The organism is Croceicoccus pelagius, assembly GCF_001661915.1.
Lineage (GTDB): Bacteria > Pseudomonadota > Alphaproteobacteria > Sphingomonadales > Sphingomonadaceae > Croceicoccus > Croceicoccus pelagius.
The window spans coordinates 1-115343 of the sequence record NZ_LYWY01000039.1 but is presented as its reverse complement, the minus strand read 5'-3'; the positions used below and the strand labels follow the sequence as shown (position 1 = coordinate 115343).

Genomic DNA, 115343 nt, shown 5'->3' with positions numbered 1-115343 from the left:
CTTCGTCGGCTGGTGCGTGTGTTCGTGGCCGCCGTGGTTGCACACCTCCGGCTCTGCATCCAGATCGTCCGGCTGCAGATCGATGACGAGCACGCGCAGCGGCACGCCGACCTGGATCGCGGCAAGGCCGATGCCGGGGGCATCGTACATGGTTTCAAACATGTCCTCGACAAGCTGCTTCAGCTCGTCGTCGAATTTCTCTACCGGCTTCGAGACCTGCTTCAGCAGCGGGTCCGGCACCTCAATGATTTCACGGATAGCCATCGCGCCAAGATAGGCGGATGCGCGGGTTAATTCAACGCGGATGCTTCGATCAAAGTGATCGGGAACGTCTCTCAAATCAGGTGACGGGACGACGCGCCCGCAAGGCCTGTGCAAGCGTGCCTTCGTCCATGTAATCCAGTTCTCCGCCCACGGGCAGGCCGTGGGCCAGTTGCGTCACGCGCACGGGCCGTTCCTCCAGTCGTTCGGCGATGTAGTGCGCGGTGGTCTGCCCCTCCAGCGTGGCGTTCATGGCGAGCACGACTTCGTCGATCCCGCCTTCCTCCACCCGCGCCAGAAGACTGCCGATGGCAAGGTCTTCCGGCCCCACTCCGTCGAGCGCGGAGAGCCTGCCGCCCAGGACGTGATAGCGCCCGGTATAAAGCTTTGCCCGGTCGAGCGCCCAGAGATCGGCCACGTCCTCGACCACGCAGATAGACCGCTGATCACGGCGTGGGTCGGCACAGACGTGACACGGGTCCGACGTGTCCACGTTGCCGCAGACATGGCACTCGACAAGGCTCTCCTGCACCGCCGTCAACGAGGCCAGCAGATCGACCAGTGCGGTGTCGCGCCGCTTCACCAGCCAGAGCACGGCGCGGCGGGCGGAACGCGGCCCAAGCCCCGGCAGCCGCGCAAGCGACGATGCCAGTCTCTCGATCTCGTTCCCGCGCGGGTCTTGTGAAGCCATGAGCCGATAGATAGGGACTGCGGCGCAGGGCGGGAAGTCCGGCCAGAGGACATTCAACATGCGCGTCATTTTCATGGGCACTCCCGACTTCGCGGTTCCGACGCTGAAAGCAATCGTCAATGCCGGTCACGAAGTCGTTGCCGCCTATTCCCAGCCGCCCCGCCCCGCCGGTCGCGGCAAGAAGCTGCAACCATCGCCCGTGCACCTTGCGGCCGAGGAAATGGGCATCAAGGTTCGCACGCCGGCATCGCTGAAAGCGCAGGAGGAGAAGGACGCGTTTGCCGCGCTCAACGCAGATGTCGCGGTGGTCGCCGCTTACGGCCTGCTGCTGCCGGTCGCGGTATTGGAGGCGCCGACCCACGGCTGCCTCAACGTCCACGGCTCGATCCTGCCGCGCTGGCGTGGGGCCGCGCCGGTGCAGCGCGCCATCCTTGCAGGCGACGCGACGACGGGCGTCACGATCATGCAGATGGAAAAGGGGCTCGACACCGGCCCGATGCTGCTCAAGCGCACGACGCGGATCGACGAGAAGACGGCTGGCGAACTGACTGACGAGATTGCCGCGATGGGCGCCGAGGCCATGGTCGAAGTGCTATCGCAGCTTCCGCACGTGCGCGCCGAGAAACAGCCGGTCGAAGGCGTCACTTACGCGCACAAGATCGACAAGGCCGAGGCGCGGATCGATTTCGCCAAGGGCGCGGAACACATCGAACGGCAGGTCCGCGCTTTCGCCCCGCGCCCCGGGGCGTTCTTCGAACTGGCGGGCGAGCGTATCCGCGTGCTGGAGGCAGACGTTATCGGGCGCGAAGGCGCGACCGCAACAGTGCTCGACGACGAACTCACCATCGCCTGCGGCTATGGCGCGATCCGGCCCACGCGGGTCCAGCGCGCGGGCAAGCCGGCGATGGAGACCGAGGCGATGCTGCGCGGTTACCCGATCCCTGCAGGCACCGAGATCCGCTGACCGCGTATGACCCGTTTCGCTTTCACCATCGAGTTCGACGGTGCGCCCTACATGGGCCTGCAGCGGCAGTCGCACGGGCCTTCGGTGCAACAGAGCATCGAGGAAGCGGTCGCCGCGATCACCGGCGAGGACGCGCGTATCCACGCTGCGGGCCGTACCGACACCGGCGTGCACGCACTTGCCATGCGCGCCCATGTCGATGTCGAGAAGGACATCGATGCCTTTCGCCTGATGGAAGGCGTGAATGCCAAACTTCGCCCCGAACCGATTGCGGTCACGCATTGCGAAGTCGTGCCCGACGACTGGCATGCGCGTTTTTCGTGCATCGGACGATCCTACGTCTATCGCATCGTCAACCGCCGCGCGCCGCTCACACTCGATCGAGGCAAGGCGTGGCAGGTCGCCAAGCCGCTCGACCACGAGGCCATGCACGAAGCCGCGCGGCACCTTGTCGGCAGGCACGACTTCACGACGTTCCGTTCGGTCCATTGCCAGGCGCAAAGCCCGCTGAAGACGCTGGACCGGCTGGACGTCGAGCGCGAAGGCGAAGAGATCCGCATCCACGCTGCCGCGCGCAGCTTCCTGCACCACCAGGTCCGATCGATGGTCGGCTGCCTTACTCTGGTCGGACTGGGCCGCTGGGAACCGGATGAGGTGCGGCGCGCTCTTGAAGCACGCGAACGGCAGGCGCTCGGCCTCAACGCGCCACCCGACGGCCTCTACTTCGTGGAGGCGAAATACGAATAGAGCTTCTTACGCAGCAGGAAAGGACCGGCGATGACCAACCGCACCAACGAGATGATCGTCTCGACAGCACAGGCCGATGGCAACCTCGTCGTCGAACTGGTCGAAGCGCCGGTTCCGCAGCCGATAGCGAACGAAGTGCTGGTCGAGATGGAGGCCGCGCCGATCAACCCGTCGGACCTTGGTCTGCTCATCGGGGCCGCTGACCTCGACAATGCCGAATTCTCGGAACGTCGTATCGTCGCCCCCATGTCACCGGCGATGACCGCCTCGGTCCAGAAGCGCCATGACGAGGCCATGCCCGTCGGCAACGAAGGTGCTGGCCGCGTGGTCGAAGCGGGCAGCGATCCGGCGGCGCAGGCACTGATGGGCAAGCGTGTAGCCTGTCTGCCCGGCGGTGCCTACGCGCGCTATCGCATTGCCGATGCGGCCACCTGTATGCCGCTTCCCGACGATGTCACCGCCGAACAGGGCGCGGCGGCTTTCGTCAATCCTCTGACCGCGCTGGGCTTTGTCGAGACGATGAAGCGGGATGGCGGCAAGGCGCTGGTCCATACTGCCGCTGCCTCCAACCTTGGCCAGATGCTGCTGCGCATCTGCCTCGAAGACAGGATCGACATCGTGAACGTCGTGCGTTCCGACGCGCAGGTCCGGATCCTGAAGGATATCGGGGCAAGCCATGCGCTGAACATGACCGAAGACGGTTACGAGGACGCTCTGACCGAGGCTATCGCCGCGACCGATGCCTTCACCGCCTTCGATCCGATCGGCGGTGGCAAGCAGCTTGGTCGCATCATGAGCGCCATGGAAAAGGTCGCTTCGCGCGGCGAAGCGTTTTCTCGTTACGGATCGAACCGGATGAAGCGCGGCTACATCTACGGCCTGCTCGACACCGGCCCCATCGTCATCGACCGGTTCTTCGGTTTCAGCTGGAGCGTGAGCGGCTGGCTGCTGTTCAATTTCCTGCAGTCGGTGTCGGCCGACGTGAAGCAGCGGATGTATAGCCGCGTGATGAGCGGCCTGACGACGACTTTCGCCAGCCACTATTCGGACAGGGTATCGCTGGAAGGCATGCTGACGCGCGATGCGGTCATGGCCTACAACGCGCGCCGGACGGGCGAGAAGTTCCTGGTGCTGCCGCAGGCGTGAACCTGCGGCAAGCGCCGCCCGGATCACTGGGATCAGTCGTCCAGTGCAAAGCCGACCTTGATCACGACTTGGTGCTGAACCTTGCCGTCGTCTTCGATATAACCGCGCTGGCTAACCACTTCATACCACTTCACGCCGCGTATCGTGGCCTGCGCGCGCTTCAGGGCAGCCTTGATCGCCGCGTCGCTGCCTTCGTGCGAAGTGCCGACGATCTCGCTCAGCTTGAACACATGTTCCATTAGCGCATCCTCCTGTTACCGGCTTGGAACAGGAGAATAGCGCAATTCGGCCCCGCGGTCAGGCCCCGAAACCGTCAGGCCCCGAAACAATCAGGCCTTGGATACGACGCTTTCAGGCAAGTCCTTGCCAAAGACGCGCTGATAGTATTCGGCCACCAGCATACGCTCGGTCTCGTCGCACTTGTTGAGAAACGAGAGACGGAAGGCAAAGCCCAGATCGCCCAGGATCTGCGTGTTCTGCGCCCAGCTGATCACGGTACGCGGGCTCATCACGGTGGAAATGTCGCCGTTGATGAAGCCTTGGCGCGACAGGTCTGCGGTGCGGACCATCTTCGTGATCGTGTCCTCGTCCATGTCGGGGACCTTGGCCTTCACGATCTGCACCTCGGTCGCCTCGGGCAGGTAGTTCAGGCCGACCACGATGTTCCAGCGGTCCATCTGGCCCTGGTTGATCGCCTGCGTGCCGTGATAAAGGCCGCTGGTGTCGCCAAGGCCAACCGTGTTGGCCGTCGCGAACAGGCGGAAATAGGGATTGGGACGGATGACGCGATTCTGGTCCAGCAGGGTCAGCTTGCCCGCCGTTTCCAGAACGCGCTGAATCACGAACATCACGTCCGGGCGACCCGCATCGTATTCGTCGAAGACCAGCGCGGTCGGCGTCTGCAGTGCCCAAGGCAGCAGGCCTTCGCGGAACTCGGTAACCTGAAGCCCGTCGCGCAGGACGATCGCGTCACGTCCGACAAGGTCGATACGGCTGATGTGCGCGTCGAGGTTGATACGCACGCAAGGCCAGTTGAGGCGCGCCGCGACCTGTTCGATGTGCGTCGACTTGCCCGTGCCGTGATAGCCCTGGACCATCACGCGGCGATTGTGGGCAAAGCCTGCAAGGATCGCCAGCGTCGTGTCCGGGTCGAACACGTAGGATTCGTCGCGGTCGGGTACGCGGTCGTCGGCCTTGGAGAAGGCCGGAACCTTCATGTCGATATCGATGCCGAACGTCTCTCGGACGTCGACTTCGATGTCGGGAGCGGCAAGGACGGTCTGGTGGCTGTTGGTCATGTCATTCATCGCAAGGGGGCGGTAAACGCACCCGCGCCGCACTGCAACAGGCTAGAATATCAGGTCGCAGGCAGATCGACCTTGGCAGGAAGGCGGAACAACCCTGCGAACCTGTCCGCCAGCACCCTGTCGCCCTTAACGACAAGCCCGGTTTCGGCCTCTACCTCGGCCAGCGGACGCTTGCCGTAGAAATAGGGCAGGATGGCATTCGGCGATGCCGCCTCGAACACGAGATCTGTCTTGCGGATATCGTGCGCGCGTTCGATCTCCAGCTCTCCGCCCGCCAGTTTCGCGGCAAAAGCATCGGTCGCGAAACGGAAGGCGACGGTCATGTCCATACCCTCGGCCCGAGCGGGATCGATCATCGTTCGCAAGGAAAGCATCGCCGAAACCGGCGTGAGCGGCAGGGTGGGGTCGTGTTTGCGTGAACGGACCGACCAGCGGCCAAGCGCCTGCATCACGAATTCCGCCTCGTACCCCCACTCGGTCAGTTCGTAGACCTGCACCGATGCCGGCGGCGGCAGCATCCGGCGCACCAGCACGCCTGCGACTTCCAGCTTTTCCAACCGCTCGGTCAGGATTTTCGCACTGATTCCCGGCAGATTCGCGCGGATCTGCGAGAACCGCAGCGGGCCCAGCATCAGTTCGCGCATGACGAGCAGCGACCAGCGCTCCCCGATGATCTCCATCGCGAAGGCTGCACCGCAGGCATCTTCATACCAGCGCCCGTGTTTTACTCGATCCGTCACGCCCCAATACCGTTTGGTAACTTTTAGAATGTCCGTAGTTGCTTTTTGTAACTTATACGCTCACGAATCGCAAGCGTTGGGGAAAGGCGATTCGCTGGCTGGGGGAGCCGGCGCAGCGCCGAGAGCGACCAGTAACGTGGCCGCCATTAGCCGGAGACTGCGATGACGAAGATGTTTTTCGTGAACCTGCCGGTGGCCGACCTTGAAAGGTCGATGGCCTTCTATTCCGCGCTCGGCTTTACGAACGAGCCGAAGTTCACCGACGAAACCGCTGCCTGCATGGTCTGGTCCGAAGCGATCTACGTCATGCTGCTCACGCACGACAAATGGGCCACTTTCACCGACCGCCCGATCACCAGCGACGGATCGTCGAACCTGCGCCTGTGCATCAGCCTCGATTCCCGCGAAGACGTGGAGACCATGAACGACGCGGCAGGCGCAAACGGCGGAACCGCCGATGTCGATCCGGCCACCGACTACGGCTTCATGATGAGCCGCGCCTTCGCCGACCCCGACGGTCACGCCTGGGAACCGATGTGGATGGCCCCGAAGGCCGCCCAAGAGGGACAGCCCGCACAAATCGCCGAATAGATCGCCACAGGGAGAGCAAAACCATGCCGCAAGTGCCCGAAAGCAGCCTCGTCATCACCGCCTATGGCTGGGTGCCAAAATTCGCCCGCGGCTTCGTTCGCGATTTGCGCCCGCGCTGGTTCTGCGAGGAAGCGGGAGTCGACTATTCGGTCCGTCTGATCAGCGCAATGAAACGGCCCGATTGGTATTTCGGCGAACAGCCTTTCGGACAAGTGCCCTACGTTCATGACGGCGATGTCGGCCTGTTCGAAAGCGGCGCGATCCTGCTTCACCTTGCCGAAAAGTACGGCTGCCTGCTGCCAAATGAAGGACAGGCCCGCGCCGATGCGCTGGCGTGGCTGTTTGCCGCCTTCAATTCGGTCGAACCGATCGTCTTTCAGCTGTCGGCTGTAAACGGGTTCTCTGCGGGCGAGGAATGGGCAAAGCTGCGCAAGCCATCGCTGGAAGAGAGCGCGAACCAGCGGTTCGACCGGCTCGCTTCCGGGATGGAAGGACGCGAATGGCTGGCGGGCGAGTTTTCGATCGCCGATATCGCGATGGCGACCACGCTGCGCGAGGCGGACAATAACGGGATGGTTTCGCCCCGCCCCGTACTTGCCGACTATCTTGAACGCGCGCTGGCCCGCCACGCGTGGAAGGCCGCGCTCGACGCGCAGTTGAACGATTTCGACGACAGCTTTGCCCCGCAGAAGGAAGGAGCCTGAGCCATGTACGTACAAGGATTCCTCGTCCCCGTTCCTGCCGCAAAGGAAGGCGACTATCTCACCATGGCCAGGACGTTCGACGCGCTGTTCATGGAATACGGCGCAATCGAAGTGGTCGAGGCGTGGGAGGATGACGTGCCTGACGGCAAGGTCACCGATTTCCGCCGCGCCGTCGCCGCCGAGGCGGACGAGAAGGTCGTGTTCTCGTGGGTCATCTGGCCCGACAAGGACACTGCCAAGGCCGCCGAGGAAAAGATGATGGCGAACGAGGCCATGCCCGACATGTCCGAAATGCCCTTTGACGGAAAGCGCCTCGTCTACGGCGGCTTCAGGAGCATTCTCGAACTGGGCCGCTAACCCGAATATTCAGCAAAGGAGAGGATTGATGACCAACATGGCCGGAGAGCCCGTGTGGTACGAACTGATGACACAGGACCTTTCGGCGACGCGCCCGTTCTACATGAATGTTGTCCGCTGGAAGATCGGGCGATCGCCCGAGGAACTTGAAGGCGTCGGCGACTACGAATTCATCATGCGCGAAGACGGCGGCCTTACCGGCGGCGCGATCCAGTTGACGGACGAGATGACGGCGGGCGGCGCAAGGCCGATGTGGACCGTCTATTTCGCCGCTGACGATGTCGATGCCGCAGTCGCCCGCGTGAAGGAACTGGGCGGCAGCGTCCTGATGGAAGCGCACGATCTAGGCGACATCGGCCGCCTTGCCTTCGTCGCCGATCCGCACGGCATACCCTTCTACCTTATGCGCGGCAATTCGCCGGAAAAGAGCCAGGTCTACGATACCGCCTCGACCTCTTTCGGCCAGTGCGGCTGGAACGAACTGACCACACCCGATCTCGATGCCTCGCTTGCGTTCTACGGCGAACTGCTCGGCTTTGCGGTGAATGAACGGATGACGATGCCGGGCGATGCGGGCGACTACTGTTTCCTGGACCTCGGCGACTTGCGGCTTGGCGCGGCAATGACCGCATCGGACGCGTGGCCCGCCGGCTGGAAGCCCTATTTCCGCGTGGCCGACGTCGACGGCGCGAAGTCCGCGGTCGACGCGAACGGCGGCAAGGTCCTGATGGGCCCGCACGAGGTTCCCGGCGACGAGATGATCCTTGTCGCGCACGATCCCGAAGGTTCGACCTTCGGCCTCGTCGCTCCGAAGAAAGCCTGATCCTCACACTTCAGAAGACAGATCGCCCGACCAGTGCCATCGTCGGCAATGGCGACACAGATTCGGCCCAAGGCCCGCTTAGGCGAAAACGCATTTGCGAGGTCAAAAACAACAATGGAAAAGATCGACATCGCGGCGATCGAGGAGGCACGACAGGCATGATTTCGCTCTATGGGCACCCGTTCTCGTCCTACACATGGAAGGCCGAGATTGCCCTCCATTCGTGTGGGATCGAATATCGTCTCCGGCAGGTCGACCCCGGCCACCCCGACAACACCGCTTTCGTGGCCGAACACGGCGGCCCCTTCGCCAAGTTCCCGGTTCTGGAAGAGGAAGACGGCACGATCGTCTTCGAGGCCAGCTCCATCATCGAGCATCTCGTCGCTACCCGCCCCGATGCCGCGCACCTGATCCCCGCCGATCGTGCGCTGGAAATTCGCAATCTCGACCGCGTGTTCGACAACTACGTCATGAACGTGATGAACGTCGCGGTGCTGGAACAGCTTCGCGCACCCGACGCGCCCGACACCGCGCGGCAGGACGAAGTGCGCGCGCAGCTTCGCCGCGTTTATGCATGGCTGGAACCGAAGGCCGACGCGCTGGGCCGCGATCCGCTGACGATGGCCGACTGCGCCGCCGCGCCCGCACTGTTCTACGCCGACTGGGTAGAGGAAATCGGCCCTGCCTGTCCTGATTTGAAGGCACTTCGCGAGCGGCTGAACGCCATGCCCGAAGTCCGCGCCTGCATTGATGCGGCCTATCCATTCAGGCAGCTCTTTCCGCTCGGCGCGCCCGATCGGGACTGACAATAAAGGAAATCCCGATGCACGAGCTGAAAGTCACGCGACTGGTCGCAGCGCCCGTCGAAAAATGCTGGGACATCCTCGCCAACCGGCAGGAAGAATGGTGGTGCCCTGCCCCGTGGCGGATCGAGATGCTGGCGCAGGAACGCCGCCCGGGCGGGCGCAGCGCGATGGTCATGCGTGGTCCGGAAGGGGAGGAAATGCCGCAGGACAGCGTCTTCCTCGACTGGGACGAGGGTCGCGGCTTTACCGTGACCGATGCGATCACGCTTGGCCCCGATGGCTACGCTCCGGCACAGCCGTTCATGATCGGACGGTGGCAGATCGAACCCGAAGGCGACGGTACGCGCTACACCGCCTACGCCCGCCATTGGACCGAAGAGGCGATGACCCAGCACAAGGAAATGGGTTTTGATGAAGGGTGGGGCGCGGTCGCGGACCAGTTCGCGGCGCTCTGCGAAAGTTGAAGAGGGCCGGAATGACGCATTTGGGACGATGTGCTTGCGGGGATGTGCGCTTCCGGCTGGAGCAGGCGCCCTTCGCGGTGCACTGCTGCCACTGCCGGTCCTGCCAGCGCGAGACAGGCTCCGCCTTTGCCCTCAACGGGCTGATCGAGGCGGAGAGCATTACCGTCATCGCCGGAGAGCCGGAGCGGGTCGAGACACCGTCCGAAAGCGGCAAGGGACAGTCCATCTTCCGCTGCCCTTCGTGCCGTGTCGCGATGTGGAGTCACTATGGCGGCATGGGCGACAAGGCCGGCTTCGTGCGGATCGGGACCTTGGACGATCCCGACGCCTTTCAGCCCGACCTGCACATCTTCACGCGCAGCAAGCAACCGTGGGTCGTGCTGTCAGACGATATGCCCGCGTTCGAAGTCTATTACAGCCAGAAGCAGTACGACGACCTGTTCGGCAAGGCTCGCGCTGCCCGCTACCGGACCCTTCGCGGCCTTTAGCAAATCAGGCGAAGCGCCGCGCCTTGCGCAAGTGTTGATAGGCGTCGACGACGCGCCGCAGCCGCTCCTCGTTCGACCGGTCCCCGCCGTTGCGGTCGGGGTGATAGCGGCGCACCAGTTCGGAATAACGCCGCCGCAGCGCACGCCGATCGGATTCGTAGCCCAGCCCCAATTCGTCGAGCGCACGGCGATCGCCAGGTTCAAGCCCGCGCTGACGCGCCTCTGCCTCCTGCTGCCACTGGCGTTCCCGCTCGCCACGGATATTCTTGGCCCGCGCGGAGATCGCGTCGAGCGGATCATCGAAATCGGCCCAGCGCGGCCCGTCGTTGCCCATGCCCGAATAGATCTTCGCAGTGTGCCGCCAGCCGAAAACAGGTGACTGCGCGTCGAGGATTTCCTCCGCGCTCATGCCTTCGAAGAAGTCGTATCCCGCGTTGAAGGCGCGCACGTGATCAAGGCAGAACCAGCGCCAGTCGCCCGGTCCGTCGAAGCTGGACCCGCGCGATCCGGGCGCGCGAAATTCCCCCGCCTCTCCGCAGCCGGGTGCCTCGCACTGCCGCCCCTCGTGTTCGAACCTTCCGTGAAACCTGTCTTGACGCATTCGCTGTCAGATGATGGCTTTGACCTTCAAATGAAACCCCTTTGCCCTATATCCGGCGCATGACCAGCACACCCGGACCCGTCGAAACCGAGATTCGCCAGCGGCTTGAGGCCGAATTTTCACCCAGCGAACTCGTCGTCAGCAACGACAGCGCCATGCACAGCGGCCATTCGGGCGACGACGGATCGGGCGAATCGCACTTTTCCGTGACAATCGTGGCAGACGCCTTTGAGGGCGTGTCACGGCTCCAGCGTCAGCGCATGGTGAATGCGGCACTGGGCGACCTTCCCGGCCAGCGTGTCCACGCGCTCGCCATCAAGGCCCGCGCTCCCGGAGAAGCGTAAATCCGGGGGCCTGGACCCGGCCTATCACCGCCAGCTTCAGGCCGGAAAACATCAGCGCCGTGACGAGGCTGGCGACTGTCGCCCCGATCACGCCGCCCAGCAACGCACCGGCGGCGATGGCGAGCATCAGGCAACCCGCGAACCCGATGTTGAGCGCCGCATAGGCGCCGACCGCGCCTGCGCTGTTCAGAACGCTCGACAGGTAGTCACCGAAATAGCCCGCCATCACGGCGGCGAAGACGAGGACGGCAAGGCCCGTCTGCCAGGGAAAGTTGCTCTGTGGTACAAAGCGATGGCCCAGCCAGATCAACAGCAGCAGCACCGCCGAGCCCGCGACGCCCGTCGCGGGGATCGCAATGCCAAGCTGCTTCACCGCCTTCAGCCAGCCGCCACGATCCTTGCGGTAAAGGTCGATGAGGAGCGGCAGCGAGGGCGTGACGATGGCCGACTGCATCAGCGTCCGGATCATGTTCGCGAATGTCCAGAAGAACACGTAGATGCCCAGCGCCTCCTCCCCCACCGTGGCGGAGAGGATGAACCGGTCGCCATATATAATGAGAACGAGCGCGACATCGCTAGGCCAGATCCGCATCGCGCCGGGCACGGTGCTGCGAACCCAACCGGTCGGCGGGTCGGACTTCCAGCGATGCCACAGCCCGCGGCGGCGCAGCACCCAGCACAGCATCGCGAGATTGGCGGCGTGGCCGATGATCCAGCAGGCGAAGACGAAATCGAGCGTGCGCAGGCCTGCGTCGGCCAGCCCGCCTATCACAGCAATCGGCACCCATGCGGCAGTCCGCAGCAAGACGCCCCAGTTGGCGACGACATTCATCCTCAGCCCCGTCAGCGCGAGGTAGGCATCCATCGCCAGCGTCTCGGCCAGAAGGATCGCGACGATCAGGAATGGCGTAATGCCCGAACTGCCCACGACGAAGACGACGAACAGCCCCACCACCGCCGCGCCAAGCGTAACCCGCAGCGTCCACGCCATCCGGTCGCGTACGATGGCGATGCGGCTTGCCGGATCGTCGCTCACCACATCGCGGCACATGTGAAAGTTGAACCCCATGCCCAGAACCGCCGGAATCAGCGCGGTGAGGCCCTGTACGAGGCCGAGTTGCCCAACTTCCACCAGCCCCAGCATTGCGGTCACGTAAACCGTCAGGGCAAAGCGCATGGCCAAAGTCACGATCCTGATGGCGGCGATGGTGCCGCCGGTCAGCCACATGACAGGCCTTCTTGATCGCAGCGAATCGACTGATTAGGCATGGCTTTTCGGCCAAGGGTGTCCGGGGCGCTGAAAACGATGGCGAGGACGCTTTGATCTACCTGAATGCGCGTTTCACCGGCCAGCCGATGACCGGCGTACAGCGCGCGGCCCACGAACTCGGCCGCCGCCTGGTCGCGATGCGCAGCGACGTCGAAGCGCTCGCCCCTGGACCGCCGCGCGCGGACTACGACATTCCGGTCACCGTTGCCGCCGAGCTGAGCGGACACTTGTGGGAACAGATCACCTTGCCGCGGCGCGTCGGGCGATCCGCCCTGCTGGTAGGCCTTGGCGGCACCGGGCCTGTCACGCTTTCGCGCCAGATCGTGATGATCCACGACGTGAACTACCTGCTCGGTCCCGAAGGATACTCGCCGCAATTTCGCATAGCCTATCGCACGATCCAGACCCTGCTGGCCCGCCGCGCGACGCTCTGTACCGTGTCGCACTGGTCGGCGCGGGAGATCGGGCGCGCGTTCGGGATCGAACCCGATGCGATCACCGTCATCGCGAACGCTGCCGATCACGTGCTGTCCATCGAAACGGACGCGGCGGCGCGGCAGACGCTCGGTATCGCCGAACGTCCCTTCGTTCTGTGTGTCGGCAGCGCAAACCCCAACAAGAACTTCGCCACCGCGCTGGCCGCTTATGCCGCGCTGGACAACCCGCATTTCGATCTTGTCATCGTGGGTGGAGGCGATCCGCGCATCTTCGCCGGCTCTCCTCTCACCAGCCATCCGCGCGTCCACCGCTTGCCGCGCATATCGGACAGTGCTCTGCGCACCCTGGTCGAGGAGGCAGAGGCGTTCCTCATGCCCTCGCTGCTCGAAGGATTCGGTATCCCCGCGATCGAGGCCATGACACTCGGCACACCGGTCATTGCCGCCAATGCCGCAGCGCTGCCCGAAGTCTGCGGTGGTGCCGCGCTGATGGTCGGTCCACTCGACGCGCGGGCCATGGGCGAAGCGATGGTGCAGGTCTGCGGCAACGCCGCCCTGCGTCGCGATCTCGTCGCGAAGGGCCGAGAACGGGCGGCCGATTTCTCGTGGGACACATCTGCCCGCAAGCTCTCTGCCCTGATCGACAAGACGATCAGGCATCAAGGATAGCCTCGCAGAACCTCCGGTCGAACACCTCCGGCGCGAAGTTGCGCGCATGGCCAACCGCCGCCGCCGGATCGAAATGCGGCAGCCATGCCTCGAACCGCGCCAGCCCCGCCTCCAGCGAATTGGCGCTCTGCTCTGCAAAGACCATCCCGCTGACCTCGGGCGCAACGGTGTCGAGCACCCCGCCCTTGCCCAGCGCCACCACCGGACGGCCAGAGGCCATCGCTTCCACCGGCACGATCCCGAAATCCTCCTCCGCCGTGAAGACCAGCGCCTTCGCCTCGGCATAGGCGCGGCAGAGCTCGGAGAAGTCCATGCGGCGGACCAGCGTGATGTTCGGCCCTGCCCGCCGCGCCATCTCTTCGAACAGGTCGCCATCACCCACCATCAGGAGCGGGCGACCGGTGCGGTTGAACGCCTCCACCGCAATGTCGGGTCGCTTGTAGCGCGTCATCTGCGACACCCAGAGATAGCGGTCGCTCACCTCGCTCACCGGCGCGAAATCGTCGACCGCGACGGGCGGGTGGACAAGCTGCGAAGAGCGCCGCCAGTACTTCTCGATCCGTTTTTGCACGAAGCGCGAATTGGCCATGAAGCGATCGACACGCGCCGCGCTCGTCACGTCCCAGCGGCGCAGCGCCGGAAACGTCGCGGACATGGCCAGCCGCGCCAACCGCCCTGCCGAAGCGCGATAATCGGGATAGTGATCCCACAAGTACCGCATCGGCGAATGGGTGTAGCAGGCGTGCAGGGCATCTGGCGCGGGGATCACCCCCTTGGTCGGCCCGGTCTCGTTCGAGATGACGAGATCGTATCCGCGCAAGTCCAGTTCCTCAAGCGCAGAGGGCATTAGCGGCAGGTACTTCTGGTAATGCCTCGCCGCGCCCGGCAGCCGGTTGATGAAAGTGGTCCGCACGCGGTGCATCCGGATCTTCGCGCTGATCTTGTCGGGCACATAGACGTGGGTGTAGATGTCGGCATCCGGAAACAGATCCAGCATCCGTTCCAGCACGCGCTCGCCCCCGCGCATCTGCACCAGCCAGTGATAGATGATCGCGACGCGGCCAAAGCGGCGCGCGACCGCATTTCGCAGCCCGCCCAGTTCCGTGCCCGTCACGCGCGCCCCTTTTGCGTCCGGAAAGCGCCCACAAACCCTTGCGTATCCAGGATTTTCGTCTGTCCAGCAGGGGTCAGGCAGCTTTCCATTTTCCTACAAGGCCACTCGTGCATATTGGAAAGGCTCCAACAGAACGGAGCATGAACATGGATCGATTCGAATCCTTCCAGGACAGCGCTTTTTCCCCCTCGCGCTCTCCCTTCACCATCGTCCCCAACGACAATGCCGAATTGCCCAGCATTCCCAAGGGGATTTACGTCGGAATCGGCGGAGACGTGACGCTGCGCGGCATCGACGGGACCGAGGACGTGACCTACCGCAACCTGCCCCACGCGAGCTACATCGCCGTGCGCGCCAGCCACGTGCGCGCCACCGGCACCACCGCGGCCAATCTGATCGCGGAGGCCTGAGCAATGCACCATAGTGGATCGATCGGCGGGGTCAGTCGCTCCGCCCTTGCCGCGCTGGGCGTGCCGATGGGCCTTGCCAGCGTGCCGGTTTCCGCGCCGCAGGGTTGGCGGGACCATTGGCAGGTCGCCGCGTGGCAGCCGCAGGTCTCGCTGACCCATCACGGCGCGGGCGTCACCGCGACGCTCGACCGGGCACCTGCCGAGATCTTCGACTTGTTCTCGACCGCGCGTTCGGTGCCTGCGAACACCTATCACGTCTCGCCCAACGGCAACGATGCCAATGCCGGAACCGACGCAGCGCCCTTCCGCTCGATCTGGAAAGCCGTGTCCGCCGCGAACGCCAGCGGGCAACCCGCCAAGATAGTCGTGAAGGCAGGCGACTACGGCAAGCCATACAACCCTTCGCAGTTTCTCAACTTGCGACCCACGGTCGACATCGCGTTCGTCGCGACCGGAGGCAGGGTCGTTGTAGGCACGTGGGACGATTTCGGATCGCCCGCAAAGGACGGGACCTATACCAACTGCTATAGCTACAGCCTCGGCAACGTCGATCGCGTGATCGACAGAGCGCGGCTGGATGCGGACGGATTTCACCCCGACCTGCTGCACGTGTCCGATGCCGCGACCTGCAACCGCATTGGGGGTAGCTGGACACTGGAAGCAGGCAAGATCTACATCCACCGCGCCGACGGCAAGGCGGTGACGGACGCCAATACCCGCGTCCTGCGCGCCGCGGGCGGGACATGGCGTTTCGATGCGCCGGTCAGCATCTATGTCGGGGCCGAGGATTCGATTTCGGGCTTCGACACCATGGGCGGCAGCGGCGGCGCGGGGTTGCATTACCAGCCGGGTACCAAACCTGCCGCGATGAAGGCGGTCGTCGTCGAACGCTCGACTTTCGCATACTGCGGCGGCACCACGTACCAAAGCAATGGAACGCTGATCGCGAACCTCCACGGTCTTGCGCTGTTCAGCGACTGTGATGCCAGCAACAACGTGAAAGACGGCTTTTCCGCCGGCAACGATGGCAACTTCGGCGCGCAGTGCCACATGGTCACGGTCAACTCGCGCGCTATCCTGTGCGGACGCGGCTCGGCACAGAGCTGCAACAGCCTGACCGCCCATGACGATGCGGTAATTGCCGACTTCGCGGGCGAATTCGGGCGCACGAACGGTGGCAGCGTGCGAACGATCGGGAACTCGCGTTGCTGGCTTTCGGGCACGAACATCGCCGACGACCGGGGCGACCGCGTATCGGGCGGAATGACGCCGCCTGCCGCGATCATGGCGGGCGACAATGCCCAGATCTGGGCCGATCGCGCGGTCGTATCGATGCCGCCGGCCACGGCTGCGGTCTTTGCCGACACGCAGGCCGCCGTTCGCTTGCGCGCGATGCCACCGATGCGGAGCAATCCGCAAGGCAACGGCACTGTCGAGGAGTGGTGATAGATCGGGGCCGGATCATTCGTGATCTGGGCCCCGATTACATGGCGATGCTAACCCATTGTGCATGGGGATCTATTCGGGGGAATTGTCCGCCCTTGGCGGCACTTGGCAAGGCACGCGGATGCGTCTGCGCGGCGCTCCGCTTTTCGGACTTGTCGCGGGCGTCGGTTACCTGACACGGGACGCCTTTGCCGCCATCTGGCGGTGGCTTTTCGACCTTGCGGACATACCTTTCGCGTGGTTCGCATTCGATCTTCTCGGCTTCGCGGCACTGGGCGCGTTCGGCTGGACTTTCGCGGTGAAACGCACGTCGCCGTTCGCGCTCTACACGCTCGCGCTTCTGCCTATATCGGTGGTCGTTGCCGCGCTCACCGTCGATAGCGATCCCGCCTTCCTTGGCGCTGCGGTCAAGATGATCGTGCCGCTCTATGCCGGTTGGTGCCTTGCCGGCGTGGACCTTCCGGCCATGCTGCGCGTGCGGCGCGTTCTCTTCGTCATTTGCCTTGCGTCCATCTTCGGCATCGCGCTCGACGCGCTGATGGATTTTCCGTGGAGTGGGCTTTCCGTCGATCAATTCGGCGTCAGCAAGACGGTCGACAAGGTCTGGTCGATCGACAGCGTTACCCGCGTCGGCGGATTTGCGGGAGAGTCGACGGCGGCGGCTGCCGTCGCGCTCTTTGCGTGGCTGATGATTCACCGAAAAGTGGCCCCCGCCCTGTCGGTCATTCTGGGCATTTGCGTTGCAGCCGCGTGCTATGTGGCGACCAGCAGGACTGCACTCGGCGTCGCCGTTCTGGCAACGGGCTGGATCGCGGCAGAAGCCTGGCTGCTGGCAGGACTGCGATCGAAAAGCGCGCACCGTTTTCTGGCGACCTGCTCGTTCGCGCTGGTGTTCCTGCCTCTCGTGCTGGTCGCATCGGCCTCTGCACTGTCGTTCGCGGAAATGTCGACATCCCTCACCAGCTTCGAACAACGCATCGAGGCCAGCTGGCAATATCCCTTCGCACTTCTGGCTCAGCGTTCGCCGGTCTCGCTGGCGACCGGGTGCGGGCTCGGCTGTCTGAACTTTCCGGCGCGCTATTCGGAGTGGGCCAGCCTGCTGCAGCCGGTAGACAACTTCTACATCCTCAGCTTCGCGATGTTCGGCCTGTTTTTCGTCCCGGTGCTTGCCGTACTGGTCCTGACCGCCGCAAAAGGGGACGATCGCACAAAGCTTCTGCTGATCGCGACGATCAATCTCTACACCTTCTTCCTCGAAGGGTTCTCTCCCAGCTTCACGCTGTTCACAATCGGCTATGCGACAAGCGGGATGCACTTGCTGCAACTTGGAAGAAGCGTGTCGGGAAAGCGGGCGCAGGGACGTTTCGAAGACTTCCAAACGGCCGCCTGAGCCTTGCGGCAACTATTCTCAATTGAAGGCAGCTACAGCCCCCGGCGACTTCAAGCTCGCGCCAGCGCAACTAGCCCGCCCAACCGATCGGGCTGGTCGCGATCCAGTCCGATCCTGAAGCGCACTGTGCACCGATCGTGATCGCAGCCTCTGGCAGCAGCGCCTCCATCCGGTCCGCTGCACCTTCGGCCCTGCCCTCGGCCAGCGCCAGTTGCAGCGACCATGCCTGCAAATAAGGTTCGCGCCAGCCCCGCTGTCTTGACGCGCCGATCGTGTCCGCACTCGGTTCGGCGAGGATAGCGAGCGTCAGGTTACCCCGTCTGAGCGAAGCGGCAGCGATCAGCGAGGTTGCAAGCCTTCGGGCATCGCGCCCGTCCCTGAGAGCCGACTGCGTCTCTCCTCGCAGTCCATTCGCGCCAAGCCATCCGGCATCCGCAATCGGCAGGCCAATCCGCCCCTTCCACTCAGGTAAGCGCGGCGAGATTCGTCAGCCCCGCGAACGCGAACAGGCGAGCGCCAATCCGCCACCCGTGCTTAGCCGCCATAGCGGTAGTAGGTCTGCCCGGCCCCGTATTGTCGGCCCAGACCCAGACGACGCGCCTGCGCGAAGTCGAACTTCGCCATGACGCCGCCCACGATCTGCGCCTTGCTTGCGGACAGTCGGGACAACGCATTGCGCGCAGCGTCGATGTCGGTGCGGCCGGCCTCCACCACAAAGAGCGTCGCCACGTCCTTGCCGCTGGCCAGCACCGGCACATCGGCAAGGCCGAGCACCGGCGGACCGTCGAGAACAACGACATCGAAGTCCTGTCCGAACTTTCGCATCAGCTGGGCAAAAGCGGCAGATCCGAGCAGGTCGGTCGGTACGGCGGGTACCGCGCCGCTTGGCAGAACGCTGAGGTTTGTCACCGGTCCCGCGGTGATGGCAGAGGACAACGCGCCCGATGCCAGTACACCGGAAAGGCCGGGTTCTGCCGCAAGGCCCAGCATGTCGTGCAGGGCCGGACGCCGCAGGTCGCAGTCGACCAGGATCGTGCGCCGTCCGCCCTCGGCAAAGGCCCGCGCGATCCCGTATGCGGTCGACGACTTGCCCTCCCCCGGTTCGGCCGAAGTCACAAGCAGACGCTGTGACCCACCCGAAGGCAGCGCGAACTGCAGCGCAGTGCGAAGCGAGACCAACGCCTCGTGCAGCGGCTCTCCGGGCTGTTCGAGACCCTCGATCATCCCCCCGCGAGCAACTTTGGGTGTGATCCCCAGCAGGCGCAGGCCGAGCCGGTCCTCGATCTCTCCGGGCGTGCGGATCGCATGCCGTCCCTGTTCGCGAAGGAACACGACGACGCCCGCGATCAGGAAGCCGGTAACCGCCGCCAGCGCAAGATTGAGCAAAACTCGCGGCGACGAAGGCTTTACCGGCGGCAACGCGCGGTCGATCTGCTGCACGTTGTTTGACGTGATATTCGCTTCCGCGCTTGTCTGGCGGAAGCGGGCCAGAAGTCCGTCATAAAGCTGGCGGCTGGTATCGACCTCGCGCATCAGGGTGTTGAACTGGACCGCGTCGTCACGCTCGCGCTGGGTTGCGCCTTTCAGCATATTGACCCGGCCCTGCAGCTCCCGCTCCCGCGCTGCGGCCATGCGATAGGAATCGCGGATCGACGAACGGATATCTTCGGCCAGCTTCGCAATCTGCGCATCGTATTCGCGCACGCGCTGGCGCAAGGGAGCAACGGCCGGGTGCCCCGCCTGCTTGTCGGCAAGTTCGGCCTCGAGCGTCGCCTGGACTTGCGCGCGGCTGGCGACGAGGTCCTGCATTGCACGGTTCTCGATCGCCTCGGCAATGGCGCCCGCGTCCGCAGCGGCCACAAGTTGCCATTTGCTTTGCGCTGCGATCCTCTCGTTCCGCGCATCGGCCAGCGCGGTGTTGTAGCTGGTTAAATCGAAGTCGGTCAGCGAAGCCTCGTCCCCGCCGCCAACGTTACGCACCAGTCCGACAGACCGGGCATAGTCGTTCGCCTCCCGTTCGGCACTTTCCAGCCGGTCCCGCGCATCAGCCATCTGGCGGCCCAGGAAATCGCGCGCATAAATGGTTGCCTCCAGACGCCTGTCCACGTTGTAGCGCGCGTAGCTTTCGGCATAGGCATTTGCCATCTGCGCCGCGAAGTCGGCATCGGGGCTGGTGAACGCGATCCGCACGACGCGCGAACCGGCAGGCAGAGTAACTTCGACGTTGTCCTCTATCGTCTGTAAGACAAGGTCGCGCCTGCCCCGCGCGGTCACGGCCTGATCCTCGTCGGCCCCAGCGACATGCATCTTCGTGAAGAAGATCTGAGGATTGTCGAAAATGTCCAGTTCCTGCGCCACGCGCTCCGCCATGCGGCGGCTGGTCAGGACATCGACATGAGTCTGCAGGAAGCGGTCGGCATCGCGGTATGCTTCGCCTGAGCCATCTTCCTCGCCCATGATCTTGCGCGATTCCTGGTCGATCTGAAGGCTGGCTGTCGCGGTATATAGCGGCGTCAGCATCAGTGTGGCGGCAAGACCCGCCAGCACACATCCGGCGACGATCGCGGCGATGAGGATACGGTTGTGCCAGACCGCGCCCCATAGACGCTGAAGGTCGATCACGCGCGCGCCGTCAATACGGTCGCCGTGCTGCGCTTCGCTTTCTACCGCGTTCGATGCGAAATTTGCCATCGTGTTCATGGTCAGAACACCCGGAACGTGTTGAAGAACGGGGCGGTCAGCAGGAAATCGCGGAAGGCGCCTTTCACGGCCGAAGTATTCACGACGACCATGTCGCCGCCGCGCAAGGGCGGATCTTCCGCCGCGCCGGTGCGGATGTCGACGAGATTGAATACCGCGCCCATGCGCTGACCGTCCTGCATGCGAAATACCATTACCTGGTCCAGCTTTGCCGTGCGGCTGGGGCTTTTCGCTTGCGCGATCATTTCCAGCAGCGTCGCGCGGCCCTGCGGCAGTTCGAACCGGCCCGGCTCGTTCACTGCCCCTTCGACGGTGACGTACTGGCTGGCCGATCCCTTCACGAAAATCGTGACGCGGGCATCGTTGTAAAGACCCTCGTCCAGCCGCGCCTTGATCTGGCGGGTCAGTTCGCTGGTGGTCAGGCCCGCCGCCTCGACCGTGCCGATCAGCGGGTAATCGAAGCGCCCTTCCGCATCGACGGGAAGCTCGGCAAAGCTGAGTGAAGGTTCGCCATAGACCGCGATCGAAAGCCGGTCGAACGGCCCGATGCGATAGACCGCATCCGCAGGCCGCGCCGTCGCCTGAAGCGAACGGTAGGCTTCCGCCCCGCGGGCCAGGCTTTCATCAGGATAGGACTGGCAGCCCGAAAGCCCCGCACAGCCCACGGCAAAAAGAACGACAGCACGAAACCGCGCCGGAACGACCTTATTCCTCATTTGCGACCCCCCTCTCCGCAGAGAGCATCAGCACGAGCGCCGTGGCCGAGACCACCGCGAGCGAAAGCGATCGAAACGGATAATCGACAAGCGCATGGAGACCGACAATCGCCAGCACGGCAAAAACGAACAGATCTCCACGAGCCAGACGGGATTTAATCAATATTGTCATATGTTTGACGATGCGAGTGGCGATCCAGCCGGTGGCAACAACGGCAAAGACGCCCGCTTCGACCAGGAATTCCAGCCAATCGGAATGGGCACGGTTCGCGTGGGTGGCGTCGACTGCCGTAAGGCTTTCCACCAGCGGAAAGGGTTGTTCGAAGGTGCCAAGGCCCGTTCCCCACGGGAAAGCCATCACGGCAAGGCGCATCGCATCTGGCCAGCCGGAACCGCCAGCCTGGAGAACAGCCGCAAGTTGACTTCCGGGGGGCAAGGTCTGCCGAAACGCGAGGGGTAAAGGCAGCAGCTGAAGTACTGCCAACGCAGGCAGTAAAATCGCGATTGCCCAGTGGACGGGCCCGATCCGGAGATCGCGACCTGGAGAGAAGATCACCCCCAGCGCCGCGAAGGTGATTGCCACCACAATGACGACGATCTCGGCCGCAGGAGCGGGCGAAACGCCGCCTCCGAACAGAACCGCAAGGGCAACAAGGCAAAACATCGGCGCGCTTGGGGCGTGAAGCGAGGACACGCGAGCAGAGCGAAGCGTCAACACCTTTGCGACGGGGCCGCTCGCCACTCGCTCCATCGATGCCTGCCCTGCACGTAACACCGCAAACTCCTTTTCGACTGCGCGAACCCCGTCGTTCCCGGGCGGGCAATCCGCCGGGCCTTGTCCGTGTCTGTTTTGGAAGCTCCCGCCCATGGGCTGGGGCGAAGGATCACCCGTTGCTGTCGGGTCTGCCCTTGTCGATCGCGTCAACGGCCTTGCCGATGCCGTTCTGCGCGCGATCGGGCAGCATCGGCGCGAGATCGATCACGCGTGGCTACTTACACTCCGGCCTCGCCGGTACATTGCCGGCGTCGGGCTTGCCGGACGAAAGCGCCGGCACGGCCATTCCTGCGCCCACGAGCCCAGAGAGGATTACGATCTTACGCATTGCCAGATAACTCCCACTTCCGCCCACAAGGCGGCCCTTGCCAAATGGACTGTCAGACTTCGCACATCGCAGGAAGTGACTATTCGAACCGATGCGGAGTTATACGTAGAAGTCCGGTCCGCATCGGAGCAGAAACTGAGCAGATCCGGCACTTTGGGGGGTGACCTTACCCACCGCTTCGCGCATTCATCGAGGCATGAGGGTCGCCATCGTCAACACGCTGTACCCACCGACAAACGTGGGCGGGGCAGAGCGCAGCGTCGCTGTCCTGGCCGAGGCCCTGGCCGCGACAGGCGACGAAGTTCACGTCATCGCGCTGGACGATATCAAAGCGGCTTCGATCGAGGTCGTGACCGGCGTGACGGTGCACCGACTGCCCCACGGGAACCTGTACTGGCCTTTCGCCGACGATCGGCCGGGCCTTGCCGGGCGCATCGGCTGGCAGGCGAAGGACCGCGGTATGGCGGCGGTAACAGCAGATGTCCGCAAATTGCTGCAGGATCTGCGGCCCGACGTCCTGCACACCAACAATCTCACCGGCTTCGGATCGGGCGTGATCCCGATCGCCCGCGATTTGTGCATTCCAGTCATCCACACGCTGCGTGATTTCAGCCTGCTCTGCGCGCGGGCCAGCCTGTTTCGATCGGGTAAGGATTGTAAAGCGCGATGCCTGTCCTGCCGCGTCCTCACCGGACCGCGCATGAAGGCTGCCAGAGATGTGCAGATCGTGGTCGGCAACAGCGAATACATGGTGACGCGCCACCGGGCGGAAGGCCTGTTCGGCAAAACGCCTGCTCGCACGATCTTCAGCGCGGTACCCGGCATTTCCGCAGCATCGGCCGACGCGGGTGAGGCTTCGTCGCCAACTTTACGCATCGGTTTCCTCGGCGCGGTGAAGCCGGAAAAAGGGATCGAGGAACTGCTCGAGGCCTGCCGTTCGCTGCCCGCGTCGGGCTGGACACTAACGATCGGCGGCAAGGGCGACGGCGGCTATGTGAACGCCCTGAAGGCGCGCCATGCAGGGCTTCCGATTATGTGGTCCGGCTTTGTCGCGGCGGACCGGTTCTATGAGGAAGTCGACCTTGTCGTCATTCCCTCGATCTGGCCCGAACCGATGCCCCGCGTGCTGATCGAGGCGATTGCGCACGGCCTGCCGGTGTTCGTCTCCGATGCAGGCGGCGCGCCCGAAGTGGCCGCGCTCCATGCCGGCGCGACTGTCTATCCTCGCCGCGATACGCAGCGGCTCGGCGAATTGTTGGCCGCAAGCATTCGTGAAAGACCAGCCCGTGTGGCACCGGATATGGCGATCGTCGAAAAGTTCGGCACGGGGCGGCTCGTTGCCGAATATCGCGAGGCGTATCGCGACGCGATTGCCGAGTTTTGCGATGCCTGAGGCATGTTTCTCGCGGCTGGTGGCGATGGACGTCGCAATCTGGGCTCGGCACGCAAGCAGAAAGCCGGGCTGGGGCTTTGCATTACGTTGCCTGTTGCTGCGCCCCGGCTTTCTTTTCGTCTTCGCCCATCGGGTTGCGCGGGCAATGCGGACTTGGCCGTTGGTCGGCGGACCGCTTTTCCGGCTGGGGCTGTTTCTCCTCGAAATGACGTGGTCGAGCGAAATCGGGGCCGAGGCGCGGATCGGCGGCGGGCTCTATATGCCGCATCCCTTCGGCATCGTGATCGGCAATGGCTGCGTTGTTCGCGAAAACGTCACCGTGCTTCAGAACGTCACACTGGGACGGCGCGATCCATCGCGAGGCGATGTTCCCACGGTCAGTAACGGGGCGATGATCGGCGCAGGGGCGGTCGTTCTGGGCTCCGTCGCCATAGGTGTAGACGCAAGGATCGCAGCTAATGCGCTGGTGCTGGACGACGTGCCCGACGGCGGACTTGCCATCGGCAACCCTGCCACTATCAGGGGTTAGCCACCGCTCATCTGCCCGAGCATCAGCGCGAACAACAGGCCAAGCGCAGTCGCGATACCGGCGAAAGTGGAATCTTCCTTGTAGGCCTTGGGAAACACCTCGGTCGCAAGGCTGGCGACAACCGCGCCTGCCGCAATGCATCGCACGAAGCCGAGCAAATCCTCGTTGAGTGAGGCGAAAACGACATTGCCCATGATCGCGGCGAGCGAGAGAATCAGCGCGGTTCCGGCCCAGACGGCGACGACCTTGCCCTTACCCATCTTCTGGTTCTCTCGCATCGAACGCGCCCCGCTTGCCGCCTCTGGCAGGTTCGACAGCAGGATCGATGCGCCGAGCGCTGCGACTTCCTTTGGCCCCGCCCCGATCAGCGCGACGCCCAGCGCGAGGTTTTCGGGGATACCGTCGGTGGTGACCGCGGCCAGCAATCCGCCGCCGCTGTTGCTGCCCCATTTCTCGTCGATCAGGTAGTCGATCACCGTGAATAGCACCGCCCCGACGGCAACGCCCAGAACCGCGGTCGTCGTGGTGCTTTTCTCGATCGTCGGCTCTATCAGTTCGGTGACGAGGCTGAGCAGCAACGCCCCGCCCGCCAATGCCACGATGAAGCCTTCGACCCGGCCGTTGAGCTTGCCATAAACGCCCCAGAGCGCGCCGACGATCAGCGCGCCCGATACTATGGCAACGACCGCGAGTGTCAGGCCCATGCGAAAACTCCTTGCTCCCCGCCCTAAACGGGCAATTCGCAAGGAGCGTTCCGCAAAGCCTGCGTCAGTCCGCGTAGGCGTGGACGAGGTCGGTCAGAACTTTGCGCCCGCGATAGAGCGCATCGACCGAAATATGCTCGTCCAGCCCGTGCGCGCCGTTGCCCTCCGGATCGAAATAGAGCCCACTGAAACCATAGGCCGGAATGCCCACTGCCGAGAAATAGAGACCGTCGGTCGCGCCGGTCGACATTGTCGGGATCAGCGGGACGCCGGGGTAGTATTTCGCGATCACGGCCCGCATCGGGTCCAGCACTCGGCGGTCTAGCGGTGGTGCCTTGGCGATGGGCTTGTCATCGCGCGCCATGGCGATGGAGACCGCCGGTTCGTCCATGATCGCGGTCAGCTCCTCCATGATCCCCGCCGGCGTGTGACCAGGAAAGATGCGGCAATTGACGTTGGCGGTGACCGACTGGGGCAACGCGTTAACTGCGTGCCCGCCGTCGATCATTGTCGCCACGCAGCTGGTGCGCAACATCGAACGGTACATTTTGTCCTCGTCGAGAACCTCGATGGCGTCGGCATTGGTCGGGTCGGCCACGACTGCCAGCATCGCTTTGCCGATCGAGTCGTCGCGCGTTGCGCCCACGCCCGAGAAATAGGCGCGCGTCGTGTCATTCAGCTCCGCCGGAAAGGTGTGTGCGCCGATCTTCTGCAGCGCGGCGGCCATCTGGTAGATCGCGTTGTCGCGCTTGGGCTGAGAACTGTGGCCACCCGGATTGGTCACCGTCAGGCGATAGTCCTGGTAGAGTTTCTCTCCCACCTGCACGTTCTGCACGACGACATTGCCCACGCCGTCCGCATCCACCGTCCCGTCGGTGCGCCCCGATCCGCCCTCGTTGATGACGAAGGCCGCGTCGACAAGGTCGCGATGCTCTCTCGCCAGCCAGTTCGCGCCGTTGAAGGCGGTGTCAGTCTCTTCCCCGCACGTCAGCGCCATCTTGATCGTGCGCGATGGGGCATAGCCATCCTTCGTAAAGTTGACGAACATGTCGGCCCAGATCGCAGCCATCGACTTGTCGTCCGAAGACCCGCGCGCCCAGAAAAAGCCGTCTTCCTCATGCAGCGTAAACGGATCGCGCACCCAGTCCTCGCGCTTGGCCTCCACCACGTCGATGTGCGCAAGCAGCAGGACTGGTTCGAGTGAAGCGTCGGAACCCGGGATGACAGCAAAGAGATTGCCTTCCTTCGGATGGTCCGGATGGACCATGACCTGCACGTTTTCACTCGCCATCCCCGCGCCTGTCAGCCGGTCCGCGATCTGCTGCGACGCAATCGTGCAGCTACCTGAAGACAGCGTCGTATTCGTCTCCACCAGCTCCTTATAAAGTTCGCGAAAGGCCAGTTCGTCGGCACTGCGTTCCGCCGCCTGTGCCGACGCTGCAGCGAAGGAGAAGGCAAGTGCCAGTGCGGGAAGGCTTTTTCGGATCAAGATCGATGCTCCAACAGACGTTGCATGGCGCTGTTTGAAGCATGATCAGACTGTGGATGGAAGGGGGGTGAAAGCCTTCCGAATCCGGCCCTTCGTGCCTATATGATGGTCATGGCAGACAATACCGAGAACACAGGGCCCCTTCCCGAAAACCAGCCGCCCGAAAAGAAGAACGGCTACGGCGCGGAAAGCATCAAGGTCCTCAAGGGCCTCGACGCCGTGCGCAAGCGTCCCGGCATGTACATCGGCGATACCGACGACGGCTCGGGCCTGCACCACATGGTCTTCGAAGTCTCGGACAACGCGATCGACGAGGCGCTGGCCGGCCACTGCGACCGCGTCCTGATCGAACTGCACCCTGACAACTCGGTATCGGTCGACGACAACGGTCGCGGCATCCCGACCGACATCCACAAGGAAGAAGGCGTTTCCGCAGCAGAGGTCATCATGACCCAGCTCCACGCCGGCGGCAAGTTCGAGAATACGAGCGACGACAACGCCTACAAGGTGTCTGGCGGCCTCCACGGCGTGGGCGTCTCGGTCGTCAACGCGCTGTCGGAATGGCTGGAACTGACCATCTGGCGCGACGGCAAGGAACACTGGATGCGGTTCGAGCATGGCGACGCGGTCGCCCCGCTGATCGTGAAGGGCGACGCGCCGCTCAACGAAGACGGCGAACCGCGCAAGGGAACGCGCGTGCGCTTCCTGGCCAGCAACGACACCTTCAAGAACGTCACCGAATACGACTTCGAGAAGCTGGAACATCGTTACCGCGAACTCGCGTTCCTCAATTCAGGCGTCCGCATCATCCTGCGCGATCTTCGTCACGAAGAGGTGAAGGAACACGACCTGTTTTATGAAGGCGGCATCGCAGCCTTCGTGAAGTATCTGGACCGCAACAAGCAGCCGCTGGTGCCCGAACCCGTGGCGATCAGCGCGGACAGGGACGGCATCGGCATAGACGTCGCGCTGGAATGGAACGATTCCTACTACGAGAACGTCCTGTGCTTCACCAACAACATCCCGCAGCGTGACGGCGGAACCCATCTTGCGGCCTTCCGCGCGGCGCTGACCCGTACTCTGAACGGTTATGCCGAACGCTCCGGCCTTCTGAAGAAGGAAAAGGTCTCGCTTGCGGGCGAGGACATGCGCGAAGGCCTGACCGCGATCGTTTCGGTCAAGCTTCCGGACCCCAAGTTCGGATCGCAGACCAAGGACAAGCTGGTCTCTTCCGAAGTGCGCCAGCCGCTCGAAAGCCTGATGAGCGACAAGATGAGCGAATGGCTTGAGGAAAATCCGGCCAATGCGAAGGCGATCGTCCAGAAGATCATCGACGCCGCCGCCGCCCGCGAAGCCGCGCGCCGGGCCCGCGAACTGACCCGTCGCAAGGGCGCGATGGACATCGCCAGCCTTCCGGGCAAGCTTGCCGATTGCCAGGAACGCGATCCGTCCAAGTCCGAAATCTTCCTGGTCGAGGGTGATTCCGCAGGTGGCTCCGCCAAGCAGGGCCGTGACCGCCACTATCAGGCGATCCTGCCGCTGAAGGGCAAGATCCTGAACGTCGAACGCGCCCGTTTCGACCGCATCATCGGGTCGAAGGAAGTCGGCACGCTGATCCAGGCGATGGGCACGGGTCTTCGTGACGAGTTTAATCTCGAAAAGCTGCGCTATCACAAGATCGTCATCATGACCGACGCAGACGTCGACGGCGCGCATATCCGCACCTTGCTGCTGACTTTCTTCCACCGCCAGATGCCCGACATCATCAAGGCCGGACACCTCTATATCGCACAGCCCCCGCTCTATAAGGTCGCGAAGGGCCGGTCCGAGGTCTATCTCAAGGACAACGACGCGCTCGACCGTTATCTGATCGAGGGCGGCCTTGCGAACAAGGTTCTGGAAACCGGCGGCGGTGCGCGCAGCGGCGAGGATCTTGCCGCGCTGGTCGAACAGGCCCGCCGCTTCAAGAACACGCTGGCGTTCGCGCCCAACCGCTACGATTCTGCCGTTGTCGAGGCGCTGGCCCTTGCCGGTGCGCTTGACCCCGATCTCGACGCCGCAGGGCGCGAGGCGGCGCTGGCGCACACGGCTGCAACCATGCAGCGCGGCGATCCCGAGGCGAAGTGGACCGCGTCGGTCACCGATGAAGGCTACGGCATCTCGCGCCTGTGGCGCGGGGTCACCGACTATCACTTGATCGAGAACAAGTTCCTCGACAGCGCCGAAGCCCGCAAGCTGCACAAGGTCGCAGCCGAACAGGCCGACGCCTATGCCGACGGCGCCCGGCTCGTCCGCGCCAGCGCGGCTGATGCAGAGGAAGGCGAAGAGAACGTAGCCCTTACCAAGGTCGCGGCGATCTGGCGTCCAACGCAGCTTCTGGAACAGGTCCTGGCCACGGGCCGCAAGGGCCTGTCGATCCAGCGCTACAAGGGTCTTGGCGAAATGAACGCCGAGCAGCTCTGGGAAACGACTCTCGACCCCGAGAATCGCGCCTTGCTGCAGGTGAAGGTTGAGGACGCCGACGTGACCGACGAGATCTTTACCCGCCTGATGGGCGACGTCGTCGAACCGCGCCGCGATTTCATCCAGCAAAACGCGCTCAACGTCGCCAATCTCGACATCTGATCGCTGCCCTGCGGCGCGATCGCGCTGCAATGCAGCAACAGTTGCAGCCAAAACGACACGCGATCCCCGGGTAACGCGCCTGACACTTTGATCAGGGGCTCCCCCGGGGAGAATATTCGCCCCCTTAATCAAGCCGCGGTCCGCTTTGCGGAACCAACTTTGCCGCGGCATCCATGACCCGCGTCCTACGTCCTGCACCGGAACGACAACCGCAACTTCGGCATCTTCGCCGCCGGCGAGGTTTCGGCTACCGATCGCCCGATCCTGCGTGAAGGCGTGCTCTATTCGGACGACAAAAAGACCGACCGGATCAGCGGCGTCGCGCAGCTTCCCGCCGTCACCCTGCCGCTGACCAATACGGCCAAGGGCGACAACATTTCTTGGCACGCTAGTGCGACTTACGAAGTCACCGCCGACACCAACGTCTAAGCCCGCGTGGCGACCGGTTATTTAGGCCCTGCGATCCAGGACAGGGTGAACTTCTTCTCCGTCCCGACGGTCGCGAAGGAACAGGCCACGATCTCGGCAGAAGGCGGCATCAAGACCGCGCTGCTCGATCGCAGGCTGCGCCCCGACCTCGCCGGCTATTGGTGGCGTACCGACGATCTTCAGCTGACCGCGGTGGGCCGCACGTCGACTTCGGCCTGCCTGATCAACGCCGACCATGCTGTCGGCTATGGCATCAGGGCGAGCTGCCGCGCGCCCCGCCCCCACGCTGATGCCGGCTGGGAAATCGCCGGCTTCGTGCGTAACTTCACCGACGTGATCGTGTTCGTTTCGGGCATCGACTTCGACAACCTGACCGGCATGATCAACGAACCCCGCACCCGGGGCCTGGAAGTTCGCGCTTCCTTCTGATCGTCCCCTGATTGACGGCAAACGATGCCGCCCGTCTTTCGCTTCTCAAAGGCGGAAAGCGGGCGGCACTGTTCTTTGTGGCTATGGACCGATGCGCCGTGGTCCTAGAAGACTGTCCGGGAACGACGACGTGGCACAGTTCACGCGCAGGACAGGAGAGGACATGACTGCCAGGACGCCCCTGCGCCTCGGTTTCAGCACCATCGCAATCATCGCCAGCACCCCCGCGCTTGCCGACGACGCCGACCAGCGCATCATCGTGGTAACAGCGCCGGGCGGCGATACGCTCGTTTCCGAAGGGACGGTCGTCGGCCGCGAAGACATCGCTGCCGCCGGGTCGCCCGATGCCATCGCCGCGCTGACCCGCAATGTCGCGGGCGTCACACTGCAGCAAGCGCAGGGCAATCCGTGGCAGCCAAACCTGTCGTGGCGCGGTTTTCTCGCCTCCCCGCTACAGGGCCAGCCGCAGGGGCTTGCCGCCTATCTCGATGGTGGACGCTTTAACCTTCCCTTCGGCGACACGGTGCCCTTTGACGTCATCCCCGATGCGGCACTCACTTCGATCGCGCTGGTTGAGGCGGACCCCGCATTCGGCCTCAATGCACTGGGCGGCGCGGTCGTGATGGCGACCGCCACGGGACGAAGCGATCCGGGTCTGACCGCGACGGCGGCTTATGGCTCTTATGACGAGCGCGAGTTCAGCCTTGCCGGCGGCGGCGCTGGCGATGCATTTTCCGCCTTCGCCGCGGTCCAGTACCGCGCAGAGGACGGCTGGCGCGATTACAGCCCGTCCGAACTGCTGAACGGCTACCTCGATTTCGGCTACGACGCGGGCGGTCACGGCGCGCACCTCAAGTTCGTGGGCGCGGACACCGACCTTACCGGAAACGGCGTCGCGCCGATCGAACTGCTGGACGCGCGGCGCAAGTCGGTCTTCACCTGGCCCGACCGGTCGCAGACGAAATACGGGCGGATCAGCCTGACGCCGTGGATCGCGCTGGGCGATGAAACGCGGCTGGAAGGCACGCTTTATTACCAGCGGTTGAAGATCCGCACCGTCAACGGCGATGCCGCCGACATCGAAGTGTGCGAAGACGATGACCTCGCGGGCCTGCTCTGCCTCGAAACCGTCGAAGATGACGACGATGACGACGATGACGGCGGAGAGGAAGAGGGCGAGGTCCTGACCGATGCGGGCGGCATGGCGATTGCCGACGTGCTGGGCGGCGAGGATTACGGGGTGCTCAACCGCGGGCGGCTGAAGACCCGCGCGGGCGGTGTTCTCTTGCAGCTTATCGACGAACGCGAATTTTGGGGCGGGACCAACCGCCTCGCCATCGGCGTCAGCTATGACGAAAGCCGCAACCGCTTCGACACTGAGACAGAACTGGGCGAACTGACGGAAGACCGCAGCGTCGAAGGACTGGGCACGGTCATCGTGCAGGACAGCGGCGCGATTGCGCCCGTCGGCCTGATCGCGAAGACGAAGTTCACCGGCGCGTTCCTATCCGACAGCCTGCCGCTGACCGATCGGCTGACCGCGGAAATCGGACTGCGCTACAATCACGCCAATATCGTCCTGCGAGACCAGATCGGCACCGCGCTGAACGGCGATCACACATTCGAGCGTTTGAACCCCGGCCTCTCGCTACGTTATCGCGCGTCGGACGCGCTGACCTTGCGCGCCGGTTACGCCGAGACGAACCGCACGCCGACGCCGGCCGAGCTGTCCTGCGCGGACGAGGACGCGCCGTGCAGCCTTGCCAACTTCTTCATCGCCGATCCGCCGCTGGAGCAAGTCGTGGCGAAGTCGTGGAACATCGGCGCGACGGGTAACACCGATGCGGGCGGCTGGAACCTTGCGTGGCAGGCGACCGCGTGGCGCACGACGAACCGGAACGACATCCAGTTCGTCGCGTCCGAAATCCGGGGGCGCGCCTATTTCCGCAACATCGGCAGCACGCGGAGGCAGGGAATCGACGTTGGCGTGAAGGCCCGGCGCGGGCCGCTTTCGCTGTCCGCAGGCTATGCTTTCCTCGACGCGACGTTCCGCGATCCTCTCACCCTGTCCAGCCCGTCCAACCCCTTCGCCAACGGAGATGGAGAGATCGACGTTTCGCGCGGAGACCGACTCTCCGGCCTGCCCCGCCACAGCACGACGTTCAGCGCGGACTATGAAGGCAACGGCTTCTCGTTTGGCGGCGATGTCATCGCGCGCTCTAGCCAGCAAATGGTGGGCGACGAGGCCGGGCAGAACCCGAAGGTTCCGGGCTATGCGCTGGTCAACTTGCGCGGGTCGATCGACTTTGCCCCCGGTCTTTCGCTTTTCGGCGAAGTGCGAAACGCGCTCGACACCGATTACGAGACTTTCGGCACTTTCTCCGAAGTCGACGAAGTTTTCCTGTCCGAGGCGCCCGACGCCGAAGACCCCCGTGCCTTTGGCCCCGGCGCGCCACGCCGATGGACGATAGGGGTGAAAGCCAGCTTCTGATAGTCGGAACAGACCACCCTTGAATCCGGAACAGGCGGGCGCGGCGGCGGTTAGTCAGGCAAAGACTGAAAGGAAAACCATGACTACCAATTCCGCATCCGCCAGCTACCAGGGCCTCGGCAAGGACGGCAAGGGCCACGTCGCGACGAAGTCGGGCGCGCTCGATGCGCCGTACGGCTTCAACACCCGTTTCGAAGACGACCCCGGCACCAACCCCGAGGAACAGATCGCGGCGGCCCATGCATCGTGCTTTACGATGGCAACCAGCTTTGCGCTCGCCAAGGAAGGCTTCACCGACGGGCGGCTCGACACCGACTGCACCGTGACGCTTGAAAAGGACGGCGACGGGTTCAAAGTGACGAAGTCCGCCCTGTCGCTAAAGGCCAATGTTCCCGGCCTGACGCAGGAACAGTTCGAGACGGTCACCGACGGCACCAAGGCAAACTGCCCGATTTCGAAGTTACTGAACTGCGAGATCACGCTCGACAGGACGCTTGAATCTTGAGTAGCAAGCCCCGCGTTCTCTTCGTCTGCCTTGGCAACATCTGCCGGTCCCCGCTGGCAGAAGCGGCCTTCCGCGCCGAGGCGGCGAAGGCGGGGCTTATCGCAGAGGCTGACTCTGCCGGCACTGCCGCATATCACGTCGGCGAACCGCCGGACCGCCGCGCCATCCGCGAAGCGGCGCGCAATGGCATCGACATCGCGCACTATCGCGGACGGCAGGTGACGGCGCAGGACTTTCACGACTTCACGCACGTATTCGCACTTGATGCCGAAAACCTCGCAAACTTGCGCCGCGTCCGGCCCTCGGGTGCCCCTGCCCGCCTCTCGCTTCTGCTCGACTGCGTCGACGGGCGCGAGGGCGAGGCCGTGGCCGATCCTTATTACGGCGATGAAAGCGGCTTTGCCGTAACGTGGGACGAAGTCAGCGAAGCGGCCCGTGCTTTGGTCGCGGACCTATCCAACGGATGAGCGTCGGCGATTATGTCGAAAGCCTGATCGGAGAGCGGCCCGCAGAGGCGAGCGCGCTTTCGGGCGGCGACATTGCGGCCGCGTGGCAGGTGACAATGGCCGATGGTCGCCGCTTCGTCCTGAAGAAGGGCGACGATGTCTCGATACAGACTGTCATGCTGGAAGCGATCCGCAGGACCGGCGCGCCGGTGCCCAATGTGATCGCTTCTTTGGGCGACCTGTGCCTGATGGAGCGGGTTCCCTCGGGCGGCAATCTGTCGAACAGTTTCGGCGATCTCGCGCAAGTGCTGACGAAGCTCCACGCGCCGACGGACGAGGCCTATGGCTGGCACCAGGACCATTCCTTCGGCCCGGTCGCCGTGCCCAATGGTCGCTGCAACAACTGGCCCCGCTTCTGGGCCGAGAACCGGCTCTTATCCGGCGCACCACATATCGACACCGCCATTGCGCGCCGGATCGAGGCCTTGGCAGATCGTATCGCCGACATCCTGCCCGCCGCGCCCGCGCCTGCGCTGCTGCATGGCGACTTGTGGGGCGGCAACGTGCTCTGCTTTGGCGGTCGGGTCAGCGCGCTGATCGATCCGTCTTGCTACTATGGCGACCGCGAGGTCGACTGGGCGATGCTGACCGTCTTCAACAATCCGCCGGGCAGCTTCTTCGAGGCGATGGAGCCCCTGCCCGGCTGGCGCGAGCGGCTGGGTTGCTACCGGCTCTGGCCGCTGCTGGTGCACTTGCGGCTGTTCGGCACGACCTACAGCGGCGCGGTCGAGAACGAGCTGACGGCGCTTGGCTTTTAAGCTTCGACTACCCAGTCTCGGCGCAACTGCTTGCCAGCGAGGCCCATCAGCAGCGCGGCCATGCCGTAGAGGCCGAGAGCAAAAAGCATCGAAAAGCGCAGCGCTTCGTCACCGTATGTCGGTTTCAGGAAATCGGACAACGCGCCCAGCGCGTAAATCCCGCCGCCAAGGCCGATCAGGTTGTTGATCAGCAGGAACATCGAGGATGCCGTCGCACGCGCGCGCGGTTCGACGAGATGCTGGACTGCGGAGAGGACCGGACCGATCCAGATATAGGCAAGCGCCTGGGGCAGGAGGAACAGGATGAAGGCCATCGCCACGCTGTTCGAACTGATCCCGCCTGCATAGAACGGGATCGCCAGCGCATAGGCGAGCGCGGGGAGCCATGCGTACCACGCCTTGTCCTTGCCGCCGAGACGATCGCCGAACCACCCGCCAAGCAGTACGCCGACAGTGCCGCCCAGAAGCAGGATCGCTCCGTAGAACTGCGACGTGCCAACGAGGTCGAGGCCAAAGCTGCGCTGGAGCAGGCTGGGCAGCCAGAAGGCGACGCCATAGCCAAGCATCGAGGATGAAGCAGCGCCGAACGACAGCAGCCAGAACGAAGGTTTGCGCGCCAGCACGCCGGCGATGGCGCCGAAGGATGGCGATTCCTCGCCCGCGACGGGCGCCGGTCGCGGCACGTCCTTGACGATCAGTTTGAACGGGATGGCAATGGCGACACCGCAAAGGCCCACGGCCACGAAAGCTACGCGCCAGTCGACCAGCGCGGCGATATAGCCGCCGGCCATGACGCCTGCGGCAGAGCCAAGCGGGATACCCAGCGAATAGATCGAGAGCGCGAAGGCCCGCCTGGACGACGGGAAATAGTCGCCGATAATGGCGTAGGACGGGGCAACGCCCCCCGCCTCACCAATGCCCACGCCAAGGCGGGCAAGGAAGATGTGCCAGAAGCTGGTCGCCAGTCCGCATATCGCGGTAAACCCGCTCCACGCCACAAGACTGACGGTGATGACCCAACTGCGGCTGGTACGGTCGGCCAGCCATGCCAGCGGCACTGCCAGCGTCGAATAAAGCAGCGCGAAAGCGATACCGCCCAACAAACCCATCTGCGTGTCCGACAGGCCGAGCTCGGCCTGAATCGGCGCGGCAAGGATCGCGAGGATCTGCCGGTCGAGGAAGTTGAACACATAGACGACGAGCAGCATGGCAAGGACAGGGCCGGGCCGTGCTGGCAGCGTTTTGGGCTGTTGGGCGGTTGTTTCGGTCATCGTGCGTGGGTCTGCAGGAAGGGGCCGATGGCGGCAAGCACTTCGGGTTCGTCGAGCAGCGGCGCATGGCCCCGTTTTGGCACGGTCACCGCCTCGAACGGTCCGGAGTGGCGCTTGTCCATTTCCGCCACCGTCTCAGCCGAGAACAGATCGCTGAGCGCCCCGCGCACGGCCATGACCGGCATCTTGTCCAATGCCTGCCAGACCGGCCAGAGGTCGCCCGGAACGACCGCATCGTCATCGGGGTCGAGCCCCTTGGCGATGGCCGGATCGTAGGCCGACGACACACCCGAGCCATCTTCGACACAGGTCCGGCGGGCAAAGGCCATCCAGTCCTCGGCGCCGAAGTCGGGAAACGCCTCGGCATTGACGGCTGCGATGCGCGATGCCGCCTCGTCCCAGTCCGCCGCCGGAGCACGCGGACCGACATAGTTGCGGATGCGGTCGAGGCCGCCTTCTTCCAGCACGGGGCCGACATCGTTCAGGACAAGCGCCGCGATCTTCGCAGGGGCAAGCGCCCCCATGATCATCCCGATCAGCCCGCCCATCGAGGTGCCGACAATGCCGAACCTCTCGATACCAAGGCCGCCCATCAGGGCGAACATGTCGCCCGAATAGACGTCGATGCGGTACTGGTCCGACTTGTCGTCGTGCTCCGACAATCCTCGCCCCCGCTGGTCCGGCACGATCAGGCGATGGCCAGAAAGGTGCGGGATCAGGGGTTCGAAGTCGGCGCTGTTACGGGTCAGCCCGTGCATCAGGAGAAGCGGGAGCCCCTCGCCCGCGCCATCCGCAGCCGGATAGTCGCGAGCGAAGAGATCCAGCCGTCCGTCCGCAGAGCGGAACCGGTGGCTGTTATATTCTGCCATGGCCTAAATCCTTTCCGATCCGCCGGGGATCAGAAGCGGACCTCGCCCGTGACGAAGAACCGGCGCGGGTCGCCGTAGAAGCCCGTCAGCGTGCCTTCGAGGCCCAGCGTCGGGACGAACGGCTGACCGTTGGTGCCGCCGGCCACGAAGTTGTAGCCCGAGACGATGTAACGCTCGTTCGTCAGGTTCTTGCCGTGGACGCCGATCGAGAAACGGTCGGAATCGTCGGTGTAAACGATGCCCGCATCGACGAGGAAGTAACCGTCCTGGTCGAGGAACGGGTTTGCCGTTTCGAACTGGCTGGTGTCACTGCGCATCGAGATGCCGCCGAGGAAGTCGACCATGCCGCTCGCAACCGGAAGGCCGAGATCGAACCCTGCATTGACGGTCCATTCCGGCGTGTTCTGGAAGGTGCGCTGGCTCGACACGTCGACACCGTTCACGAGGTATTCGTTGAACTTGGCATCAAGGTAGCCGACCGCGAAGTTCACGTTCATGCGGCTTCCGTCACCGGCGAAGTCTTCACCGGCAAGAATGTTCGCTTCGAACTCGAACCCGTTGATGTCGGCGCTTGCCGCGTTGGTCGTGACGCCGACGAACGTGTCGAACACGCCGTCGCCATCCGTATCAGCCCCCTGCGAGCCCGGGATCTGGATGTCGGTGTAGTCGCCCTTGAAGGCCGCAAAACTGATGTTCAGGCGGCGATCGAGCAGCGAGGCCTTCCAGCCCAGTTCGTAGCTGTCCACCGTTTCGGGCTTGAAGCGCATGAACTCAAACACTTCGGCTGCCGAGACGGAGCCGTCGTTGTCGAGGTCCTGGGCCTGGCTGGTCTGGCCGCGCGGGTCGAAGCCGCCGCCCTTGAAGCCCTTCGAATAGGTGAAGTAGATGTTGTGGTTGCTGTTCGGCTTGAAGCTGATCGAGGCGCGCGGCGTGAATTCCTTGAAGGTATCCGATCCGTCGAAGTCCGACGTTACCGCGATCGGGATCGCACCGGTTGCGAACAGGTCCGAATAGCCGCCGATGAACGTCGTGCGCAGGACGCGCGAGTTACGCTTGTCGTTGGTGTAGCGGCCGCCGAGCGAAAGCGAGAGCTGGTCGGTCAGTTCGTAAGTGAAGTCGCCGAAGATCGACCAAGTCTTGGTTTTCACGTCGCCCAGCGTCTGGGCGGTGAGGCCCGGCAGGCCGATGAGGTCGCCGGTCGTGAACAGCGCAACGTCGAACGCGGTGAAGGCGTTGGCGTCGAGGTAATAGGCGCCCAGCACGCCCGACAGCCGGTCGCTTTCGTAAAGGAACTGCAGTTCCTGGCTGAACTGGTCGTTCTCGTAGATCGCGGGCACGTCGAGGTCGGCAGACGGAAGGCTGTCGAAATCGATCGGGCTGGTCGAGGTGTCTTCGCGGTAGCCGGTGATCGACTTCAGCGTGATGGTGTCGGAAACCTCGAAGGCAGCGGACAGCGAACCGCCCCATGCCTCGACTTCCTGGTCGACGACGTTGAGACCCGCGCGCGTGTCATAGACGCTGTCCAGAACGGGTGCGCCGGTCAGCTGGCCGGGGATCAGGCGATGACCCTGGCGGGCGAAGCTGTCGTCCTTCACATAGTCGCCCGACAAGCGAACAAAGACCGGACCGTTGTCGAATTCGACCGTGCCGCGCGCGGCCCAGACGTCCTTGTTGTAGTTCTCGACACCGTCCTGTTCGAGGTTGTCGCCGAAGCCGCCGCGCGACAGGCGCGCGCCGCTCGCGCCGATCGACAGGCTGTCGGTCAGCGGGGTCGATGCAGTGACGACGAGGTCGGCCTGGTCGTACGAACCGTAAGTGCCGCGGATCTTCAGCGAAGGCTCGTTCGGAAGGCGGGCGGTCACATACTTGATGGCACCGCCGATAGTGTTGCGTCCGTAAAGCGTACCCTGCGGACCGCGCAGGACTTCGATGCGCTCGACGTCATAGACATCGAGAACGGCGGCTTGAGGGCGGTTGAGGTAGACGTCGTCGACGTAGAGACCGACGCCGGCTTCGAAGCCTGCGACCGGGTCCTGCTGGCCGACGCCGCGGATGAAGGCCGACAGCGTGGTGTTCGTGCCACGCGAAACTTCGAGCGTGAGGTTCGGCACTTCCTGTCCGATTTCCTCGATCGTCTGGGTGCCCTGCTTGGCAAGGGCATCGCCGCCGATTGCCGTGACCGAGATCGGAACGTCGATCAGGCGTTCTTCGCGGCGGCGTGCGGTAACGACGATCTCGTTTCCACGGGTGCCGGTTTCGGCAGTGGTGTCGGCATCCTGCGCCATGGCGGGCGCGGCGACGGTAAGCGTGGCAATAGCAATGGGGCTAACAGCGCAAGCGAAAGCTGCGAATCGCATCAGGTCATCCTCCTCGAACGGTCCGTTTTCCGAACCTCCGATTCCGCCCTCTATTGAAACATGAACCGTCTTTCAAGTTTTCCGTGCATTGCCATCCACGGTTTCGAGGCGTAGCTGTTGCCATATGGCCACAACCGAACCGACCAGCGACACCCGGACCGACAAGGAACCGAGGACCGAACGCGGACGGCGAACGCTGCGAAAACTGCTGGATGCAGCCGCTATCGAATTCGGGGAAAAGGGTTTTCACGAAGCTTCGATCAGCGGGATCACGCGCCGCGCCGGAACCGCGCTGGGCAGTTTCTACACCTACTTCGATTCCAAGGACGAAATCTTCCGCGCGCTGGTTTCCGACATGAGCGGGATGGTCCGCACCCATTCGGCCAAGGCGGTAAAGCCCGACATGTCGCCGATCGAGGTGGAGACGGCCGCGCTAAGCGGGTTTCTGCAGTTCGCGCGCGAACACAAGGAAATCTACCGCATCATCGACGAAGCCGAATTCGTCGATCCGGCCAGTTTCCGCCGCCACTACGAAACGACGGCGCAGCGCATTGCAGAGCGTCTGGAAAAGGGATCGCAGAGCGGCGACTTCCGCCCCGGCCTCGACGAAGCGCACGCATGGGCGATCATGGGAATGTACGTATTCCTTGGCATGCGGTTCGCCGTTCTCGACGAAAAGCGGCCACTGGACGAAGTCGTGGCCGTGGCGGGCGACATGCTGCGCCACGGGATCACCAAGGACTGATTTTGCCCCGTCAGGTAGCGGCTTCGGGTCCGGGGTGGGACATGCCCCCGGACCCGAACCCTGTATTACGCAGGCCTGCGGGCGAAGATGCCAAAGCCCGCGATGATCGCATAGCAGATTGCCGGCAGGATCAGCGCGAAGGCAAGGCTGCCCGAAAGGTCGGCGACAGCTCCGAACACCACCGGGACGACCGCGCCGCCGACGATGGCGACATTGATGATGCCCGAGCCGTCCGCTGCACGGCTGCCCAGCTTTTCGCAGGCAAGCGCGAAGATCGTCGGGAACATGATCGAGTTCATCAGGCCGACCGCCAGCAGGCTGTAACCCGCGACCGCGCCGGTCGACAGTGCGGATATGGCGATGAGCAGGATCGCGATCGTCGCATTCGTGGCCAGGATCTTGCCCGGGCTGAACATACGCAGCAGGGCCGAGCCGATAAAACGGCCAACCATCGCGCCGCCCCAATAGAGCGTGATCATCCAGCCAATGACCGATTCCGGCTGACCGAAGACGCGCGCCTCGGCAAGGTAGTTGATCAGGATAGAGCCGATCGCGACTTCCGCGCCGACGTATAGGAAGATCGACAGCGCGCCGTAACCGAAGCGCGGACGCTTGAGCAGCGAGAGACCGCCGACGATCGAGCTTTCCTCGTGGCGTTCGCCCTGAAGCTTGTTGCGGAACAGCCAGACGACCAGTGCGACGACGCCGATGGCGACGGCAAGGCCGAGATAGGTATTGACGATCATCGCCGATTCCGCCGTGCGGTATGCCCGCAGCGCATCGCCCGAAAGCTCGTCAGCGCTCACCTCGGCGAGCTTGCCAAGGATAAGCCCTGCCCCGACCGCCGGAAAGACGGTGGTGCCCAGCGAATTGAACGCCTGGCCGAAGGTAAGGCGGCTATGTGCCGTTCGCGCAGGGCCAAGCAGGCTGATCAGCGGGTTGGCGACGACCTGCACCATGACCACACCCGAGGCGAGCACGAAGTAGGCGAACAGGAAGATCGCGTAAGTCGCGGTCTGGCTGGCCGGAATGAACATCAGGCAGCCCGCCATCATCGTGACAAGGCCGATGACCGCGCCGCGCATATAGCCGACCTTTTTCACAAGGCGCGCCATCGGCAGGCCCATCACGAAGTAGGCCGCGAAGAAGCAGAACTGCACCAGCATCGCCTGCGTGTAATTGAGCGTGAAAAGCTCCTTCAGCTTCGGGATGACAACGTCATTGAGGGACGTGATTCCGCCGAAGATGAAGAACAGCGCAAAGACGAAGGGCTGAAGCCCCGGCGCGTCGATGTGGGTGCCGTCATCCTCGATCGGATTCGGGTCGGTGGAACTCGTAACATCGGGGGCCAGTGCCATCGAGGGATTCTCCTCCGGAGATGGCCGGGTTCTTTTGCCCGGCCTTATGGATTTTTCTCTTAGTTTGCGACCGGCGGACAGGTGCCGGCGGCGTCAACGGATTCCACGCTTGCCGAAAGCAATGCAAGCGAAAGGTTTGCGCCCGAAACGATGCGCAGCGGCGTTGCCATTTGCGCCATGTCCGCACCCTGCTCTGCAAAGCACTTGAGCGGGATGGCCAGCGTGCTCACATCACCCAGCGGGGCATCGACCAGAAGCGTGGTCACGTCCAGCGTCCGTTCACCCAGGGCCAGCGTCACCGGACCTTCGGGCAGGCTGTCGACGCGCCATTCGATGGCGAGCGACATGCGTTCGGCAAGGTGCTTGGTAAGGTCAGAGGCCGGCCCCTCGATCACGGCCGTGCCGTTGCCGGTCCACGTCAGCGACTTGGCATCTTCCTGCGCGCGAACATCGACCGATTGAGCGGTAACCGCACCGCCCGCGCTCGACACCGGGGCCGTGCCCACGGTGCGCTTGCCGCCCGCGTCCTCGACGCTCAGCACCCAGGGTGAAAGCGCGCGGCCCGCGCCGAAGAAGCTGTCGACATTGAGTGCGGTTGCGATGTCGACCCTGGGATCTTCCGAAAGCTGCGGAACGCTGGCGCCCTTGGCATAGGAAAGGCCATGGCCCAGCGGCCAAAGCGGCTCCGTCACCGGCGCGCGGGCATCGGCGGGCCATGCAAAGGAAAGCTTGCCGGTGAAATCACGCACCGGCTTGCCATCGGCGCGCGCAACCAGAACGTCGGCAACGCCGGCACCCTGCGATCCGGGCAGCCAGGCGGCCACGAAAGCGTCCGATGCGTTGATTTCGGGGCTTGTGAACATGGGACGGCCCGACAGAAACACCGAGACCACGGGAATGCCCTTGGCCTTCAGGCTTTTCAGAAGCGCAAGATCGGTCGGGTCCGACGGCTGGTAGTCGAGCGTGGGAACGTCGCCCTGATACTCGGCATAGGGCGTCTCGCCGAAGACGACGATGGCGACATCGGGCGCGGTTTCGAACGAGCCGTCTTGCGACAGCGTGGCGCTGCCGCCCGCTTCGGTGACGGCCTCGTTCAAACCGTCCCAGATCGTCTGGCCGTTTGGAAAGTCTTCCTTGGTGACGTCGGTGCCCTGCCACGAAATCGTCCAGCCACCCGACTGGATCGCCATCGAATCGGCAGCAGGTCCGGCGACAAGCACCTTGGCGCCCGGCTTGATCGGCAGGACCGAGCCTTCGTTCTTCAGAAGGACCAGCGACTTTGCCACCGCTTCGCGCGCGACAGCCAGATGCGCGGGCGCGCCGACGGCGGCATGGTCGCCGCGCACGACGGGCTGCGCGTCCATCAGGCCCAGCTTCATCTTCACGCGCAGGATGCGGCGGACCGCCTCGTTGATGCGCGCCTGCGGGATCTGCCCGCTACGCGCCTGCGCCAGCGTATTTTCGTAAAGGCCCTTCCAGCTATCGGGGGCCATGTACATGTCGAGCCCCGCCATCAGCGCTTCGGGGCAATCGGTGTTGGTGCAACCGGCAACCTGCCCCTGCGCGTTCCAATCACCTACGGTGAAACCCTGAAAGCCCAGCGCGCCTTTCAGCACGTCGGTCAGCAGCGTGGGGTTGCCGTGATTCTTCACACCATTCCAGCTTGAGAAGCTGGCCATCACGGTCAGCGCACCCGCGTCGATCGCGGTCACGTAACCGGCGGCGTGAATGTCGATCAGTTCCTCTTCTGAGATCTTCGCATCGCCCTGATCGTCACCGCCCTCGGTGCCGCCATCGGCGAGGAAGTGCTTGGCCGTCGCGGCAACGCGATTGGCGGGAATATCCTTGCCCGCTTCCAGCTTGCCCTGAAGGCCGAGGACCATTTCCTTGCCATATTCGGCGACAAGCTTGGGGTCGGAGGAATAGCCTTCGTAGGCCCGGCCCCAACGCAGGTCCTGCGGCACGGCCAGCGTGGGGGCGAAAGTCCATTCGATGCCCGAACCTGCGATTTCCAGCGCGGTTACTTCGGCGATGCGGCGGATCAGCGCGGGATCATGTGCAGCGCCAAGGCCGACGTTGTGCGGAAACACGGTCGCGCCGGGAATGTTATTGTGGCCATGCACGGCATCGACGCCGAAGATGATCGGGATCGCGACGCCCTTGGCACGCGGTTCGACCGAAACGGCACGGAATTCGTCGACAAGGCGATTCCAGTCCGCCGCGCTGGCGCGTTCGTTGCCGTAAGGGCCGCTGTTGCCGCCCGCCAGCAGCGAGCCGAGCGGATAAGTCCGCAGGTCTTCAGGCGAGATCGCCGCAATGTCGGCCTGAATCAGTTGGCCGACCTTCTGCTCAAGCGTCATCTGCGCCAGCAAAAGCGAAATGCGGTTTTCCGTTTCCGTGTCGGTAATCGCCGCCGGCGTATGCGCGCTCGGCCAGTTGGCAGCGTTGGCGCGTGCCGCTTCGGCGATGTCGGGCGCCCCCATCGGCTGTGCCGCGACAGGTGCTGCAAGTGCGGCAACCGCCGCCGACATCAATAGCGGAGCAAACTTGACCCCGATCCCCATCCCGGTCATCCCAATTCTTGTTGTGAACGTTATCAACCAAGGAAATACAGCAATCGCCGGGGCAGTCAACCCCACTGCCCGAAGGCGCAGGACTACAGGGCTTCAGCGGCGCAGGGCGCGGCTGGTGGAGGCGAGCAGCAGCGACGCGACAAGCGTCAGCCCTGCGAGAATCGCCATGAGCACCGGGTAGCCGAAGGCCGGAACCACCGCGATCGTCAACCAGGGCACGATCAGCGAGGGGACCGTGTTGGTGAGGTTGAAAATACCCAGATCGCGCCCCCTGTGCCGGGCTCGGGGCAGGACGCGCAGGGTCTGGCTGGAGTGGAGCGACAGGAACACCGTCGTCGCAAGACCGAACAGGATGTACCCCGCCAAGGCGAACAGCAGCCCCTGTGCCAGCGACATGAACATCAGGCCGACCGTGGCCATAAGTGCGGAAATTGCAAGCGGCATGATCGGTCGCCCTGCCCTGTCCGCCCAACGCCCCGAAAGCAGTGCCAGCGGCACGGCAGCGGCGAGGACGAAAGCGAAAGTGCGCGCGATGTCGGCGTCGGTCATGCCCTCATCGATGGAACGGAACCAGTAGAGCAGGTAGGCGAAGAGCGCGGCCTCGGAAATCTGCACGGCGAGCCGCGCTGCCCACATGCGTTTGACCGGTTTGGTGCTGTCGACCGCCTCTGCCGGACCGCCGAGAGTATCGCTCATCAATTCGGGAAAGGGCTTCGGTCGTCCGGCGATCAGGACAGGCAGGACGCAGGCAGCGACGATCCCCGCAACCAGCCATAGCCGCCCGTCGGGTCCCGCCAAACCCGGCATCGTGATCAACGCGCTGGTGACCGCCCCTGCTGCCGGAGCGAACGCCATCAGCCCGCCCAGAACACCCTTCTGGCTGTCGGGTACGCAGTCCCCCGCCCATGCCGATAGCGGCCCCATCATCATGTTGAGGAACACCTGCCAGACCAGCAACAGGCCGAGCAGCATGATGGCCGATTCCGCCAGCTGCACCGCAAGCAGCAGGGCAATCGTGCCGACCAATCCCGTCGCAACCCAAATGCGGCGGTTGCCGGTCCGGTCGCTCAGCCATCCGAAGGCGATGTTGGCCACGCTGGCGAAGATCGCACCGCCAAAGGTCAGGTAACCCAACACGCGCACGTCCGCGCTGCCCGCCATGTCGGTGACGCGCAGCGGCAGGAGGACAGTCAGGAACGGGACATAGGCAATCGCACTACCCGCCCAGGCAAGGGCATAAAGCAACAGGAACCGCGTTGCCTGCCGCGCACCGGCCTGCTGTGCGGGCGTGTTCACCGCGGCGGTGCGGTCGATTCCCGCTCTACCAGGCTACACGGCACGACGGCGGGTTGATCCGGCCATTCGTTGTCTCGCGCTGCCGCAATCAGCAGTTCGACCGCGCGGGCGGTGACGTCGGAAATCGGCTGATCCACGGCTGTCAGTTGCGGATGGGTAAAGCGCACGATGGGCGTATTGTCGAAGCTGACCAGCGAGAGATCGTCGGGGATCGACAGGCCCTTTTCGCGCGCGACTTCCAGCGTGGCGAGAGACATCTGGTCGTTGCTGGCGATGATCGCGGTCGGCCTGTCACCGCTCGAAAGCAGCGCCTCTGCCGCCTTGCGACCGGAATCGAAGCTGAAGTCGCCTTGCGCGAAAAGTCCGTCGGTCGGCAGGCCAAGGGTGTCCATCGCGCGGTGCCAGCCCTCGGTACGCCAGCCGCTGACCGAGTACTCGTCCGGCCCTGAAATGAACCCGATCCGCTTGTGGCCAAGGCGCGCCAGCTTCTCGGTCGCCATCGCCGCTGCGCCCGCGTCGTCCATGTTGAGCGCTATGCCCTCGCCCCCGTTGGACGGCGAGATGCGCGCGAACGGAATCTCTCGCGATTTCAACAGGGTGGTGATCTGCTCGTTGTCGCTGTGCGGCGGGGTCAGGATCACGCCGTCGGGCTGCAAGGCGGCGATCGCGGCGGTCAGTTCGCGCTCGATATGGTCCGAATGGGTGTCGACCAGTTCGAAAATCAGGCGATAGCCATGCTCTGCGCACTTCAGCATTCCGCCCAGCAACATCTGGTCGACCCAGTCCGCGCCCTGCCGTTCGCGCCAGTCGGAAATCGTGCGGTCGCGGTCATTGAGCGCGAGGATCAGGTAAGAGCGCGACCCGCTCATCCGCTGGGCCGCGATCGAGGGAACATAGCCCAGCTTGTCGATCGAGGCCTGGACGCGCGCCTTCATTTCGGGCCGGACGTTCGGCTCGTTATTGATGACGCGGCTTACCGTCTGGAGCGAAACGCCCGCATCGGCAGCGACGTGCTTGATCGTTACGGCCTGGCGCCGGCGTGCCATTGCGAAGCTGAGCCCCCTCTTAGCGCTTGCAGGCGGCTGCGGTAGCCGGATCGGAAGGACATTGAAAGACGCGAACCCAGTCGATCCGCATGTCCTTGGGAAAACCCGTTTCGTCCACGCCGCCCAGCCCGCGCCCTTCGGCAAGCCCGCCGCCGATGGCCAGGTTGAGGATCAGGTGGAACGGCGCATCGAAAGGGGCGCGCGGATCGCCGGGGTCCGCAGCGGTGAACCATTCGTTGCTGGTGCGCGTGGCATAAACGAGATCGTCGACGGTCCAGACCATGCGGTCCGCCGTCCATTCCAACGCATATGTGTGATAGCCCGACAGCACCGGCGGATATACCATCTCGTCACCCTTGTGCACGTTTTCTGGCGGACGCTTGCCAAAATGCAATGTACCAAGGATCGTGCTTTGCCTGCCGCCGGGGCACTCCTCGCACGGTGTGCCAAGGTTCACCGCTTCCAGGATGTCGATTTCGCCCGAAAGCGGCCAGCCGCCGCGGCTCCAGTCCTTGGGCAGCATCCAGATCGCGGGCCAGCTGCCCTGCCCTTGCGGCAGCTCTGCCCGCACTTCGATGCGGCCGTATTTCCACGCCGCCTTGCCCCGCGTGACGAGGCGGGCCGACGTGAAGGCCTTGGTGTTCGTCTCGTTCGCGTTTTCCGCCGCGCGCAGCATTTCGGGAAAGGCCGGGCCGGTCATGGTTTCGCGGTGCGCCTCGATCACCAGCTTGCCGTCCTCTACCCGCGCGTTCTTCGCCCGGTCCGTGTAGCACTGGCGTTCGTTGTTGCCGCCGCCCCAACAGTCGACGTCGAAACCCCACTTGGCGCTGTCGATCGCGTCACCGTCGAATTCATCGGACCAAACCAGCTGCCACTCGTCCGCCGGGGCGGGCGCAGGCGTGGTTGCAGGAACGGTCGCGCAGGCCGAAAGCGCGAGCGCGAGGCCCGCGACTGCAATCCGCATCAGGCCGCCTCCGCCTCTTGGGCGCGGCAATAGCGGGCAACGTATTCACCGTGTGGGGGAAGGCCCGCGACCGTCTTTGCCACGCTTTCGCGAAGGCCGCGCAAGAGGTGGTCCAGCTCTCCGTCGGACAGCTTGCCCGCCACGGGATGATGGCTTTGCGGCATGATGCCCTGCCCCATCATCACCTGGGCCCAGGAGTTTTCGGCGAACAGTTCCTCGTTGTTGCGGAACACCCGGCCGGTTTCGCGGAACAGTTCGATCTTGTGATCCAGCGTGTCCGGTATCTCCATCGTCCGGCAATAGTTCCAGAACGGGGAATCGTCCCGCTCCGTCGCCTTGTAGTGCAGGATCAAGAAGTCGCGGATCTGTTCCATGTCCTGGAACTGCTGCGCGTTGAATTCGTCGATGTCGCGGGTGGATACCTTGCCGCCTGCGGGCAGCATCCGGATCACGCGCAGTATCGCGCGCTGGATGAGGTGGATCGAGGTCGATTCCAGCGGCTCCATAAAGCCCGAGGAAAGCCCCACCGCCACGCAGTTCTTGTGCCACTGTTTGCGCCGCGCCCCGGTCTGGAAACGCAGGCGGTTGGTTTTCGTCGTCGTCTCGCCCTCGATATTGCCGAGCAACCGTTCTTCAGCCGCGTCGTGATCGAGATAGCGGCTGCAATAGACGATGCCGTTGCCCACCCTGTGCTGCAGCGGGATGCGCCACTGCCAGCCGGCATCGTGCGCCATGGCCCGCGTATAGGGCACCGGCGCGCGCACGCTGCCGGTCTGGACCGCGATGGCGCTGTCACACGGCAGATAATGGGTCCAGTCGTCATAACCGACGTGCATGGCCTGACCGATCAGCAGCGCGCGGAAACCGGTGCAGTCGATGAACAGGTCGCCCTCGATTCGCTTGCCGCTTTCCAGCGTGATGGCGGCCATGTCCCCGCTGTCGCCATCGAGATCGACGTGCGAAATCTTGCCTTCGATCCGCTGCGTCCCTTCGCTTTCGGCGATGCCACGCAGGAACCGGGCAAAGGCCGTCGCGTCCAGCTGGAAGGCATAGTTGACGCGGTTGTCGGGCAAGTGCGCGAACCTGCCTTCGCGCGCGGCGAGCAATTCGAGGCAGTAGTCGTCGTAAGGCGCGTCGTGGCCGCGGGCCTTTCCCTCCATCCAGAAGTGCTGGAACCCTGCCGACCAGTGGTCCTTGCCCGTCGCGCCGAAGCTGTGGAAATACCCCTCGCCCGGCGCGCGCCAGTTGTCGAACTGGATGCCCAGCTTGAACGTCGCGTGGGTCGCACGCATGAAATCCGCTTCGGGAATGTTCAACAGGCGCAGGTAGTTGACCAGCGGCGGGATCGTGCTTTCGCCCACGCCGACCGTGCCGATCATGTCGCTTTCCACCAGCGTCACCGATGCCGTGCGGCCGAGCGTGCGGGACAGGGCCGCTGCCGCCATCCAACCGGCGGTTCCGCCACCGGCAACAACGATGCGGACGGGTTGCGATGGATCGTGGTTCATCGGCTGAGGGTCCTTAGAAGGAAGGCGCGCAGACGGCCCGCACTCTCGGGCGTCAGCCGGTCGAGGACCGATCGGGCCTGTTCGGGGATATGGGCGGTAACACGCTCGTCCGCCTCGAATACGTAATAGTCGAAAAGGTCTCGCCAAATGGCGCGGTCGCGTTCGGGCAGGTCGCGGATCGCCATGATCGCGTGATTGAGCGCGTCCTGCGGCTGGCCAAGGTAACGCGGCGTATCGCGCCACCAGTAGTTCACCAGCACGTTGAACGACTCCAGCCCCTCGACATGGTGCCACCACATCGACGGGATGAACAGCGCGTCGCCCGGCTCAAGCTCCGCCACTTGCGCGTGTTCCAGCGCGTCGCGAAAGCGCGGGTGCGCGTCGAAGTCGGGTTCGGTGAAATCGACCATCGAGATCGCGCGGCCCGCAGGCGTATTGTCGATCGGGCCAAGATAGAGATTGCGAAACTGTTCAGGCGGAAACAACGTGAAGCGCCGGCGCCCCACCGCGCAGCAGGCGAGGTTGTCGGGAAAGTCGTTGTGCGCGGCGATGCGCGTCTTCGTGCCGATCCAGATGGACGACAGGGGATCACGCCCCCCCAGCGGGACGTGGTTCGCCTCGTGCAATCCGTTGAAGAAATCGTGCATGTCGATGGAGGCGAGGTAGATCGCGGGCGCGTCTTCCTGCCCCTCGCCCTCTTCCATCTTGGCGAAGATCGTCGGCAGCGTGCCCTTGGTCGTGCGAAAGTTCATCTGCATCGCCTCGTCGTAGAACATCCGCCCCTCGCTCTCGGGCGCGGCGACGGAGACGACGAAAGGGCGTTCGACGGCGTGCTGCTGGATATAGGAGCGCGCAGCGCTGGCCGACTGCAATCCGGCCTGCACCAGCGGCCAGTCCCTTGCCAGGCCGCGCAGCACGAAAGGCCGGTCCGCACCGCGCAGCATCGCGTCCAGCGCGGCGGCGTCGGCCACCTCGCGTTCCTCGATCCGGGGCAGCGCGGTCAACGTATCAGGCATGGGCTTCGCGGGCGTTCTTGCGGGCGACGAGATCGGTTATGTGCGACAGCGAGGCGAGCGCCATGAAGATCGGCATCAGGTATCCGGCGGCGTGCAATTCGCCCAGCGCCGCGCCGTCAAGGCCGCGGATCCTGTCTTCGTTGAGGATGTGAAAGCCGACGAGACTGCGCTTCGCCCCGTCGTTCAGGGTGACTTCCAGCGTGAAGGGCTCAAGCAGGTCCCAACGCTTCAGCGCGGCGAAGAACCCTTCGCTGGCGCGATATCCTGCGTCGAGCCGCCCCAGCTTTTCGGCCACGTCCTCAAGGTACGGTGTCGCCTGCCCGCTTTCGTCGAAAACACGCACGCCTTCGGCATCGTCGATACGCACGTGCTCCATGTCGATGTGGACTTGCGCCACGCCGTCTTCGTCGCGGCTGCGTCCGATCAGGAACGGCTGGATCGACAGGGCGAGCGGGCGATAGCCCGCGTTCCACTTGCCGTTTTCAAGGAACAGGTTTTCCCCGTTCTCGAACCCGAAAAGCGCGACAGCGTTGAACGCGCCGGTTTCCTGGTTCTTGTGGAACAGGATCGGGAAATCGGCCTGCACCTGACGGAACTCGTTAGGAACGGCGATGCACGACATCACCTGGTCGCCAAGGTCGGCGCCCGGCTCCATCCTGACGCGCAAGTCGCGGTGGGTTGCGGGGTCGAGAACGGCGTGCTGGCTCATGCGGGGCATCCTGCGGGTTTGGTGGCTTGCGCGGATTTCGCGCGAAGCGTGTCGAGATACGTCCGGTTGGTCGGCAGCGCGGCGGCAAGCTGGCGCGCACGCTGTTCGACCTGTTCGGTCGGATCGGTGTTCATGGCGGGCAATTGCGGCGCTTTTCCGCCCATGCCGTAAAGAACGTATTGCCAGCTGGCGGCAGGGAAGATCTCGTCCATCATCGGGAAGTCCGCATTGCCCGGAACCTGTCCCTGCCAAAGCGCCAGCAGTTCGGCGAGGCTTTCGGGCACGGTGGCGCGATGTTCGTCCCAATAGGCACCGTTGCGGTCCGACAGGACGTAGTGCAGTTTCAGGAAATCGACGATCCGGTCCCAGCGATAGCGGAACAGTCGGTCGAACCTGCGGGCGTGAATGTCCATCTCGGCCCGGTTGGTGGGAAAACCATCCATCAGCGCGCGCAGCGACAGTTCAATCATCACGATTGCCGAAGCCTCAAGCGGTTCGACGAAGCCTGCCGAAAGACCGATGGCAAGGCAGTTTCCGATCCAGAACCGATCGAGGTGCCCGCTCTCAAACCGCAGCAAGCGCGGGTCGGGCGCGGGCGCGCCGGGCACGGCCCTGGCGACATAGGCGCACAGCGTTGCCAGCGCCTCGTCGTCCGAAGAAAAGCGCGACGAATAGACGCAGCCTATGCCGCGGCGGATAGGCAGCGCGATGTCCCAGATCCAGCCCGCATCGTGCGCGGTTCCGATGGTGAGCGAGGCGATCGCGCTGTCGGGCGCGGTCGGGACCTGCGCGGCCAGGGCACGGTCGTTGAACAGGACGTCGCTGCGATCGATGCGGCCTGCGCCCATCTCGCCCCGGATCAGCAGGGCGCGCATCCCGGTGCAGTCGATGAAGAGGTCGCCTGAAAGCCGGTCCCCGCCATCGAGCAGCAAGGCGGCGATATCGCCATTGTCGGCTCTCTCCACTCGGTCGATCCGGGCAGGAACATGCGTTACGCCAAGCTTTTGCGTGGCATGACGCTTCAGCAGGTCGACCAGCTTTCCGGCATCGAGGTGATAGCCATAGTTCAGCGCCCCGGCGTAACCGGGCATCGCTTTCTGGCGCGGGGCAAGATCGGCGGCGCAGACCGAGCCCTGCGGCGAAACGGCGTCGGCAAACGTGCCGCCTTTCGCGGACCAGGCCGAAACGGCTGCTCGCGGCGTGTCCCCAACCGGCGCAGTAAACGGGTGGAGGAAGCTGTCGTCATCCCCACCATTGCGCCAGCCGTCGAAGCGCGATCCCTGCTTGAACGAAGCGTCGGTGGCGACGAAAAATTCGGCCTCGTCGATGCCGATCGCGGCCAGCGTACCGCGCATCGTGGGCCAGGTCCCCTCTCCCACCCCGATGGTCGGGATGTCGGGCGCCTCGACGATAGTGACGCGTAGCGGGTGGGCGACATCGCGCTTGCTGCGGGCAGCGATCGTGCAGGCGGCAAGCCATCCGGCGGTTCCGCCACCAGCGATCACGATATGATCGACCTTGCCCGACATTGCCTTACGTCCTGCTCACCCTTTTTGTCGTTATATTCCACATGGTCTTAAATGACGAAAGCCGTCCGCGCGCGAGGGAGAATGGCGCGGACGACCTTCGTTCATTGCACGGCCCCGGATCAAGCCCGGTCGCGCTTGGGGGTTGGACCGGACATGACGCGGGGGTGCCGCGCTTATCTGGCGAGTGGCGGCCAGTGCGGGGTCGCTCTCCCGCACTGGCGCGTCGCCGGATCAGAAGTTCAGGCGGACACCTGCCGCGTAGCGGGCATAACCCGGTGCCGCGAAGAAGACCGACTGATCGTTGCGCCTGTGGCCCTTGCGATCGGCATTCGTGATGTTGATGCCTTCGACAAAGCCGGTCAGGCCCGGAATGAACTCATAGCTCGCGCTTGCATCGAACTGGCCGTAGCTTTCGATGTAGTACGGATCGGTGTCATATCCGGACAGGAAGCCATCGCGCCAGTTGTAGGCGATACGCGCCTGCAGCGGGCCCTTGTCGTAAAACAGCACGGCATTCGCACTGTCGCTGACGCCGGTGATGGCGAACTGCGTTTCGGTATAGCGCAGCGTGTTGTCATAGAACGTATCGCTGTTGACGATCGTGTAGTTCAGGATCGCACCGAAGCCGGTATCCCAGAAGTTGTGCTGGATCGCGAATTCCCAGCCGTCGAGCGTCGCGGTGCGGTCGCCGTTGAAAGGCTGCGACAGGCGGAAGTTGACCAGCGGATCGCCCGACTGGCCCAGGATGCCGCCCGTGACCGGATCGATCACGCTGGGATAGTTCGCGGCCACATATGCCAGCTGCTCGTCGAAGTTCGAACCTGCCGGAAGAGCGGCTGCCGCTTCTGCGATCAGCTCTCCGCCACGTCCCTGCGCTGGGTTCGTCAGGCCGTAAAGCGGACCTTCGGTAACGCCGGTGACGGGGAAGTTCGACACCTTCTTGCGGAAGTAGCCGACCGACACGTAGCTGGCCGTATCATAATACCATTCAGCCGAAGCATCGATGTTCTTCGACTTGTAGGGAAGCAGGCCTGGGTTGCCCGCCGACGCGGTGGTGCCGCCATCGGGACGGATCGGCGCGGCAAGCGTCAGGCCGCCCTGCAGAAGATCGTAGCGCGGACGCGTGATCGTGTGGCTGTAGGCCGCACGCAGCTTCACGTTGTCGATCGGCGTCATGTCGAAATCGATCGCCGGGAGCCAATTGTCGTAGCTGCCCTTGAGACGGGTGAAGTCGCCGTTGTCGCTGTAGTTTATCGCGATTTCGTTCGCGCCGACCCACGCAGTGCTGGTCGGAACCGGAACTTGGGCACGCGAATTGATCGTGGTCTCTTCATACCGCATGCCGAGACGCAGGTGTGCTTCGCCAGCAAGCAGATCGAAGGCATGCGTCGACTGGATGAACGGGGCCAGCGTCTTTTCATTGACGGTGCGATCGATCGTGTAGTCGGCAAGGCAAGTGCCCGGACCTGCGCCCGTGCCGGCGCAGATTCCGATCTGGCTGTCGAGCAGATTGATAAGGCCCGCGGTATCCACCTGGAAATAGCTCGGGATGATCGACGGGTCGTTCGCGCCGTTCATGCCCGAAAGGTCTTCCGGCAGGTTGTTGATCGTGAACAGGTCGTCCGGCGTCTCATCGGCCGTCAGCGTGCCGCCCCAGGTATCGTTCTGGATGAAGCCGTAGGCCGAACGGACCTTGTTCTCGGTGTAGGTCACGCCGAAATCGAGGCTTTCGATGAAGCCCGCGTCGAAATCGTAGCCGCCCTTCAGCGAGATCTCGTTGATCCGGTTACGCATGTAGGCGTTGCGGAAGGCGTTGCCTGCCGGGCGGATGTTCGAGGCATCGATTTCCGAGCCGGGGTACATGTTGGCCGAGATGACCGGCATGTCCGAGGTGAAGTCGATGGCCTGCGATTCCACACCGAAGATGGCCGAGCCGACGGCGATGTTGCTGCCATAAGGCGAAGTCGGTTTCGATTCGGCAGTCGAATGGTGGGCGTCCAGTTCCCAGCGCATGCCGCTGGGGTGTTCCCATTCGATGTTGCCGCCCAGCGAGTGGTTGATGCTGCGGTTGGCCGCGACCGCGCCGGTGATGGCAAGGTCCTTTCCGGGTCCGAATGCCTCGGCATAGAAATTCGGGCCAGCCGACGGGCCGTCGGTCCAGCTGCTCTGCGTGTCGCCGTGATTGAACCACACGCCGATGGAATTCGTACGCGCGTCGATCGTGTTCTGCGAGAACGTGTAGTCGATCGTGGCGTTGATCTGGTCGCTGGGCGCAACCTGCAGCACGGCCTGGCCGTTAAAGCGTTCGCGATCGATGTCGGTGAAATCGTAACCGGCGTTCTGCGGAATCTGGTAGGTGTCGGTCGCGTCGGGGCGGTTTTCGACATTCGGGCCATAACCCAGCGAGCCCCAGTTGTTTTCGTCGCCCAGATAGCCTTCGCGCCAACCGGCATTGAACTGCGCCAGGCTTGCCTTGCGGCGCTGGTACGAACCGGACAGCAGGACACCGATCGTATCGTCGGCGAACGTGCTGCTGACGATGCCCGACAGTTCGGGGGTGATCTTGGTGCCGTCGAAAGTGTGGTCCTTCACGGCCTTGGCAGCGACGCTGCCCTGCAGGCCCGGACGGTCCAGCGGACGCGGCGTGCGGATGTTGATGACCGAACCGATACCGCCGGTGGGCAGCGAGGCGCGGCCCGACTTGTAGACCTCGACCGCGGCAACCCCTTCGGATGCGAGGTTGGCGAAATCGAAGCTGCGCGAAGCAGGCGCTTCGCAGCAACCGCCAAGGCCGGATGCGGGCATCTGGCGGCCATTCAGCAGGACGAGATTGAAATCGGGACCGAAGCCGCGAACCGTAACGGTCGAACCTTCACCGCTGTTGCGGTCGATCGAAACGCCGGTGATGCGCTGAAGCGATTCGGCAAGGTTCGTGTCGGGGAACTTGCCGATGTCTTCCGCGCTGATCGCGTCGACAACACCCTGCGCGTCGCGCTTGATGTCGGCCGCAGCCTGCAGCGAGGCGCGGATGCCGGTGACGATGATGACGTTGTCTTCTTCGGCGTCGGATGCCGCCGTCATCGCGTCCTGAGCCATGGCAGCCTGCGGAGCAGCAGCCATTGCAAGGGCCGAAGCCCCGGTCATGAATGTAAATGCAATACGCACGCTGCGTCGCGCCATCAGTCCTCTCCCCTGCCCGTCGAATCGGTAGACCCCGATTCCGTCCGGTGAAATGCGTTGTGAACGTTCATGTGAACGTTATCAAACGGCATGTCAACAGGGCGTCGAATTGTCTGTCACCGCTTCTACAGGGTGTTGCTAAGGTGTCACTCCTCCTTGGGTTCGATCCGCGCAAGCAGGGCTTCGACTTCGACCTGACCGCCGATCTCGGCCGCCAGATCGGCGACCGTCCCGTCGAAGGGCGCGGTCAGTGCGTGTTCCATCTTCATCGCTTCCAGCACCATCAGGCGCTGGCCTTCCCGGACCTCGTCACCCTCGGCAACGTCGAGCGCAAGAACCTTGCCAGGCATGGGCGCAAGGATATCGCCGTCGTGGGCCGAACCATGGCCCGATCCGCGCATGACGGTATCGAAACCGTATCCCATGCCGTCGGCAAACACGATGACGTGGTCACCATCGGCATAGCCGGTGACCAGCGTGTCATCGGTAGAGAAGAAGTCGGGCGTCATTTCGCCGACTGCCGTACTGTCCGCCTCTGCCGCCGCAAGATCGAGCACGCGCCCTTCCCCGCGATGCGACAGCCAGACGCTGCGGCGCACCGGCGCATTCAGGCGGAAACCGGCCAAATCCCCATCCGCATCGCCATAGGCAATGCGCGCCGCGACATTCCAGACCATGTCGTCGGCCTCACCATCGGGCACCAGTTCATCGCCGTGCCGTTCGATGAATCCGGTATCGAGCTTCGCGTCGCGGAAATCCCCGGCATCCAGGGCGCGCACGAGGAAGCCCGCATTGGTACGAACCGGCCAGACCTCGGTATCGGCAAGCGAGGCGACCAGATCATCGATAGCAGTGTCGCGATCCTCGGCATGGCAGACGACTTTGGCAATCATCGGGTCATAGAAGGGCGAAACCTGCCCGCCTTCCTCGACGCCGGTTTCGATACGGGTGGCAAGTCCGAACGACAAGTGGTCCAGCCGTCCCGTGCTCGGCAGGAAGCCGCTGGCGGGGTCTTCGGCATAGAGGCGTGCCTCGATCGCGTGGCCGTTGATCGACAGCTCGTCCTGACCCTTGGGGATCAGTTCGCCGCTGGCGACGCGGATCTGCCATTCGACCAGGTCGACGCCGGTGATTTCCTCGGTCACCGGATGTTCGACCTGAAGCCGCGTGTTCATCTCCATGAACCACGTGCGATCGGCGCGCAGGCCTTCGCTGGCATCGGCAATGAACTCGATCGTGCCTGCGCCTTCGTAATTCACCGCCTGCGCGGCCTTGACCGCGGCGGCGCAGATCGCCTCGCGCGTTTCGGGGTCCATGCCGGGTGCGGGCGCTTCCTCGATCACCTTCTGGTGACGGCGCTGGAGCGAGCAGTCACGCTCGAACAGGTGAACGACGTTGCCGTGGGCATCGCCGAAAACCTGCACCTCGATATGGCGGGGCGAGAGGATGAACTTCTCGATCAGGACGACGTCGTTACCGAAACTCGCCCGCGCCTCGCGGCGGCAGGATTCTAGCGCGGCCAGGAACTCGCCAGCCTCGTCGACCTTACGCATCCCCTTGCCGCCGCCACCGGCAACGGCCTTGATCAGCACGGGGTAGCCGATCGCGTCGGCCTCGGCCTTCAGCCGCTCGTCCGACTGGTCCTCACCCATGTAGCCGGGCGTAACCGGCACGCCCGCCTCTGCCATCAGCGCCTTGGCCGCGTCCTTCAGGCCCATGGCGTTGATACTGGCAGGCTTGGGGCCGACCCAGACGAGCCCTGCATCGAGCACCGCCTGCGCGAAGGCAGCGTTCTCCGACAGGAAGCCATAGCCGGGGTGGATCGCCTCTGCGCCGGTGTCCTTGGCGGCGGCAATGATGCGCTCACCGACAAGATAGCTTTCGGCAGCGGGTGACGGGCCGATGTGCACCGCCTCGTCCGCCATGCGAACGTGGAGCGAGTTGGCATCGGCATCGGAATAGACCGCGACCGTGCGGATGCCCATGGCACGCGCGGTGCGAATAACACGGCAGGCGATCTCGCCGCGATTGGCGATGAGGATTGATTTGATCATTTCTATAATGGCTCCCAATGCAAGTCGGGGAAGGCCGGAGTTCCTCTCACATAGGCATCCAGCATGGCGGTTGCCTCGGATTGCGAGAATCCGCTGCCCGTCAGCCCAGCCTTTTTCCCGAACAAGTTTCCCAGGAAGCCTGTTCGTTCTTGAGGTCGATGATCAAGACCCTCGCCAGCGCGGTATCCAGCGAGGGCACCCCCCATCTCTTCATTATTCCATTCGAAGAAATAGGCAGGCGATTGCCACAGGACGTTCATCTGATCGCCATCATCACGCATCAGGCAGAGCCATTGATTGCCGCTCTTCGCGTAAGGCATGCGAGCAAGGGCGTCGTCGACCCACTCCCGGTCAGGCGTAACTTCGCATTCATCGCCAAATAGAATCGCCCACATCGCCATCACATCCTGAACACGCCGAACGGCGCACGCTTGGGGATGGGCGCTTCCAGCGCGGCGGCAAAGGCGAGGCCCAGCACGTCGCGGGTCTGTGCCGGATCGATAACGCCGTCGTCCCACATCCGCGCGGTGGCGTAGTAGGGGTTGCCCTCGTCCTCGTACTTCTGGCGGATCGGGGCCTTGAATTCCTCGGCTTCCTCCGCGCTCCACTTGTCGGCATCGCGGTGGACGGTGGCGAGCACGCTGGCCGCCTGTTCGCCGCCCATGACCGAGATGCGGCTGTTGGGCCAGGAAAACAGGAAGCGCGGCTGATAGGCGCGGCCCGCCATGCCATAGTTGCCCGCTCCGAAGCTGCCGCCGATCAGCACCGTGATCTTCGGCACTTGCGCCGTGGCGACTGCGGTTACCAGCTTCGCACCGTGCTTGGCGATGCCTTCTGCCTCGTACTTGCCGCCGACCATGAAGCCCGAAATGTTCTGCAGGAACAGCAGCGGAATGCGCCGCTGGCACGCCAGTTCGATGAAGTGTGCGCCCTTTTGCGCGCTTTCCGAAAACAGCACGCCGTTGTTGGCAAGGATCGCGACCGGCATCCCGTGGATATGGGCAAAGCCGGTGACGAGCGTATTGCCGTAGAGCGGCTTGAACTCGTGAAACTCGCTCGCGTCGACGATGCGCGCGATGACTTCGTGGACGTCATAGGGCGCGCGCACGTCGTCGGGGATGATCGCGTAAAGCTCGTCCGCGTCGTATTTGGGCGGAACGGCGGCCTGCAGGGCCAGCTTCGCGCCTTCGTTAGGGCCAAGGTGGCTGACGATGTCACGCACGATGGCCAGCGCGTGTTCGTCGTTTTCGGCCAAGTGATCGGCCACGCCCGACTTGCGGGTGTGCAGATCGCCGCCGCCAAGGTCTTCGGCGCTGATTTCCTCTCCCGTCGCAGCTTTCACCAGCGGCGGTCCGGCAAGGAAGATCGTGCCCTGTTCTCGCACGATCACGGTCTCGTCGCTCATCGCCGGAACGTAGGCGCCGCCTGCGGTGCAGCTGCCCATGACGCAGGCGATCTGGGGAATGCCCATGCCGCTCATCCGCGCCTGATTGTAGAAGATGCGGCCAAAATGGTCGCGGTCGGGGAATACTTCCGCCTGATAGGGCAGGTTCGCGCCGCCACTATCGACGAGGTAGATGCACGGCAGGCGGTTTTCCTCGGCGATCTCCTGCGCGCGCAAATGCTTCTTTACCGTCATCGGGTAGTACGATCCGCCCTTCACGGTGGGATCGTTGGCGATGATCATGCACTGACGGCCCGATACGACGCCGATGCCGGCGATCATGCTCGCCCCGTGGACGTCGCCGCCATACATGCCGTTCGCAGCCAGCTGCCCGACCTCAAGGAACGGCGCGCCCGGATCGAGCAGGCGTTCGACACGATCGCGCGCCAGCAGCTTGCCCCGCGCAACGTGGCGTTCGCGGTGGCGTTCCGCCCCGCCCAGCGAGGCTTCGGCCACCTTCGCGCGAAGTTCTTCGGCCAGCGCCTTGTTATGGCGCCTGCGCGCCTGCGCCTCGGGCGATGACAGGTCCAGCTTCGAATTGAGAACAGGTGCGCTCATTCAGGGGGAACCTTCTTGCGAAATTGTGAGTTGTTGCGGGATCGCGGAAAGATCAGGTGGCGGAAAACGCCAACGATGTTGATGCCGAGCAGGCCGACGTTCTGCCAGCCGATGCCTGCACCTTCATCATTCAGGAAACCCCACGCGATCAGCGCGATCGAACTGGTGACGAAGAGCACGAAAGCCCAACCCGTAATCCGCTCTCCAAGATTCAACGAGACGAGGAACGCGGCGACAAGCGCGGCTCCCGCTCCGTAATATTGCAAAGCGGTAAGGGTGGTCTCGCTCATCCCTTCATCAGCTCCCGGCCGATCAGCATGCGGCGGATCTCGTTGGTCCCGGCACCGATGTCGAGCAGCTTGGCATCGCGCAGGAACCGTTCGACCGGCCAGTCGGTGGTGTATCCCGCACCGCCCAATGCCTGGACTGCCTCGCCAGCGGCGCGGAAGGCGTTTTCGGATGCCAGCAGGATCGCGCCCGCCGCGTCGAAGCGCGTCGTCTGGCCCGCATCGCAGGCCTTGGCGACGGCGTAGGAATAGGCGCGCGCTGACTGCAGCCCCACGTACATGTCGGCGATTTTGGCCTGCATGAGCTGGAATTCGCCAATCGGGCGGCCGAACTGCTTGCGTTCGCGCACGTAGGGAATGACGACGTCGAGACAGGCCTGGATGATGCCAAGCTGAACACCCGAAAGCACGACGCGCTCGTAATCGAGCCCGCTCATCAGGACCTTCACGCCTTCGCCGACACCGGCCATGACGTTTTCGTCCGGCACGAAGCAGTCATCGAAGACCAGTTCCGCCGTGGGCGATCCGCGCATGCCCATCTTCTCGATCTTCTGACCGATGGAGAAGCCTTCGAAGTCCTTCTCGATCAGGAACGTCGTAATACCGCGCGGGCCTGCATCGGGGTCGGTCTTGCCATAGACGACCAGCGTGTCGGCATAAGGCGCATTGGTGATCCAGAACTTGGTACCATTCAGCACCCAGCCGCCATCGGCCTTGTCCGCGCGCATCTTCATCGAAACGACGTCGCTGCCCGCGCCAGCCTCGCTCATCGCGAGGGAACCGACGTGTTCGCCGCTGACCAGCTTGGGCAGGTACTTCGCCTTCTGCGCGTCGCTGCCCCAGCGGTGGATCTGGTTGACGCACAAGTTGGAATGCGCGCCGTATGACAGGCCGAGCGAGGCACTGGCGCGGCTCACTTCCTCAACCGCGATCAGGTGATCGAGATAGCCGAGGCCGAGGCCGCCGTATTCCTCCGACACGGTCACGCCGTGCAGGCCAAGCTCGCCCATCTGCTGCCACAACTCGTCGCGGGGGAACCAGTCGTCGCGGTCGATGCGATCGGCCAGCGGCATGATCTGTTCGTCGGCAAAACGCGCGACGGTATCGCGGATCATCGTGGCGCTTTCGCCCAGCGCGAAATCGAATTCGGGAGTGGCTCGCATGAAATCCTGCCCAAAGAATGTTCTAGTCTGCCCCCTTCCTACCGGACCGGCAGACAGGAGAGAAATTGGAAGTCGGAGCGGATCATCATAGAAAAAATCTATGACAACACCTTCTTTGGTCAACGAGCCTCGGGCGCAAAGCGTTCCGCGATGTCTGCGGCGACCTTCCGGCAGGCTGCGGCACGTTCGTCCGTCAGCCACGCCGGATCGGCCCGCAGTCCCAGCGTGCGGGCGAAGTCGTATCCTTCGATGGCCACCGGCTCGATCCCTTCGCGCCGGTGCGACAGCGGCGCGGTGGTGATGCCCAGCCCTGCCGCGACCATCGCCATGCACCGCTCCTCGCTATCGCTCCGCAGCGAAAACCGCGGACGAACGTGGAGGCGGGTGAAGAACGTGCTGGTCCGGTCAAGAACCTCACACGATCGGCGCGCTATCATGACTTCGGAACCCAGCGTTTCAGGCTCAGCCACTGCCTGCCCCGCCAGCCGGTGCGAGGACGGCACGAACAGGACGTAAGGCTCGCTGATCAACGGGATCGCGCCGTCATCCTCGTCGCGGATCAGCCCCAGCATCATGTCGACCCGCCCGCTGGCAAGCGAGGCGCGTAGCTCGGAATCGGTGCCTTCGACCAGTTCGATCGAAAATGCCCCGCCCAGCCCCGCCAGAACCGCTTCCAGCAGGGGCGCAGCCACCGACCGGATGACGCCCAGCTTCAACGTGGGCCAGTCGCCCTGCGCGCTCACACCGAAACCGTCGACGGCGCGAAAATTCCGGTCCAGCTCCCGCGCCAACGGCAGGAAACGTCCGCCTGCTTCGGTCAACCGCACGTGCCGCCGGTCGCGCACGAAGAGCCGCGATCCGACCATGCGTTCAAGGTCTGCAATGCCCGCCGAGAGCGTCGGCTGCGTCACGCGGATACGCCCGGCGGCCAGCGTGAAGCTGCCGGTTTCGACCACGGCGAGGAACTGGCGGATATGCGAACGCTTGATCATAGGAAAAACCTATAGCCCAAGTCGGCGGCAAGATCAGCCGTTCTTCTTTTTCGAGTACTGAACCTGCGCGCGGGTCATGCCGATGGCGCGGGCGGCCTGGCTGATATTGCCGTCGAGCCGGTCCAGTGCGGCGCGGCTGCCGGTCAGGTAATGGAATACGTGCGCAGGATCTGCTGCGCCACTTCGTCCAGCGACAGTCGGCCGGGCCGGTACCAGCTTGCCGCGCTGTTTAGCGTGGTGAGCAGCAGGATGCGATAGACCTCCCGGTCAACACCGGCAGGCAGGCTCGCTTCGCGGACGAGGTCGCGGAACAGGTCCTCGAAGGCGTCGCGGCGTTCGACCAGTTGCTCGCGCACGTTGCCGGGCACTGAACGAAAGTCGTTCATCAACGGCGTCGTCAGCGAATTGGGATCGAGCTGGATTGCCAGCAGCGTGCGGCACGCCGTGGCCAACCGTGCGTTCGGGTCGGTCACGCCCTCGATCGCGGCGCGGATGCGGTCTTCGGCGGTCTGCAAGGCATCGTCGTGGATGCGAACAAACAGCGCCTCCTTCGACCGGATGTAGTAGTAGAGCGAGCCGCCCAGCAGGCCCACTTTCTCCCCAATGTCGCGGATGCTGGTTCCGGCATAGCCGTCCCGCGCGAAAAGTTCGGCCGCCGCGGCAACGACTTCGGCCTCTCGGGTCGCCGTATCCCCCTGTGATTTCGCGCCTTTGCGCGGCCCCCTACTCATGATGTCCATGCGTAAGCGCCCATGGGGCCCGCTGGCAAGCCCTGCACTCACTTGATTGTAACGATCGTTCGATACATAACGCGCGAACACTCGCACCAGCCGATTCCGACGCAGAGGATTTCCCATGCCGATCCAGTACGAACCGCCCGTCCGCTCGATGCGCTTCATCCTCGACCACGTCGTCGATTTCGACGCAGAGGTCGCCGCCCTTCCGGGGTGCGAAGACGTATCGGCCGAATTCGGCGAGGAACTGCTGTCGATGGCGGGCCGCTTCTGCGCCCAGCAGCTGCTGCCGCTGAACCAGTCGGGCGACCGGCAGGGCGCGACGCTGGCTGATGGCAAGGTGACGACGGCAGACGGGTTCGCCGATGCCTACCACGCCTTTGTCGAGGGCGGCTGGGGCGCGCTTTCGGGAGAACCTGACTACGAAGGCCAGGGCCTGCCCCGCGCTTTCCAGATCATGCTGGACGAAATGGTGTCGTCGGCAAACATGTCCTTCGGCCTGTTCCCCGGCCTGACGCGCGGCGCGTCCGAAGCGCTGGCCGAACACGGCAGCGAAGAACTGAAGGCAAAGTATCTGCCGAAGCTGACCACCGGCGAATGGTGCGGCGCGATGGCGCTGACCGAAGCACACGCCGGCACCGATCTGGGCCTTCTGCGCACCAAGGCGGTGCCGGTCGGCGACGGCAGCTACAAGGTGACTGGCACGAAGATCTTTATCTCGTCGGGCGATCAGGATTTCGGCAACAACATCATCCACCTCGTCCTTGCGCGCCTGCCCGATGCGGCGCCGGGGGTGAAAGGGATCAGCCTTTTCCTCGTGCCCAAGCTCATGACCGATGATGACGGCAACGTCACCGGCGAAAACGGCGTGTCCGCCGCGGCGCTGGAACACAAGATGGGCATCCACGCGCAGCCCACTTGCGTGATGAATTACGACGATGCCACCGGCTGGCTGATCGGCGAACCGGGGCGCGGTTTGAATGCCATGTTCACGATGATGAACGCCGAACGCCTCTACGTCGGTATTCAGGGCCTCGGCGTTGCCGAAATCGCGGTGCAAAATGCGGTCGCCTATGCCCACGAACGCCTGCAGGGACGCGGGCCCGATGGCACCGGCCCTGCCCCGATCATCAACCACGCCGATGTGCGCCGCATGATCCTGATGGGTCGCAGCTTCGTCGAACCGGCCCGCGCGCTGGCGGCGTGGACCGCGATCCGCATGGACGTCGCCGCCCGTCACCCCGACGATGCGACCCGCGCCGCCGCCAACGCCGATGTCGCAATTCTGACGCCGGTGGTAAAGGCCGCCTTTACCGACATGGGCTTCGAAACCGCCGTCAACGCGCAGCAGGTCTTCGGCGGCCACGGCTATATCTGGGAAGCGGGAATGGAGCAGTTCGTCCGCGATGCCCGCATTACGCAGATTTACGAAGGCACCAACGGCGTGCAGGCGATGGACCTCGTCACGCGCAAGGTGACGATGGCGGGCGGCGCGCCGCTGGCCAGCTATTTGGGCCGGATCGAGGCGGATTTGGGCGAAGGCGCGAGCGAGCTTGAAGCATCGCTGCTGCCCGCTGCCCGCGCGGCCCTTGCGTCGCTGCGCAAGGCAAGCGCGGCGGTGCAGGCCGACACCTCTATCGATGCGATGGGTTCGGCTGCGGTGAACTACCTGCGTCTCTTCGCGATCGCGTCGATGGGGTGGATGTGGGTTCGGATGGCCGCTGCCTCGCTGGAACACGGCGACGAGGCGACGAAGACGCGCAACCTCGCGCTCGCGAACTTCTACGCCGCCCATATCCTGCCGCAGGCAGGCGCACTGGAAGCGGCCATTGCGGCGGGGCCGGACCCGGTCATGGCGCTTCCCGCAGACTTGTTCTGATCAGACGTTGCGCGCCCCGGGGCGGTAGTCGATCTGCCGCCTCGTCAGGTCCAGCAGTCTTGCCGCCCCCGCCACGTCGCCGTCTGCGCGCGCGACTGCGACAAGACGACGCTTTCCGCCGGAATCCGGCAGATCAGCCGAGTGGCGCGAAAGTTTTGTCGAACTTGCCAAGGTCCGGCATCGGCAGCACCGCGCGGGCATCCAGATCGCGGACCTGATCGCGCAAGGCGTCCAGCGCGGCGGTCCGGTCCTCTATCGGCAGGTAGGGCGTGTGATAGGCCACGAACGGCTCGATCACGTCCATCCCGACATAGCCGAGGCTGCCCTGCAGGAAATGGCGCAGCATCCCCGTTTCCAGCTCTCCGTGGATCGAGCCGGGGCCGAACATATGCTCACGCCCGCCGAGGCTGAACGCGGCGAAAGCTTTTTTACCGGTCATGCCGCCCGCACCATAGATTCCGCGCCCGCGATAGAACAGGCCCGACACGAAGGTGCGGTCGATCCAGCCTTTGAGGATCGCGGGAACCGAGAACCAGAACACCGGAAAAGTGAAGACGATCAGGCTGGCGGCCTGGACCTTGGCGATTTCGGCCATGATGTCGGGCGCCAAAGTGCCGGTCTCGTACCCGTTCCGCTGTTCCAGTGCGTAAGTCAGGTGGTCGGCGTCGCGCCGCTCGGTGAAGTCAGCGGGCGAAAGCACGGGGTTGAAGCCCATCGCATAGAGGTCGGAATGATCGATCTCCCACCCGTCGTCCGTCAGCGCGCCAGCAATCGTGTCGCGCATGGCGGCCACGAAGGAATCGCTTTCGGAATGGGCATGGACAAGCAGCGCACGCCTGCCGGTAGTCTCCGTCATCCTTCAGCCTCCCTTTGCCCGAGCGCTAGGGGGAGCGTGACGATACGTCAATTACCTTGCCGACTGGCACGTTACACCGGACGGGTATCGCTCACGCCTTGCCGAACCCGCCCCCGCCCGGCGTCTCGATCACGAATACGTCGCCGGGTTTCATCTCCACACTTCCGGTCGAGGGCACCGATAGCGTTCTGCCGTCCGCACGCTCCACGCGGTTGATGCCGAGCGCGCCCGGCTCTCCTCCGTTCAAACCGAACGGCGGCACGACGCGGCGGTTGGACAGGATCGTCGCGGTCATATCCTCGAGAAACCGGATACGCCGCACGACGCCGTCGCCGCCCGAATGCCGCCCTGCCCCGCCCGAACCCTCACGGATCGAAAACGCTTCCAGCAGCACGGGAAAGCGCCATTCCAGCACTTCGGGGTCGGTGAGGCGCGAGTTCGTCATGTGCGTTTGCACCGCGCTGGTCCCGTCGAAATCCGGCCCCGCGCCCGATCCGCCGCAGATCGTTTCGTAATACTGGTAACGCGCGTTGCCGAAAGTGAAGTTGTTCATCGTCCCCTGCGCGCCCGCCAACGCTTTGCACGCACCATAAAGTGCATCGGTGATGACCTGGCTCGTCTCGACATTGCCCGCAACCACTGCGGCGGGATGGTGCGGGGCAAGCATCGAGCCTTCGGGAATGACCAGTTCGACCGGCCAGAGGCACCCGTCGTTCATCGGGATGTCTTCGTCGATCAGCGTGCGCATGACGTAAAGTGTCGCGGCGCGGCAGATCGCGGGCGGGGCGTTGAAATTGTTGGGCTGTTGTACGCTGGTGCCGGTGAAATCGATGCGGGCCGAACGGGCTTCGCGGTCGATGGCAAGGCCAACGGTGATCTGCGTGCCGGCGTCCAGCGGATAGGTGAAGCTGCCGTCGGGCAAACGGTCCAGCACGCGGCGCACCGCTTCGGCCGCGTTGGCCTGAACGTGGTGCATATAGGCCTCCACCACTTCCAAACCGAACTCGCCCACCATGCGGTGAATGTCCGCCGCCCCGCGCGCGCAGGCCGCGATCTGGGCGGTAAGGTCGCCCACGTTCCGGTCTGGATCGCGGGCGGGATAGGCGCCCTTGGCCAGTTCGGCGCGCAAGGCTTCCTCGCGCAGCCCGCCGCCTTCGACCAGCAGGAAGCTGTCGAACAGCACGCCTTCTTCGTCCAGCGTGCGGCTATCAGGCGGCATCGATCCAGGGGTGGTGCCGCCGATGTCGGCATGATGCCCGCGCGCCGCGACCCAGAAGCGGCATTCGCCCCCCTCGAACACCGGCATGACGACGGTAAGGTCGGGCAAATGCGTACCCCCGCAATAGGGATTGTTGACCAACCACGCGTTGCCATCAGCCAGCCGGTCGGTATCGAGCGCCTTGTCCCGCACCGCGCGGACGCTGTCGCCCATCGACCCCAAGTGCACCGGCATGTGCGGCGCATTGGCGATCAGCGCGCCGTCGCCGTCGAACAGCGCGCAGGAAAAGTCGAGCCGCTCCTTGATGTTCACCGAAAGCGCCGTGTTCTGCAGCGCCTGCCCCATCTGTTCGGCAATCGCCATGAACAGGTTGTTGAAGATTTCCAGCCGCACGGGGTCCAGCGCGGTGCCGATGCTGGCATTCTCACGCGGGGTCACGCGGGTCAGCACGATATCGCCCGATGCGCGGCGTAGCGCCTGCCAGCCGGGTTCGACGACGATTGTGCCGGTGTCGTCATAAAGGATCGCGGGGCCGGTCAGCGGCTGGTCGATGCCAAGCGCGGCACGCGGCATCAGGCTCGCATCGCGTGTCTCACCGCCAGCGAAAACGGGCACGGTGCGAGTATCCTGCGGCTCGTGCTCTGCCCCTACGCTGGCCGACGGGCGGTTGGATGGCACCACAAGCTCTACCTGCGCGGCCTCGACCACCAGCGGCGCTTTCGAGATGAAAGTGAAGCGCTGGCGGTAGAGCGCCTCGAACTCTGCGCGCACCTCCGCCTCGCTGCCGAACGCGACTTCGAGTGCGGTATCGGTGCCGAGATAGCGAACCATGAGCCTGCGCCGCACCTGCATCGCGCCGGTGTCGAAGCCGTGGCTCTCGATTTCGCTCCCGGCCTCTGTACGCAAGGCGCCCATCGCCTTCTCCGCCGCGTCCAGCCCGCCTTCGTCGACACGCCGTTCGATCGCCTGCTGCTTCACGATCCGCTGGTCGGTAAGCCCGATGCCATAGGCCGAAAGCAGGCCCGCCAGCGGATGCAGCAGTACCGTATCCATGCCCAGCGCATCGGCGACGAGGCAGGCGTGTTGACCGCCCGCCCCGCCGAAGCAGGACAGCGCGTAAGTCGAGACGTCGTGCCCTTGCGCGACCGAGATCTTCTTGATCGCATTGGCCATGGCGTCGACCGCGATGGCAAGGAAACCCTCGGCCAGTTCCTCGCCCGTTTTGCGCGGCAGGCCCGCGGCAGCGACTTCCTCGGCAAGCTCGGCGAACCTGGCGCGCACGACTTCGGCGTCGAGCGGTTGCTGCCCGTCGTCGCCGAACAATGCGGGGAAACAATCGGAGCGCAGCTTGCCCAGCATGACGTTGCAGTCGGTAACGGTCAGCGGCCCGCCTCGGCGATAGCAGGCAGGCCCCGGGTCCGCGCCCGCGCTTTCCGGACCGACGCGAAGGCGCGTGCCGTCGAACCGGCAGATCGACCCGCCGCCCGCCGCGATGGTATCGATCGACAGCATCGGCACGCGCAAACGCACGCCCGCCACGACCGTTTCGTTCACGCGCTCCAGCTCTCCGGCATAGTGCGACACATCGGTGCTGGTCCCGCCCATGTCGAAGCCGATCAGGCGGTCGAAGCCCGCCTCGCGCCCCGTTTCCACCATGCCGACGATGCCGCCCGCAGGCCCGGACAGGATCGCATCGCGCCCCCGGAACTGCGCCGCGCCTGCCAGCCCGCCGTTCGACTGCATGAACGCCAGCGGCACTTCGCCGCCCAGCGCGTCGGTCACTTGCGCGACATAACGGTCCAGCACCGGCGAGAGATAGGCATCGACCAGCGTGGTATCCCCGCGCCCGACGATCTTCATCACCGGGCTGACCATGTGGCTGGCCGAAACCTGTGTGAAGCCGACCTCGGCGGCGATCTCGGCGATCCGCGCCTCGTGCGCGGTGTGGCGATAGCCGTGCATCAGCACCACCGCCGCTGCCGTGCAGCCCGCTTCACGCGCAGCCTTCAGTTCGGCCCGCACCGCCGCTTCGTTCAGCGGCGTCAGAACCTTGCCGTGTGCATCGACGCGCTCGTCCGCCTCGATCACCAGGGATTCCAGCCGGTCGGGCAGGACGATGTGCCGGTCGAAAAGGCGCGGGCGGTTCTGGTATCCGATGCGCAGGACGTCGCGGAATCCGCGCGTGACGATCAGCGCGACTTTCTCGCCCGCCCGTTCCAGCAGGGCGTTGGTGGCAACCGTCGTGCCCATCTTGACCGCCGCGATCCGCTCCGACGGCAGGTCCGCCCCCGCCTCCACACCCAGAACGTCGCGGATTCCCTGAATCGCGGCGTCGCGGTAGCGTTCGGGATGTTCGGACAGCAACTTGCGCGTTTCGATCCCGCCTTCCGGCGACAGCGCCACCACATCCGTGAAAGTGCCGCCCCGGTCGATCCAGAAATGCCAGCTGCCCTGCGTCATAATATTCCTTCAATTATCACCCGCGCCCGCGTGGCACAGACTTGACCCCGATCGCAAACGCAAGAATGTTGCATTGCAGCAAGAACCGTGCGTTAGTCACGACCATGATCCGCGCAGCCTTACACCACGCCACTCGCTATACTTACGATCGGCCGGTCCAGTTGGGTCCGCAGGTCGTCCGATTGCGACCCGCACCGCACAGCCGCACCGCGATCCCCAACTATTCGCTGAAGATCGAACCGGCGGGCCACTTCCTCAACTGGCAGCAGGACCCCCACGGCAACTGGCTGGCCCGCATCGTCTTTCCAGAGCGCGTGACCCACTTTTCGATAGAGGTGGACCTGATCGCGGACCTCACCGTGATCAACCCCTTCGACTTCTTCGTGGAGGAAAGCGCCGAGGAAGTGCCCTTTACCTACGAAGCGGACCTCAAGGAAGAACTGGCCTCCTATTTCGAAGCCGAACCGGCGGGCGACAGGTTCGAAAGCCTCGTGAACGAATTTTCCGGCTGGAAGGGCCGGACGATCGACTTCTTCGTCGCGGTGAACCGGGCGCTGGAACAGAAGATCGGCTACGTCGTCCGGATGGAGCCGGGCGTGCAGACGCCGGAAGAGACGCTTAACCTCGGCACTGGATCGTGCCGCGATACCGGCTGGCTGATGGTCAACCTGCTGCGCCGCTTGGGCTATGCCGCGCGTTTCGTCTCGGGCTACCTGATCCAGATGAAGGCCGATGTCGAACCGGTCGAAGGGCCAAAGGGGCCGGAAGCCGACTTTACCGACCTTCACGCATGGTGCGAGGTTTTCATCCCCGGTGCGGGCTGGATCGGGCTGGACCCGACTTCGGGCCTTTTCGCGGGCGAAGGGCACATCCCGCTGGCCGCCGCCCCGCACTTCCGCTCCGCCGCGCCGATCACCGGCCTTGCCGAACCGGCCGAGGTCGACTTCCACTTCGCGATGAGCGTGGACCGCGTGCACGAGGCGGTGCGCATCACCAAGCCGTTCACCGACAATCGCTGGGAAGCGCTGCTGGCGCTGGGCGACAAGGTGGACGAGGATCTCGTCGCGCAGGACTGCCGGTTGACGATGGGGGGCGAGCCGACTTTCGTTGCCGCCGACGATCCGGAAGCTGGCGAATGGAACGGCGATGCCGTCGGGCCCACGAAGGCGAAATACGCTGACAAGCTGATCCGGAAGCTGCGTACGCGTTTCGCGCCCGGTGCATTGCTGCACCACGGACAGGGCAAATGGTATCCGGGCGAAAGCCTGCCGCGCTGGGGCTACACGCTCTATTGGCGCAAGGACGGCAAGCCGCTGTGGTCGAATCCCGATCTCATCGCCGTCGACCCTGACGAGGATGCGGAAGCGACGCTGGACGCTCAAGCGGCGGGCCGGTTTCTTGCCGAAGCGGCCAGGCAGCTGGGCGTCGAGGGCGACTACGTCCAGCCCGTCTTCGAAGATCCCGAAAAGTGGATCGAGCGGGAAGGCGAACTGCCGGTCAACGTCGAACCGGGCGATCCCAAGATCGACGATCCCGAAGAACGCGAACGCATCGTTCGCACCTTCACGCGCGGCCTGTCGACGCCCGTAGGCTATGTCCTGCCGATCCAGCGGGAAGAGACCACCAGCACGAAAGCGCAAAGCCCGCAGGCCAAGCCCGCCAGGGGTCCGCGCTGGAAGTCGGAGCAGTGGACCGTCCGCAAGGGCAAGCTGACCGCGGTGCCCGGCGATTCCGCGCTGGGCTATCGCCTTCCGCTGGGCGCGCTGCCGTGGGTGCCCAAGTCCGAATATCCCTACATCCACCCGCGCGTCGAAACCGATGCGCAGGCACCGCTCGCCGATTACCGGGAACAGGCCCGAAAGGTCGAGGCTGAGAAGATCGAACGCAAGGCCGAAGGCACCGGCGACCAGCGGTTCGAGCGCGTCGAAACCGCTGGTGCCGCGCATCAGGACCGCGTGGAACAGGAGATCATCGCGGGCGCCGTCCGCACCGCCATGACGGTGGAGCCGCGCGGCACCTATCTGTCGGTCTTCGTGCCGCCACTCGAAGCGATGGAGGATTTCCTCGAACTCGTCGCCGAGATAGAGGCCGTGGCCGAAAAGCTGCAGATGCCGGTCCGCATCGAAGGCTATCCGCCCCCGCCCGACCCGCGCGTGCAAGTGCTGAAAGTCACGCCCGACCCCGGCGTGATCGAGGTGAACATCCACCCCACGCGATCTTGGCGCGAACTGGTGGAGGTGACCGAGGGCCTTTACGAAGACGCCCGCGAAGTCGGGCTGACAGCGGACAAATTCATGGTCGACGGGCGTTCGGTCGGCACCGGCGGGGGCAACCACCTTGTCATGGGCGGGGCGACGTTCCCCGACAGCCCCTTCATCCGCCGCCCGGACTTGCTGAAAAGCTTCGTCCTCTACTGGCAGCGGCATCCCTCGCTGTCCTACCTGTTTTCGGGCCTGTTCATCGGCCCAACCAGCCAGGCCCCGCGTATCGACGAAGCGCGGCACGACAGCCTTTACGAGCTGGAGATCGCGCTGGCGCAGGTTCCCCCGCCGGGCGAACCGCCGCAATTCCCGTGGATCGTGGACCTGCTCTTCCGCAACATGCTGGTCGACGTGACGGGCAATACGCACCGCACCGAAATCTGCATCGACAAGCTCTATTCGCCCGACGGTCCGACCGGCCGCCTCGGCCTTGTCGAATTCCGTGGGTTCGAGATGCCGCCAGACGCGAAGATGAGCGTGGCGCAGCAGCTGCTCCTGCGCGCCCTCCTGGCGTGGTTCTGGCGCGAACCGCAGGACGGCAGCCTCGTGCGCTGGGGCACATCGCTGCACGACCGGTTCCTGCTGGAACACCATTGCTGGACCGATTTCCTCGAAGTCCTGTCCGACCTGCGCCACGCAGGCTACGACTTCGACCCGCAGTGGTTCGAGGCGCAGCGCCAGTTCCGCTTCCCCACCCACGGCACTATCGAGGCCGGGGGCGTCGTGCTCGAAATCGCCCATGCGCTCGAACCGTGGAACGTGCTGGGCGAAACCGGCGCGATCGGCGGGACGGTGCGTTATGTCGATTCCAGCACCGAGCGGCTTCAGGTGCGTGCCAAGGGGCTTACCCCCGGCAGGCACGTCATCGGCTGCAACGGCAGGCGGGTTCCCATGCACCCCACCGGCAGGCCCGGAGAGGCCGTGGGCGGCGTGCGATACAAGGCATGGGCACCGCCATCGTGCCTCCATCCGCTCCTCGGCGCTGATGCACCGCTTACCTTCGATGTGTTCGATACGTGGAACAATCGCTCGCTGGGGGGTTGTGTCTATCATGTGGCACACCCGGGTGGACGCGCGTATGATGATGTTCCGGTCAACAGTTACGAGGCCGAGAGCCGCCGCAAGGCGCGCTTTCAGGACCACGGGCATACGCCGGGCAAGGTCGACGTGCCGCCTGAAGAACACGGGGGAGAATTTCCGATGACGCTGGACCTGCGCCGCCCGGCGGGACTGCACTGAAGGGGCCGTAGAGCTTGGCTTCGCAGACCCAATCCACGGACCTGTTCGGGCCCGACCCGACACAGGATCCGCTTGCCTGGTACAAGCCCGATGACGCGCGGGCGGACATGTTCGCATCCGCGCCGGACGACGTGGGCGCGGCATGGCGCACCTTTGCGACGGGTCTTACCCGCCTTCCCGGCGGCTTGCGGCAGGCGCAGGAATGGGTCGACCGGCAGGTAGCGGACCTGGGCCTTGCCTTCCGCGTGACCGGCGATGTCGAGGAACGGTCATGGCCGCTCTCGCCCCTGCCGATCATGATCGGGGCGGCGGAATGGGCGCAGCTCGAACAGGGTCTTGTCCAGCGTGCGTGCCTTCTGGAAGCGTTGCTGGCCGACATCTACGGGCCGCAGAACCTGATCGCCGAAGGGCACCTGCCCGCCGCCGCCATTTCGGGCAGCGCCGATTTCGCCCGCCGCATGGTCGGCCTGTCCCCTGCAGACGGGCGTCACTTGAAGGTCGTGGCGATGGACCTGGCTCGCGGCCCCACCGGCGAATGGCGCGTTCTGTCCGATCGCGTACGCCTGCCCACCGGCATCGGTTATGCGCTGGAAAACCGCATCGCGCTGTCACGTGCCACCGGACCGCTACTGGCCGACATCAACACGCGGCGCATTTCCGAATTCTTCAATGCCATGCGCGAAGGCGTCGCTGCCAGTTGCAAACGGTCCGACCCGCGCATCGGCCTGCTTACGCCGGGGCGGTTCAACCAGTCCTATCCCGAACAGGCGCATCTGGCCCGCCATCTCGGCTTCTCGCTTGTCGAAGGGCGCGACCTCGTCGAACAGGACGGGCGCATCTATGTCCGCACGATCGCGGGGCTGAAGCGGATCGACGCGCTGTGGCGCTGGATCAACACGCGCGACATCGACCCGCTGGCCTTTGACTCACGCTCGCGTATCGGCGTGCCCAACATCCTCAACGCCTGCGCCAGCGGCGATCTCGTCATGGCCAACTGGCCCGGAGCGGGGGTCGTGGAATCGCGGGTGATGAGCGCGTTCATGCCGCGCCTTTGCCGAACCCTGCTGGGCGAGGAACTGCGCCTTCCCAACGCCGCGACATGGTGGTGCGGCCAGCGGCGGGAGCGCGAGCATGTTCGCGCCAATTTCGACAATCTCGTGGTCAGCCCCGCCTTCCGCCTGCCGGTCGAGGGACTGGAGGACGGGCGTACCTGCGTCATCGCCGATGCGGACAGCCCGCAGCGCGAGGCGATTTTCACGGCGATGGAACGTCGCCCCATGGACTATGTCGGACAGGAACTTGTCCGCACCTCGACCACGCCGGTGCTGAACGGGCAGGTCATCGAACCCCACGCATTCACCGTGCGCGTCTATCTCGCCCGCGACGGCGCAGGGCGGTGGACCGCGATGCCCGGCGGCTTTGCGCGCATTTCCGACGATGGTTCGCTGCGCCACGCGCTGATCGGCGAAAACGACCGCAGCACCGACGTATTGGTCATCGACCCGGCAGGATCGGAGCACACTGCCAACCCGCCCAAGCTCGACCCGCCAGCGGTGCGACGCCAGCAGGGCGTCCTGCCCAGCCAGGCGGCGGACAACCTGTTCTGGTTGGGCCGCTATGCTGAACGCGCGAACCAGACGACGCGGCTGGTCCGCGTGCTGCTCGACACCGGCCACGCCACAGGCCGCGCGCTGCAGCCTGCCGGTGCCACCACTTCGGCGCGGCGCATTTCGGCGCTGCTCGAAAGGCTGGGCGCGGCCTATGGCGGCGGCGATGGCAAGGAAAAGACCCCCGCTGAAATCGCGCAGGCCGCGCTGAGCGACATTTCGCTTCCCGGTTCGGTCGCCTCGCTGCTGTCGTCGGGCCGCCAGTTATCACTACTGCTGCGCGACAGGTTGACGCATGACATCTGGCGCATCGTGAACCGCCCACTGCCCGCCTGCGGTGACGATGCCGACAGCCTTGGCGCATCGTGCGACCTGCTGGTCGAACGGTTCGCTTCGCTGGGCCGATTGCTGGCGGACACGATGACACGGGGACCGGGCTGGACATTCCAGCAGATGGGCCTGCGGGTCGAACGCGCATCGATGATCCTGCAATCGACCATTGCGCTCGTGCCCGGAGAGGCGAGCGCGGAAGATCTGGCCGCCCTGCTCGACCTTGTCGACGGGCAATCGACCTATCGCAGCCGCTACCTGACGATGCCCTACATCGCGCCGGTGCTGGACATGGTCCTGCTCGATCCCGCGCAACCCCGCGGGCTGGCCTTTCAGGTCGAACAGATCATCAGTCACCTCTCGACCCTGCCCAACTTGCGCGACGACGGGATGCCCGAAACGCCGCTGCGCCTTGCCCGTTCGCTGCGCGCATGGCTGGACGCGGCCGATGCGACCGATCTGGAACCATCGGATCTCGAACACTGGCGCGGCGCGCTGGGCCACCTCTCGAACGAGATCGGCAAACGCTATTTCCTCAATGAAACGCTTCCCGGAAGCGACGGGGCACCGTTCCTGGCATGATGTACAAAATCCGCCACGACACGAAGCTTTCTTATGGCACCGGCGTTGCCACGGCGCGGCTGAACATCCGGTTGAAACCGGTGGAATGGCCCGGCCAACGCCTGATCGACCATTCGCTGGACGTGACGCCGCCCCCGGCAGAGCGGCGCGACGGTTATGGTCCCTACGTGGTCAACACCACTTCGCTGCTGTTCCGCGACGGGGTGAAGGAAGTGTCCGTCAACAACGCGATGAAGATCGAGGTGGCGCCGCCGCCGATTCCGAATACCAGCCCAACCATCGCGGAAACGCGCGATGCTGCGCTGACCTCGCGCGGGCTCGACCCGCTGTCGCCTGCGCCCTACCTCTACGGATCGCGCATCGCGGTGCCTGAATCACGCATCGCCGATTGGGCCGCGCCGCTATTGTCGCCCGATCGTCCGGTGCTTGAGGCGGCCCAGGCGCTCTGCACCCAGATCCACGAGGATTTCAAATACGATTCTACCGCGACCGACAGCCAGACCGCGCCGGCAGAGGCGTTCGAGGACAAGTCGGGCGTGTGCCAGGATTTCGCCCATGTCATGATCGTCGCGCTGCGCGGGCACGGCATTCCTGCATCCTACATCAGCGGTTACTTGCGCACCCTGCCGCCGCCGGGGATGGACAAGCTGGTCGGGGCGGACGCGATGCACGCATGGGCGGCCGTATGGTGCGGGCCGGATCTCGGCTGGATCGGGCTGGACCCCACGAACGACTGTCTTGCCCGCGAAAGCCACGTCGTCGTCGCGATGGGCCGCGATTATGCCGATGTCGCGCCGATCGACGGCGTGTTTACCGGCGCTGCGTTCCAGAAGATGTCGTTCGCGGTGGATGTCGCGGAAATCGACGAGGAATGATCGGCGGGCCGATCAGGCAGAGCGGCGCTCGCGCCCTTCGACCCTGACGCCGTAAGTCTCGACATAGTCGGAAAGCCGCTCGGTCACTTCACCTTCGTCCAGACCGAATTCGGCAAGGCTGTAGCGGTGGGGTTTACGCTTCAGCGCGCGGCTGCGGGTCATGAAGTCTTCCATGCCGGATAGCGCAGGGGCCATGTCCATGCCGAGAAAGCGATAGACGCGGGCCATCGCGCCTTGCCAGTCGCGGTCCATCTCCTCGAAGTGGACGTCGATGATGCGGCTGCTATCGATCCGGTCGCGAACGCGGCGCATGGTGGCGATCTGCTGTTCGGTCTTGCGCAGCCATTCGCGCCCCACGGCCCCTGCATCGGCATGGTCGGAATAGATGATCGTCTGGTTCCACGCGAGCGAGGCAGCCGACCCGACAACCGCCTTGGGATCGCGGTGTGTGAAGACGAACCGCGCATCGGGAAAGGTATCGAGCACGGCGTCGAGATCCAGCATGTATTGCGGCGTCTTCAGGATCCACGGCTTGAGGCTCGACTTCTGCTGCGACCAGCTGACGAGTTTGAGCAGGCGAGCAAGCTGGCGATAGGCGGGCCGTGCATCCTCGCCCTCGCACCACTTGCCATAGGACGGGACCATCCACTGCGCCTCGTGCTTCATGCCCCAGAACGAATTGACCAGCAGACCCAGTTCTTCCTCCGGCTCGTAAGGGCCGGTCGGGTGGATGTTCAGCGTGCGGGGATTGGCAAGGCGGGCCATGCGCTGGATCTTGCGCGCGGTGGTGACGCGCTCATCGTCCTCGTCCCCGCGCTCGAAATCCTGCGGCGGGACGGGGCTGATCGTTTCGAAACTGCGAAGGTGCTGGAACCGATGATCGGCGGCGAGCAGGCGGTGCATGCGCGTCGTGCCCGACCGCATCGGCCCGACGACGATCACGGGGCGTGGCAAGGCGCGCTCGAGAATTTCGGGATGCCGGTCGAACCAGTGCTGCGCGTTTAGCCGGTCGGTCAGCACCTTGCGGAACTGCATCTCGGCCACGAACTCGCCCGACAGGTTGAGGCGAGCCTCTTCGCGCAAAGCATCGACAAGCGCGTCGTAGGGCTTCGCAAACCACGGATCGCCGAAATCGGTCAGGCCCGCTTCGTTGGAGACTTCCTCCATCAAAACCTCGCGGTCCAGCGTGTTGCGCTGTTTCAGTCCCAGTGCGTGGGCGACCTTGAACCAGCGATTGGCCGCCGAAATGAAAGGCGTGCGGCTGGGCGGGCTGATGATCTCTTCGCTCAAAAGACGGTCCTGTCTCGTGCAATCGGGATTTGATCTTTACCCTTGGGCGGCGGGCTTGTTCCCGCATGCGTTCAGGCGCGTATCTTCACTGGACAGGATGCGGCGGGACCGGCCATAGCGCGCTTGCCATGCACGACATTCGCCTGATCCGTACCGATCCCGCCGCCTTCGACGCCGCTCTCGCCCGCCGGGGGGCAGAGCCTGCGTCGTCCGCCATCCTCGCCATCGACGAACAACGCCGCGAGGTGCAGACGAAGATGCAGGAAGGCCAGTCCCGCCGGAACGATGCGTCCAAGGCCATCGGCAAGGCGATGGGCCAGGGCGACACCGGGGCGGCAGAGGCGCTAAAGGCCGAAGTCGCGAAGCTCAAGGAAACGCTCCCCGCGCTGGAGGCCGAGGAAAAGGCGCTGACGCAGAAACAGGCCGACGCGCTCGCCGCCCTGCCCAATCTTCCCGCCGAAGACGTGCCGATGGGCGAGGACGAGAACGACAACGTCGAAGTCTCCCGCTGGGGCACGCCGCGCAGCTTCGATTTCGAGGCGAAGGAACACCCCGATTTCGCCCCCGCGCTCGGCCTCGACTTCGAGACCGCAGCCCAGATTTCCGGCGCGCGTTTCGTGTTCATGCGCGGCCAGATGGCGCGCCTCAACCGCGCGCTGGGTGCTTTCATGCTCGATATGCAGGACAAGGCCGGCTTCACCGAATGCGTGCCGCCGCTGCTGGTCAAGGACGAAGCGCTGTTCGGCACGGGCCAGCTGCCCAAGTTCGCCGAAGACCTGTTCCGCACCACCGATGACCGCTGGCTGATCCCGACGGCCGAAGTCAGCCTGACGAACGCCGTGCGCGAACAGATCGTCGATAACGCGGCCCTGCCGATGAAGCTCACCGCGCTGACCCCCTGTTTCCGTTCCGAAGCGGGCGCGGCGGGCAAGGACACGCGCGGCCTCATCCGCCAGCATCAGTTCGACAAGGTGGAACTCGTCGCCATCACCACGCCCGAAGCCTCGGAGGCGATGCACGAGGAAATGACCGCCGCTGCCGAAGCCGTGCTGCAGGCGCTGGAACTGCCCTATCGCAAGATGCTGCTGTGCACCGGCGACATGGGCTTTTCCGCGCGCAAGACTTATGACCTCGAAGTCTGGCTGCCGGGGCAGAACACCTACCGCGAGATCAGCTCGATCTCGAACTGCGGGGACTTTCAGGCGCGCCGCATGAATGCGCGGTTCAAGCCTGAAGGGTCGAAAAAGACCGAATTCCTGCACACGCTGAACGGGTCGGGCCTTGCCGTCGGGCGCACGCTCGTCGCCGTGCTCGAAAACGGGCAGAACGCGGACGGGTCCGTCACGCTACCGTCCGCACTCGTCCCCTATATGGGCGGGATCGACACGCTGGAGCCTGCCTGAACCCATGCGCATTCTTCTTACCAACGACGACGGCATCAACGCACCGGGGCTGGAGGTGCTGGAAGGCATCGCGCGCCAGCTTTCGGACGACATCTGGATCTGCGCGCCAAGCGAGGAGCAGTCGGGCGCGGGCCATTCGCTGACGCTGACCCGTCCGGTCCGCATGCGCCGTCATGACGACCGCCGCTTCTCGGTCACCGGAACGCCGACGGATTCGGTGACGATGGGGCTGAAAAAAGTGCTGGGCGCAAAGCCCGACCTGATCCTGTCGGGCGTCAATCGCGGCGCTAACCAGGGCGACGACATCACGTATTCGGGCACCGTCTCCGCCGCCATCGAAGGCGCGCTGGCAGGCGTGCGCTCGATCGCGTTGAGCCAGATCTACAGCCGCGAGGGCGCGGGCAACGACGTTTCGTTCGACGCCGCGGAAAAGTGGGGCGCAAAAGTGCTGCGCCCCCTGCTCGACATGCCGTTCGCCGCCCGCACGCTGGTCAACGTCAATTTCCCCGCCGTTAAGGCAGAGGACGTGAAGGGCATCCGCGTCGTGCGGCAGGGCTTCCACGATTACGGCCGCGGCACCGTGGTCGAAGGGATGGACCCGCGCGGTTTCCCCTATTTCTGGTTCGGCCTCGAACCGATCGAACACACCCCGGGGCACGAGACCGACCTCGAGATTACTCAGGACAACTTCATCGCGGTCACCCCGCTTCAGCTTGACCTGACCCACTATCCTTCGCTTGATACGCTGGCAGAGCGTTTTGCGAAGATGGGAGACTGACGACACGTGGCGATGCGCAAGCCTATCCGGCTGCAACGACACCGCCCCTTGCGGCGAAAGCTGGGTCTGCCCGTCTGGGCCGATGCTTTCCTCCGCCTGTTTGCCGCGATCTTCCTCGTCTTCATGGTCGTGCTCATCCACTGGAGCGACCGCGACGGACTAATCGACAACCACGACGGCGTCGTCAGCTTTTCCGACGTCGTCTATTTCACGATGATCTCGATCACGACCACTGGGTTTGGCGACATCGCCCCGGTGTCCGACAAGGCCCGCATGATCGAGGCGATGATCGTGACCCCGATCCGCTTTGCCGTGATCTTCATTTTCGTGGGCACGGCCTACAACTTCATCATCAAACGCAGCTGGGAGAGATTCCGCATGTCCCGTATTCAGGACCGCCTGAAGGATCACGTCGTGGTGCTGGGCTTCGGCGTCTCCGGCTCCGAAGCTGTGGCAGAGCTTATCGCGCGGGGCACCAGCCCCGATTGCATCGTTGTCATGGACAACAGCGAGGATCGCTTGCAGCTGGCCGAGGACATGGGCTGCAACATCATCAACGCCGATGCCACGCGTGATGAATCCCTGCAGGACGTTCGCATCGCCCAGGCCGCGACCGTGCTGGTTTCGGCAGGGCGCGACGACAGCTCGATCCTGATCGTCCTGACGGTGCGGCACCTTGCCCCCGAAGTGCCGATCACCGTCGTCGTGCGCGCACCCGACAACGAACTGCTGGCCCGTCAGGCAGGCGCGACCAATGTGATCAACCCGGTCCGCTTCACCGGCCTTCTGCTGGCGGGAAGCGCCAGCGGCATGCACACAGCCGACTACCTGTCGGACCTCGCCTCTGTCACGGGCCGCGTCCAGCTGGTCGAACGCGAAGCCCGGCCCGAGGATATCGGCCGCTCGCTCCGCGAACTCGGCTCGGGCAGCCTGGGTCTCAGGCTCTACCGCGACGGCCGCGCCATCGGGTACTGGGAAGACGAGGCGCAATCGGTGCAGCCCGGCGACATGATCGTGGTGATCCGCCCGACGCCGGAATGCGGGCCGGGGGTGCTTTAAGGTTCTGCGTGAGCGGACCGTCAGGTCGCTCACCGCATCACAGATCGCCGTTAACCGAGCTGCGCACAAAGCCCCAGACCAGCTTGACCCAGTTGTGCGGCGCCTTTGCCTGTCCCCGCGCATAGTCGAGCAATTCGTCCAACCGCGCACGATCATAAAGCCGTCCGCCCTGAACGACCGCCCGGATCGATCGCGTATTGGCGATGTCGGTCAGCGGATTGGCGCCAAGCAGGACCAGATCGGCCCGCTTGCCGACCGCGATGGACCCGGCCACGCCCTCCTCCCCGACATAGCGCGCCGCATCGTAAGTGGCGGCGCGCAACACTTCTGTCGGGCTAAGCCCTGCCCTCACCAGATGAGCCATCTCGTCGTGATAACGGAAACCTCCCAGTATCGTGTCCGTGCCGACAAGCAGGTTCGCGCCGCCTTTATATGCCTGCCCGGACAGGTCGCGGGCGTGTTCGAAATATGCGGTCAGCACCTCTTGCCCCTCAGGTCCGGCATAGGCGCTGCGCGTCGCGGACAGGTCGTCGCTCCAGGCCCATTTCGACAGGGGATCGAGGTACGCCAGCCGCGCATCGTCCACGAATTCGGGTTCGTCCGCTCGCATGCCCTCTTCGCGGGTCACGAGAGTCGGGACATACCACACGCCCTTTTGCGCCATCGTCTCTATCGCCGATGTGCAGCGCGCCGCGCCGTATTCGGCAACGATGGCCCGGTCCCGTTCCATCGGCGTCATCGCATCCAGCCTGCCTTCACGCCAATCGTCTGCGCGCGCAAAACAATGGCGTGGCAACAGATGGGCATGTTCGAAACTGGTCTGGCCGGCCTCTATCGCCTCGATCAAACCCACCTCTTTCGGAAGATGCCCGACAAGGCGCAGCCCCCGCCGCTCCGCCTCTTGCGCGGCGGCCAGATAGGATGCGCGGGGCAGGCGATTGTAGACCTTGATCGCGTTGAGGCCGCGGGTGTCGTATTCTGCGATACGCGACCGCGCCTGTGATGGCGTGACATCTTCGCCTTCGAGGTAATAGCTTGCGGTTTCGACGATGCGCGGTGCCGTCAGCCGGCCGCCCGCAGATGCCGCGTTCCAGGCTCGCTTATCGGCGTGGCAGGCGATGAGGCTGTCCTCGACGCCGGGACAGTCCATCATGTCGCGAACCGCCGTAACCCCGTTCGCGATCCATAAGGGGAAGTGCGCTTGCGGCGAATTCTGGAACGTGTGGACGTGCATGTCCCACAGGCCCGGAATGACGAAGGCCCCATCCCCGTCAACGACCGGCAGGCCTTCATCGGAAAGGTCCGGCCCGATTTCGCTAATTACCCCGCCGCGAATTTCGATGGACGACGGGGGCAGCACCTTGCCCGACAACACGTCGACGATCCTGACGTTGCGGACGATCCGGCTGTCGGACCTGTCCGGCAGGGGCGCAGGGGCCGAAGGCCAGACGACGAGAGCGATCAAACCTAGCGAAAACAGGCTGAGGCAGATCGCCAGAAACCGTCCCAGCTTCACCATCATCCCCAAATGCGGCCTTACAGGCGCAAAGCGATACGAGGTGCGCACCGATAAGAAAAGCGGCTTGTTCGAAGGGCGTAACGTCGCCCGAACGCGGGGTGCGATCATCGGCGGGAAAAGCGCTGTCCTACACGGCAGGCACACGCCATGATCCGCGCCGTTCTTTGCCATGGTCGAAATTCGTCGTGCACCTTGTCACCCGAGGGTACAGGCACGAAAGGCGCAGAAATGCTTGGCCGATGCCCTGTTGGCAGTGGGTGACAGGGTGTCACCTTTGTCACCCGCGGCAAGGCGGCGGGTCTTACCAGACCGGCTTGTTCACCGCCGCCGAGGCCGCGGCGTCGAGCTTGTCGATGGCCTCGCCGATGGTGTCCGCGCTGAGCAACTGGTCGCGGCGGGCCGCGCTCATGAAGCCTTCGTCGCGCACGTGGTCGCAAAAGGACATGAACTTGTCCCAGTAGCCGTCGGTGTTGAGCAGGCAGAACGGCTTGGAGTGATAGCCCAGCGCGTTCCAGGTCCACGCCTCGAAAAGTTCGTCGAACGTACCGATGCCGCCCGGCATGCACAGGAACCCGTCGGCCAACTGCGTCATCTTCGCCTTGCGCTGGTGCATGTCGGCAACTTCGTGAAGTTCGGTCAGGCCGGTGTGCGCGACCTCGTGGCTGACGAGTGCTGCGGGGATCACGCCATAGACCTTGCCGCCTGCATCCAGAACGGCATCGGCGATGGTGCCCATGAGGCCAAGCTTGCCGCCGCCGTAAACAAGGTCGATCCCGCGAGCGACCATCTCTACGCCGAGCTTTTTGGCGATCTCGGTGTGCACCGGGTTGGTGCCGGCGGCCGACCCGCAATATACGGCAAGACTGCGGATCGCGCTCATGCATGGTCTCCTGTCTCGAAGCCGCCGATGGGGCGTGCGCCGACGTGGGTAATGACGGACGCAGCGGCCCGCGCCCCGCCCTTCAGGCAATGTTCGAGGTCTGCACCGGCGACATGTGCGGCAAGGAACCCGGCCGCAAACTGGTCGCCCGCGCCGGTCGTGTCGACGACTTCGGGAACGGGGGCTGCGGGCACCTCGATCCGGTCGGCGCCGGACACCGCCATCGCGCCTTCAGGCCCCTTGGTCAGGACCAGCGTTTCGACCTGCTTCGACAGCAGCGCGATCGCGGTTTCGCTGTCATCGACGCCGGCCATCAGCTTTGCCTCGTATTCGTTGGCAAAGAGGATATCGACCGCGCCATCGGCGACCAACCTGGCAAGGCTTTCGCGGCGGCCGGGGAGCGCGATGGAATCGGACAGGGTGAAGGCGATCTTGCGGCGATCTGCATGGGCCAGTTCGATCGCGCGGCGCATGGCGGCACGCGGGGTTTCGGGGCCCCAGAGATAGCCTTCGAGGAACAGCATCTGCGCCCCGCGGATCGCGTCCTCGTCCAGCGCGTCGACAGTCAGACGGTGACTCGCGGCGGGCGAAGTTTGCATCGTGCGCTCTCCATCCGGGCTGACGAGGATGAAGCAGCGGCCCGTCGGCGCATGGCGGATCGGCGGCGTGTCGAACGCGATGTCGAGTCCGTACATGTGCGCTGCGAACAGCGTGCCGAGCCGGTCGTCACCGGTTTGCCCGATGAAGCGGCACTTCGCACCCAGCGCCGCTGCGCCGGCCAGCGTATTGGCCGCAGAGCCGCCGGGCACTTCCTCGACATGGCCGCTGTCCGCCATCGCCTGCGCCAGCGCCTCTGCCTCGTCCTCGGCCAGAAGGCGCATCGTGCCCTTGGTGACGCCCGCAGCGGTCAGGAAAGCCTCGTCCCGGCGTGCAAGCACGTCGACGATTGCATCGCCCAATGCAACGATATCGAACTGTTCGCTGGCCATGGCGGGAAAAGGAATCCGTTTCGGTTGTCTGGGAGGTTTCGGCGGCAACTATACACGCGGCATCGAAGGGTCAATCGAGAGAGGTGTTCCACGGGTCTTGCCCGTGCCTCGAAAGCCGCTATCGCTTGATAGATGAACGAATCCCCCGCCGATCAGGCCGCTCCGCAGACCCTCGTCGCCGTGCCCAAGGGCCTTTTCGCCCCCGGCCTTTTCGCAATCGCCTTGTTCTATGGCGGGATGTGCACGTTTGCCGGACTGCTCGGCAACAAGCAGGTCGCGTTGGGCCCGCTGGCGGTGGAGGCGGGGATGTTCGCGTTCCTCCTGCTGGTCGCGATGGGCGGGGCCGTGGCCGAGGTCTATGGCCGCACGGTCGCAAACAAGCTGGTGCTGTGGGGCTTCGTCCCGATCTTCGCCTCGATCCTGCTGTCGCTCCTGGTCGCCGCGATGCCCGCATCGCCCGAGATGCAACCCGAACGGCTGGAGGCGATCCAGATGATCCTGACGGCAACGTGGCGGATCTGGATCGCGGGGCCCATCGCCTATGGCACGTCGCAGATCCTGAATATCACGGTGATCAGTGCGATGAAGACCAAGTTCGGTGGGCCGATGTGGATCCGTGCGGGGCTGGCAGGCGCGCTGTCGCAAGCTCTCGACACGGTGATCTTTATCACGGTCGCCTTCCTTGGCGTGTTCCCGATCCTGCCGCTGCTGGCTGGCCAGATGATCGCCAAGGTCGTGTTGTCGATCGTGCTGATCCCCTTCCTCGTCACCTGGTTCGCGGGTTTCGCAAGGAAGCTCGACGGTCGCGTCGACTAATCGATAAATCCGAACGTCGTGACCTGTTTTATACCAGAAACTCGATGAGGGTTCGTCCGTTAATAGGGCGAACCAAATAAATCGAATTATAGGAGTATCGAACATGGGCGACAACGCGACGAAGGCACTGGTAGACGGTCTCAACGGCCTCTTGGCCGACCATCTCGCCCTGTACCTCAAGACGAAGAATTTTCACTGGCACGTGAAGGGTCGCGATTTCCGCGACCTCCACCTGCTGTTCGACGAACAGGCGCAGGAAATTTTTGGCAACGTCGACATCATTGCCGAACGTGTCCGCAAGATAAAAGGCATGACGCTGACCTCGATCGGGTCGGTCGCTACCAAGACCAAGGTCGCGGACGAGGATGACACCTCGCTCGACGCGATGACGATGGTCGAAAAGCTGCGCGACGACAACGCGACACTCGTCGCGACGCTGAAGGAACTGAAGGACCTTGCCAGCGAAGCGGGTGACAACGCGACCGACGGTCTGATCGACGACTGGACCGACCAGACAGAGGAACGCGTCTGGTTTCTGTCCTCAATCCTCGGTTAAACTACAGGCTACCGTTCGCTGACAGTCCGATCCCGTTGGGCCTGCCGGTGAACCCCATGTCCAGCAATGGCGCGCTGACCTCCACCGGAAGCCCGGTCAAAACGAGGTCGGCGCGCCATTTGCCATTGGGCTCCAACCAGAAACCAAGGTTCTCGGTCCCACTCGGCCCTTTCATCGGCACGAACAGGGCATCGCCCTCGCACCGCGCGGGGCCGGACATGATCGTCTCTGCCGGAAGCGTGGGGCCAAGCGCGGGGATGGTAAGGCCCAGCGTACCCGATGCCGCGACGCAGCGTCCCTCGCGAAGCTCCACCGCGAAGTCCGCGAACGTCAGCGAACGCACCGGCAGCGGCGACATCGCGCCCGATAGCGGCAATTCGCCATTGGCATCGCGCAATGCGGCCCATTCCTCGCCCCCACGCGCATAGGCGTGGAACTGCGACTGGCCCGGCATGGCGGGCCGGTTGAGCGCGAACTCCGCCGTACCGGTGAACAACGGCAGCGGGCGCAGCGCGACGTTGAGGTTGCCCAGCGGCAGCGAGGCCGCCTGCATGTCGCCGACCTGCCCGTCCCAGACCGTCCCTGCGACTTCGCGGGCGGCAAGCGAACCCTCGCCATTCGCAGCATCCAGCGCCACGCGCAGCGGGAACATCACGAGCAGCGCGATCAGCGCCATGAGGGCGAGCACGATCTTCGTAGTGCGCGAAAGGCGCGCGTCGCGAATGAAGATCCAGCGACCGATCACTTGCCTGCCCTCCGCACGGTGGCGTTGACCGAGACCGAGCCGTCCGCAGCTGGCGTGATCGTCACCTGCTCTGCCACGATGCCCTGCCTGCGCAGCATATCGAGGAACGCGAAAGCCGAGCCGGGCGCAGCGGTCGGGATCACGACGAGCGCGCTGTCATTCCCGCGCGGGTCGTTCGATTGCAGCACCAACCCTTCGGCATCGGCGATCTGCGCCACGGCCTGCGCGACCGGCCCTGCCCCGCCCCTGGGCGCCGGCGCGGCGTCGAGCTGCTCGAGCCCCGCCATGACCTGTCCGGCCGCGATCACCGCATCGCGGTGGCGGACGTGGGCCGCGTCATGCGCAGCGCCCAGCGGAAGGATCAGGCCGTAGATGACGATGAGCACGCCCGCGAGCGCGCCTGCCACACCCACCAGCACCCGCTCGCGCATGGTAAGGCCGAGGAACCAGTCCCGCGCCGGTGTCCAGACCGATTTCATGGCGCCCTCACGGTAATGTCGGCCACGGTCGCACCGCTGGCATCGGGTGCGACTTGCGGCGGCGCGGTGACCTGCCAGCCGTCTCGCTGAAGCGAGATCAGCATCTGGTTCAGTGCCTGATCGGTTGGAGCGGCGGCGCGGATCGACAGAGTGCCATCCGCGCGCCAGTTGATGTTGCGAAGCGTGACCGAGGGGTTGGGCTGCATCGCTGCAAAAACGGCAGGCGCGCTGTCGGCAAAGGCGACACCGCCCGCTCCCCGGCGCAGCAGTTCAGAACGGATTTGCATCTCGGCCCCGGCAAGATCGCCGACACCGGGGAAACGGGCGCGCGCAGCCTCGATCGCGGCTTCTTCGCGCGCGTCGGCATCGAGGTTCAGTTTCACCGTCTCGATCGTGAAGATCAGGAAGACGAGCAGCAGGAGGATCGCCGCCATGCGGGCCAGCTGCTGCCAGTCGGGCAGGCGGAAATAGGATACGCGCGGCAAAGCATAGGGCCCTTGACGCAGATCGAGTTCGGGCGCGGCGAACGTATCGACCAAGCGCGCGGCAAGCCGGTCTTCGGCGATCTCGACCGCGTCTGCTCCGGGTGCGAGCGCGGGAAGCAGATCGCTCTCTCCCGCAAAGGCGGCAGACGGCGTGCGAGCCAGCGCCTGACCGCCCAGTTCTGCGGAAGCGACGGTTCCGGCCTCGGCCAGCGGCAGGGCCAGCGCGGCAGGCACAAGCGCATGGGCGTCGAGTCCCGCCGTCGCCAGTTCGCCCAGCCACGCATCCATGTCGGACTTCGCGACGGCGCAACTCAGCACCCCGTTTCCGTCCGGTGAGGCGGCGACTGCCACGTGGGTGTCGACAATCGGCGCGCGCAGGCCCGGCGGATCAAGCCGTGTCGCGGCCAAAGCCTGCGCCGCCGGCATCTCGCCGCGCGGCACGATGCGAACCGGCGCAAGCGCGGAAGGCGCGAGCGCGACAACGCGCACCCCCTCGACATCGCCCCATGGCGCATCGTGGCCGGGCGTGAAGCGGTGCCCGCTGCCCAGCGCGCCGCCTTCGACATGCCAGTAACGCCATTCGTCGCCCGGCACTTCGGGCAGCAGGACGAGCAGGCCTTCCGGCCCGCCGCCGCTGTCCGCGACGCCGGTTTCGCCGCCTTCGGGCAAGTCGTGGTTCAGTCGAAGCGCCATGCGTGATCAGCCGACGATGTCGGCATCGTCCCCTTCACCGCCCGGCTGGCCATCGGCTCCCAGCGAGTAGATTTCGAAAGGCGCGCCGTTCTGGCCGGGCGAGCGGAACTGGTAAGGGCGGCCCCACGGATCGGTCGGCAGCGCCTTGATGTAGCCGCCGCTGCGGTAGTTTTGCGGCATGGCGAGCGACGCAGGCGGATTGACGAGAGCGGACAACCCCTCGCTCGCCCCCGGATAGCTGGCGTTGTCGAGGCGGTACATCTCCATCGCCTGGCCTAGCGTCGCGATGTCGGATTCGGCCTTCACGCGCATCGCCTTGTCCTGGCTGGGCAGGACGTTGATCGCGACCGCCGTTGCCAGCAGCGCGATGATGAAAAGGACCACCATCAGTTCGACGAGGCTGAAGCCGTTGCGGCGGGCCTTGCGGGCGGTCTTGCGGGTCGGTTCGGTCATGGCTGTTATCCGGTTGGAATCTTCAAAGGCCGGTCAGGTCCTGCAACTGCAGGATCGGCAAGAGAATGGCGAGGATGATGAGCGCGACGATCACGCCCATGACGATAATGATCAGCGGTTCGAGCAGCGCCATCGCGGCGGCGGTGAACTGCGCGAATTCGCGTTCGAGATAGTCTGCGGCGCGTTCCAGCATGTCGCCCAGCCGCCCCGCGCTCTCCCCGCTGGAGGCAAGGTAGACCAGCAGCGGGGGAAACATGCCTGCCTCGCGCAGCGCGGTCGACAGCGAGGTACCGCCGCGCACTTTCTCGGTTATCCGTTCCAGCGCCTCGCGCTGAACCGCGTTCGACACGGTGCGCGAGGACAGCTTCAACCCGTCGACCAGCGGCAATCGCGCATCGATCATCGTGGCCAGTGTGCGGGCGAGCGAGGCTGCGTGCACGTCGCGTATCAAGCGCCCGATGAACGGCAGGCGCAGCAAAAAACCGTCGAACCGGTACTTGAAGGCCGGCACCGTCAGCGCGCGCAGGAAACCCAGCACGGCCAGCGCCAGCACCACGCCCATCACCCACCAATATGTCGACATGAACTGCGAAATTCCGATGACCGCGCGGGTCAAAAGCGGCAATTGCCGCGCGGCATTGTCGAACTGTTCGACGACGCGCGGCACGACCGAGATCATCAGCAGCGTCACGACCCCGATCGCCATCAGCGACAGGATGATCGGATAGGCCAGCGCGGCGACGATCTTCGCCTTTGCCGCCGCCTGCTTTTCCAGCATGTCGGCAAGGCGTTCGGCGATCTGCGGCAGGCTTCCGCTCGATTCGCCTGCCGCGATCATCGCGCGGTAGATCGGCGGAAAGCTTTGCGGTTCACGGCGCAATGCCTCTGCCAGCGGCAGTCCTTCGACCACACCCTGGTGCACATTTGTCAGGATCGCGCGGGCTTTGGGCTTTTCGGTCTGGCGGCTGATCGTGCGAAGCGCTTCTTCCAGCGGGCTCACCATCATCAGCGAGGAAAATTGCCGCGTGAACAGAGCAAGTTGCTTGGCGTTGAGTTTTGGCGTGCGGCTGGGCAGCGAGATCGAGCCGGGCTTGGCCGCTGTGCTTTTCGCCGCCGCCTCGTCCAGACGCAGGACGTGCCAGCGGCGCGTTGTCAGCTGTTCGCGCGCGGCAGGCAGGCTCGCCGCATCGATCGCGCCGCGGCGTTCCTTGCCCTGCGGATCGACCGCCAGATAGGACCAGCGCGGCATCAGGCGGCCCCGTCATCGCGGCGGGCAATGCGCGCCGCTTCTTCCGGCGAAGTCTCGCCCGCCTGCACCAGCTTCTTCGCCGCCCGCGTCAGGCGCGTGCCGCGGCGATTGCCCGCAGCGTCCTTGCCGAAGGCGTAATCGGCGATTTCCTCTTCCGAGGCGTTGGCGTTGATCAGGCGGCGGATGCGATCGTCGATGCGGATCGCCTCGAACAGGCCGATGCGCCCCTGATAGCCGGACTGGTTACAGTGATCGCAACCGACCGCGTGCCAGACAGTGCGCCCCTGCTTGATGTCCAGCATCTCGGCCAGCGCCGGGTCGATCGTTTCCTCGCGCCGGCAATGCTTGCACAGGCGGCGTACCAGACGCTGGGCGATGACGGCGCGCAGGGTGCTGGCCAGCAGGAACGGTTCGACCCCCATGTCCCGCATACGCGTGATCGCCCCGACACTGTCGTTGGTGTGCACGGTGGACAGCACGAGGTGGCCCGTAAGCGAGGCCTGCACCGCGATGTCCGCGGTTTCCTTGTCGCGGATTTCGCCGACCATGACGACATCGGGGTCCTGGCGCAGGATGGCGCGCAGACCGGCCGCAAAAGTAAGGCCGACCTTGGCATTGACCTGCGTTTGCCCCACCCCGTCCACAGCGTATTCCACAGGGTCTTCCACAGTCAGAATATTGCGCTGACCGTCGTTGAGGCCGCGAAGTCCCGCGTAGAGCGTGGTCGTCTTGCCGGAACCCGTCGGCCCGGTGACGAGCACGATGCCGTTGGGTTCGTTGAGCGCCCGCTTCAGCACCCCCTCGGAATGTTCGTCGAGACCCAGTTCGGCCAGCTCGATCCCGGCATTGTCCTTGTCGAGCAGACGCATCACGACACGCTCGCCCGCGCGGTTCGGCAGGGTCGAGACACGCACGTCGACCAGTTTGCCGCCCAGCGACAGGCCGATGCGACCGTCCTGCGGCACGCGGCGTTCGGCGATGTCGAGACGGGCCATGACCTTGATACGGCTGACCAGCACCGACGCCACGTGCGGCGGCATCCGCAGCTTTTCCTTCAGCACACCGTCTTCACGAAAACGGACGACGAGCGCCTGTTCGTAAGGTTCGATGTGAATGTCCGACGCGCCTTCGCGCAGGCCCTGCGCGATCAGCCCGTTGATGAGCCGGATCGCGGGCGCATCGTCGGCGCTGTCCAGCAGGTCCTCCGCGCTGGGCAGGCCATAGGCCAGCGTGTCGTCCGGCCCATCAAAGCCAAGTGTATCGGCCTCGAGCGCGCCGGTGTCGCCGTAGACTTCGCTCAGCAATTTCTCGAACTCGGTCGCAGGCGCGTTGCGAACCGAAAGGCGGCGCGCAAAACGGCGTCGCAGTTCGAGCAGGACCGTTGCGTCCGCACCTTCGCGCAGGACCAGCGGGATCGCGCCGTCCACATCCTCGTCCGCGACGATCACGCCCCAATCGCGCGCCTCGGCATAAGTCAGCAGCGGTGCGCCGCTGCCGCGCTCGGGCACAACGACAGCCGCCGCGCCCGCAAGCGCGACGTCGTCCCCGAGGGGGATGTCGCTGTCGAGAGGCGTCGGCTCCATCATCGGCTTACTGCGCGGCCCCTGCACCGGATTCATCGGCAGGCGTGATGATCACGTCGTCGGGGCGGTTCGGCATCTGCGGCGGGGCCGCGCCGAGGTAGTCGATGACCAGTTCGTCGATCGAAGGTTCGCGATCGGGCGAAAACGCCTGCTGCGCGTCGCGGATCACGCCATAACGGCGCGCGGTAACTTCCTGGCGGTCGGCTGCGCTGCGCAGGATCGTCGGGCGGATGAAGACCATGAGGTTCGTCTTCGCATGGCTCTTGCCTCGCGACTTGAACAGTTCGCCGATGATCGGAATGTCGCTCAACAGCGGGATCTTCTGGATCGTGCGCCGCTCGTTATCGTCGAGCAGGCCGCCCAGCACCAGAATCTCGCGGTCGCCGACCGTGACGGTCGTCTTGATCTCGCGCTTGTTGATGATGAGTTCGTTGAAATCGTTGGACACCGGCCCTGCGATCGAACTGACTTCCTGCCTGAGGTCGAGGCGCACCTGATCGCTCGCGTTGATCTGCGGGGTGACGTCAAGCTCGATGCCGACGTTCTGGCGCTGGATCGTACGGAAGGCGTTGTCGAAATTGCCCGAAAGCGCCTCTCCGGTCGAAACCGGGATTTCCTGGCCGAACAGGATCGAGGCCGGAACGTTGTCGTTCGTCGTGATATGCGGCGTCGAGAGGATGTTCGAATTGGAATCGGACTGGATCGCGTTGATCAGCGCGCCCAGATAGCGGTTGTTGCCGATCGAGGTATAGCCGCCAAGGTATCCCCCGCTGGCCCCCAGAGCCGCCTGCGCCGCATTCTCGCGCAGCAGGTCGCCGGTGCCCGAGCTTGACGTCGTGACAACCACACCATCGCTGACCGTCGTGGTATCGGCATCGACGGCATCGGCGATCAGGCCGCCGGCAAGGTCGATGATGTTGGGCGCGACGTTGGAGAAGTTGGTTACGGCGAAGGGCATGTCCTCGCCGCCTATCAGGAACTGGACGCCCAGTTCCTTCGCCACGCTTTCCGAAACCTCGACGATAATAGCCTCGACCAGGACCTGGTCCTGACGGATGTCGAGCTGGCGGACCAGTTCTGCAAGGCGGCGCTGGATATCGACCGGCGCGGAAATGACGATGGCGTTCGCGCCCGGATAGCGCGTGATGATCGCGGTGCCGCGCCCGCCTGCCAGTTCGATGGCGCCGCCGCCGATCGAGCCGTTGCCGGCCGCACCGCCCGTCAGCTGGCGATTGCCGAGGCCCGAACCGATGCTGGCATCATCGCCGCCGCCGGTGGTGGCCGTGACCGTGCTGCTGGCCGCGGGAAGCCCCGCGCTGCCCGATCCGCCGACCAGCATTTCGAGCATCGGCACCATCGTCGCGGCATCGGCATAGTCGAGCCAGAGGACCTTGATCTCCGACCCGCTGGCGGCGCGTTCGTCGAGTTCGCGGGCCATCGCGGACAGCTTGTTCAGCGTATCGCGCTCCCCGCGCAGCAGCAGCGAGTTCGAGCTGTCGACCGCGACCACACTGGCCAGCGCTCCGCCCTGCGCGCCCTGCGGCACGAGTTGGGTCAGCGCGGCGGCGATCTCGCGCGCGCCTGCGTGGTTGAGGCCGATCATCTCGGTGCTCGAAGTGTCGCGGTCGATCTGCTTCACCAGAGCGCGGATGCGGCGCAGATTGTCGGCATAGTCGACGACGACGAGCGAGTTTGCCGACTGGTTCGCGGTGATCGAGCCTTCCTGGCTTACCAGCGGGCGCAGCGTTTCGACCGCCTGTGATGCCTCGACCGAGCCGAGACGGATGACTTCGGTGACCAGCGCGTTCGAAGGCGCGCCCGCGCTGCCGAGCCGCGAGGGCTGCGAGGCGGCATTGGCGGCAGGCTGGATGCGGAAGGCGCCGTTGCCGATGGGGATGGCGACAAGACCGTTGGCGCGCAGCGTGGCAAGAAACACCTCGAAATACTCGCTGCGCGAAAGCGGGCGTTCGGTGACGACCGAGATCTTCCCGTTCACGCGCCCGTCGACGATGAAGGTGCGGCCCGTGACTTGCGCCGCATCGGCAACGAAAGCGCGGATGTCGGCATCGCGCACGTTCAGCGCATATTGCGCGAAGGCGGCCTGCGGCGCGGACAGCGAAAGCAGCGAGGCTGCCATCAGGCCGACGGAAAACTTGCGCACGAAAGACTTCATTTGGACACCGTGATCTTGACCGGCACATCGCGTCCACCGCGCCGCACGGTCATGGAAACATTGGAACCGGGGCGAACCTGCCGGGCAAAACCGGCCAGATCCTGCTGGCCCGAAATCTTCTGGCCGTTGACCGAGACCAGCACATCGCCGGCACGAAGCCCCGCACCTGCAAAGACCGATCCGTCGCCACCGGGATTGAGCGTGACGCCCCCGCCATCGGCATTGCCGCCAAAGGATATGCCCTCTCGCAAGTCGCCAGCCCCGATCTGGCCCGTTCCGCGCGCAGCCACAGGTGGTGGAGGCGGTGCGGACGGGGGCGGAGGAGCGACCGGATTACCGAGCGCTGTGGAAGCAACGGTGGGCGCAGGTTTCGACTGGTCGAGATAGAGCAGTTCCGATGCCCCGCCCCGGCCCAGCGAAACATGGTCGAACGCCACGGCGGCAAGAGTCACTCCGGGCATGACTTCTTCGCCGATGCGGTAGACCTGCTGCTCCCCGTCCTGCCCGGCAATGATGGCGGTGCCGCCGCCAGAGTACGGATTGACGCGGATGCCGTAGAGCGTGAGCGGCAGGTCAGTGATGGTCGCCGCTCGTGACGGTCCTGCGACCACGGCGATATCGCGGTTGAAGGGATCGAAACCCGTCATCAGGGCCGACCTTGCACCTTCGTCCATCAGGCGGACGCGTGCCGGTTTCCAGTCGCCAAGCGGGCTGACAGGAGCAAGCACCATCCAGACAAGCTGCACACCCGCAACGACGATGCCGACGGCCAGCAGCCACCAGAGCACATCGTGCAGTCCCGGCAGCGCAAGCCGCCGTCCACCGCCATCGCCGCGAACGAATCGCAAGTTCTTCATTCCACCCGTCTGTTTTACGCCAGTGGTTTATGACCCCTGCCCGGCCGGTACAACCGCGCGAATCCCGCGCACGACTATGGGCCGCGCAAGTCGCCATGTCTCAAAGATTTGACACATTTATGTCAAAAGAGTGCTGACGCTGCATATTGTGACCGACCCCCTCGCCAAATCGCGCGGCGAAAGCTAAGGCGCATCGCCATGTCGCAAACTGCCGCCTCGACCACGGAAGCCGCCAGCGATGCGCCCCTTCAGGGTCTGCGCGTCGCGCTGTTCAGCGGAAACTACAACTACGTCCGCGACGGGGCGAACCAGGCGCTGAACCGCCTTGTCGGATATCTGCTGCGCCAGGGCGCGGACGTGCGAACTTATTCGCCGACGGTCGACAAACCTGCGTTCGAGGCGACCGGACCGCTGATAAGCGTGCCGTCCTTCGCGATTCCGGGCCGCGCGGAATACCGTTTCCCGCTTGCGCTTTCGCCAGCAGTTCGCGCCAATCTCGAAGAATTTGCTCCGAACATCGTCCACGTCGCCAGCCCCGACGTCGTCGGCCACCGTGCGGTTTCTTGGGCGCGCGATCGTGATGTCGCGGTGCTCGCCTCGGTCCACACCCGGTTCGAGACTTACCCGCGCTATTACAACATGGCCTTTCTCGAACCGCTGGTCGTGAAGATGCTGCGCCGGTTCTACAACCGCTGCGATGCCTTGGTCGCGCCGTCGGAATCGATGGTCCGCGTGTTGAAGGAGCAGGGGATGAACGACGACGTCTCGCTCTGGACACGCGGTGTGGACCGCGACGTTTTCCACCCCGGTGCCCGCGACATGGAGTGGCGCAAGTCGCTCGGCATCGCGAACGACGAGAAGGTGGTCGGCTTCCTGGGCCGGCTCGTCATGGAAAAGGGCCTCGACGTCTTTGCCGCGACAATCGCCAGGCTGCGCGAGCGCGGCGTCGCGCACCGCGTGCTGGTGATCGGCGAAGGCCCGGCGCGCAGCTGGTTCGAAGAGAATTTGCCTGGCGGCGTCTTCGTCGGGCACCAGAGCGGCGCTGACCTCGGCCGCGCGGTTGCCAGCATGGACATGCTCTTCAACCCCTCCATCACCGAGACGTTCGGCAATGTCACGCTGGAGGCCATGGCCTGCGAACTGCCGGTCGTTGCCGCGGCGGCCACGGGCAGCGAGAGCCTCGTCGCAGATGGCGTGTCGGGCGCCCTGGTAAGGCCGGGCGACGTCACCGCCTTCGCCGATGCGCTCGAAGCCTACCTCACCGATCCCGCGCTCGCCCGCGCGCATGGCAAGGCGGGCGAGATGCGCGCCCGCGATTTCGCATGGGACACGATCAACCAGGCAGTCGCCGATACTTATCAGCGATTGCTGGAAGAGCGCGGCTAGGCCTGAACACGACTAGGCAATCACGCGCTTCGCGTACATCCGGCGCGAATACCAGATCAGCGCGAAAAGCACGGCGAAGATGACAACCGTGAAGATCATCGGCACCATCATCGATGCCTGACCCGGCATGGGGCTGGCAATCGTCCACGCGGTGGTAAAGACCAGCCCGACGAGCGAGATCAGGAAAGCGTGGAGCGCGAACCGGCTGCGCAGCAGCAGCAGGACCGAGCCCGCAAGCGATCCCCACACGCCCAGCGCCCAGGCCGCGTCCATCCACGCGGGGAAGCCGGTGTAGTAGTCCATGAGCTGGTCGACGGTCAGCCCCGTCCCTTGCGTCATGCCTTCGATGTAAGAACGGTTGCCAATCTGCGTCTGGACGTAGTCATTGGCGCCAAAAGCGTTCCACAGCAGGCTCAGGAATGCGACGATCCAGAATCTGGTCGGCGTCTTTACTCGATCGGATGCGGTCATTGTCCGTAATCCCCTCCTCGATCCCTCGCCGGCGAGGGTATCGACAAGCGTACCAACAAGCAAACCGGGTGTCCCCGCGTTTCCCACACCCGCAATCCGGCGCACTCTCGCATTCTGCAAAGCCGCGCCTAGATTGGCAGCAGCAATGACCGACCTTTTCGAATCCGATGCACCCCCGCCCAGTACCCAGTCCGAACCGGGCGAGGACGCGCCGCTGGCCGATCGCCTGCGTCCGCGCACGCTGGCCGATGTCGTCGGGCAGGATCACCTGACGGGACCGGAAGGCACGATTGGGCGCATGGTCGCCGCGGGCCGCCTCACCAGCATGATCCTGTGGGGACCGCCCGGCACCGGCAAGACCAGCATCGCGCGCCTTCTGGCCGACAGCGTCGGCATGCGCTTCGCCGCCGTCAGCGCGGTATTTTCCGGTGTCGCCGACCTGAAGAGAGCCTTTGCCGAGGCCGAGAAGGCTCAGGCCGCCGGGCAACGTACGCTGCTCTTCGTGGACGAGATCCACCGTTTCAACCGCGCGCAGCAGGACGGGTTTTTGCCGTTTGTGGAGCGCGGCACGGTCACGCTTGTCGGCGCGACGACGGAAAACCCCAGCTTTGCCCTTAACGCCGCGCTGCTTTCGCGGGCGCAAGTCCTGGTGCTCGAGCGACTGGACGAAGCCGCCTTGGACCAGTTGCTGGACCGTGCAGAGGACCTCGCAGGCGCGCTTCCGCTGGACGCCGATGCGCGCACAGCGCTTGTCGCCAGTGCCGATGGCGACGGGCGCTTCCTGCTCAATCAGGCCGAAACGCTTTATGCGGCAAAGATCGACAGCCCGCTCGACACCGATGGCCTGCGCAAGTTCCTGCAGCGGCGACTGGCGGTCTATGACAAGGACCGCGACGGGCACTACAACCTGATTTCCGCGCTTCACAAGTCGCTGCGCGGGTCCGACCCGCAGGCTGCGCTATACTGGATGGCGCGGATGCTGACGGCGGGGGAGGAACCGCTTTACGTCTTGCGCCGTCTGGTCCGCTTTGCCAGCGAGGACATCGGCCTTGCCGATCCGCAGGCGTTGGTCCAGTGCCTTGCGGCCAAGGACGCCTACGAATTTCTGGGAAGCCCCGAAGGCGAGCTCGCCATCGTGCAGGCCTGCCTCTATTGCGCCACCGCGCCCAAGTCGAACGCGGCCTACAAGGCGCAGAAGGCGGCGTGGAAAAGTGCACGCGAAACCGGCAGTCTGTCGCCCCCGCAGAACATCCTGAACGCGCCGACGAAGCTGATGAAGAACTTGGGCTACGGCAAGGACTATGCCTACGACCACGATGCCGAGGGCGGCTTTTCGGGCGCGAACTACTGGCCCGAAGGGATGGAGCGGACCGAGTACTACCACCCCGTCCCGCGCGGGTTCGAGCGGCAGGTGATCGAGAGGATGGAATGGTGGGAGAAGAAGCGGCGAGAGCGGCAGGGCTGACCCGCCCGCCCGACTTCCGGCACTTCGTCGCCATCGACTGGTCGGGCGCTGCGGGCCCGCGGCAGAAAGGCATCGCGATTGCCATCGCCGTGGCCGCAGGCGGACCGCCGGTGCTGGTCGAACCCGATCGCACATGGTCGCGGGCCGACGTTCTGGTTTTGCTGAAGGAAGACCTGTCGGACGATACGCTCGTCGGAATGGACCTCGGGATCTCGCTGCCGTTTGCCGACTGCGGTGCATTTTTTCCCGGTTGGAACGAAAGCCCGCGCGACGCCAAATCGCTGTGGCGAATGATCGACGAGATATGCGCCAAGGACGAGCATCTCTCCGCCTCCAGCTTCGTCGACCACCCCGAACTCTCGCGCTATTACCGGCGGCACGGCGGGCGCGAGGGCGACCGGTTCCACGCCCCCGATACCGACAGCAGGCGCGGACGCTTCCGCGTGACCGAACGCGCGCAGGAAGCGCTGGGTTGCAAACCCTATTCGAACTTCAACCTCGTCGGCGCGGCGCAAGTCGGGAAGTCGAGCCTGACGGGAATGCGCGTGCTGCACCGGCTGGACGGCAGGGTCCCCGTCTGGCCCATCGATCCCCTGCCTCCGACGGGCAGCGCCATCGTCGAGATCTATACCGCGATCAGCGCCATTAGCGCGGCGCGCGCGGCGGGGCGGAGCAAGATCCGCGACATGGGCGACCTCGACGCGGCTCTCGAAGCCCTCGGCTCCCCTTCCATCGGCAGAAGCGGCCCCGTCAGCGATCATGCGTCCGACGCGCTTCTGACAGCCGCGTGGCTGCGCAATGCAGCGAAAAGACCTGAACTCTGGTCCCCTACCGCCCTGACCGAAAAAATTGCTGAAACGGAGGGCTGGACGTTCGGCGCGCCCTAGTGCAGAGGAGCGCACCGATGCCTCGGGCCGGCTTAGCTCAGTTGGTAGAGCAGTTGATTTGTAATCATCAGGCCGCGGGTTCGAATCCTGCAGCCGGCACCAGGCATCCCTCCTCCCCGATCCGTTTTTACCTGCATACGATTAGACATGTCCGTCCGGCGTGCTAATTCGGCTGGCAGGACAGGAAAGGACGTTTCGTGGCAGGCAAGTGGTTCGACGAACTCGAAGTCGGAATGGTATTCGAACATCCCATCAGGCGGACAGTGACGGAAACCGACAACGTCCTGTTCACGACGATGACCCACAACCCCGCGCAGCTTCACCTCGACGAGGAGTACATGAAGGGCACGCCCTATGGGCAGCGGCTGGTCAATTCCTGTTTCACGCTGGGCCTGATGGTCGGCATCTCGGTGAATGAAACGACGCTGGGCACCGCGATCGCGAACCTTGGCTGGGACGAAGTGCGTTTCCCCGCGCCGCTGTTCCACGGCGATACCGTGCGCGTGACGACCGAAGTGATCGACCTGCGCGAATCGAAGTCCCGCCCCAACGCCGGGATCGTCACGTTCCTGCACAAGGCCTTCAACCAGAACGACGAACTGGTCGCCTCATGCAAGCGTTCAGGGCTTCAGCACAAGAAACCGGTGGACGCATGAGCGCGCCGATCCGGTCCTTCCTGTTCGTCCCCGGCGACAGCGAGAAAAAGCTCGGCAAGCTGGACGCCGCGCCTGCCGACGCCTTCATCATCGACCTTGAGGATTCGGTTGCGCCGTCGCGCAAGGAAGCTGCTCGCGAGCTTACCCGTTCGGTCCTCGCAGACCGTCCGCGTGGGCGGCGCAAGGCGCAGCTCTGGGTCCGGGTGAACCCCCTCGATTCCGCGCAAGTTCTGGACGATCTGGCCGCCGTGATCGAAGCTGCGCCCGACGGCATCATGCTGCCCAAGGCGCTGGGCCCGGCCGATACGGTCCAGCTTGGCCACTACCTCGACGCGCTGGAGATCCGTTGCGGCATCCCGAAGGGCTCTACCAGGATCCTGCCCGTGGCGACCGAGACGGCATCGGCCCCCTTCGCGTTGGGAGACTACGCCAAGGTCGCGCAGGAACGGCTCTACGGCCTCACCTGGGGCGCGGAGGACCTGAGCGCGGCGCTGGGCGCAAGCACCAACCGCGACGCGTCGGGCGAATGGGCGATGACCTATCGCATGGTTCGCTCGCTCTGCCTTCTGGGCGCGCATGCCGCAGGGGTCGAGGCGGTGGAAACGCTCCACGCCGACTTCCGCGACGAAGACGGCCTTCACGCCAGCAGCCACGCCGCCCGCACCGAAGGGTTCTCGGGCCGACTCGCCATCCATCCCGCGCAAGTCGAGATCATCAACAATGCTTTCCTGCCCTCTGCCGACGAGGTCGATTTCGCCCGCCGCGTGGTGCAGCTGTTTGCCGAGAATCCCGATGCAGGCACGTTGGGGCTGGACGGCAAGATGCTCGACATCCCGCACCTGAAGCAGGCGCAGCGCGTGATCGCGCTGGCCGAGGCGCATGGCTGATCTGGGGCGGCTCGTCACTCAGTCCGCGCCGCATACGCACTTGCCCAGCGTGTCCTGAAACTGCCGGATGCGGATTTCCTGGTAGTTCGCGAGGTTGACCTCGCCCGTTTTCGACGCGTGCAGCCCCTCTTGCACTCCAGGCAGGTTCTCCATGTCCTGATCGAACACTTCGCCCAGCATCTCGGTCCATTTCTGGTCGATCCGGACGCGGGTGCGGTCAATTCAGCCGCACCAGCTTTCGCCCCTTCGTCCCCCCGCTGAAACCTGCAAGCGCCGCATCGGGCGTGGCGTCGAAACCTTCGGCGATGTCCATCCACTCACGCATGCGGCCGCTTTTCAGGAATTCGCCCAGCCGCGCCCGCGCCTCGCCCCACAAGTCGACGTGGTCGAAATAAAAGAAGCCGCGCATGTTCACCGACTGCATGGCAAGGTGGATGTGGTTGTAGATCGGCGCCGGGTGCGCGCCGTAATGCGCGGTGCCGCCGCAGATCATAATCTGCGAAAAATGCGCCATATTGACGAGCGCGCTGCTCAACAGGTCTCCGCCGACATTGTCGAAGAAGATGTTCACACCGTCGGGGCATGCCTCGGCAATCTGGCCGACGAGATCGGGCGCCTTGTAATCGACCATCGCGTGGAAGCCTGCGTCGAGAGCGGCCGCACATTTCTCTGGCCCGCCCGCAATTCCGATGGCGCGCCCGCCGACCAGCGGGACGAGCTGCCCGACAATCGAGCCGATGGCCCCCGAGGCACCGGACACGAGGATATCGTCGCCGGGCTTGGGGTGGCTGAAATGGAACAGGCCCAGCCACGCGCAAACGCCGCTCATGCCCAGTGTGACGAGGCCGCTGTGCGTCTCGATCCCCTCGGGAATGACCTGCAGAGGCACGCCCATGTGGTCCGTGGCATCGGACAGCGAATAATCTGCCCAGTCGAGGAAGCCGGTTACCCGCGTCCCTTCGGGAAACGCGGGATTTCGGCTTTCCACCACGGTGCCTGCAACACCGCCGCGCATGATCGTGCCCGGGGCCAGCGGGTCGAACTTGCCCGGCATACCGCGCACCCATGCGTGGTTCATTGCATCTGGCGAGAAATACTCGGCCTTTACGACCAGTTGCCCTTCGCCCGGAGACGGCTTGTCCGCCTCCGACCGTTCGAAGTGCCCCCTCACAAGGGCCATTCCCCCTACGGTATCGTCATTGGGCTGGCCGACGCGCCATGCGCGGTTGGTGTTGCTCATCTCGTTATCCTCGGGGCCCGGTATCTTCAGGGCAGCGTGTGCATCCCGCCTTCGAGCATGAAGGTCTGGCCGGTGATGTAGCTTGCCCCCTCGCTTGCGATGAAGACAGCCAGCGGCCCTGCATCGCGTTCCGGCTCGCCCAGACGACGCATCGGGATCTTGTCCTTCAATGCCTCGACGAATTCGGGACGCGCGGCCTTCCACTTGTCGAAAGCGCGCGTTTCCAGCGCGGGATTGATGATGTTGACGGTAATCCCGTACTGCCCCCACTCGCGCGCAGCGGTGCGGGAAAGCGAACGGATCGCCTCTTTCGTGGCGTTATAACAGGTGTTGCCTTCGAACCCGATCTGGCCCGAACTCGATGCGAAATTGATGACGCGGCCATAGCCAGACGTCTTCATGTGCGGAAACGCAGCCTTCATGAACCACAGGCTGGCCGTAGCGCCGGTGCGGAAAGTATATTCCCACTCGACCTCGTCGGTATCCTCGCAGGCGACGAACACGGTCGAAGGCTGGGGATCGGCTTCCGTCCCGAAACCTTGCGCGTTGTTGACGACGATGTTGACGGTACCGAATGCCTCGACCGCCTTTTCGACGCAGGCGAAGACTTCATCGCGGTGGCCGACATCGCAGGCAACGCCGATCGCCGTGCCGCCGGCATCGTTGATTTCCTTCGCCACGTCATCGACCGTGGACTGCGTGCGCGATGCCACGACGACTTTCGCACCTTCCCGCCCATAGGCCAGCGCAATGGCCCGCCCGATGCCGCGACCGGCACCCGTGACTATTGCGACCTTGTCCTTGAGAGCCTGTCTCTTCATGCCCATCCATCTCCTGTTTCCGGCCCGGTTTTGTGTCGGCGAGCCTTGTCTTGCTGCACTACGCTAGGCTAGTGGATTAGCAGCACAATACTATCCTATGTTGTAGTTTAATTTAGGTTCGGGCAAATGCCGCAAAAGCATGATGAGATGCCCGGTATTGACGATAAATTATTTTATATACCTGATTTTAAGGTGCTTGTTTGATGGCGGACGCAAAAGTCGCTCAAAAAATTGGGAAGACCGCGACCGACCGGCTGGGCCGAAAACTCAGCAACAACCGGCTCATGCGCCGCGCCAAGATGATGCTCTCGACGCTCGATCTAGTGGCAGAGCGCGGGTACGAGGCGGTGACCGTCGACCAACTTGCCGCGGCGGGCGGGGTCAGCAAGAAGACGATCTACGACATCTATGGCAGCAAGCAGGGACTGGTCGCGCAGGCCGTCGCGCTGCGCCTCGACGATCTTGTCGAGCTGTTCAGCGAGGAACTGGCCGGAAGCGGGCTCGACAGGTTGCTGCGGTCGGTGGACCTCACTTGCGATGCCGTGCTGCACACCCCCGCCCTTTCGCGCGCACTGGCCCCGATGCTGGTCAAGTCGGCGGAGGAATTTCACCTGACGTCCTTCTTCGAAAGGCTGCACCGCGATGCGATCGTGCGCATGAAAAACGAGCGGCAGATCCAACCGTGGGTCGACATCGATTTCACCGCCCGCTCGATCATGCTCGATCAGGTCGCGGTCCAGAACATGTGGGCGGGCGGCAACATCGATGATGACAGCTACCCCTCCTTCGCCCGGCTCAGCGTGCTGCGCATCATGACGCCGCTGGCCAAGGCCTCTGTCCGCAAGGACCTGGTGGAGGAAATCCGGCAGCTTCAGGACCAGTTGTGCTTCGCCTCCACAGGAGGAGAAGGCGAAGCACAAGCCTGAGCGCCTAGAATTCGAACCCGGCCGAAGCGCCCCAGAAGCGCGGCTCCCGCGGGACGCCGTAGTGCCAGAGGTTCGGATAGGCCGCGACGGCGAAGGCGAATGACGGCCCGCGATCGTCCAGCAGGTTGCGTACGAACAGGCTGAAGTTCGCCTTGGCCCCGCTGTCGTTCATTGGCACTTGCGCCGAAATCGACGCGTCGAGCAGGTTCTGCGCATCCGACCGGACACGCGGATCGTTCTGCGGCACCACGAAGGGCGTTGCCGAGAAGTCCTGCGCCAGAAGCGCCCCGTAAAGCGCGGGGTCGGGCGCGATCTGCTGGTCGTATTCGGCCAGATAGCGATAGCCTGCCGACAGCGTGACATCCGCCTCGCCTACCGAGATCGTGTAGGACCCGTTCAGCGAAAGCGTCCACTTCGGCGCGAAGATCGGATCGACGTCCGAATAATCGAGCTGCTGCAGGAAGATCGTGCCGTCGGCGCGCGTGATCGGCTGACCGATGATGAAGCCGTTGAACTTCGCATCGGTATAACCGACCGCCGCACTGAAGTTCAGGCCGTCGACCGGCTCGAACGACATGTCCATCTCGACACCCTTGATCTTGGCACCGGCGGCGTTGACCACGATCGTCTCGTTGCCTTGCGCGTTGTCGGCGGTGATGACGGTGCTCTGCTGGATGTTCTTGTAGTCGGTGTAGAAGCCCGCAATGTTGAACGTCCCGCGTCCGTTCAGCCATCCGGTCTTGGCACCGAGTTCGAAGCTGTCGACCGTTTCGGGATCATAGGGTGTCTGGGCAGAGAACGGCGTACCCGCACGGCCACTGAAGCCGCCCGAACGATACCCGCGCGACCATGTGCCATAGAGCATCATGTCGGGCGTGGGCCGCCAGTCGACGGTCAGCTTGGGCGTGAACTTGCTCCAGCTTTTCTTGACGCTGTCCGACAGGATCAGCGGGAACTCGTAGTCCTTCTTATCCTTGGTGTAGCGGCCGCCGCCCGACAGGCGCACGTTTTCGAAAACTTCCCAGTTGAAGTCGACGAACGCAGCATAGCTTTCCGAATGGCCGATGACGCCGATGCCGCCGGCAGGCGCACCGAACACGAACGTCGACTGGTCGAGCTCGTAGTCGCTCTCGAAATAGTAGAGGCCCGCGACATAGTCGAAGCCGGAAAACAGATCGCCGGCAAAGCGCAGTTCCTGGCTGAACTGCTCGTAAGTCTGCGGACGCTGCGCGATGAACAGGCCTGCCGTGCCGAAGTCGGCGTAGAAGTTCTCGTCGCTGTCACGATACGAGGTGATCGAGTTCACCGTGACCGCACCCAGCCCCAGTTCCATGTCCAGTGTGACCGCATCGGCCTTGTAGAGCCGGTATGCTCGGCAACCTTGTAGGCGGTGTAGAGATCGTCGGTCATGTTCCCGCCGCAAGCGCCGGGGGGCACGAAGCCGCAGAACACGTCGCCCGGCACCATGGCAGAGGCAAAGTATGGCTTGGACGTCTGGTCCTGCCGCTCCAGCGTCAGGGTCGCGTCGAAAGTGGCCGACGGGTTGTAGCGGACCGCCATGCCGAAATTCTCGGAGTTGGAGCTGTTCAGGCGCTGTCCGGTAAAGCCGTCGCGCATGTAGCCGTCGGTCTGCTGGTGAAATTCGAAGAACTTCACGCCCAGCTCGCCTTCGATGATCGGCAGGTTCACGACGCCGCGCAGGCCCCATGTGCCGAAGCTGCCGACGGTCGATTCGACCTTGGCGCCCAGCTCCATCGTCGGCTTCGTGCGGCGGATGCTGATGACGCCCGCGATCGTGTTGCGCCCGAACAGAGTGCCCTGCGGCCCGCGCAGGACTTCGATGGAATCGATGTCGAAGAAGTCGAGGTACTGGCCCGTCGATGTGCCGATATAGACCCCGTCGACATAGATGCCGACGGCAGGGTCGAAGCTCTTTTCCACGTCGGCAAAGGCGATGCCGCGGATCGAGATGTTGGCCGTGGCCGAACCGGTCGGCTGCTGCGTGATCAGCAGGTTGGGCGCGGTGCCCTGAAGGTCGCCAATGTCCAGCGTGCCCTTTGCCTCCAGCATGGCGGGCTGGATCGCGGTGATGGCGACCGGCGTGCTCTGCAATGTTTCGGAACGCCGCCTGGCGGTGACGATGATGGCATTGGGATTGGCAGCGACCTGTTCATCCGCTGCGGGGGGATCTTCACTTTCCTGCGCCAGCCCGGGCGTCGCCCAGGCTATCGCGGCAATCGCGGTCGTGGTGGCAAGACCGCGCAGGACGCACTTCGGGTATAAAGTCGATTGCATTGCCCTCTCCCATTTTAGTCCCCCCTGAACCTGCGAACCTTCCCTATTTTTGGGATCGGCTTGCGAGAGAACTGCAACGTGGTTTAGTTACATAACCCTGATCTAGCAATCGCTGCGGGGCAGAATCTATCACTTCGGATAGTGGACCACAGACCGGCCATCATATCGACTTGAGCCAAATACGAATGAAAATATCATTTGTTTTCAGCGATAAAATTCCGCGCCCGACTCGCGGATTGAGGAGAGGGAAATGACCGAGAGCATTTACGAAGACGTGGAAAAGGTCATCGCGTTCGAAGCCGCGCGTTCCGGTCCTCGCCCCGATTTTCCGCCACTCCCCGAGCTTCCCGGCGGCCGTTACACCAGCGACGAATTCTTCGAGCTCGAGAATGAGCATGTCCTTCGCAAGTCGTGGGTCTGCGCCGGGCGCGAGGAAGACCTGCGCGATGTCGGCGACTATCGCCTGTGGGAACGGTTAGGCGTTCCGCTGCTGCTGATCCGCGGGCGCGACGAAAAGCTGCGCGCCTTCTACAACACCTGCCGCCACCGTGGCGCGCCCGTCGTGCGTGATGATGCAGGCAATACGAAACTTCTGCGCTGCCAGTACCATTCGTGGTCCTATGGCCTCGACGGAGCGTTGAAGGGCGTGCCCGACGAACGCGACTTTCCCTGTCTCAACAAGGCCGATCGCGGGTTGATTGAGGCCCGGTGCGAAACCTGGGCTGGCTGGGTCTTCGTGAACCTCGATCGCGATGCCGTGTCGCTTGAGGAATATCTCGGCCCGCTAGTGGACGAGCTGGCCTGCGTCGGCATGGAAAAGCTGCGCACAATCCACACGCAGGACTACGAGATGAACTGCAACTGGAAGGTCGCGATGGATGCCTTCCTCGAAGTTTATCACATCAACACGATCCATCCGACGAATGCGGGCATCATGCTGGACAGCAAGGCCGCGGCGATGGGCCTGATGGAGCGTGGCCATTCGCGCATGGCGGTGCGCAAGAAGATGAACGAAGGGCTGAACTTCGTCGAATTCGAAGGCGCGCCCGACATCGCGACGATGCCCGATCTCTACCGCTTCAACAACGTCGCATACATGTCCTTCCCGAACCTGATCTCGCCGGTCGAGCCGACAGGCTTTCCGGTCCTGCTGTTCTGGCCGAAGGGAAAGGACAAGTGCACGATGCAGGCGATCTATGTCGCGCCCGACTGGGGGGAAGGAGACATTCCCGAATTCTGGAACCGCTTCCTGCCGATCTTCGATGCTGTGCTCGAAGAAGACATGATGAACCTCGGGCCCATCCAGAAAAGCCTGGAATCGGGCGGCTTTACCGGAATGCTCGTGAACTATCAGGAACGCCGGATCTATTGGTTCCACGAGGAAGTCGACCGCCTGATCGGGAAGGAGAACATCCCCGAAGGTCTGGCGGTTGAGCAGTTGCTCGAACCCTATACCGAACAACCGATGGACGAGGCGGCGGAGTAACAGAGATGAGCAAGACCCAACCGCTGTTCCAGCAAGCCTATTTCGTCAAAAGCATCGATGAAGCTGCGCAAAAATGGTCCGACACGCTTGGCGCGGGTCCGTTCTGCATGGTGCGCCACCACCACTGCGACGAGTTCACCTATCGCGGCACGAAGGAGGAGGCCGACGTCTCTTACGCATTCGGCTATCTCGGCGACCAGATGATCCAGTTCATCGAACAGCACGACGACAAGAATTCGATCTACCGCGACATGTATCCGGACGGCGGCGAAGGCTTTCACCACATCGCCTACCTCGTCACCGACTTCGCTGCAGAACGGCAACGCTGGCTCGACATGGGTTACGAACTGGCGACCGAGCTTTACGCCGACGAAGTCAACGCCGCCTATTTCGACACCCGCTCGCTGAACGGCGGCTTCACCGAAATCCACGGCGATCCGCCCCACATCATGGGCCTGTTCGCGCATTGGAAGCGACTGCACGAAGCGCGCAAGGAAGGCGATCCGGCGACTTACGAAATGGAAGACCTCTCATTCTACAAACGGGCCCCACTGCTTTGAATCAGACCATGCAAGGCGACGCCTTCGATTACATCGTCATCGGTGCCGGCTCCTCCGGCTGCGTGGTGGCCGAACGATTGAGCGCGGACGGCAAGTCGCGCGTGCTCTTGCTGGAAGCGGGCGGTGGCAACGGGTTCTGGAACCGTATGCCCAAAGGCGTCGCCAAGCTGGTCACGAACCCCAAGAAGGTCTGGCGCTACAACGTCGACCAACCGCGCGAAGAAGGCGCAAAGGGCGGGGAGTTCTGGATCAGGGGCAAGGGCCTTGGCGGCTCGTCCTCGGTAAACGGCATGATCTGGAGCCGGGGTGAACCGGCGGACTACGACGCCTGGGAACAGGAACAGGGCGCGACCGGATGGAACGGCGCGACGATGACAGCCGCGTTCCGCGAACTCGAAGACCACGCGGCGGGCGCGTCGGAGCTGCGCGGTTCGGGCGGGCCTGTCCATGTCGATCCTGCCATCTACACCTACCCGCTGGTCGAACGCATGATCGAGGCGGGCGAGACCCTTGGTTTGACGCGTGTATCGGATCTCAACGGCGCGACCGGCCCTCGCGTCGGGCTCTACAGCCACAACATCAAGCGCGGTAAGCGGCAGAGCGCCGCCGTCACGTTCCTCGACCCTGCGCGGGGACGTGCGAACCTCGAAGTCGTCACCGGCGCGCTCGCCAAGCGCATCGTCTTCGAGGGCAAGCGCGCAGTCGGCGTGGAAGCGGCCGTCGATGGCGAGGCTCGCACTTTCGCTTGCCGCGGCGAAGTCATCGTTTCTGCCGGCGCGCTGGAAAGTCCGCTGATCCTGCAACGCTCGGGCATCGGGGATGGCGATACGCTGCAAAAGGCAGGCGTCGAAACCGTCGCCCATTCGCCGAACGTCGGCGAACGCATGATCGAGCATCTCTCGATCTCGATGCCCTACAGGCTCGAAAAGGGTCGCGGTTCGCACAAGAGCTTCTATGGCCTCGGCCTTGCCGGCGCGATGGCCCGTTACCTGCTGACCGGATCGGGGATCATGGCGACCGGGCCGTTCGAAGTCGGCGCGTTCTGCAATGTCCACCATCCCGACGGGCGGACCGACGCGCAGTTCTATCTTGGCGGATATACTTTCGCGGTCGGGGACGAGAATAATCCCGTCCCGCTCGACCAGATCGACAGGCGACCCGGTATCACGATCTACGGCCAACTGCTGCGCCTGACGAGTGAGGGCAGCATTGCCATTACCGGACCGGACACAGGTGACGCGCCCGATATCAGACCGAACTTCCTGACGACCGAGTTCGACCGCAAGAGCGCCGTCGCACTGGTCCGCAGGATGCGAGCTTACATGGATGCCGAACCGATCGGTTCCATGCGGGGTAAAGAGGTTCTACCCGGCCGCGAGGTCGAAAGCGACGAGGCAATCCTGTCGGCGTTCCGGCGCTATGCCCAGTGCGGACTGCACGCGATCGGCACCTGCCGCATGGGCAGCGACGATGCCGCCGTCACCGACCCGCGCCTGAAAGTGCGCGGCGTCGAAGGGGTCCGCGTCGTCGATTGTTCGGTCATCCCTGGCCATGTGACCGGCAACACGAATGCTCCGGCCATGGCGATCGGCCTTGTCGCCTCACGTCTGATCCTGGAAGACAGGCCTTGAGGCGAGAGGCTGGCGGCGATCAGGGCTTGTAGGCCGCCATCGATCCGGATGGTCGCGCAGTTGATGAAGGGGGACTCGCGCCAAAGTGAAGGCTGGAAGTTCTTCCCGAACGCTACGATAATGGCGGCCTCTGGAAAGAGCACACTTGGGCGCGCTGCCCTGCAACGCCTGACGGGGCCTGTCAGCCGGGCAGTGTGGCGGTCTGGCGCAGAGCTTCGCCAAGCGCGAGTGCCGCAGACATGGCAAGGTTGAACGAGCGTACCTCCGGCTTCGATGGGATACGCACGCGCGCATCACACGCTTGCGCGACCGTCTGTGGCACGCCGCCACTTTCCTTTCCAAAAAGCAGCACATCATCCGCCTGGAACTGGAAATCATAGGCCGATTGCGTCGCCTTCGTCGTAAAAAGCACCAGCCTTTGCGTGGCGACCGTATCGCGGAAGGCTTCAAATCCAGCGTGCCGCACAATTGCGACATGATCGATGTAGTCCATGGCGACCCGGCGCACCCGGCGATCATCCCACGCAAAGCCCATCGGCTCGATCAGGTCGACAGACGCCCCCATACAAGCGCCGAGCCGCAGAACGGCTCCGACGTTGCCGGCGATTTCGGGTTCGAACAAAGCTATCCGCATTCAGACTGATTGGCGCTGGAAGAAGAGCGATGCAAGATCAGAGCATCGCTAGCCCGTAGGTCGATGGGTAGTCACTCCCGCACATCCCGGTATTTGCAGGCGGATGATTTTCTATCGCGGCTACCTGCGAGGGACGAACAGCCCCCGCCGTCCCAACGCGGCGTGTTATGCCAAAACCGGCCGACTGGGCCTGTAGTGGACGCTCCGCCTGCCGCCGAACTTTCGGAAAAGCTGCTGTTCGGCTGCCCGGTCAGCGGTCCAGATAACCCATCATGGTATCGTGGAAATGGCGGATGCGGATTTCTTGGTAGTTGCCCAATTGCACTTCACCGTTCTTCGAACAATGCAGGCCTTCCTGCACATAAGGCAGGTTGTCCATGTCCTGTTCGAACACGTCGGCCAGCACGCCAAGTTCTGGTGCCTCGGTCCACTTCTGGTCGATCGTCAGGAATTTCAGCGGCGCGCCGTGCGGCATGGGCTCACCCTTTTTCACGCGGGCGAGGATACGCACTTCCATGACGCAGGTATCGGGCGTTTTTCCGGGGAACCAGCGATAGACGATGTTCGGCATGAAGCCGGCCCAGGGCGCGAAGTTGGGAAAGACGTTGTAGACCAGCCCGTCGAGCAGTTCCGCGTCCGTCGCGTCTTCGTGATCGTATCCTGTCTGCTCGGTATAAAGCTTGCGCATCTGCGCGCCCAATGCCTGCCGCGCGGTCATCCCTTCGGGCACGGTGATCGCCATCGGGTCGGCGTTCTGTTCGTAGTTGTCGGCGCTGCGGCCATTGAATTTCACGAACTCGTCGACGATCCACTGCTCGCCCTTGCCCTCGGTAATGTGGGGGCTGGTCACGCCGAAGGGCGTGAAGTTGGCATTCACGTTGTCGCCCCAGGTCCAGTAGGCCGCATTGCAATCGCCGGTGAACGGCAACAACTGGGGATGGGTAACGACGGTGTGCCAGGCTTCCATGAAAGCCTCCATCGTCACTTTCCAGTTGGCGGCGACTTCCTTGGCGACACGCATCACGGTCACGCATTCCTCGTGCCGCCATCGCTTGAAATGTTCTGGCAGCGGGGCAAGGTATTCCTCGAGGCTGGGCCCGCCCTTCTCCTCACGCAGGAAGATATATCCGCCCCACCGGCCCACTTCGGCTTCGGGCAGGTCCATGTTCCTGTCGGCAAGATGCGGGAAATCCCACTGGCACGGCGCGTGATCGAAGGAACCGTCCTTTTCCCATGTGAAGGCGTGGAAGGGGCACGTGAAACGCTCGGCATGGCCGTCCTCGGTCCGCAGCTTGCGGCCTCGATGCAGGCAAACGTTGTGCATGGCCCGGACCGATCCGTCGTCCTGCCGCGAAACGATGAAAGATCGGCCGACGTTTTCATAGACGACGAAGTCGCCCGGTTCGGGCAGGTCTTCCTCGCGCGCGGCGAATTGCCAGACATGGGGCCACATCTTCTCGCGCTCAAGCCGCGCGAATTCCTCGCTGGTATAGCGGCTTGCCGGGATCGGATCCGACCCGCGATAGGCGTAGCTTTCCTCGGTCAGCGCGGCTGGTGGCGTGCGGGAATCAGTCTTCATCAGCTCGGCCCAGCTGATGCCCTCGCTGCGATCCTCGCCCCAATCGGCGTCCTGCGATTTCAGGTCCATGACGATGCTCTTTGCCCCGCTCTCAATACTTGACGTTGCGCGTGAAGCCGCCGTCGACGGTCAGGTTCACGCCCGTGATCCATGATGCCCGCGCAGAGGACAGGAACAGGACCGCATCGGCGATCTCCTCCGGCCTGCCGAACCTTCCTGCGGGATGCTTGTCGCGATTGGCGGCGAAATATTCGGGCATTTCCTTTTCAAGGAAGCCCCAGCTTCCGTCCTCGATATAGACCGGCCCCGGACCGACGCAGTTACAGCGGATTCCGTCCTTCATGTAATCGATGGCAAGCTGGTGCGTATAGTTGATGAGCGCGGCCTTCATCGCCCCGTAACTGAGACCGGCTTCGCCGAACGCATGGTTCTCGATCGCGGTGATTGTCGACATCTGAACGAACGCGCCCTGTCCCGATTTCCTGAGATGCGGGAGCGCGGTGTCGAACATGGCGACCGCCGACATCAGGTCGACGTTGTAATTGATGTCCCACCCCTTGCGGCTGCGCGGTGTGCCGCCCAGCGCGCTGGCGTTGGATACGACGATGTCGATTCCGCCCATCTGGGCGGCGGCTTTCTCGACCCAGTCGGTCACCTGTTCGAAATAGCCGCAGTCGACGACCGAACCGTAGACTTCGCCCCGGTCGGACAGAGCCTCCAGCGCGTCTTCGACCCCGTCACCGCTGAGGGGATTGGCAAAGACGCTCTTGTCGCTGGGGTTGCCTTGTTCGCCTCTCGCCCGCCGTCCGCAGAACGATACGATCGCCCCTTCATCAAGAAACGCCTCGACGATTTTGCGACCGATGCCGCGGGTCGCAGCGCTTACGATTACTTTCTTGCCTTTAAGCTCCAGATCCACAGGGGCCTCTCCTTGTCTTTTCTTGTACGCGCGACGCCCGCCCCCTTGTTCAGTTGGGCTTGATCATGTCGTTGTCGTGGATTTCCAGGATTTCGAACACGTTGCCAAAGAAGTCGCGGCCATACGTGGCGGCAAACCCCGATTTCCGGCCATCGCCATCAGTGACGATGGTGCTCAGATCAGGCGGCGTGTGAAACGTCAGGCCCGCCTCGATCATCCGGTCGTATGTCGCCTGGATATCGTCCACCTCGAACCCGACGTGGGTATATCCGAACCGGTTTACCGGACGGGCCGGATCCATGTCGGGCGATCGCGGGCTGGTATATTCGAAGCATTCGATCTGCACGTTTTTCAGCCGCGCGATGAAGGTCTTTGCCGCTGAATCCTTTAGGCCGACGATGGCATCGATCCACGGATTGCCCGCTTCCCAGTCGGCAGCGCTGATCTCCTCCGCACCCAGCAGGTCGATGTAGAAACGCCGTGCGATCGCAATGTCAGGCACGCTCATGCCGACATGGTGCACCCCCCTGATCGGTATGCTCATGCCGATGTTCCTTCCATGTATTCGCCAAGCGTCCGGTGGAAATGCCGGATGCGCGATTCCTGGTAGATCGACAGAGTCTCGGCACCCTTGCCGCTGGCGTACATCCCCTCGCGCTGGGCGCGCATGATATCGGTGTCCTGGTCCAGCACGCTGGCCAGGAACGGGTCCATGCTTTCAAGGCTGGCGAATTCCTCGTCCTCGCCGATAACCTCTACGTCGGCGACTTCGAAATTGCCGTCGCGCGGCCTTGGATGAAGCACGTACTGATCGAATATCGCGCGGTCGCGGTCATGCCCGTCGGGACGGAACTGCTGGACAAGGCACAGGCCCGGCGCGGGGTAGATCATGACGTTCGGAAAGACGTGATACTTGATGGAATCTATCATTTCCGGAACCGAATGGCCCGAATAGTCGAGATCGAACTCGGCCTTCATCCGCTCGCGCAGTTGCTCCGCCATGACCCAGCGGGCCGTCTTGCCTTCGGGCACGGTCGCGCGATCGCCAACCACCTTGCCGTCGCCAACCAGCATCATGTCGAGCAGTTCCTGCTCGCTCATGCTTACCCGCGCGGTGGGACTGGCCGTCCCCATCGCGCACAGATCGCGGCTGACGTGGCGTGAGAAGATGTCGTGCTGCATGTTGTGATCGCCGACGACGTTGGTCATTTCAGGATGCACGTAAGGCGTGTGATAGGCTTCCATGAAAGCCTCCATCGCCACTTTCCAGTTGCCGGGCAGATGCTTGCGCACGTGGGTCGCCACGTACCATCCGCGAAGGTCCCAGTTGCGGAAATGCTCTGGCAGGACTTCCAGATAGTCCTCAAGCGGGGCAGCGTCGGCATCGAAGTTCACGAAGACCATGCCGTTCCAGCTTTCGACGCGCAGTTCGGCAAGCCCGGCTTTGGTCCGGTCAAGTTGGGGAAATTCGAAGTCACATGGGATGGATTTCAGTGATCCATCAAGGTTCCACTGCCAGTTATGGAACGGACAGGTGATGTCCGACGACCATCCGCACGACCCGGACGGCTTCAGCTTCGTGCCCCGGTGAAGGCATGAATTGTAGAAAGCCTTCAGTCCGGCCTCGGTCCGCACGATCACGGCCGACAGGCGGCCTATGTCGTAGACGAAGAAGTCGCCCGGCTCGGCCAGATGTTCGTCGCGGCAGGCAAATTGCCATACGCGCTTCCATACCTGCTCGAACTCGCGCTCGAAAAAGGACTGGTCGATGTATCGCGCGAACGGAATGTCGCCAAGATCCTGCGCAGGATTGCTTTGTTCAGCCAGAACTGGCGGCAGATTTCCGTCGCGCGTGGCGACATCGGCCCACGTGTTACCGGGATAGCGTTCTCGCATCAGCTGCTGCACATCGATCATTGACCAGATCCTCTCGCCTAAGCCATACTAAATGTGAATATGACGTCATGTTCATTTTTTGAAAGGATGATCCAACGACCATCATGGGTCAAGACCGTAAATTGCCCCGGGCATGTGCTGCCCCGGCGCGGGTGGGTGTGCGCGCCGCGTGGCGCTGCCCGATCAGGTGCCGCCGGTCATTCGGGTATGCGCAGATAGCGCAGCGCCATCAGCAACGCCTGGCGCGCGAATTCCATGTCGGTGACTTTCAGCCCCTGCCCCATCTCACCGCCAGCGGGCAGTTCCGACCAGACGACCGCGCCACGAATGATCGAATGGGCATAATGGACTTGCTGGCGAAGCTCATCAGGATCGCGGTCCGGCAGTTTTTCGACCAGCCTGTCGGCGATCAGCCCCGCCACGATCTCGTTCGCCGCACTTTGGTCTTGATGCGTGCCGGGGTCCTCCAGCCGGCGCCGCTCGATCAGGCGCAGCAGGCCCGAATCCAGCGTAAAGGCGCTGAACACGATATCGAGGTGCAACTCCACAAGTTCGCGCGGCGTGGCTGCCAGCGCCGCTTCCGAGGTGCAAAGCTCCCCAATCTCGCGCATCCGGCAACTGCGGTATCCTTCGACAATGGCGGCGAGCAGCGCGTCCTTGTCGGCAAAGTGCTTGTAGACGGTACCCACGGGCACTTCGGCCTCTGCCGCGACGTCTGCCACGCGGGTCGCGTCGAAACCGCTTTCGGAAAACAGCCTGAGCGCGGCGACGATGATCCGGCCAAGCGCGTCGCGACTGCGCTGCTGACGCGGTTTTTCGAACACATCGCTGTTCTCCATCCAGCGGATGGGGTCGGCTTCGAACGGAATGGTGCCGAAAGCGGCGCTCGGGTCGCGGTGGATGGTCACATCATGGCGTTAGCTGCGCTGCCCGCAATTTGCCAGCATGGTGGCGAGAAACGATCCGTGCGGACATGAAGAGCGACAAGAAGATGATGGAGAAGGATGTGCACGAAGCTGTGGTAGAAGGGTTCGAATTCGTCGAGGCGCCGCGCGTCTCCCCCGAAGGCGATGTCTGGTTCAGCGACCTCACCGGCGGCGGCGTGTATCGCAAGCGGATAGGCGAAGCGGTCGAGACGATGTTGCCCGGTCGCCTGTGGGTCGGCGGCATTGTGTTCGATCGATCGGGAAAAGTGCTGTGCAGCGGTAAAGGCGGCATCGTCGCGCTGGACCCCGGAACGGGTGCGGTGAAGACGGTGCTCGACACGTTGGAGGACAAGCCCATCGTCGCCGTGAACGACATGGAAGGCGACGGCAGGGGCGGTTTCTTTGCCGGAACGATCGACTTCGACGCCATCCTGGCACGCGGCGAAACGCCCCAACCCGGGCAATTCTTTCACATGAGCGCAGAGGGCAAGATAACGATCCTGCGGCGTGACGTCTTTGCCACCAACGGCATCGCGCTCAGCCCGTGCGGGCGCTGGCTCTATCATTCGGAAACCAGCAAGGGCATCTGGCGCTATCCCGTCGGAAGCGACGGATTGCCCGGTGACGGCACGCTCCTCGCTCCGCTGGAAGATAGCGACGGACTTGCCCTTGACGCAGATGGATGCCTTTGGGTCGCCTGCTGGGCCAGCGGCACTCTCGTGCGACTGTCCCCCGATGGCGAGCAGCTGAGCGAGCAGAGCTACGGCTTTCCCCACCTCGTCAGCCTTGCGTTCGACTGCGTCGACCCGCGCCGCCTCTATGTCTCGACCGGAGGCAACGCCGACGCGCCCGCCAAGGGCGGGGTCATTGCGATAAACCTGGACGTCGAAGGCCTGTGCGGCGCGCCGACGTCGCTCGACTTTCTGGGTGGTGTCAGTCTAACCGCAACTCGTCTCAGAATGACGCGGCGATCCCTGGAAGCAGCAGGTCTTAGCCCACGAGCTTCTGCCACTCGGCCAAAGCGGCCGAGCGGCGGGTCTTATAGGTCTGTCGATCGACGAGGTGGCGTTCGGAATTGAAGTGGTTGTGAAAAGAGGCATGAACCGAGGCGAATTTCTGGAGGGACTTCATTCGCCGAAATCGCTGCATCGCTCGCTCTCTTCGTCGGAATGGCAGGTGTGAATTCTCGGCGCGATTGTTGAACCACCTTCCCATCTCGCGGCGTTCAAGATTTCCAAGTTCCCGCATAGCAGCAGGGTACGAACGCATCCCATCCGTGACGATTGTCTCAGCTCTTCCGTGCCGCTTCAGCGCCTTCTTCATGAACTCCAGAGCCGCAGCCTTGTCCCGTCTCTTCGTGACGAAGCTCTCCAGCACTTCACCTTCGTGATCGACGGCGCGCCAGAGGTAATGTCGCTCACCGTTGATCTTCACGAAGACCTCGTCGAGGTGCCAGCGCCAATGCCTTGAGCCCTTCATTCGGCTGACACGTTGCATAGGAATATCCGCGGCGAACATCGGACCGAACCGGTTCCACCACATCCGAACCGTCTCATGGCAAAT

Annotated in this window: 105 protein-coding genes, 1 tRNA gene and 1 pseudogene (1 of these 107 running past the window's edge); 45 read left to right on the top strand and 62 right to left on the bottom strand. The window is 64.1% G+C overall.

Annotated elements, in window-relative coordinates:
* Positions 1-264, bottom strand: the 5' end (the start) of a protein-coding gene (gene def / locus A9D15_RS11885; RefSeq protein ID WP_066765289.1) for a peptide deformylase. It extends 303 nt beyond the left edge of the window; the window shows 264 of its 567 coding nt (coding positions 1-264); its start codon is at positions 262-264; its stop codon lies beyond the left edge, outside the window.
* Positions 265-340: 76 nt separating this feature from the next.
* The gene (gene recR, locus A9D15_RS11880) at positions 341-952 is read right to left on the bottom strand and encodes a recombination mediator RecR (RefSeq protein WP_066765287.1); all 612 of its coding nucleotides are present in this window, start codon (positions 950-952) and stop codon (positions 341-343) included.
* Positions 953-1010: 58 nt separating this feature from the next.
* On the opposite strand from recR, the gene fmt reads away from it, so the two are divergent.
* Genes fmt through A9D15_RS11865 form a run of 3 tightly spaced genes read left to right on the top strand, consistent with a single transcriptional unit; the run spans position 1011 to position 3809 of the window.
* Positions 1011-1916 (top strand): methionyl-tRNA formyltransferase, encoded by a 906-nt coding sequence (fmt, locus tag A9D15_RS11875; RefSeq protein WP_066765285.1) that lies wholly within the window; start codon positions 1011-1013, stop codon positions 1914-1916.
* A 6-nt stretch (positions 1917-1922) separates the two neighbouring features.
* Positions 1923-2663, top strand: coding sequence for a tRNA pseudouridine(38-40) synthase TruA (gene truA, locus A9D15_RS11870; RefSeq protein WP_066765283.1), 741 nt, complete (start codon positions 1923-1925; stop codon positions 2661-2663).
* Positions 2664-2693: 30 nt separating this feature from the next.
* Positions 2694-3809, top strand: coding sequence for a zinc-binding dehydrogenase (locus tag A9D15_RS11865; protein WP_066765282.1), 1116 nt, complete (start codon positions 2694-2696; stop codon positions 3807-3809).
* Positions 3810-3841: 32 nt separating this feature from the next.
* On the opposite strand, the gene A9D15_RS11860 is transcribed toward A9D15_RS11865, so the two are convergent.
* From A9D15_RS11860 to A9D15_RS11850, 3 genes are all read right to left on the bottom strand, one after another.
* Positions 3842-4048, bottom strand: coding sequence for a dodecin (locus tag A9D15_RS11860; protein ID WP_066765281.1), 207 nt, complete (start codon positions 4046-4048; stop codon positions 3842-3844).
* A gap of 90 nt (positions 4049-4138) precedes the next feature.
* Complete coding sequence (gene cobS, locus A9D15_RS11855) at positions 4139-5116, bottom strand: cobaltochelatase subunit CobS (RefSeq protein WP_066765280.1); 978 nt, start codon at positions 5114-5116, stop codon at positions 4139-4141.
* Positions 5117-5166: 50 nt separating this feature from the next.
* Positions 5167-5856 (bottom strand): winged helix-turn-helix transcriptional regulator, encoded by a 690-nt coding sequence (locus A9D15_RS11850; RefSeq protein ID WP_066765278.1) that lies wholly within the window; start codon positions 5854-5856, stop codon positions 5167-5169.
* A gap of 162 nt (positions 5857-6018) precedes the next feature.
* On the opposite strand from A9D15_RS11850, the gene A9D15_RS11845 reads away from it, so the two are divergent.
* From A9D15_RS11845 to A9D15_RS11815, 7 genes are all read left to right on the top strand, one after another.
* Complete coding sequence (locus A9D15_RS11845; protein WP_066765276.1) at positions 6019-6447, top strand: VOC family protein; 429 nt, start codon at positions 6019-6021, stop codon at positions 6445-6447.
* A gap of 23 nt (positions 6448-6470) precedes the next feature.
* On the top strand, positions 6471-7151 hold the full coding sequence (locus tag A9D15_RS11840) for a glutathione S-transferase family protein (protein WP_066765275.1): 681 nt from the start codon (positions 6471-6473) through the stop codon (positions 7149-7151).
* Between the two features lie 3 nt (positions 7152-7154).
* Complete coding sequence (locus A9D15_RS11835; protein ID WP_066765273.1) at positions 7155-7508, top strand: DUF1428 domain-containing protein; 354 nt, start codon at positions 7155-7157, stop codon at positions 7506-7508.
* A 28-nt stretch (positions 7509-7536) separates the two neighbouring features.
* Positions 7537-8331, top strand: coding sequence for a VOC family protein (locus A9D15_RS11830; protein ID WP_066765271.1), 795 nt, complete (start codon positions 7537-7539; stop codon positions 8329-8331).
* A 158-nt stretch (positions 8332-8489) separates the two neighbouring features.
* Positions 8490-9137 (top strand): glutathione S-transferase family protein, encoded by a 648-nt coding sequence (locus tag A9D15_RS11825; protein WP_066765269.1) that lies wholly within the window; start codon positions 8490-8492, stop codon positions 9135-9137.
* Between the two features lie 17 nt (positions 9138-9154).
* Positions 9155-9601, top strand: a complete 447-nt coding sequence (locus A9D15_RS11820) for an SRPBCC domain-containing protein (protein WP_066765267.1) — start codon at positions 9155-9157, stop codon at positions 9599-9601.
* An 11-nt stretch (positions 9602-9612) separates the two neighbouring features.
* Positions 9613-10089 (top strand): GFA family protein, encoded by a 477-nt coding sequence (locus A9D15_RS11815; protein ID WP_066765264.1) that lies wholly within the window; start codon positions 9613-9615, stop codon positions 10087-10089.
* A 4-nt stretch (positions 10090-10093) separates the two neighbouring features.
* Here the strand turns inward: A9D15_RS11815 and A9D15_RS11810 are convergent, their stop codons facing one another.
* Positions 10094-10690 (bottom strand): J domain-containing protein, encoded by a 597-nt coding sequence (locus A9D15_RS11810; protein ID WP_066765262.1) that lies wholly within the window; start codon positions 10688-10690, stop codon positions 10094-10096.
* A gap of 59 nt (positions 10691-10749) precedes the next feature.
* Between A9D15_RS11810 and A9D15_RS11805 the strand changes: the two genes are divergently transcribed.
* Entirely contained in the window at positions 10750-11034 is a 285-nt protein-coding gene (locus A9D15_RS11805) for a BolA family protein (protein ID WP_066765260.1), read from the top strand.
* Here A9D15_RS11805 and A9D15_RS11800 read toward each other — a convergent pair.
* Positions 11006-12262, bottom strand: a complete 1257-nt coding sequence (locus A9D15_RS11800; protein ID WP_066765259.1) for a polysaccharide biosynthesis protein — start codon at positions 12260-12262, stop codon at positions 11006-11008. The two genes, A9D15_RS11805 and A9D15_RS11800, sit on opposite strands and share 29 nt — an antisense overlap.
* Positions 12263-12273: 11 nt before the next feature.
* On the opposite strand from A9D15_RS11800, the gene A9D15_RS11795 reads away from it, so the two are divergent.
* Positions 12274-13410 (top strand): glycosyltransferase family 4 protein, encoded by a 1137-nt coding sequence (locus tag A9D15_RS11795; RefSeq protein ID WP_082924446.1) that lies wholly within the window; start codon positions 12274-12276, stop codon positions 13408-13410.
* Here A9D15_RS11795 and A9D15_RS11790 read toward each other — a convergent pair.
* Positions 13394-14524 carry a glycosyltransferase gene (locus A9D15_RS11790; protein ID WP_066765257.1) on the bottom strand — a complete coding sequence of 377 codons (1131 nt, stop codon included), beginning with the start codon at positions 14522-14524 and terminating at the stop codon, positions 13394-13396. The two genes, A9D15_RS11795 and A9D15_RS11790, sit on opposite strands and share 17 nt — an antisense overlap.
* Before the next feature lie 146 nt (positions 14525-14670).
* Between A9D15_RS11790 and A9D15_RS11785 the strand changes: the two genes are divergently transcribed.
* From A9D15_RS11785 to A9D15_RS11775, 3 genes are all read left to right on the top strand, one after another.
* The gene (locus tag A9D15_RS11785; protein WP_066766065.1) at positions 14671-14934 is read left to right on the top strand and encodes a spike base protein, RCAP_Rcc01079 family; all 264 of its coding nucleotides are present in this window, start codon (positions 14671-14673) and stop codon (positions 14932-14934) included.
* A 3-nt stretch (positions 14935-14937) separates the two neighbouring features.
* The gene (locus A9D15_RS11780; protein ID WP_156521766.1) at positions 14938-16380 is read left to right on the top strand and encodes a DUF1565 domain-containing protein; all 1443 of its coding nucleotides are present in this window, start codon (positions 14938-14940) and stop codon (positions 16378-16380) included.
* Positions 16381-16444: 64 nt separating this feature from the next.
* Positions 16445-17770, top strand: a complete 1326-nt coding sequence (locus A9D15_RS11775; RefSeq protein ID WP_066765250.1) for a hypothetical protein — start codon at positions 16445-16447, stop codon at positions 17768-17770.
* Between the two features lie 70 nt (positions 17771-17840).
* Here the strand turns inward: A9D15_RS11775 and A9D15_RS16605 are convergent, their stop codons facing one another.
* From A9D15_RS16605 to A9D15_RS11760, 4 genes are all read right to left on the bottom strand, one after another.
* Positions 17841-18002 carry a hypothetical protein gene (locus A9D15_RS16605; protein WP_156521765.1) on the bottom strand — a complete coding sequence of 54 codons (162 nt, stop codon included), beginning with the start codon at positions 18000-18002 and terminating at the stop codon, positions 17841-17843.
* Positions 18003-18304: 302 nt separating this feature from the next.
* Complete coding sequence (locus A9D15_RS11770; RefSeq protein WP_066765248.1) at positions 18305-20470, bottom strand: GumC family protein; 2166 nt, start codon at positions 20468-20470, stop codon at positions 18305-18307.
* 2 nt (positions 20471-20472) lie between these two features.
* The gene (locus A9D15_RS11765; protein WP_082924445.1) at positions 20473-21186 is read right to left on the bottom strand and encodes a polysaccharide biosynthesis/export family protein; all 714 of its coding nucleotides are present in this window, start codon (positions 21184-21186) and stop codon (positions 20473-20475) included.
* Complete coding sequence (locus A9D15_RS11760) at positions 21176-21850, bottom strand: hypothetical protein (protein ID WP_066765244.1); 675 nt, start codon at positions 21848-21850, stop codon at positions 21176-21178. Before A9D15_RS11760 ends, A9D15_RS11765 begins: the two co-directional genes overlap by 11 nt.
* A gap of 635 nt (positions 21851-22485) precedes the next feature.
* Between A9D15_RS11760 and A9D15_RS11755 the strand changes: the two genes are divergently transcribed.
* Positions 22486-23682, top strand: a complete 1197-nt coding sequence (locus A9D15_RS11755) for a glycosyltransferase family 4 protein (RefSeq protein ID WP_066765241.1) — start codon at positions 22486-22488, stop codon at positions 23680-23682.
* 145 nt (positions 23683-23827) lie between these two features.
* Positions 23828-24211 carry a serine O-acetyltransferase gene (locus tag A9D15_RS16780; RefSeq protein WP_172807524.1) on the top strand — a complete coding sequence of 128 codons (384 nt, stop codon included), beginning with the start codon at positions 23828-23830 and terminating at the stop codon, positions 24209-24211.
* On the opposite strand, the gene A9D15_RS11745 is transcribed toward A9D15_RS16780, so the two are convergent.
* Positions 24208-24915 carry a ZIP family metal transporter gene (locus A9D15_RS11745; protein WP_066765235.1) on the bottom strand — a complete coding sequence of 236 codons (708 nt, stop codon included), beginning with the start codon at positions 24913-24915 and terminating at the stop codon, positions 24208-24210. The two genes, A9D15_RS16780 and A9D15_RS11745, sit on opposite strands and share 4 nt — an antisense overlap.
* A 64-nt stretch (positions 24916-24979) precedes the next feature.
* A complete protein-coding gene (locus tag A9D15_RS11740) occupies positions 24980-26404 on the bottom strand; it encodes a M20/M25/M40 family metallo-hydrolase (RefSeq protein WP_066765234.1) in 1425 nt (474 codons plus the stop codon).
* Between the two features lie 111 nt (positions 26405-26515).
* Here A9D15_RS11740 and gyrB point away from each other — a divergent pair, with 111 nt between their 5' ends.
* The 7 genes from gyrB (at position 26516) to A9D15_RS11710 (ending at position 34147) form a co-directional block, all read left to right on the top strand.
* Positions 26516-29029 carry a DNA topoisomerase (ATP-hydrolyzing) subunit B gene (gene gyrB, locus A9D15_RS11735; RefSeq protein WP_066766063.1) on the top strand — a complete coding sequence of 838 codons (2514 nt, stop codon included), beginning with the start codon at positions 26516-26518 and terminating at the stop codon, positions 29027-29029.
* A 276-nt stretch (positions 29030-29305) separates the two neighbouring features.
* A complete protein-coding gene (locus tag A9D15_RS16600) occupies positions 29306-29458 on the top strand; it encodes a hypothetical protein (protein ID WP_156521762.1) in 153 nt (50 codons plus the stop codon).
* A 6-nt stretch (positions 29459-29464) separates the two neighbouring features.
* Positions 29465-29887 carry a hypothetical protein gene (locus tag A9D15_RS11730; protein ID WP_156521761.1) on the top strand — a complete coding sequence of 141 codons (423 nt, stop codon included), beginning with the start codon at positions 29465-29467 and terminating at the stop codon, positions 29885-29887.
* A gap of 163 nt (positions 29888-30050) precedes the next feature.
* Positions 30051-32378, top strand: coding sequence for a TonB-dependent receptor (locus tag A9D15_RS11725; RefSeq protein WP_066765232.1), 2328 nt, complete (start codon positions 30051-30053; stop codon positions 32376-32378).
* Between the two features lie 79 nt (positions 32379-32457).
* Complete coding sequence (locus A9D15_RS11720; RefSeq protein ID WP_066765230.1) at positions 32458-32883, top strand: OsmC family protein; 426 nt, start codon at positions 32458-32460, stop codon at positions 32881-32883.
* The gene (locus tag A9D15_RS11715; protein ID WP_066765228.1) at positions 32880-33350 is read left to right on the top strand and encodes a low molecular weight protein-tyrosine-phosphatase; all 471 of its coding nucleotides are present in this window, start codon (positions 32880-32882) and stop codon (positions 33348-33350) included. Before A9D15_RS11720 ends, A9D15_RS11715 begins: the two co-directional genes overlap by 4 nt.
* Positions 33347-34147, top strand: a complete 801-nt coding sequence (locus tag A9D15_RS11710) for a fructosamine kinase family protein (protein ID WP_066765226.1) — start codon at positions 33347-33349, stop codon at positions 34145-34147. Before A9D15_RS11715 ends, A9D15_RS11710 begins: the two co-directional genes overlap by 4 nt.
* On the opposite strand, the gene A9D15_RS11705 is transcribed toward A9D15_RS11710, so the two are convergent.
* From A9D15_RS11705 to A9D15_RS11695, 3 genes are read right to left on the bottom strand one after another with little or no spacing between them, the layout of a single operon-like run.
* Entirely contained in the window at positions 34144-35418 is a 1275-nt protein-coding gene (locus A9D15_RS11705) for a spinster family MFS transporter (protein ID WP_066765224.1), read from the bottom strand. The genes A9D15_RS11710 and A9D15_RS11705 overlap by 4 nt on opposite strands.
* Positions 35415-36287 (bottom strand): alpha/beta fold hydrolase, encoded by an 873-nt coding sequence (locus A9D15_RS11700; protein ID WP_066765221.1) that lies wholly within the window; start codon positions 36285-36287, stop codon positions 35415-35417. The genes A9D15_RS11705 and A9D15_RS11700 overlap by 4 nt, the downstream gene beginning before the upstream one ends.
* A 29-nt stretch (positions 36288-36316) precedes the next feature.
* Complete coding sequence (locus A9D15_RS11695; RefSeq protein ID WP_066765219.1) at positions 36317-38644, bottom strand: TonB-dependent receptor; 2328 nt, start codon at positions 38642-38644, stop codon at positions 36317-36319.
* Positions 38645-38768: 124 nt separating this feature from the next.
* Here A9D15_RS11695 and A9D15_RS11690 point away from each other — a divergent pair, with 124 nt between their 5' ends.
* Positions 38769-39389: a TetR/AcrR family transcriptional regulator gene (locus A9D15_RS11690; RefSeq protein ID WP_066765217.1), complete on the top strand. Its 621-nt coding sequence runs from the start codon at positions 38769-38771 to the stop codon at positions 39387-39389.
* A gap of 65 nt (positions 39390-39454) precedes the next feature.
* Here the strand turns inward: A9D15_RS11690 and A9D15_RS11685 are convergent, their stop codons facing one another.
* From A9D15_RS11685 to A9D15_RS11605, 18 genes are all read right to left on the bottom strand, one after another.
* Positions 39455-40747: a sugar MFS transporter gene (locus tag A9D15_RS11685; RefSeq protein WP_066765214.1), complete on the bottom strand. Its 1293-nt coding sequence runs from the start codon at positions 40745-40747 to the stop codon at positions 39455-39457.
* A gap of 59 nt (positions 40748-40806) precedes the next feature.
* A complete protein-coding gene (locus A9D15_RS11680; protein WP_244881977.1) occupies positions 40807-43320 on the bottom strand; it encodes a glycoside hydrolase family 3 protein in 2514 nt (837 codons plus the stop codon).
* 93 nt (positions 43321-43413) lie between these two features.
* Positions 43414-44616 (bottom strand): MFS transporter, encoded by a 1203-nt coding sequence (locus A9D15_RS11675; protein WP_066765210.1) that lies wholly within the window; start codon positions 44614-44616, stop codon positions 43414-43416.
* On the bottom strand, positions 44613-45662 hold the full coding sequence (locus tag A9D15_RS11670; protein WP_066765207.1) for a LacI family DNA-binding transcriptional regulator: 1050 nt from the start codon (positions 45660-45662) through the stop codon (positions 44613-44615). The genes A9D15_RS11675 and A9D15_RS11670 overlap by 4 nt, the downstream gene beginning before the upstream one ends.
* A 19-nt stretch (positions 45663-45681) precedes the next feature.
* Positions 45682-46626: a glycoside hydrolase family 16 protein gene (locus A9D15_RS11665; protein ID WP_066765203.1), complete on the bottom strand. Its 945-nt coding sequence runs from the start codon at positions 46624-46626 to the stop codon at positions 45682-45684.
* Positions 46626-48134 carry a tryptophan halogenase family protein gene (locus tag A9D15_RS11660; protein ID WP_066765200.1) on the bottom strand — a complete coding sequence of 503 codons (1509 nt, stop codon included), beginning with the start codon at positions 48132-48134 and terminating at the stop codon, positions 46626-46628. Before A9D15_RS11660 ends, A9D15_RS11665 begins: the two co-directional genes overlap by 1 nt.
* A complete protein-coding gene (locus A9D15_RS11655; protein WP_066765198.1) occupies positions 48131-49150 on the bottom strand; it encodes a cupin-like domain-containing protein in 1020 nt (339 codons plus the stop codon). The genes A9D15_RS11660 and A9D15_RS11655 overlap by 4 nt, the downstream gene beginning before the upstream one ends.
* Positions 49143-49859, bottom strand: coding sequence for a SapC family protein (locus A9D15_RS11650; protein ID WP_066766060.1), 717 nt, complete (start codon positions 49857-49859; stop codon positions 49143-49145). Before A9D15_RS11650 ends, A9D15_RS11655 begins: the two co-directional genes overlap by 8 nt.
* Positions 49856-51388 carry a tryptophan halogenase family protein gene (locus A9D15_RS11645; protein ID WP_066765196.1) on the bottom strand — a complete coding sequence of 511 codons (1533 nt, stop codon included), beginning with the start codon at positions 51386-51388 and terminating at the stop codon, positions 49856-49858. The genes A9D15_RS11650 and A9D15_RS11645 overlap by 4 nt, the downstream gene beginning before the upstream one ends.
* Before the next feature lie 231 nt (positions 51389-51619).
* Positions 51620-54532 carry a TonB-dependent receptor gene (locus A9D15_RS11640; protein WP_229660271.1) on the bottom strand — a complete coding sequence of 971 codons (2913 nt, stop codon included), beginning with the start codon at positions 54530-54532 and terminating at the stop codon, positions 51620-51622.
* A gap of 182 nt (positions 54533-54714) precedes the next feature.
* Positions 54715-56622, bottom strand: a complete 1908-nt coding sequence (locus tag A9D15_RS11635) for an acetyl/propionyl/methylcrotonyl-CoA carboxylase subunit alpha (protein ID WP_066765194.1) — start codon at positions 56620-56622, stop codon at positions 54715-54717.
* Positions 56623-56624: 2 nt separating this feature from the next.
* The gene (locus tag A9D15_RS11630; protein WP_066765193.1) at positions 56625-57023 is read right to left on the bottom strand and encodes a hypothetical protein; all 399 of its coding nucleotides are present in this window, start codon (positions 57021-57023) and stop codon (positions 56625-56627) included.
* Positions 57023-58624: a carboxyl transferase domain-containing protein gene (locus A9D15_RS11625; protein ID WP_066765190.1), complete on the bottom strand. Its 1602-nt coding sequence runs from the start codon at positions 58622-58624 to the stop codon at positions 57023-57025. The genes A9D15_RS11630 and A9D15_RS11625 overlap by 1 nt, the downstream gene beginning before the upstream one ends.
* A complete protein-coding gene (locus A9D15_RS11620) occupies positions 58621-58914 on the bottom strand; it encodes a hypothetical protein (protein ID WP_066765189.1) in 294 nt (97 codons plus the stop codon). The genes A9D15_RS11625 and A9D15_RS11620 overlap by 4 nt, the downstream gene beginning before the upstream one ends.
* Positions 58911-60074 (bottom strand): isovaleryl-CoA dehydrogenase, encoded by a 1164-nt coding sequence (locus tag A9D15_RS11615; RefSeq protein ID WP_066765187.1) that lies wholly within the window; start codon positions 60072-60074, stop codon positions 58911-58913. The genes A9D15_RS11620 and A9D15_RS11615 overlap by 4 nt, the downstream gene beginning before the upstream one ends.
* A 119-nt stretch (positions 60075-60193) precedes the next feature.
* Positions 60194-61066, bottom strand: coding sequence for a LysR family transcriptional regulator (locus A9D15_RS11610; RefSeq protein ID WP_066765185.1), 873 nt, complete (start codon positions 61064-61066; stop codon positions 60194-60196).
* 33 nt (positions 61067-61099) lie between these two features.
* Positions 61100-61192: a helix-turn-helix domain-containing protein gene (locus tag A9D15_RS17165; protein WP_425304729.1), complete on the bottom strand. Its 93-nt coding sequence runs from the start codon at positions 61190-61192 to the stop codon at positions 61100-61102.
* Between the two features lie 17 nt (positions 61193-61209).
* Entirely contained in the window at positions 61210-61797 is a 588-nt protein-coding gene (locus tag A9D15_RS11605; protein WP_066766059.1) for a TetR/AcrR family transcriptional regulator, read from the bottom strand.
* A 124-nt stretch (positions 61798-61921) separates the two neighbouring features.
* On the opposite strand from A9D15_RS11605, the gene A9D15_RS11600 reads away from it, so the two are divergent.
* The gene (locus tag A9D15_RS11600; RefSeq protein WP_066765184.1) at positions 61922-63679 is read left to right on the top strand and encodes an acyl-CoA dehydrogenase family protein; all 1758 of its coding nucleotides are present in this window, start codon (positions 61922-61924) and stop codon (positions 63677-63679) included.
* A 133-nt stretch (positions 63680-63812) separates the two neighbouring features.
* Here A9D15_RS11600 and A9D15_RS11595 read toward each other — a convergent pair whose 3' ends face one another.
* Positions 63813-64535, bottom strand: a complete 723-nt coding sequence (locus tag A9D15_RS11595; RefSeq protein ID WP_066765182.1) for an NAD(P)H-dependent oxidoreductase — start codon at positions 64533-64535, stop codon at positions 63813-63815.
* 91 nt (positions 64536-64626) lie between these two features.
* Positions 64627-68214 (bottom strand): hydantoinase B/oxoprolinase family protein, encoded by a 3588-nt coding sequence (locus tag A9D15_RS11590; protein WP_066765180.1) that lies wholly within the window; start codon positions 68212-68214, stop codon positions 64627-64629.
* Positions 68215-68318: 104 nt separating this feature from the next.
* Between A9D15_RS11590 and A9D15_RS11585 the strand changes: the two genes are divergently transcribed.
* Genes A9D15_RS11585 through A9D15_RS11575 form a run of 3 tightly spaced genes read left to right on the top strand, consistent with a single transcriptional unit; the run spans position 68319 to position 75108 of the window.
* Positions 68319-71714: a transglutaminase family protein gene (locus A9D15_RS11585; RefSeq protein ID WP_066765178.1), complete on the top strand. Its 3396-nt coding sequence runs from the start codon at positions 68319-68321 to the stop codon at positions 71712-71714.
* 14 nt (positions 71715-71728) lie between these two features.
* Positions 71729-74233 (top strand): circularly permuted type 2 ATP-grasp protein, encoded by a 2505-nt coding sequence (locus A9D15_RS11580; RefSeq protein WP_156521759.1) that lies wholly within the window; start codon positions 71729-71731, stop codon positions 74231-74233.
* Entirely contained in the window at positions 74230-75108 is an 879-nt protein-coding gene (locus A9D15_RS11575; protein ID WP_066765177.1) for a transglutaminase family protein, read from the top strand. Before A9D15_RS11580 ends, A9D15_RS11575 begins: the two co-directional genes overlap by 4 nt.
* A 12-nt stretch (positions 75109-75120) precedes the next feature.
* Here the strand turns inward: A9D15_RS11575 and A9D15_RS11570 are convergent, their stop codons facing one another.
* Positions 75121-76398 carry a sulfotransferase family protein gene (locus tag A9D15_RS11570; RefSeq protein WP_229660272.1) on the bottom strand — a complete coding sequence of 426 codons (1278 nt, stop codon included), beginning with the start codon at positions 76396-76398 and terminating at the stop codon, positions 75121-75123.
* A 128-nt stretch (positions 76399-76526) separates the two neighbouring features.
* Here A9D15_RS11570 and serS point away from each other — a divergent pair, with 128 nt between their 5' ends.
* Genes serS through A9D15_RS11555 form a run of 3 tightly spaced genes read left to right on the top strand, consistent with a single transcriptional unit; the run spans position 76527 to position 79638 of the window.
* Positions 76527-77801: a serine--tRNA ligase gene (gene serS, locus A9D15_RS11565; RefSeq protein WP_066765176.1), complete on the top strand. Its 1275-nt coding sequence runs from the start codon at positions 76527-76529 to the stop codon at positions 77799-77801.
* Between the two features lie 4 nt (positions 77802-77805).
* The gene (surE, locus tag A9D15_RS11560) at positions 77806-78579 is read left to right on the top strand and encodes a 5'/3'-nucleotidase SurE (RefSeq protein WP_066765175.1); all 774 of its coding nucleotides are present in this window, start codon (positions 77806-77808) and stop codon (positions 78577-78579) included.
* Positions 78580-78591: 12 nt separating this feature from the next.
* Complete coding sequence (locus A9D15_RS11555; protein WP_156521758.1) at positions 78592-79638, top strand: potassium channel family protein; 1047 nt, start codon at positions 78592-78594, stop codon at positions 79636-79638.
* Positions 79639-79675: 37 nt separating this feature from the next.
* Here A9D15_RS11555 and A9D15_RS11550 read toward each other — a convergent pair whose 3' ends face one another.
* From A9D15_RS11550 to A9D15_RS11540, 3 genes are all read right to left on the bottom strand, one after another.
* Positions 79676-81160, bottom strand: a complete 1485-nt coding sequence (locus tag A9D15_RS11550) for an amidohydrolase family protein (RefSeq protein ID WP_066765171.1) — start codon at positions 81158-81160, stop codon at positions 79676-79678.
* A 298-nt stretch (positions 81161-81458) separates the two neighbouring features.
* On the bottom strand, positions 81459-82037 hold the full coding sequence (locus A9D15_RS11545) for an LOG family protein (RefSeq protein WP_229660273.1): 579 nt from the start codon (positions 82035-82037) through the stop codon (positions 81459-81461).
* Positions 82034-83026, bottom strand: a complete 993-nt coding sequence (locus A9D15_RS11540; RefSeq protein ID WP_066765170.1) for an adenosine kinase — start codon at positions 83024-83026, stop codon at positions 82034-82036. The genes A9D15_RS11545 and A9D15_RS11540 overlap by 4 nt, the downstream gene beginning before the upstream one ends.
* A gap of 132 nt (positions 83027-83158) precedes the next feature.
* Here A9D15_RS11540 and A9D15_RS11535 point away from each other — a divergent pair, with 132 nt between their 5' ends.
* Positions 83159-83842 carry a queuosine precursor transporter gene (locus A9D15_RS11535; protein ID WP_066765169.1) on the top strand — a complete coding sequence of 228 codons (684 nt, stop codon included), beginning with the start codon at positions 83159-83161 and terminating at the stop codon, positions 83840-83842.
* A gap of 103 nt (positions 83843-83945) precedes the next feature.
* Positions 83946-84398 (top strand): Dps family protein, encoded by a 453-nt coding sequence (locus tag A9D15_RS11530; RefSeq protein WP_066765167.1) that lies wholly within the window; start codon positions 83946-83948, stop codon positions 84396-84398.
* A 1-nt stretch (position 84399) separates the two neighbouring features.
* On the opposite strand, the gene gspN is transcribed toward A9D15_RS11530, so the two are convergent.
* The 8 genes from gspN to A9D15_RS11490 are packed head-to-tail and all read right to left on the bottom strand — an operon-like array spanning position 84400 to position 93115.
* Positions 84400-85143: a type II secretion system protein N gene (gene gspN, locus A9D15_RS11525; RefSeq protein ID WP_066765164.1), complete on the bottom strand. Its 744-nt coding sequence runs from the start codon at positions 85141-85143 to the stop codon at positions 84400-84402.
* Positions 85140-85622 carry a type II secretion system protein GspM gene (gene gspM / locus A9D15_RS11520; protein ID WP_066765163.1) on the bottom strand — a complete coding sequence of 161 codons (483 nt, stop codon included), beginning with the start codon at positions 85620-85622 and terminating at the stop codon, positions 85140-85142. The genes gspN and gspM overlap by 4 nt, the downstream gene beginning before the upstream one ends.
* Positions 85619-86800, bottom strand: coding sequence for a type II secretion system protein GspL (gspL, locus tag A9D15_RS11515; protein WP_066765162.1), 1182 nt, complete (start codon positions 86798-86800; stop codon positions 85619-85621). The genes gspM and gspL overlap by 4 nt, the downstream gene beginning before the upstream one ends.
* Before the next feature lie 6 nt (positions 86801-86806).
* Positions 86807-87253 (bottom strand): type II secretion system major pseudopilin GspG, encoded by a 447-nt coding sequence (gene gspG / locus A9D15_RS11510; RefSeq protein WP_066765160.1) that lies wholly within the window; start codon positions 87251-87253, stop codon positions 86807-86809.
* A gap of 22 nt (positions 87254-87275) precedes the next feature.
* A complete protein-coding gene (gene gspF, locus A9D15_RS11505) occupies positions 87276-88502 on the bottom strand; it encodes a type II secretion system inner membrane protein GspF (RefSeq protein ID WP_066765155.1) in 1227 nt (408 codons plus the stop codon).
* Entirely contained in the window at positions 88502-90088 is a 1587-nt protein-coding gene (locus tag A9D15_RS11500; RefSeq protein WP_082924487.1) for a GspE/PulE family protein, read from the bottom strand. The genes gspF and A9D15_RS11500 overlap by 1 nt, the downstream gene beginning before the upstream one ends.
* Positions 90089-90092: 4 nt before the next feature.
* On the bottom strand, positions 90093-92258 hold the full coding sequence (gene gspD / locus A9D15_RS11495; protein WP_066765153.1) for a type II secretion system secretin GspD: 2166 nt from the start codon (positions 92256-92258) through the stop codon (positions 90093-90095).
* Complete coding sequence (locus A9D15_RS11490) at positions 92255-93115, bottom strand: type II secretion system protein N (RefSeq protein ID WP_082924442.1); 861 nt, start codon at positions 93113-93115, stop codon at positions 92255-92257. Before A9D15_RS11490 ends, gspD begins: the two co-directional genes overlap by 4 nt.
* Before the next feature lie 198 nt (positions 93116-93313).
* On the opposite strand from A9D15_RS11490, the gene A9D15_RS11485 reads away from it, so the two are divergent.
* A complete protein-coding gene (locus tag A9D15_RS11485) occupies positions 93314-94501 on the top strand; it encodes a glycosyltransferase family 4 protein (protein ID WP_066765151.1) in 1188 nt (395 codons plus the stop codon).
* A gap of 12 nt (positions 94502-94513) precedes the next feature.
* Here A9D15_RS11485 and A9D15_RS11480 read toward each other — a convergent pair whose 3' ends face one another.
* Positions 94514-94972 (bottom strand): hypothetical protein, encoded by a 459-nt coding sequence (locus A9D15_RS11480; RefSeq protein ID WP_066765150.1) that lies wholly within the window; start codon positions 94970-94972, stop codon positions 94514-94516.
* Between the two features lie 145 nt (positions 94973-95117).
* On the opposite strand from A9D15_RS11480, the gene A9D15_RS11475 reads away from it, so the two are divergent.
* The 5 genes from A9D15_RS11475 to A9D15_RS11455 all read left to right on the top strand — a co-directional run bounded on the left by A9D15_RS11475 (position 95118) and on the right by A9D15_RS11455 (position 98867).
* Positions 95118-96437: a replication-associated recombination protein A gene (locus tag A9D15_RS11475; protein WP_066765149.1), complete on the top strand. Its 1320-nt coding sequence runs from the start codon at positions 95118-95120 to the stop codon at positions 96435-96437.
* The gene (locus A9D15_RS11470) at positions 96401-97324 is read left to right on the top strand and encodes a hypothetical protein (protein WP_066765147.1); all 924 of its coding nucleotides are present in this window, start codon (positions 96401-96403) and stop codon (positions 97322-97324) included. Before A9D15_RS11475 ends, A9D15_RS11470 begins: the two co-directional genes overlap by 37 nt.
* Before the next feature lie 26 nt (positions 97325-97350).
* Positions 97351-97426 (top strand) — tRNA-Thr (locus A9D15_RS11465).
* Between the two features lie 95 nt (positions 97427-97521).
* On the top strand, positions 97522-97980 hold the full coding sequence (locus tag A9D15_RS11460; protein ID WP_066765146.1) for a MaoC family dehydratase: 459 nt from the start codon (positions 97522-97524) through the stop codon (positions 97978-97980).
* On the top strand, positions 97977-98867 hold the full coding sequence (locus A9D15_RS11455; protein WP_066765144.1) for an HpcH/HpaI aldolase/citrate lyase family protein: 891 nt from the start codon (positions 97977-97979) through the stop codon (positions 98865-98867). The genes A9D15_RS11460 and A9D15_RS11455 overlap by 4 nt, the downstream gene beginning before the upstream one ends.
* Before the next feature lie 18 nt (positions 98868-98885).
* Here the strand turns inward: A9D15_RS11455 and A9D15_RS16590 are convergent.
* The 3 genes and pseudogenes from A9D15_RS16590 to A9D15_RS11445 all read right to left on the bottom strand — a co-directional run.
* Positions 98886-99068, bottom strand: a pseudogene (locus tag A9D15_RS16590) (aromatic ring-hydroxylating oxygenase subunit alpha); the annotation flags it as partial.
* Between the two features lie 16 nt (positions 99069-99084).
* On the bottom strand, positions 99085-100107 hold the full coding sequence (locus tag A9D15_RS11450; RefSeq protein WP_066765142.1) for an MDR family NADP-dependent oxidoreductase: 1023 nt from the start codon (positions 100105-100107) through the stop codon (positions 99085-99087).
* 26 nt (positions 100108-100133) lie between these two features.
* Positions 100134-100928: an SDR family NAD(P)-dependent oxidoreductase gene (locus A9D15_RS11445; RefSeq protein ID WP_172807521.1), complete on the bottom strand. Its 795-nt coding sequence runs from the start codon at positions 100926-100928 to the stop codon at positions 100134-100136.
* A gap of 203 nt (positions 100929-101131) precedes the next feature.
* On the opposite strand from A9D15_RS11445, the gene A9D15_RS11440 reads away from it, so the two are divergent.
* Positions 101132-101854, top strand: coding sequence for a TetR/AcrR family transcriptional regulator (locus A9D15_RS11440; protein WP_066765138.1), 723 nt, complete (start codon positions 101132-101134; stop codon positions 101852-101854).
* 4 nt (positions 101855-101858) lie between these two features.
* Here A9D15_RS11440 and A9D15_RS16975 read toward each other — a convergent pair whose 3' ends face one another.
* Together A9D15_RS16975 and A9D15_RS16970 are read right to left on the bottom strand one after the other, a co-directional pair.
* Complete coding sequence (locus A9D15_RS16975; RefSeq protein WP_066765137.1) at positions 101859-103187, bottom strand: TonB-dependent receptor; 1329 nt, start codon at positions 103185-103187, stop codon at positions 101859-101861.
* The gene (locus tag A9D15_RS16970) at positions 103157-104149 is read right to left on the bottom strand and encodes a TonB-dependent receptor (RefSeq protein ID WP_066765136.1); all 993 of its coding nucleotides are present in this window, start codon (positions 104147-104149) and stop codon (positions 103157-103159) included. Before A9D15_RS16970 ends, A9D15_RS16975 begins: the two co-directional genes overlap by 31 nt.
* Positions 104150-104399: 250 nt before the next feature.
* Here A9D15_RS16970 and A9D15_RS11425 point away from each other — a divergent pair, with 250 nt between their 5' ends.
* From A9D15_RS11425 to A9D15_RS11415, 3 genes are read left to right on the top strand one after another with little or no spacing between them, the layout of a single operon-like run.
* Positions 104400-105635, top strand: a complete 1236-nt coding sequence (locus A9D15_RS11425; protein ID WP_066765135.1) for an aromatic ring-hydroxylating oxygenase subunit alpha — start codon at positions 104400-104402, stop codon at positions 105633-105635.
* Between the two features lie 5 nt (positions 105636-105640).
* Positions 105641-106195 (top strand): VOC family protein, encoded by a 555-nt coding sequence (locus tag A9D15_RS11420; protein WP_066765133.1) that lies wholly within the window; start codon positions 105641-105643, stop codon positions 106193-106195.
* 8 nt (positions 106196-106203) lie between these two features.
* Positions 106204-107826, top strand: a complete 1623-nt coding sequence (locus A9D15_RS11415) for a GMC family oxidoreductase (protein ID WP_066765132.1) — start codon at positions 106204-106206, stop codon at positions 107824-107826.
* Positions 107827-108007: 181 nt separating this feature from the next.
* On the opposite strand, the gene A9D15_RS11410 is transcribed toward A9D15_RS11415, so the two are convergent.
* The 6 genes from A9D15_RS11410 to A9D15_RS11385 all read right to left on the bottom strand — a co-directional run bounded on the left by A9D15_RS11410 (position 108008) and on the right by A9D15_RS11385 (position 113762).
* On the bottom strand, positions 108008-108460 hold the full coding sequence (locus tag A9D15_RS11410; protein ID WP_066765131.1) for a tRNA (cytidine(34)-2'-O)-methyltransferase: 453 nt from the start codon (positions 108458-108460) through the stop codon (positions 108008-108010).
* 250 nt (positions 108461-108710) lie between these two features.
* Positions 108711-110108 (bottom strand): aromatic ring-hydroxylating oxygenase subunit alpha, encoded by a 1398-nt coding sequence (locus tag A9D15_RS11405; protein WP_066765130.1) that lies wholly within the window; start codon positions 110106-110108, stop codon positions 108711-108713.
* A gap of 22 nt (positions 110109-110130) precedes the next feature.
* Positions 110131-110958, bottom strand: coding sequence for an SDR family NAD(P)-dependent oxidoreductase (locus A9D15_RS11400; protein WP_066765128.1), 828 nt, complete (start codon positions 110956-110958; stop codon positions 110131-110133).
* Between the two features lie 49 nt (positions 110959-111007).
* Positions 111008-111502, bottom strand: coding sequence for a VOC family protein (locus A9D15_RS11395; RefSeq protein WP_066765126.1), 495 nt, complete (start codon positions 111500-111502; stop codon positions 111008-111010).
* Positions 111499-112875 carry an aromatic ring-hydroxylating oxygenase subunit alpha gene (locus A9D15_RS11390; RefSeq protein WP_229660274.1) on the bottom strand — a complete coding sequence of 459 codons (1377 nt, stop codon included), beginning with the start codon at positions 112873-112875 and terminating at the stop codon, positions 111499-111501. Before A9D15_RS11390 ends, A9D15_RS11395 begins: the two co-directional genes overlap by 4 nt.
* Before the next feature lie 176 nt (positions 112876-113051).
* Entirely contained in the window at positions 113052-113762 is a 711-nt protein-coding gene (locus A9D15_RS11385; RefSeq protein WP_066765123.1) for a TetR/AcrR family transcriptional regulator, read from the bottom strand.
* 65 nt (positions 113763-113827) lie between these two features.
* On the opposite strand from A9D15_RS11385, the gene A9D15_RS11380 reads away from it, so the two are divergent.
* A complete protein-coding gene (locus A9D15_RS11380; protein ID WP_066765121.1) occupies positions 113828-114859 on the top strand; it encodes an SMP-30/gluconolactonase/LRE family protein in 1032 nt (343 codons plus the stop codon).
* On the opposite strand, the gene A9D15_RS16285 is transcribed toward A9D15_RS11380, so the two are convergent.
* Positions 114771-115343 (bottom strand): IS6 family transposase (locus tag A9D15_RS16285; RefSeq protein WP_082924151.1); only part of this gene is annotated, 573 nt, incomplete at its 5' end. The two genes, A9D15_RS11380 and A9D15_RS16285, sit on opposite strands and share 89 nt — an antisense overlap.

Coding starts and splice junctions, on each gene's coding strand:
- A9D15_RS11665 (WP_066765203.1), bottom strand. CDS start 46,626: ATGCGGATTGCAGTCGCGGGCCTCGCGCTCGCGCTTTCGGCCTGCGCG.
- A9D15_RS11405 (WP_066765130.1), bottom strand. CDS start 110,108: ATGGACCTGAAATCGCAGGACGCCGATTGGGGCGAGGATCGCAGCGAG.
- A9D15_RS11480 (WP_066765150.1), bottom strand. CDS start 94,972: ATGACCGCATCCGATCGAGTAAAGACGCCGACCAGATTCTGGATCGTC.
- A9D15_RS11705 (WP_066765224.1), bottom strand. CDS start 35,418: ATGACCGAAACAACCGCCCAACAGCCCAAAACGCTGCCAGCACGGCCC.
- A9D15_RS11655 (WP_066765198.1), bottom strand. CDS start 49,150: ATGCCTGATACGTTGACCGCGCTGCCCCGGATCGAGGAACGCGAGGTG.
- A9D15_RS16780 (WP_172807524.1), top strand. CDS start 23,828: ATGCGGACTTGGCCGTTGGTCGGCGGACCGCTTTTCCGGCTGGGGCTG.
- A9D15_RS11445 (WP_172807521.1), bottom strand. CDS start 100,928: ATGAAGAGACAGGCTCTCAAGGACAAGGTCGCAATAGTCACGGGTGCC.
- A9D15_RS11545 (WP_229660273.1), bottom strand. CDS start 82,037: ATGAGCGCGATCCGCAGTCTTGCCGTATATTGCGGGTCGGCCGCCGGC.
- A9D15_RS11860 (WP_066765281.1), bottom strand. CDS start 4,048: ATGGAACATGTGTTCAAGCTGAGCGAGATCGTCGGCACTTCGCACGAA.
- A9D15_RS11785 (WP_066766065.1), top strand. CDS start 14,671: ATGGATCGATTCGAATCCTTCCAGGACAGCGCTTTTTCCCCCTCGCGC.
- A9D15_RS11775 (WP_066765250.1), top strand. CDS start 16,445: ATGGGGATCTATTCGGGGGAATTGTCCGCCCTTGGCGGCACTTGGCAA.
- A9D15_RS11820 (WP_066765267.1), top strand. CDS start 9,155: ATGCACGAGCTGAAAGTCACGCGACTGGTCGCAGCGCCCGTCGAAAAA.
- A9D15_RS11660 (WP_066765200.1), bottom strand. CDS start 48,134: ATGAACCACGATCCATCGCAACCCGTCCGCATCGTTGTTGCCGGTGGC.
- A9D15_RS11640 (WP_229660271.1), bottom strand. CDS start 54,532: ATGACCGGGGCTTCGGCCCTTGCAATGGCTGCTGCTCCGCAGGCTGCC.
- A9D15_RS11455 (WP_066765144.1), top strand. CDS start 97,977: ATGAGCGCGCCGATCCGGTCCTTCCTGTTCGTCCCCGGCGACAGCGAG.
- cobS (WP_066765280.1), bottom strand. CDS start 5,116: ATGAATGACATGACCAACAGCCACCAGACCGTCCTTGCCGCTCCCGAC.
- A9D15_RS11670 (WP_066765207.1), bottom strand. CDS start 45,662: ATGGCACGCCGGCGCCAGGCCGTAACGATCAAGCACGTCGCTGCCGAT.
- A9D15_RS11595 (WP_066765182.1), bottom strand. CDS start 64,535: ATGACGGAGACTACCGGCAGGCGTGCGCTGCTTGTCCATGCCCATTCC.
- A9D15_RS11470 (WP_066765147.1), top strand. CDS start 96,401: ATGGTGGGAGAAGAAGCGGCGAGAGCGGCAGGGCTGACCCGCCCGCCC.
- serS (WP_066765176.1), top strand. CDS start 76,527: ATGCACGACATTCGCCTGATCCGTACCGATCCCGCCGCCTTCGACGCC.
- A9D15_RS11615 (WP_066765187.1), bottom strand. CDS start 60,074: ATGCGAGCCACTCCCGAATTCGATTTCGCGCTGGGCGAAAGCGCCACG.
- A9D15_RS11720 (WP_066765230.1), top strand. CDS start 32,458: ATGACTACCAATTCCGCATCCGCCAGCTACCAGGGCCTCGGCAAGGAC.
- A9D15_RS11635 (WP_066765194.1), bottom strand. CDS start 56,622: ATGATCAAATCAATCCTCATCGCCAATCGCGGCGAGATCGCCTGCCGT.
- A9D15_RS11700 (WP_066765221.1), bottom strand. CDS start 36,287: ATGGCAGAATATAACAGCCACCGGTTCCGCTCTGCGGACGGACGGCTG.
- A9D15_RS11425 (WP_066765135.1), top strand. CDS start 104,400: ATGACCGAGAGCATTTACGAAGACGTGGAAAAGGTCATCGCGTTCGAA.
- A9D15_RS11810 (WP_066765262.1), bottom strand. CDS start 10,690: ATGCGTCAAGACAGGTTTCACGGAAGGTTCGAACACGAGGGGCGGCAG.
- recR (WP_066765287.1), bottom strand. CDS start 952: ATGGCTTCACAAGACCCGCGCGGGAACGAGATCGAGAGACTGGCATCG.
- A9D15_RS11725 (WP_066765232.1), top strand. CDS start 30,051: ATGACTGCCAGGACGCCCCTGCGCCTCGGTTTCAGCACCATCGCAATC.
- A9D15_RS11395 (WP_066765126.1), bottom strand. CDS start 111,502: ATGAGCATACCGATCAGGGGGGTGCACCATGTCGGCATGAGCGTGCCT.
- A9D15_RS11530 (WP_066765167.1), top strand. CDS start 83,946: ATGGGCGACAACGCGACGAAGGCACTGGTAGACGGTCTCAACGGCCTC.
- A9D15_RS11585 (WP_066765178.1), top strand. CDS start 68,319: ATGATCCGCGCAGCCTTACACCACGCCACTCGCTATACTTACGATCGG.
- surE (WP_066765175.1), top strand. CDS start 77,806: ATGCGCATTCTTCTTACCAACGACGACGGCATCAACGCACCGGGGCTG.
- A9D15_RS11770 (WP_066765248.1), bottom strand. CDS start 20,470: ATGAACACGATGGCAAATTTCGCATCGAACGCGGTAGAAAGCGAAGCG.
- A9D15_RS11575 (WP_066765177.1), top strand. CDS start 74,230: ATGATGTACAAAATCCGCCACGACACGAAGCTTTCTTATGGCACCGGC.
- A9D15_RS11690 (WP_066765217.1), top strand. CDS start 38,769: ATGGCCACAACCGAACCGACCAGCGACACCCGGACCGACAAGGAACCG.
- A9D15_RS11780 (WP_156521766.1), top strand. CDS start 14,938: ATGCACCATAGTGGATCGATCGGCGGGGTCAGTCGCTCCGCCCTTGCC.
- A9D15_RS11835 (WP_066765273.1), top strand. CDS start 7,155: ATGTACGTACAAGGATTCCTCGTCCCCGTTCCTGCCGCAAAGGAAGGC.
- A9D15_RS11830 (WP_066765271.1), top strand. CDS start 7,537: ATGACCAACATGGCCGGAGAGCCCGTGTGGTACGAACTGATGACACAG.
- A9D15_RS11535 (WP_066765169.1), top strand. CDS start 83,159: ATGAACGAATCCCCCGCCGATCAGGCCGCTCCGCAGACCCTCGTCGCC.
- A9D15_RS11695 (WP_066765219.1), bottom strand. CDS start 38,644: ATGCGATTCGCAGCTTTCGCTTGCGCTGTTAGCCCCATTGCTATTGCC.
- A9D15_RS11825 (WP_066765269.1), top strand. CDS start 8,490: ATGATTTCGCTCTATGGGCACCCGTTCTCGTCCTACACATGGAAGGCC.
- gspD (WP_066765153.1), bottom strand. CDS start 92,258: ATGAAGTCTTTCGTGCGCAAGTTTTCCGTCGGCCTGATGGCAGCCTCG.
- gspM (WP_066765163.1), bottom strand. CDS start 85,622: ATGAAATCGGTCTGGACACCGGCGCGGGACTGGTTCCTCGGCCTTACC.
- A9D15_RS11760 (WP_066765244.1), bottom strand. CDS start 21,850: ATGTTTTGCCTTGTTGCCCTTGCGGTTCTGTTCGGAGGCGGCGTTTCG.
- A9D15_RS11590 (WP_066765180.1), bottom strand. CDS start 68,214: ATGACGCAGGGCAGCTGGCATTTCTGGATCGACCGGGGCGGCACTTTC.
- A9D15_RS11390 (WP_229660274.1), bottom strand. CDS start 112,875: ATGATCGATGTGCAGCAGCTGATGCGAGAACGCTATCCCGGTAACACG.
- A9D15_RS16975 (WP_066765137.1), bottom strand. CDS start 103,187: ATGGAACTGGGGCTGGGTGCGGTCACGGTGAACTCGATCACCTCGTAT.
- A9D15_RS11450 (WP_066765142.1), bottom strand. CDS start 100,107: ATGAGCAACACCAACCGCGCATGGCGCGTCGGCCAGCCCAATGACGAT.
- A9D15_RS11605 (WP_066766059.1), bottom strand. CDS start 61,797: ATGAGTAGGGGGCCGCGCAAAGGCGCGAAATCACAGGGGGATACGGCG.
- truA (WP_066765283.1), top strand. CDS start 1,923: ATGACCCGTTTCGCTTTCACCATCGAGTTCGACGGTGCGCCCTACATG.
- A9D15_RS11620 (WP_066765189.1), bottom strand. CDS start 58,914: ATGAGCGAGACCACCCTTACCGCTTTGCAATATTACGGAGCGGGAGCC.
- A9D15_RS11645 (WP_066765196.1), bottom strand. CDS start 51,388: ATGTCGGGCAAGGTCGATCATATCGTGATCGCTGGTGGCGGAACCGCC.
- gyrB (WP_066766063.1), top strand. CDS start 26,516: ATGGCAGACAATACCGAGAACACAGGGCCCCTTCCCGAAAACCAGCCG.
- A9D15_RS11550 (WP_066765171.1), bottom strand. CDS start 81,160: ATGATGGTGAAGCTGGGACGGTTTCTGGCGATCTGCCTCAGCCTGTTT.
- A9D15_RS11540 (WP_066765170.1), bottom strand. CDS start 83,026: ATGGCCAGCGAACAGTTCGATATCGTTGCATTGGGCGATGCAATCGTC.
- A9D15_RS11800 (WP_066765259.1), bottom strand. CDS start 12,262: ATGTGGCTGACCGGCGGCACCATCGCCGCCATCAGGATCGTGACTTTG.
- A9D15_RS11600 (WP_066765184.1), top strand. CDS start 61,922: ATGCCGATCCAGTACGAACCGCCCGTCCGCTCGATGCGCTTCATCCTC.
- A9D15_RS11745 (WP_066765235.1), bottom strand. CDS start 24,915: ATGGGCCTGACACTCGCGGTCGTTGCCATAGTATCGGGCGCGCTGATC.
- A9D15_RS11380 (WP_066765121.1), top strand. CDS start 113,828: ATGAAGAGCGACAAGAAGATGATGGAGAAGGATGTGCACGAAGCTGTG.
- A9D15_RS11805 (WP_066765260.1), top strand. CDS start 10,750: ATGACCAGCACACCCGGACCCGTCGAAACCGAGATTCGCCAGCGGCTT.
- fmt (WP_066765285.1), top strand. CDS start 1,011: ATGCGCGTCATTTTCATGGGCACTCCCGACTTCGCGGTTCCGACGCTG.
- A9D15_RS11610 (WP_066765185.1), bottom strand. CDS start 61,066: ATGATCAAGCGTTCGCATATCCGCCAGTTCCTCGCCGTGGTCGAAACC.
- A9D15_RS11845 (WP_066765276.1), top strand. CDS start 6,019: ATGACGAAGATGTTTTTCGTGAACCTGCCGGTGGCCGACCTTGAAAGG.
- gspF (WP_066765155.1), bottom strand. CDS start 88,502: ATGCCGCGCTGGTCCTATCTGGCGGTCGATCCGCAGGGCAAGGAACGC.
- A9D15_RS11490 (WP_082924442.1), bottom strand. CDS start 93,115: ATGAAGAACTTGCGATTCGTTCGCGGCGATGGCGGTGGACGGCGGCTT.
- A9D15_RS11710 (WP_066765226.1), top strand. CDS start 33,347: ATGAGCGTCGGCGATTATGTCGAAAGCCTGATCGGAGAGCGGCCCGCA.
- A9D15_RS11680 (WP_244881977.1), bottom strand. CDS start 43,320: ATGACCGGGATGGGGATCGGGGTCAAGTTTGCTCCGCTATTGATGTCG.
- A9D15_RS11630 (WP_066765193.1), bottom strand. CDS start 57,023: ATGGCGATGTGGGCGATTCTATTTGGCGATGAATGCGAAGTTACGCCT.
- A9D15_RS11555 (WP_156521758.1), top strand. CDS start 78,592: ATGCGCAAGCCTATCCGGCTGCAACGACACCGCCCCTTGCGGCGAAAG.
- A9D15_RS11650 (WP_066766060.1), bottom strand. CDS start 49,859: ATGAGCCAGCACGCCGTTCTCGACCCCGCAACCCACCGCGACTTGCGC.
- A9D15_RS11865 (WP_066765282.1), top strand. CDS start 2,694: ATGACCAACCGCACCAACGAGATGATCGTCTCGACAGCACAGGCCGAT.
- A9D15_RS11440 (WP_066765138.1), top strand. CDS start 101,132: ATGGCGGACGCAAAAGTCGCTCAAAAAATTGGGAAGACCGCGACCGAC.
- A9D15_RS11840 (WP_066765275.1), top strand. CDS start 6,471: ATGCCGCAAGTGCCCGAAAGCAGCCTCGTCATCACCGCCTATGGCTGG.
- A9D15_RS11415 (WP_066765132.1), top strand. CDS start 106,204: ATGCAAGGCGACGCCTTCGATTACATCGTCATCGGTGCCGGCTCCTCC.
- A9D15_RS11765 (WP_082924445.1), bottom strand. CDS start 21,186: ATGAGGAATAAGGTCGTTCCGGCGCGGTTTCGTGCTGTCGTTCTTTTT.
- A9D15_RS11410 (WP_066765131.1), bottom strand. CDS start 108,460: ATGCGGATAGCTTTGTTCGAACCCGAAATCGCCGGCAACGTCGGAGCC.
- A9D15_RS11500 (WP_082924487.1), bottom strand. CDS start 90,088: ATGATGGAGCCGACGCCTCTCGACAGCGACATCCCCCTCGGGGACGAC.
- gspL (WP_066765162.1), bottom strand. CDS start 86,800: ATGGCGCTTCGACTGAACCACGACTTGCCCGAAGGCGGCGAAACCGGC.
- A9D15_RS11755 (WP_066765241.1), top strand. CDS start 22,486: ATGAGGGTCGCCATCGTCAACACGCTGTACCCACCGACAAACGTGGGC.
- A9D15_RS11685 (WP_066765214.1), bottom strand. CDS start 40,747: ATGGCACTGGCCCCCGATGTTACGAGTTCCACCGACCCGAATCCGATC.
- A9D15_RS11625 (WP_066765190.1), bottom strand. CDS start 58,624: ATGAGCGCACCTGTTCTCAATTCGAAGCTGGACCTGTCATCGCCCGAG.
- A9D15_RS11420 (WP_066765133.1), top strand. CDS start 105,641: ATGAGCAAGACCCAACCGCTGTTCCAGCAAGCCTATTTCGTCAAAAGC.
- A9D15_RS11815 (WP_066765264.1), top strand. CDS start 9,613: ATGACGCATTTGGGACGATGTGCTTGCGGGGATGTGCGCTTCCGGCTG.
- A9D15_RS11485 (WP_066765151.1), top strand. CDS start 93,314: ATGTCGCAAACTGCCGCCTCGACCACGGAAGCCGCCAGCGATGCGCCC.
- gspG (WP_066765160.1), bottom strand. CDS start 87,253: ATGACCGAACCGACCCGCAAGACCGCCCGCAAGGCCCGCCGCAACGGC.
- A9D15_RS11475 (WP_066765149.1), top strand. CDS start 95,118: ATGACCGACCTTTTCGAATCCGATGCACCCCCGCCCAGTACCCAGTCC.
- A9D15_RS16970 (WP_066765136.1), bottom strand. CDS start 104,149: ATGCAATCGACTTTATACCCGAAGTGCGTCCTGCGCGGTCTTGCCACC.